This is a genomic window from Sphingobacterium puteale, assembly GCF_050986225.1.
GTDB classification, from domain to species: Bacteria; Bacteroidota; Bacteroidia; order Sphingobacteriales; family Sphingobacteriaceae; genus Sphingobacterium; species Sphingobacterium puteale.
The window spans coordinates 173,014-288,356 of record NZ_CP158959.1; the positions used below are offsets into that span (position 1 = coordinate 173,014).

Annotated in this window: 101 protein-coding genes and 1 pseudogene (2 of these 102 only partly in view); 74 read left to right on the forward strand and 28 right to left on the reverse strand. The window is 39.4% G+C overall.

The window, feature by feature from the left end; genetic code table 11:
- Window positions 1-241, reverse strand: the beginning of a protein-coding gene (locus ABTV71_RS00720) for a DUF5106 domain-containing protein (RefSeq protein ID WP_433901917.1). It extends 674 nt beyond the left edge of the window; only the first 241 of its 915 coding nucleotides appear in the window; it begins with the start codon at window positions 239-241; its stop codon lies off the left edge, out of view.
- Between the two features lie 170 nt (window positions 242-411).
- Between ABTV71_RS00720 and ABTV71_RS00725 the strand changes: the two genes are divergently transcribed.
- The gene (locus ABTV71_RS00725; RefSeq protein ID WP_165305250.1) at window positions 412-933 is read left to right on the forward strand and encodes a 3'-5' exonuclease; all 522 of its coding nucleotides are present in this window, start codon (window positions 412-414) and stop codon (window positions 931-933) included.
- A gap of 78 nt (window positions 934-1,011) precedes the next feature.
- Here the strand turns inward: ABTV71_RS00725 and ABTV71_RS00730 are convergent, their stop codons facing one another.
- Together ABTV71_RS00730 and ABTV71_RS00735 are read right to left on the reverse strand one after the other, a co-directional pair.
- The gene (locus ABTV71_RS00730; RefSeq protein ID WP_433901918.1) at window positions 1,012-2,103 is read right to left on the reverse strand and encodes a nucleotidyltransferase domain-containing protein; all 1,092 of its coding nucleotides are present in this window, start codon (window positions 2,101-2,103) and stop codon (window positions 1,012-1,014) included.
- 89 nt (window positions 2,104-2,192) lie between these two features.
- Window positions 2,193-3,326, reverse strand: a complete 1,134-nt coding sequence (locus tag ABTV71_RS00735; RefSeq protein ID WP_433901919.1) for a glycosyltransferase — start codon at window positions 3,324-3,326, stop codon at window positions 2,193-2,195.
- Window positions 3,327-3,772: 446 nt separating this feature from the next.
- On the opposite strand from ABTV71_RS00735, the gene ABTV71_RS00740 reads away from it, so the two are divergent.
- From ABTV71_RS00740 to gldN, 31 genes are all read left to right on the forward strand, one after another.
- Entirely contained in the window at window positions 3,773-4,243 is a 471-nt protein-coding gene (locus ABTV71_RS00740; protein ID WP_433901920.1) for an adenylyltransferase/cytidyltransferase family protein, read from the forward strand.
- Window positions 4,244-4,260: 17 nt separating this feature from the next.
- Entirely contained in the window at window positions 4,261-4,683 is a 423-nt protein-coding gene (locus ABTV71_RS00745; RefSeq protein ID WP_433901921.1) for an adenylyltransferase/cytidyltransferase family protein, read from the forward strand.
- A 5-nt stretch (window positions 4,684-4,688) separates the two neighbouring features.
- Entirely contained in the window at window positions 4,689-5,687 is a 999-nt protein-coding gene (locus tag ABTV71_RS00750; RefSeq protein WP_433901922.1) for a mannose-1-phosphate guanylyltransferase, read from the forward strand.
- A 259-nt stretch (window positions 5,688-5,946) separates the two neighbouring features.
- Window positions 5,947-6,420: a hypothetical protein gene (locus ABTV71_RS00755; RefSeq protein WP_433901923.1), complete on the forward strand. Its 474-nt coding sequence runs from the start codon at window positions 5,947-5,949 to the stop codon at window positions 6,418-6,420.
- Window positions 6,421-6,598: 178 nt separating this feature from the next.
- Entirely contained in the window at window positions 6,599-7,129 is a 531-nt protein-coding gene (locus ABTV71_RS00760) for an ArsR family transcriptional regulator (RefSeq protein ID WP_433901924.1), read from the forward strand.
- A 112-nt stretch (window positions 7,130-7,241) separates the two neighbouring features.
- Complete coding sequence (locus ABTV71_RS00765; RefSeq protein WP_433901925.1) at window positions 7,242-8,429, forward strand: UDP-N-acetylglucosamine 4,6-dehydratase; 1,188 nt, start codon at window positions 7,242-7,244, stop codon at window positions 8,427-8,429.
- A gap of 3 nt (window positions 8,430-8,432) precedes the next feature.
- Window positions 8,433-9,575, forward strand: a complete 1,143-nt coding sequence (locus tag ABTV71_RS00770; protein ID WP_433901926.1) for a LegC family aminotransferase — start codon at window positions 8,433-8,435, stop codon at window positions 9,573-9,575.
- A gap of 2 nt (window positions 9,576-9,577) precedes the next feature.
- Window positions 9,578-10,195: an acetyltransferase gene (locus tag ABTV71_RS00775; RefSeq protein ID WP_433901927.1), complete on the forward strand. Its 618-nt coding sequence runs from the start codon at window positions 9,578-9,580 to the stop codon at window positions 10,193-10,195.
- A complete protein-coding gene (gene neuB, locus ABTV71_RS00780) occupies window positions 10,195-11,208 on the forward strand; it encodes an N-acetylneuraminate synthase (protein WP_433901928.1) in 1,014 nt (337 codons plus the stop codon). Before ABTV71_RS00775 ends, neuB begins: the two co-directional genes overlap by 1 nt.
- Window positions 11,208-12,371 carry a UDP-N-acetylglucosamine 2-epimerase gene (gene neuC, locus ABTV71_RS00785; RefSeq protein WP_433901929.1) on the forward strand — a complete coding sequence of 388 codons (1,164 nt, stop codon included), beginning with the start codon at window positions 11,208-11,210 and terminating at the stop codon, window positions 12,369-12,371. Before neuB ends, neuC begins: the two co-directional genes overlap by 1 nt.
- Window positions 12,371-13,420, forward strand: a complete 1,050-nt coding sequence (locus ABTV71_RS00790; RefSeq protein ID WP_433901930.1) for a nucleotidyltransferase family protein — start codon at window positions 12,371-12,373, stop codon at window positions 13,418-13,420. Before neuC ends, ABTV71_RS00790 begins: the two co-directional genes overlap by 1 nt.
- A complete protein-coding gene (locus tag ABTV71_RS00795) occupies window positions 13,421-14,560 on the forward strand; it encodes a sialidase family protein (RefSeq protein ID WP_433901931.1) in 1,140 nt (379 codons plus the stop codon).
- Complete coding sequence (locus tag ABTV71_RS00800; protein ID WP_433901932.1) at window positions 14,561-15,295, forward strand: cytidylyltransferase domain-containing protein; 735 nt, start codon at window positions 14,561-14,563, stop codon at window positions 15,293-15,295.
- Window positions 15,292-16,200, forward strand: a complete 909-nt coding sequence (locus ABTV71_RS00805; RefSeq protein ID WP_433901933.1) for a Gfo/Idh/MocA family protein — start codon at window positions 15,292-15,294, stop codon at window positions 16,198-16,200. Before ABTV71_RS00800 ends, ABTV71_RS00805 begins: the two co-directional genes overlap by 4 nt.
- Entirely contained in the window at window positions 16,185-16,928 is a 744-nt protein-coding gene (locus tag ABTV71_RS00810; protein WP_433901934.1) for an SDR family oxidoreductase, read from the forward strand. Before ABTV71_RS00805 ends, ABTV71_RS00810 begins: the two co-directional genes overlap by 16 nt.
- Before the next feature lie 16 nt (window positions 16,929-16,944).
- Entirely contained in the window at window positions 16,945-17,487 is a 543-nt protein-coding gene (locus ABTV71_RS00815) for an acyltransferase (protein WP_433901935.1), read from the forward strand.
- A 7-nt stretch (window positions 17,488-17,494) separates the two neighbouring features.
- Window positions 17,495-18,781 carry a lipopolysaccharide biosynthesis protein gene (locus ABTV71_RS00820; RefSeq protein ID WP_433901936.1) on the forward strand — a complete coding sequence of 429 codons (1,287 nt, stop codon included), beginning with the start codon at window positions 17,495-17,497 and terminating at the stop codon, window positions 18,779-18,781.
- Window positions 18,782-18,815: 34 nt separating this feature from the next.
- Window positions 18,816-19,988 carry a hypothetical protein gene (locus ABTV71_RS00825; protein WP_433901937.1) on the forward strand — a complete coding sequence of 391 codons (1,173 nt, stop codon included), beginning with the start codon at window positions 18,816-18,818 and terminating at the stop codon, window positions 19,986-19,988.
- 174 nt (window positions 19,989-20,162) lie between these two features.
- On the forward strand, window positions 20,163-21,260 hold the full coding sequence (locus tag ABTV71_RS00830; RefSeq protein WP_433901938.1) for an EpsG family protein: 1,098 nt from the start codon (window positions 20,163-20,165) through the stop codon (window positions 21,258-21,260).
- 6 nt (window positions 21,261-21,266) lie between these two features.
- Entirely contained in the window at window positions 21,267-22,373 is a 1,107-nt protein-coding gene (locus tag ABTV71_RS00835; RefSeq protein WP_433901939.1) for a glycosyltransferase, read from the forward strand.
- 6 nt (window positions 22,374-22,379) lie between these two features.
- A complete protein-coding gene (locus ABTV71_RS00840) occupies window positions 22,380-23,330 on the forward strand; it encodes a glycosyltransferase family 2 protein (protein ID WP_433901940.1) in 951 nt (316 codons plus the stop codon).
- Window positions 23,331-23,336: 6 nt separating this feature from the next.
- Window positions 23,337-24,989 carry a DUF4838 domain-containing protein gene (locus ABTV71_RS00845; protein ID WP_433901941.1) on the forward strand — a complete coding sequence of 551 codons (1,653 nt, stop codon included), beginning with the start codon at window positions 23,337-23,339 and terminating at the stop codon, window positions 24,987-24,989.
- A complete protein-coding gene (locus tag ABTV71_RS00850; RefSeq protein ID WP_433901942.1) occupies window positions 24,989-25,813 on the forward strand; it encodes a glycosyltransferase in 825 nt (274 codons plus the stop codon). The genes ABTV71_RS00845 and ABTV71_RS00850 overlap by 1 nt, the downstream gene beginning before the upstream one ends.
- Before the next feature lies 1 nt (window position 25,814).
- Window positions 25,815-26,732, forward strand: coding sequence for an NAD-dependent epimerase/dehydratase family protein (locus ABTV71_RS00855; RefSeq protein ID WP_433901943.1), 918 nt, complete (start codon window positions 25,815-25,817; stop codon window positions 26,730-26,732).
- A gap of 36 nt (window positions 26,733-26,768) precedes the next feature.
- Window positions 26,769-27,728, forward strand: coding sequence for an MraY family glycosyltransferase (locus tag ABTV71_RS00860; RefSeq protein WP_433901944.1), 960 nt, complete (start codon window positions 26,769-26,771; stop codon window positions 27,726-27,728).
- A 5-nt stretch (window positions 27,729-27,733) separates the two neighbouring features.
- A complete protein-coding gene (locus ABTV71_RS00865) occupies window positions 27,734-28,171 on the forward strand; it encodes a WxcM-like domain-containing protein (protein WP_433901945.1) in 438 nt (145 codons plus the stop codon).
- A gap of 169 nt (window positions 28,172-28,340) precedes the next feature.
- Window positions 28,341-29,099, forward strand: a complete 759-nt coding sequence (locus ABTV71_RS00870) for a polysaccharide biosynthesis/export family protein (protein ID WP_433901946.1) — start codon at window positions 28,341-28,343, stop codon at window positions 29,097-29,099.
- An 8-nt stretch (window positions 29,100-29,107) separates the two neighbouring features.
- Window positions 29,108-31,504 carry a GumC family protein gene (locus ABTV71_RS00875; RefSeq protein ID WP_433901947.1) on the forward strand — a complete coding sequence of 799 codons (2,397 nt, stop codon included), beginning with the start codon at window positions 29,108-29,110 and terminating at the stop codon, window positions 31,502-31,504.
- A 135-nt stretch (window positions 31,505-31,639) separates the two neighbouring features.
- Entirely contained in the window at window positions 31,640-32,332 is a 693-nt protein-coding gene (locus ABTV71_RS00880) for a hypothetical protein (protein WP_433901948.1), read from the forward strand.
- 33 nt (window positions 32,333-32,365) lie between these two features.
- On the forward strand, window positions 32,366-33,664 hold the full coding sequence (locus ABTV71_RS00885) for an SUMF1/EgtB/PvdO family nonheme iron enzyme (protein WP_433901949.1): 1,299 nt from the start codon (window positions 32,366-32,368) through the stop codon (window positions 33,662-33,664).
- A 36-nt stretch (window positions 33,665-33,700) separates the two neighbouring features.
- Window positions 33,701-34,753, forward strand: a complete 1,053-nt coding sequence (gene gldN, locus ABTV71_RS00890) for a gliding motility protein GldN (protein ID WP_433901950.1) — start codon at window positions 33,701-33,703, stop codon at window positions 34,751-34,753.
- A gap of 357 nt (window positions 34,754-35,110) precedes the next feature.
- Here the strand turns inward: gldN and ABTV71_RS00895 are convergent, their stop codons facing one another.
- The 3 genes from ABTV71_RS00895 to ABTV71_RS00905 form a co-directional block, all read right to left on the reverse strand.
- Window positions 35,111-36,463, reverse strand: coding sequence for a transposase (locus ABTV71_RS00895; RefSeq protein WP_165308927.1), 1,353 nt, complete (start codon window positions 36,461-36,463; stop codon window positions 35,111-35,113).
- Window positions 36,464-36,625: 162 nt separating this feature from the next.
- Window positions 36,626-37,327, reverse strand: coding sequence for a hypothetical protein (locus ABTV71_RS00900; protein ID WP_433901951.1), 702 nt, complete (start codon window positions 37,325-37,327; stop codon window positions 36,626-36,628).
- Window positions 37,327-39,210 carry a hypothetical protein gene (locus tag ABTV71_RS00905; RefSeq protein ID WP_433901952.1) on the reverse strand — a complete coding sequence of 628 codons (1,884 nt, stop codon included), beginning with the start codon at window positions 39,208-39,210 and terminating at the stop codon, window positions 37,327-37,329. The genes ABTV71_RS00900 and ABTV71_RS00905 overlap by 1 nt, the downstream gene beginning before the upstream one ends.
- Window positions 39,211-39,804: 594 nt before the next feature.
- Between ABTV71_RS00905 and ABTV71_RS00910 the strand changes: the two genes are divergently transcribed.
- Complete coding sequence (locus tag ABTV71_RS00910) at window positions 39,805-41,724, forward strand: polysaccharide biosynthesis protein (protein WP_433901953.1); 1,920 nt, start codon at window positions 39,805-39,807, stop codon at window positions 41,722-41,724.
- On the forward strand, window positions 41,717-41,893 hold the full coding sequence (locus ABTV71_RS00915; RefSeq protein ID WP_433901954.1) for a hypothetical protein: 177 nt from the start codon (window positions 41,717-41,719) through the stop codon (window positions 41,891-41,893). Before ABTV71_RS00910 ends, ABTV71_RS00915 begins: the two co-directional genes overlap by 8 nt.
- A 387-nt stretch (window positions 41,894-42,280) precedes the next feature.
- Here ABTV71_RS00915 and ABTV71_RS00920 read toward each other — a convergent pair whose 3' ends face one another.
- From ABTV71_RS00920 to ABTV71_RS00935, 4 genes and pseudogenes are all read right to left on the reverse strand, one after another.
- A complete protein-coding gene (locus ABTV71_RS00920) occupies window positions 42,281-44,332 on the reverse strand; it encodes a hypothetical protein (RefSeq protein ID WP_433901955.1) in 2,052 nt (683 codons plus the stop codon).
- Window positions 44,333-44,848: 516 nt separating this feature from the next.
- Window positions 44,849-45,364 (reverse strand): annotated as a pseudogene (locus ABTV71_RS00925) (hypothetical protein).
- Window positions 45,319-45,468 carry a hypothetical protein gene (locus ABTV71_RS00930; RefSeq protein ID WP_433901956.1) on the reverse strand — a complete coding sequence of 50 codons (150 nt, stop codon included), beginning with the start codon at window positions 45,466-45,468 and terminating at the stop codon, window positions 45,319-45,321. Before ABTV71_RS00930 ends, ABTV71_RS00925 begins: the two are co-directional and overlap by 46 nt.
- 310 nt (window positions 45,469-45,778) lie before the next feature.
- The gene (locus ABTV71_RS00935) at window positions 45,779-46,246 is read right to left on the reverse strand and encodes a hypothetical protein (protein WP_433901957.1); all 468 of its coding nucleotides are present in this window, start codon (window positions 46,244-46,246) and stop codon (window positions 45,779-45,781) included.
- 871 nt (window positions 46,247-47,117) lie between these two features.
- On the opposite strand from ABTV71_RS00935, the gene ABTV71_RS00940 reads away from it, so the two are divergent.
- The 10 genes from ABTV71_RS00940 to ABTV71_RS00985 all read left to right on the forward strand — a co-directional run bounded on the left by ABTV71_RS00940 (window position 47,118) and on the right by ABTV71_RS00985 (window position 61,174).
- Window positions 47,118-47,927 (forward strand): TlpA family protein disulfide reductase, encoded by an 810-nt coding sequence (locus tag ABTV71_RS00940; protein ID WP_433901958.1) that lies wholly within the window; start codon window positions 47,118-47,120, stop codon window positions 47,925-47,927.
- Window positions 47,928-47,929: 2 nt separating this feature from the next.
- Window positions 47,930-51,148, forward strand: coding sequence for a SusC/RagA family TonB-linked outer membrane protein (locus ABTV71_RS00945; protein WP_433901959.1), 3,219 nt, complete (start codon window positions 47,930-47,932; stop codon window positions 51,146-51,148).
- Between the two features lie 12 nt (window positions 51,149-51,160).
- On the forward strand, window positions 51,161-52,534 hold the full coding sequence (locus tag ABTV71_RS00950; protein ID WP_433901960.1) for a RagB/SusD family nutrient uptake outer membrane protein: 1,374 nt from the start codon (window positions 51,161-51,163) through the stop codon (window positions 52,532-52,534).
- Window positions 52,515-52,658, forward strand: coding sequence for a hypothetical protein (locus tag ABTV71_RS00955; RefSeq protein WP_433901961.1), 144 nt, complete (start codon window positions 52,515-52,517; stop codon window positions 52,656-52,658). The genes ABTV71_RS00950 and ABTV71_RS00955 overlap by 20 nt, the downstream gene beginning before the upstream one ends.
- Window positions 52,659-52,874: 216 nt before the next feature.
- Window positions 52,875-53,429, forward strand: a complete 555-nt coding sequence (locus ABTV71_RS00960; protein ID WP_121127139.1) for an RNA polymerase sigma factor — start codon at window positions 52,875-52,877, stop codon at window positions 53,427-53,429.
- Window positions 53,430-53,475: 46 nt separating this feature from the next.
- On the forward strand, window positions 53,476-54,516 hold the full coding sequence (locus ABTV71_RS00965) for a FecR family protein (protein ID WP_433901962.1): 1,041 nt from the start codon (window positions 53,476-53,478) through the stop codon (window positions 54,514-54,516).
- A gap of 90 nt (window positions 54,517-54,606) precedes the next feature.
- Window positions 54,607-57,882 (forward strand): SusC/RagA family TonB-linked outer membrane protein, encoded by a 3,276-nt coding sequence (locus tag ABTV71_RS00970; RefSeq protein WP_433901963.1) that lies wholly within the window; start codon window positions 54,607-54,609, stop codon window positions 57,880-57,882.
- Between the two features lie 5 nt (window positions 57,883-57,887).
- Window positions 57,888-59,483 (forward strand): RagB/SusD family nutrient uptake outer membrane protein, encoded by a 1,596-nt coding sequence (locus tag ABTV71_RS00975; protein WP_121127142.1) that lies wholly within the window; start codon window positions 57,888-57,890, stop codon window positions 59,481-59,483.
- A gap of 12 nt (window positions 59,484-59,495) precedes the next feature.
- Window positions 59,496-60,365, forward strand: coding sequence for an endonuclease/exonuclease/phosphatase family protein (locus ABTV71_RS00980; RefSeq protein ID WP_433901964.1), 870 nt, complete (start codon window positions 59,496-59,498; stop codon window positions 60,363-60,365).
- An 8-nt stretch (window positions 60,366-60,373) separates the two neighbouring features.
- A complete protein-coding gene (locus ABTV71_RS00985; RefSeq protein ID WP_121127144.1) occupies window positions 60,374-61,174 on the forward strand; it encodes an endonuclease/exonuclease/phosphatase family protein in 801 nt (266 codons plus the stop codon).
- Window positions 61,175-61,278: 104 nt separating this feature from the next.
- On the opposite strand, the gene ABTV71_RS00990 is transcribed toward ABTV71_RS00985, so the two are convergent.
- Window positions 61,279-61,710: a hypothetical protein gene (locus ABTV71_RS00990; protein WP_433901965.1), complete on the reverse strand. Its 432-nt coding sequence runs from the start codon at window positions 61,708-61,710 to the stop codon at window positions 61,279-61,281.
- A 334-nt stretch (window positions 61,711-62,044) separates the two neighbouring features.
- Between ABTV71_RS00990 and ABTV71_RS00995 the strand changes: the two genes are divergently transcribed.
- The 6 genes from ABTV71_RS00995 to ABTV71_RS01020 all read left to right on the forward strand — a co-directional run bounded on the left by ABTV71_RS00995 (window position 62,045) and on the right by ABTV71_RS01020 (window position 67,127).
- Window positions 62,045-62,530: a hypothetical protein gene (locus tag ABTV71_RS00995; RefSeq protein WP_433901966.1), complete on the forward strand. Its 486-nt coding sequence runs from the start codon at window positions 62,045-62,047 to the stop codon at window positions 62,528-62,530.
- Between the two features lie 300 nt (window positions 62,531-62,830).
- Window positions 62,831-63,457 (forward strand): hypothetical protein, encoded by a 627-nt coding sequence (locus ABTV71_RS01000; protein ID WP_433901967.1) that lies wholly within the window; start codon window positions 62,831-62,833, stop codon window positions 63,455-63,457.
- A gap of 101 nt (window positions 63,458-63,558) precedes the next feature.
- Window positions 63,559-63,744, forward strand: coding sequence for a CsbD family protein (locus ABTV71_RS01005; protein ID WP_046675215.1), 186 nt, complete (start codon window positions 63,559-63,561; stop codon window positions 63,742-63,744).
- Between the two features lie 467 nt (window positions 63,745-64,211).
- The gene (locus tag ABTV71_RS01010) at window positions 64,212-64,388 is read left to right on the forward strand and encodes a hypothetical protein (protein ID WP_433901968.1); all 177 of its coding nucleotides are present in this window, start codon (window positions 64,212-64,214) and stop codon (window positions 64,386-64,388) included.
- Between the two features lie 41 nt (window positions 64,389-64,429).
- Window positions 64,430-66,001: a hypothetical protein gene (locus ABTV71_RS01015; protein ID WP_433901969.1), complete on the forward strand. Its 1,572-nt coding sequence runs from the start codon at window positions 64,430-64,432 to the stop codon at window positions 65,999-66,001.
- Between the two features lie 217 nt (window positions 66,002-66,218).
- Window positions 66,219-67,127 carry a DUF4625 domain-containing protein gene (locus ABTV71_RS01020; protein ID WP_433901970.1) on the forward strand — a complete coding sequence of 303 codons (909 nt, stop codon included), beginning with the start codon at window positions 66,219-66,221 and terminating at the stop codon, window positions 67,125-67,127.
- Between the two features lie 67 nt (window positions 67,128-67,194).
- Here the strand turns inward: ABTV71_RS01020 and ABTV71_RS01025 are convergent, their stop codons facing one another.
- Genes ABTV71_RS01025 through ABTV71_RS01040 form a run of 4 tightly spaced genes read right to left on the reverse strand, consistent with a single transcriptional unit; the run spans window position 67,195 to window position 74,005 of the window.
- Entirely contained in the window at window positions 67,195-68,313 is a 1,119-nt protein-coding gene (locus tag ABTV71_RS01025; protein WP_433901971.1) for a cytochrome-c peroxidase, read from the reverse strand.
- Between the two features lie 12 nt (window positions 68,314-68,325).
- Window positions 68,326-69,891 carry a DUF6850 family outer membrane beta-barrel protein gene (locus ABTV71_RS01030; protein ID WP_433901972.1) on the reverse strand — a complete coding sequence of 522 codons (1,566 nt, stop codon included), beginning with the start codon at window positions 69,889-69,891 and terminating at the stop codon, window positions 68,326-68,328.
- A gap of 11 nt (window positions 69,892-69,902) precedes the next feature.
- The gene (locus tag ABTV71_RS01035; RefSeq protein WP_433901973.1) at window positions 69,903-71,255 is read right to left on the reverse strand and encodes a DUF4876 domain-containing protein; all 1,353 of its coding nucleotides are present in this window, start codon (window positions 71,253-71,255) and stop codon (window positions 69,903-69,905) included.
- Between the two features lie 11 nt (window positions 71,256-71,266).
- On the reverse strand, window positions 71,267-74,005 hold the full coding sequence (locus tag ABTV71_RS01040; protein WP_433901974.1) for a TonB-dependent receptor: 2,739 nt from the start codon (window positions 74,003-74,005) through the stop codon (window positions 71,267-71,269).
- A gap of 262 nt (window positions 74,006-74,267) precedes the next feature.
- On the opposite strand from ABTV71_RS01040, the gene ABTV71_RS01045 reads away from it, so the two are divergent.
- The 9 genes from ABTV71_RS01045 (at window position 74,268) to ABTV71_RS01085 (ending at window position 87,049) form a co-directional block, all read left to right on the forward strand.
- A complete protein-coding gene (locus tag ABTV71_RS01045) occupies window positions 74,268-75,605 on the forward strand; it encodes a L,D-transpeptidase (RefSeq protein ID WP_433901975.1) in 1,338 nt (445 codons plus the stop codon).
- Window positions 75,606-75,969: 364 nt separating this feature from the next.
- On the forward strand, window positions 75,970-76,575 hold the full coding sequence (locus ABTV71_RS01050; protein WP_433901976.1) for an RNA polymerase sigma factor: 606 nt from the start codon (window positions 75,970-75,972) through the stop codon (window positions 76,573-76,575).
- A 133-nt stretch (window positions 76,576-76,708) separates the two neighbouring features.
- Window positions 76,709-77,815, forward strand: a complete 1,107-nt coding sequence (locus ABTV71_RS01055; RefSeq protein ID WP_433901977.1) for a FecR family protein — start codon at window positions 76,709-76,711, stop codon at window positions 77,813-77,815.
- A gap of 267 nt (window positions 77,816-78,082) precedes the next feature.
- Entirely contained in the window at window positions 78,083-81,364 is a 3,282-nt protein-coding gene (locus ABTV71_RS01060; RefSeq protein ID WP_433901978.1) for a SusC/RagA family TonB-linked outer membrane protein, read from the forward strand.
- Window positions 81,365-81,393: 29 nt separating this feature from the next.
- Window positions 81,394-82,911, forward strand: a complete 1,518-nt coding sequence (locus tag ABTV71_RS01065; protein WP_433901979.1) for a RagB/SusD family nutrient uptake outer membrane protein — start codon at window positions 81,394-81,396, stop codon at window positions 82,909-82,911.
- A gap of 26 nt (window positions 82,912-82,937) precedes the next feature.
- Window positions 82,938-83,810 carry a PKD domain-containing protein gene (locus ABTV71_RS01070; RefSeq protein WP_433901980.1) on the forward strand — a complete coding sequence of 291 codons (873 nt, stop codon included), beginning with the start codon at window positions 82,938-82,940 and terminating at the stop codon, window positions 83,808-83,810.
- 53 nt (window positions 83,811-83,863) lie between these two features.
- A complete protein-coding gene (locus ABTV71_RS01075) occupies window positions 83,864-84,994 on the forward strand; it encodes an acyltransferase family protein (protein WP_433901981.1) in 1,131 nt (376 codons plus the stop codon).
- Window positions 84,995-85,036: 42 nt separating this feature from the next.
- Window positions 85,037-86,596, forward strand: coding sequence for a right-handed parallel beta-helix repeat-containing protein (locus ABTV71_RS01080; protein ID WP_433901982.1), 1,560 nt, complete (start codon window positions 85,037-85,039; stop codon window positions 86,594-86,596).
- A gap of 81 nt (window positions 86,597-86,677) precedes the next feature.
- Window positions 86,678-87,049 (forward strand): hypothetical protein, encoded by a 372-nt coding sequence (locus ABTV71_RS01085; protein WP_433901983.1) that lies wholly within the window; start codon window positions 86,678-86,680, stop codon window positions 87,047-87,049.
- Window positions 87,050-87,234: 185 nt separating this feature from the next.
- On the opposite strand, the gene ABTV71_RS01090 is transcribed toward ABTV71_RS01085, so the two are convergent.
- Window positions 87,235-87,447 (reverse strand): transposase, encoded by a 213-nt coding sequence (locus ABTV71_RS01090; protein ID WP_433901984.1) that lies wholly within the window; start codon window positions 87,445-87,447, stop codon window positions 87,235-87,237.
- Between the two features lie 334 nt (window positions 87,448-87,781).
- On the opposite strand from ABTV71_RS01090, the gene ABTV71_RS01095 reads away from it, so the two are divergent.
- The 6 genes from ABTV71_RS01095 to ABTV71_RS01120 all read left to right on the forward strand — a co-directional run bounded on the left by ABTV71_RS01095 (window position 87,782) and on the right by ABTV71_RS01120 (window position 98,313).
- Window positions 87,782-88,903: a Fic family protein gene (locus tag ABTV71_RS01095; protein ID WP_433901985.1), complete on the forward strand. Its 1,122-nt coding sequence runs from the start codon at window positions 87,782-87,784 to the stop codon at window positions 88,901-88,903.
- 1,029 nt (window positions 88,904-89,932) lie between these two features.
- Window positions 89,933-90,433: a DinB family protein gene (locus ABTV71_RS01100; RefSeq protein WP_121126861.1), complete on the forward strand. Its 501-nt coding sequence runs from the start codon at window positions 89,933-89,935 to the stop codon at window positions 90,431-90,433.
- A gap of 48 nt (window positions 90,434-90,481) precedes the next feature.
- Window positions 90,482-90,949, forward strand: a complete 468-nt coding sequence (locus tag ABTV71_RS01105; RefSeq protein WP_433901986.1) for a DUF1579 family protein — start codon at window positions 90,482-90,484, stop codon at window positions 90,947-90,949.
- Window positions 90,950-91,126: 177 nt separating this feature from the next.
- The gene (locus ABTV71_RS01110) at window positions 91,127-94,348 is read left to right on the forward strand and encodes a SusC/RagA family TonB-linked outer membrane protein (RefSeq protein ID WP_433901987.1); all 3,222 of its coding nucleotides are present in this window, start codon (window positions 91,127-91,129) and stop codon (window positions 94,346-94,348) included.
- A gap of 12 nt (window positions 94,349-94,360) precedes the next feature.
- A complete protein-coding gene (locus ABTV71_RS01115) occupies window positions 94,361-95,851 on the forward strand; it encodes a SusD/RagB family nutrient-binding outer membrane lipoprotein (protein WP_433901988.1) in 1,491 nt (496 codons plus the stop codon).
- Complete coding sequence (locus ABTV71_RS01120; RefSeq protein ID WP_433901989.1) at window positions 95,851-98,313, forward strand: phosphocholine-specific phospholipase C; 2,463 nt, start codon at window positions 95,851-95,853, stop codon at window positions 98,311-98,313. The genes ABTV71_RS01115 and ABTV71_RS01120 overlap by 1 nt, the downstream gene beginning before the upstream one ends.
- Before the next feature lie 173 nt (window positions 98,314-98,486).
- Here ABTV71_RS01120 and ABTV71_RS01125 read toward each other — a convergent pair whose 3' ends face one another.
- The gene (locus tag ABTV71_RS01125) at window positions 98,487-98,774 is read right to left on the reverse strand and encodes a helix-turn-helix domain-containing protein (protein ID WP_433901990.1); all 288 of its coding nucleotides are present in this window, start codon (window positions 98,772-98,774) and stop codon (window positions 98,487-98,489) included.
- A gap of 318 nt (window positions 98,775-99,092) precedes the next feature.
- On the opposite strand from ABTV71_RS01125, the gene ABTV71_RS01130 reads away from it, so the two are divergent.
- Window positions 99,093-100,013, forward strand: coding sequence for a hypothetical protein (locus ABTV71_RS01130; protein ID WP_121126864.1), 921 nt, complete (start codon window positions 99,093-99,095; stop codon window positions 100,011-100,013).
- A 179-nt stretch (window positions 100,014-100,192) separates the two neighbouring features.
- On the opposite strand, the gene ABTV71_RS01135 is transcribed toward ABTV71_RS01130, so the two are convergent.
- The 4 genes from ABTV71_RS01135 to ABTV71_RS01150 are packed head-to-tail and all read right to left on the reverse strand — an operon-like array spanning window position 100,193 to window position 102,873.
- Window positions 100,193-101,164, reverse strand: coding sequence for a helix-turn-helix domain-containing protein (locus ABTV71_RS01135; protein WP_121126865.1), 972 nt, complete (start codon window positions 101,162-101,164; stop codon window positions 100,193-100,195).
- Between the two features lie 9 nt (window positions 101,165-101,173).
- Window positions 101,174-102,076 (reverse strand): hypothetical protein, encoded by a 903-nt coding sequence (locus tag ABTV71_RS01140; protein WP_433901991.1) that lies wholly within the window; start codon window positions 102,074-102,076, stop codon window positions 101,174-101,176.
- Window positions 102,077-102,125: 49 nt separating this feature from the next.
- Window positions 102,126-102,632 carry a hypothetical protein gene (locus tag ABTV71_RS01145; protein ID WP_433901992.1) on the reverse strand — a complete coding sequence of 169 codons (507 nt, stop codon included), beginning with the start codon at window positions 102,630-102,632 and terminating at the stop codon, window positions 102,126-102,128.
- A 22-nt stretch (window positions 102,633-102,654) separates the two neighbouring features.
- Window positions 102,655-102,873 (reverse strand): hypothetical protein, encoded by a 219-nt coding sequence (locus tag ABTV71_RS01150; protein ID WP_433901993.1) that lies wholly within the window; start codon window positions 102,871-102,873, stop codon window positions 102,655-102,657.
- A 139-nt stretch (window positions 102,874-103,012) separates the two neighbouring features.
- Here ABTV71_RS01150 and ABTV71_RS01155 point away from each other — a divergent pair, with 139 nt between their 5' ends.
- The 8 genes from ABTV71_RS01155 to ABTV71_RS01190 all read left to right on the forward strand — a co-directional run bounded on the left by ABTV71_RS01155 (window position 103,013) and on the right by ABTV71_RS01190 (window position 109,661).
- Window positions 103,013-103,855, forward strand: a complete 843-nt coding sequence (locus tag ABTV71_RS01155; protein ID WP_433901994.1) for a LytR/AlgR family response regulator transcription factor — start codon at window positions 103,013-103,015, stop codon at window positions 103,853-103,855.
- Entirely contained in the window at window positions 103,845-104,924 is a 1,080-nt protein-coding gene (locus ABTV71_RS01160) for a histidine kinase (protein ID WP_433901995.1), read from the forward strand. The genes ABTV71_RS01155 and ABTV71_RS01160 overlap by 11 nt, the downstream gene beginning before the upstream one ends.
- Before the next feature lie 112 nt (window positions 104,925-105,036).
- A complete protein-coding gene (locus ABTV71_RS01165) occupies window positions 105,037-105,354 on the forward strand; it encodes a helix-turn-helix domain-containing protein (protein WP_121126871.1) in 318 nt (105 codons plus the stop codon).
- A gap of 568 nt (window positions 105,355-105,922) precedes the next feature.
- On the forward strand, window positions 105,923-106,552 hold the full coding sequence (locus ABTV71_RS01170) for a fibronectin type III domain-containing protein (protein ID WP_433901996.1): 630 nt from the start codon (window positions 105,923-105,925) through the stop codon (window positions 106,550-106,552).
- The gene (locus ABTV71_RS01175) at window positions 106,552-107,040 is read left to right on the forward strand and encodes a DUF5675 family protein (protein ID WP_433901997.1); all 489 of its coding nucleotides are present in this window, start codon (window positions 106,552-106,554) and stop codon (window positions 107,038-107,040) included. The genes ABTV71_RS01170 and ABTV71_RS01175 overlap by 1 nt, the downstream gene beginning before the upstream one ends.
- Before the next feature lie 82 nt (window positions 107,041-107,122).
- Entirely contained in the window at window positions 107,123-107,389 is a 267-nt protein-coding gene (locus ABTV71_RS01180) for a hypothetical protein (protein ID WP_433901998.1), read from the forward strand.
- Between the two features lie 10 nt (window positions 107,390-107,399).
- A complete protein-coding gene (locus ABTV71_RS01185) occupies window positions 107,400-107,552 on the forward strand; it encodes a hypothetical protein (RefSeq protein WP_183078837.1) in 153 nt (50 codons plus the stop codon).
- A gap of 987 nt (window positions 107,553-108,539) precedes the next feature.
- Complete coding sequence (locus ABTV71_RS01190) at window positions 108,540-109,661, forward strand: glycoside hydrolase family 26 protein (protein ID WP_433901999.1); 1,122 nt, start codon at window positions 108,540-108,542, stop codon at window positions 109,659-109,661.
- A 9-nt stretch (window positions 109,662-109,670) separates the two neighbouring features.
- On the opposite strand, the gene ABTV71_RS01195 is transcribed toward ABTV71_RS01190, so the two are convergent.
- The 7 genes from ABTV71_RS01195 to ABTV71_RS01225 form a co-directional block, all read right to left on the reverse strand.
- Window positions 109,671-110,669 (reverse strand): mannose-1-phosphate guanylyltransferase, encoded by a 999-nt coding sequence (locus ABTV71_RS01195; protein ID WP_121126880.1) that lies wholly within the window; start codon window positions 110,667-110,669, stop codon window positions 109,671-109,673.
- A 105-nt stretch (window positions 110,670-110,774) separates the two neighbouring features.
- The gene (locus tag ABTV71_RS01200) at window positions 110,775-111,215 is read right to left on the reverse strand and encodes an adenylyltransferase/cytidyltransferase family protein (protein ID WP_433902000.1); all 441 of its coding nucleotides are present in this window, start codon (window positions 111,213-111,215) and stop codon (window positions 110,775-110,777) included.
- A gap of 126 nt (window positions 111,216-111,341) precedes the next feature.
- On the reverse strand, window positions 111,342-111,791 hold the full coding sequence (locus ABTV71_RS01205; RefSeq protein ID WP_121126882.1) for an adenylyltransferase/cytidyltransferase family protein: 450 nt from the start codon (window positions 111,789-111,791) through the stop codon (window positions 111,342-111,344).
- A gap of 17 nt (window positions 111,792-111,808) precedes the next feature.
- Complete coding sequence (locus ABTV71_RS01210) at window positions 111,809-113,398, reverse strand: capsule assembly Wzi family protein (protein WP_433902001.1); 1,590 nt, start codon at window positions 113,396-113,398, stop codon at window positions 111,809-111,811.
- A gap of 1 nt (window position 113,399) precedes the next feature.
- Entirely contained in the window at window positions 113,400-114,188 is a 789-nt protein-coding gene (locus ABTV71_RS01215; protein ID WP_121126883.1) for a WecB/TagA/CpsF family glycosyltransferase, read from the reverse strand.
- Between the two features lie 9 nt (window positions 114,189-114,197).
- Complete coding sequence (locus tag ABTV71_RS01220; protein ID WP_433902002.1) at window positions 114,198-115,268, reverse strand: acyltransferase family protein; 1,071 nt, start codon at window positions 115,266-115,268, stop codon at window positions 114,198-114,200.
- A 13-nt stretch (window positions 115,269-115,281) separates the two neighbouring features.
- Window positions 115,282-115,343, reverse strand: the 3' end of a protein-coding gene (locus tag ABTV71_RS01225) for a glycosyltransferase family 2 protein (protein ID WP_433902003.1). Its footprint extends 823 nt past the window's final position; only the last 62 of its 885 coding nucleotides appear in the window; the start codon falls outside the window, past its right edge; the stop codon is at window positions 115,282-115,284.

The following is a 115,343-nucleotide window of genomic DNA, read 5'->3' on the forward strand; positions in this document are numbered from 1 at the left end:
CACCAATGAAATCAGCGAGCTTTTGTTCACCAATGTCCGGATTGTTTACCTGGGCGGTATCTTTCATGTCAAACCTATCCCAGAAGTGTAATAGACTGCTGTCGGTAGTACTAGTCATACTTGCCTTTTGCGGCGTTGTTTCGTTACTTTCCTTTTTTGAATTATTATTTCCGTTGCAGGCCCAGAGTTGGCCTACGATCAGGCCCATCGGTAACCAAAACCCAAGAGTTGAACTTTTCATTCGTTGCGTTTAATTATTATGCTTTCCAAACATAGTTAAAACCTATTTCATTTTCAAGCGTATACTAAACTATGTGCGAATTATAATCAGTTAGGCTCAATCCTCCCTGCATAATAACCGATATCTAAATACTATTTGTTAACTTTACCGCAAGTTTTAGAGGAGCAAACATGCAATCAGGATTAAGTTTTACAGCAATAGATTTCGAGACAGCTACGGCCAACCAAAATTCCGCCTGTGCCATTGGGCTGGTGGTGGTGGAGCGGGGTATTATCGTTGATGAGTTTTATTCGCTGATCCGGCCTCCTCAGAATCAATATATGTGGCAGACAACACGTGTCCACGGTATCAGACCAAAGGATACGGCTGAAGCGCCGACATTTAAAGAATTATTTCCTCGTATTCTTCCATTGATCAATAACCGGATTATGGTTGCGCACAACGAGCTATTTGATAGGGGAGTTTTGCGCAAGACCATGAACTATTATAATCTAGCTTATGATAGTTTAGGTCTCATGGATAAATGGGAGTGTACCTTCAAGATCTATCAGGAGAAGGGTTTTAAGCCAGCGAGACTTAACGCCTGTTGTGAAGTTTTAGGAATTGAGCTTAACCACCATGAAGCACTTTCCGATGCGCGTGCTTGTGCCAATCTATACCTTAGACATGCCGATGTCCCCTCTTTGGCATGATTTTACGATTCTGGTAGAATCTTTCTTTTTCAAGAGTAAAAATCTAAATTAGTTATTTTTCGGTTATTTTTTGTCCAATTATAATATTTTAGATTTTGAGATGAAATGTATTATGGGGAAAAAGAAAGCTTCGGCTGGTGCGTGCTTGTAATAACGTTTTATATTAGTGAATATATGGTTTGTAGTGTTAAGTCTTTGTCCAGATTCAGCGAAAGATTCTCCTGATTTTGTATTGTAAAAACCGAAATTTCCTGACTCCCATATATCTTTAAACATCCAATCTGATACCGTATCTTTTGGATACGGAAAAGGAAGTTTCATAGAAGATAATCCTATTTTATCAACTAATATCTTATCAAGAACGTTTATCCATGGCAACAAGCTCAATTTATTATATATTATTTTTAATTTTTCTGTATCTAATTTTTCTGCATATGAATCATACAAGATCGCGGCATCACAGAGCTGTCTAATGCCAATGCCAAATGATAATAGGTGTTTAAGTATGTGTGCGTTGACTTGTATTATTTGTAGTTCTGGCGCTAACAACGGGATCTGTACATTGTTTATATTTAAATATTTTTTTGTTTGGGAATAGTCTTTTTGTAAAGATTTTAAATAGTTTATTTTAAACGGATTGTGGAGATCAAATAGTTTTCGATGATGTTCGACCTGAACTCCTTTTAATACGTATTCTAAACTAAAACCTGCTGTGGTTTTAAATGTGATATTGTTTTGTTTTAGAAGTGTTTTTGCGTTTGAATATCCATTATTTTCAAAATACCAATCGATGTCTCCACAAACCCTCCTTAGCGGATTTTTATAGCAATAAGCGAGACCTTGTCCCTTAAGAAGTAGAGGTTTTAAATTACTTGCTGAAAATTTTTCAAATTGATATAAGAGAACCTCGTTCATTTTAATATTACTACGTTCTATTTGATCGATACGAATAGTCCATTGCATTCGGATGGATTGAGGTGGGAGTTTATCTTCTGAGAGATATTCAAAGCTCTCAAAAAGAATACCTTCAACTGTATGCTGCTTAGCCCAATTATATATTTGACTCCATTGGTTTTGGTTGAGTGTAGGAAAAACTATTTTCGATGGTTTTTTCCATAATCCCATGCGTAATAACTCTAGGAAAATATCTTGAATCGTATAATTCATCATTAAATTTCATAATAAGAGGGAGGTATACTCTTCCCCTATTTTTGTATATTATAGTGTACAAACTTAATCATTTTAAAATAATTTTTATTTTAGGTTTTAATAGGCTGGTCTATAATGAGTTTTTTATAACACTCAATACTGCGATCTATCATTTTGCTTTTAGTAAACGAATCTTGATATCTTTTTAGGCTAGCTTTGGAAAGTTTTTCATAATTTAATGGATCCTCACAAATTTTTATAATAGCTGATGCAATAGCTTTGGCGTCTCGTATTGGGACAATATATCCCGTTTCGTTATCTGCATTTACCCAGCTGACCCCCGATTCTGGGATATCTGTCGATATGATTGGGCGACCAGCAGACATACTTTCCACCTGTACAATTGCAAATCCCTCGGTTTTTAAAATTGAAGGAAGACAAAAAGCGGTGCTTGCTGCATAATAGTTTGGAAGATCTTTTTTGGAGATATATCCCAGCAATTTCACATTATTTTCTACACCTAGTGATTTGATTTGTTTCTCTAGTTTCCCTTTAAGCGGACCTACTCCTCCGAGTAATATCTGATAATTTTCTCCTAAAATAGAAGCAGCTTCGATTAAATATTGATGGCCTTTGTAATCTACTAAACGACCGAGAGAAAAGATGATTTTTTTTCCTCTATAACTATCCTTAATTAGCGAAACTTTACTATTGTCTGATATCATTGGTTCGACTCCAATAGGTATATAGTCAATTTTGTCTTGAACATTTTTTAACCAAGGAGATTGTTTCACATATATTGGAGTTGTGCCGACCACTAAATTTGCCCGATTAATTAGCCATGATTGTAGTGGTTTATATATCTTTAATAGTTTTTTCTGTTTTAATATGTCGCTATGCCAATGGAGAATAACTTTTCCTTTATAGTTAGAAAGAAACAAAGCGATACATGCCATAGGATCGGGATGATGAATATGGATAATATCGTAAGAAGACGCAATTTTTCGTAGCCTTATGATTAACATAGGGGAAATCATAGTTGCTGCAATTTTGGCTAAAGAAGGTACAAGAAGTACGCGGGCGTACCTATTTATTTGAATATCTTTATATGAGGCACCTGGTAGTGCTGTGCATAGCATATCGCAATTAATCTGGCGTTCAGAAATTCCTAGTAGGAGATCGTACATTACTTTTTCAACTCCTCCTTCAATAGGGTAAAACTTTCCAACTTGTAGTATCTTCATATTTTTTGGGCGATTACTAATTGTGTTTAAAGGCCCAAACAAATATCGAATAAATGCTGCCAATATTTCATTAATTTCAAATATACATAGAAAAATAATATGATGCTGATCGAATTAGCTGTCTAAAGAATAATATTATAAATATCAGCTATGTGTTTTGGTAATCTTTCCAATAATAAAATTTTATAAGAGAAACTGTTAATCAGATAAATTTCGATATATTAGGTCCGCCAGTTTAACACCAAGTAAATACGAATCTAAAAGGGAACAAGAATCATTTATTGGATCAGTGATTGCTAATATTTATCATTACTAAGTGTTATAATAGAGTGCCTGATCCTTTGGCATGATTTTTCTACTTAAATAAATAGCGGGATTAATATAAATCATATATTTGATTTGTTGAAACTGCTTTGTTATTACAAATTTTATATTTTAACTTGACTATGATTTTTATTCCAGCCAAAGGTATGCGTATTGGCATTACCTTTAGTGCATTTGATCTGTTACATGCCGGGCATATTAAGATGCTTGAAGACGCCAAGCGGCAATGTGATTTTCTGATCTGTGGCTTGCAGACCGACCCAACATTGGACCGGCCTGAGAAAAATAAGCCAGCACAGACCGTTGTGGAGCGTTATATTCAGCTCAAAGGCTGTAAATATGTAGACCAGATTGTACCTTATGCAACTGAACAAGATTTAGAAGATATCTTACGCTCTTTCAATATTAATGTACGTATTGTTGGTGATGAATACCGAGAAAAAAATTTTACCGGTAGAGCATATTGTGAAGAAAAGGGAATTGAATTATATTTCAATAGTCGTGATCATCGTTTTTCCAGTTCAGGCTTGCGTAAAATTGTTGCAAATGCTGCTCTGGAAAAAAAATCCTATGGCGGAAATATTGTTGAATAAATTAAAAAAATATTTTTATGAAGATAGGGATTACTTTTGGCGTATTTGATTTATTACATGCTGGCCATATTATGATGTTAGAAGAAGCCAAGCGACACTGCGATTATTTAATTGTTGGACTTAACACAGATCCTTCGGAGGTATTTCCGGAGAAAGCCAAACCCACGCAGACTATTGTCGAGAGATACATTCAACTAGAGGGGTGCCGTTATGTGGATGAAATTATTCCCTACGAGACTGAGCAGGACCTTATTGATATGATCAAGGCTTTGCCTATTCAGATACGTATTATAGGTGAGGAGTATCGGGATACTGATTTTACGGGACGATCCTATTGTGTGGAGGAAAATATAGATATCTATTATAATAAGCGCACACATCGTTTCTCAAGCGCAGGATTGCGAAAAGTTGTCGCAGATAAAGAGGCCGAGAAAAAATAAAATTTATGAGTAATATTATCCATGTCGTGTTGACTGGTGGGGTAGGCAGTCGTTTGTGGCCTTTATCCCGTAAGAGTTATCCGAAGCAATATTTGTCCTTATTTAAAGGCGGATCATTGTTTGAAATGACCATTAAACGTAATCAGTCGCTAAGCGCACAGGTTATCGTGGTTGGTAATCGTGACAATCATAGCCTGAGTCGGGAGGTGATGGAGAACAATAAAGTGGATTATATCGATATTGTGGAAGCTACGCCGCGCAATACCGCTGCGGCAATTGCCTTTGCGGCATTTGCCGCACAGCCGGATGATATTTTGATAGTAACACCATCGGATCATGTGATTGTAGGTGATGAGGCCTATGCCAAAGCAATTAAAGCCGGCATTGAAAAAGCAAACAAGGGTTATATTGTTACTTTTGGTATTCAGCCCACTCGCCCGGAGACAGGCTATGGTTATATTGAATATAAAGACGATAAGGTATTGTCTTTCCGTGAAAAACCTAATCAGGATACAGCCGAAGACTTTATTGAACGAGGAAATTTTCTCTGGAATTCAGGTATGTTTTGTTTTCGTGCGGACACCTTCTTGAGCGAATTGCAGAATTTCGAACCGAAAGTGTATGCTACGGCGTTTAATGCCTGGCAACATCGCCAGAACGGCGAGTTGGATTTGGATTTGTCTAAGGAGATTCCTTCTATCTCGATTGATTATGCCGTCATGGAGCGCTCAAAAAAAATTCGGGTCATCGCGACTAGTTTTCAATGGTCTGACTTAGGCTCTTTCGAGTCTATGTATGATTATCTCAAACAGACCGGTCATCCTATCGATGAAAATGGCAATATGGTGATCGGGACAGATGTCTACACCGCTTTTGTAGGGTTAAGAGATAGTATTTTAGTGCATACCAAAGACGCTATTTTAGTCCTGCAAAAAGAAAGGTCACAGGACGTCAAAAAAATATATAACACCTTAGAACGTCATCAATCCAAATTAATTGACTAAGGTAAAGGAACCCGATTAACACGATGGGGTTCCTTTTGATTTAAGTTGTTCTTATTATTAAATATTGTCTCCATAGAGCGCTTTGTTAATAAAAAATTAATCTGGTTGTAACGCTGTTTCCTAATGTATTCCTAAATGTCCCTTATTTGTCCCTGTCCGATTTAATAATGAATTAATATTAATATCAGATATTTGGTTAGTGTTTAATAAGACTTTTATGTTGAGCACTTAGTTGTTTAATTTTAACCAACATATCGATATGATCATTATAATCATACTTATTTTTTTATTTTTGGGAGGGTATCTTTTTTGGAGGAAAAGACAGTTAGAGCAGCGATTTAGTAGATATGTCGGAATGACTGTCAACTATATGTTCCAAGAAAGGCCTGGACAATATAGTGGGGATAAGAATGCTAGAAGCGGTGTCTTTGTTTTCAAAGCTGAACGGAACGATGAGCAGCTAAAAAATGTTGTTATTCGAAAAGTAAAACCATTACATTCTGCGTTGGATGTGAATCTTGAGCAGATTTTAGTTATCCCATTTGCAGGTAAAGAAAATATTAGGTCTGATGTTTCTGTACGCTTTAAGGCAAATCGGCGGGCCGCAAAAATTGAAAACCTTACTGGTGGGCGCGTTGTTGTCTCCGGTGTTCTAAATTTTGAACAAAATCGAACTGTATTATTTTCAGCAACATTACCTATTTCAGGTCTTTATCAAAAAACTGAGATCTGATTAAATAACTATAAGTTTTATATAATTTCATTCCAATATACCCTACTAGGGATATTCTATTTATATAAGTTTAAATGTTCCACGTGGAGTACGGTTTTAAGCATATAATTAGGTAACAATTTTTTAATTTGTATCAATCAATTTAGATGAGTACTTTTGTTACTCAATCTTAATACCGATGCTTGATTCATTGATTACATCTAAAACTAGACTCAAATTATTGATAAAGTTTTTTGTATCTGCGGATAATAAAGGGCACCTACGTGGCTTGGCGGATGAGTTCCAAGAATCGACCAACTCAATTCGAAAAGAGCTGAACCAATTGTCTGAGGCAGGGTATTTAGAAAAGAGTACAGCTAAAAACAAAATTTTGTACCGAGCCAATACTAGACATTCTTTATTTAGGCCTCTTCAGAAATTAATTCATGCATACTTAGGGCTTGACGAAATTGTAGATAATATATTGCAGAAAGCAGGAGATATTCAAGAAGTTAGTTTAATAGGGGATTATGCTGAAGGTTTAGATTCTGGGAGAATTGATTTATTAATTTTAGGTGAAAATATAAATCAGGCATATTTATTGCAGTTAGCGGACAAAGTCAGAGAGAGATTAAAAAAAGAAATCGTTATTAATTTTGAAGATGTTGTTGGACATCGCATTGTTTTGTTTGACAATAATAAGGGAGAAGGTAAGAGATCTAAAACTTAATCTCCTTTATGGTTGAAAATTAGTGTATCTAAAGATAGAGAATAGTAGTTTATCTTATTTTTTAGATAAAGGTGTTTGTTGAATAGATAATTATTGGTCGTACATTATACGTATGGATATTTTAAAATTAATTGGAAGAAATCAGGAACTTTTTAATAATGATATTGAAAAGCATGAAAATGAGCTAACCGCAATTGTTAGTTCATCTAAATTTTTAGTGATTGGCGGTGCAGGATCTATAGGGTCCGCAACCACAAAAGAGATTTTTAAAAGAAACCCAAAGAAACTGCATGTTGTCGATATCAGTGAAAATAATATGGTGGAGCTGGTTCGGGATATTCGTAGTAGCTATGGTTATATAGATGGGGATTTCCAAACTTTTTCCTTGGATATTGGTTCACTGGAATACGATGCTTTTTGGAATTCTGATGGAGACTATGATTATGTTTTGAATTTATCGGCTTTGAAACATGTTCGTAGTGAAAAAGATCCTTATACTTTAATGCGAATGATTGATGTTAATGTATTTAATACAGATAAGACTATTCAACAATCTATTAAAAGTGGGGTGAAAAAATATTTTTGTGTTTCTACCGATAAGGCGGCAAATCCAGTAAATATGATGGGAGCTTCCAAAAGAATTATGGAAATGTTTTTGATGCGTAGAAGTAGAGAAATTGATATTTCAACTGCTCGCTTTGCCAACGTCGCTTTTTCTGATGGTTCCCTGTTACATGGTTTTAACAAGCGTATAGAGAAGCGTCAGCCTATCGTTGCACCCAATGATATTAAAAGATATTTTGTCATACCGAAAGAATCTGGAGAGTTATGCCTGATGTCATGTATTTTTGGTGAAAACCGTGATATCTTTTTTCCAAAACTGAGCGAAAAGCTTCACCTCATTACTTTTGCTGAGATTGCTGTTCAATATTTGGAAAATATTGGTTACGAGCCATACTTATGTGAGAATGAAGACGAAGCCAGAGCATTGATTAATAGTTTACCTCAAGAAGGAAAATGGCCTTGTCTTTTTACAAAAAGCGATACCACTGGGGAGAAAGACTTTGAAGAGTTCTTTACATCGACAGAGACTTTAGATATGGAACGTTTTGAAAATTTAGGAGTTATAAAAAATTCACTTGATGAAAATATCGACAAAATCAATTTATTTGAGAATACCATTAATGCAATGAAAAATTCTGGGGCATGGAAGAAAGAGGAAATAGTAGAGCTCTTTAATCAGATGATTCCAGATTTTGGACATAAAGAAACAGGTAAGTATTTAGATGCAAAAATGTAAAAAATGGAAAAAATAAATCAACTTATTTCATTTGTAAGGGAGCAATATAAAACAGATAAATTCATTCCATTGCACGAACCTAGATTTCGAGGAAATGAAAAAAAATATGTTTTAGATACTATTGACTCTACATTTGTATCTTCGGTAGGGGCTTATGTGGATCAGTTTGAAGAGATGATGCAAACATTTACTCAAACAAATAAGGCAGTTGCGGTTGTTAATGGGACTTCCTCTTTGCAAGTTGCCTTAAGGTTAGCTGGTGTCAAAGCAGGTGAAGAAGTTATTACCCAAGCATTAACTTTTATTGCTACGGCGAATGCTATTATGTATAATCAGGCAATTCCAGTTTTTGTTGATGTTGATCTAGATACCATGGGATTGTCGCCTAAAGCGGTAGAGGCATTTTTGGAACAATACGGAGAAATTCGTGAGGATGGTTGTTATAATAAATCCACGGGAAAGAGAATTGCAGCATGTATGCCTATGCATACGTTTGGTTTTCCTGTACATCTAGATGAACTGCTCCTTGTTTGCAAGAAATGGCAAATTCCTGTTGTGGAAGATGCTGCAGAATCTCTCGGAAGTTATTACAAGGGTAAACATACAGGTTCTATGGGGCTTATTAGCGGCTTTTCTCTTAATGGGAATAAGACTGTTACATCTGGAGGCGGCGGAGTGATCGTGACGAATGATCCTGAGTTAGGTAAACATGCAAAATACTTGACGACTACGGCGAAAAGACCACATCCTTATGAATTCTTTCACGATGAGTTAGGGTATAATTTTAGGATGCCTAATCTGAATGCTGCGTTAGCTTGTGCACAATTAGAGGAGTTAGAAGTTTTTTTAGCTGATAAACGAGATTTGGCAGCTTCATATGCAAAGCTTTTTAAAGGATTAGGATTAAAATTCAGAGAAGAATTGCCAGAATCAAAAGCTAATTATTGGTTGATGTGTGTTGAACTTGAGAACAAAGCCGAAAGAGAAAGTTTCCTTAAACATACAAATGAAGTGGGTATTATGACTCGCCCTATTTGGAATCTTATGCATCGTCTCCCTATGTATGCTAATTTTCAGCGTGATGACCAAAAGAATGCAGAATTTTTGGAAGAAAGGATTGTTAACATTCCAAGCAGTGTTAGGTAAAAATGGGTAAAATCGCAATTATCGGATATTCCGGACATTCCTATGTTGTATTGGATGCATGTTTAAAAAATGGTCTAAATGTTCAATTTTATAGTGACTTGTCTGAAAAACGAGAAAATCCTTTTAGTTTGCAATATATTGGAAATGAATCGAATGAAATTTTTGACTGGAACCTTGCCGATGACTATGTTTTGGGAATTGGAGATAATGGTATTCGGGAAAATATTTCGTTTAGAATTGAATCCAATGGAAAGAAAATAATAAATGTTATTCATCCTACTTCCGCTATTGCAAATTTCGTGAAATTAGGTAGTGGAAATTATGTTGGACCACGCTCTATTATAAATGTATTTGCACAAATTGGAAATTGTTGTATTGTGAATTCAGGAGCGATAATAGAGCATGAATGCCAGATAGCAGATTACGCTCATTTGGCGCCAGGTTCTGTTTTGGCTGGACAGGTGATTATTGGACGGAAGACATTTGTTGGAGCTAACGCTGTTGTTAAACAAGGGGTAACCATCGGGGACAATGTAATAATTGGTGCAGGAAGTGTCGTTTTGAATGACGTACCAACTGGCGAAGTTTGGGTTGGGAATCCTGCAAAAAAAATTAGATAATGAAGAATAAAGTTATAATTATTGCCGAAGCGGGGGTTAATCACAATGGAAGTTTAGAAAATGCTTTCAGGTTAGTTGACGCAGCTGTCGATGCAGGTGTTGACTATGTGAAATTTCAAACCTTTAAAGCTGATAAGTTAGTCGCGAAGTCAGCAAAAAAAGCGGATTATCAGATACAGAATACGAAGAATAACAAAGATTCACAGTTGGATATGTTGAAAAAACTTGAACTTTCACATGATGACCATGAAAAGTTGATTCAATATTGTAATCAAAAAAATATAAATTTCTTTTCTACCGCATTTGATCTAGACTCTTTACAATATTTAAAAGACATCGGCTTGACTTTAGTGAAAGTACCATCAGGGGAAATTACAAATTTACCTTATCTCCGTAAAGCTGCAATGTTGTTTGACAGAGTAGTTCTATCTACTGGAATGAGTACACTGGAAGATATTCGTTTAGCTGTTGATGTTTTTTCAAAAGAGGGTATTAATAAAGATAATATTACAATTTTACATTGTAATACAGAATACCCCACTCCAATGCAGGATGTTAACATGAAGGCGATGTTGAATATTGCAGAAACGTTCCATACCGAAATAGGCTATTCTGACCATACACTCGGTATAGAGGTGCCGATTGCAGCAGTTGCGTTGGGGGCTCGTGTTATAGAGAAGCATTTTACTTTAGACAAGCAAATGGAAGGTCCTGACCATGCTGCTTCGTTAGAGCCAGATGAATTGAAAGCTATGGTAACTGCAATAAGGAATATAGAGCAAGCTATTTCTGGTTCTGGGTTGAAAGAACCAAGTGAATCTGAGAAGAAAAATATAGCAATTGCGCGAAAGAGTATTGTGGCAAAAGCCGCAATAAAAAAAGGAGAGGTTTTTACAGAGTCGAATCTCACCGTGAAACGGCCTGGGGCCGGTATTTCGCCAATGTGTTGGGATGAAGTTGTTGGAAAGATTGCGGGACAAGATTTTGAAGAGGATGATCTAATTTGTCTGTAATGAAAAAAATATGTATTGTAACTGCAACAAGGGCAGAATATGGTCTACTAAAGCCGTTAATGCATAAATTACAAGAAAGTGATCAGTTCGAACTACAAATTGTGGTCACAGGTGCTCATTTATCTCCCGAATTCGGATTGACCTATCAGTTTCTTGAACAGGATGGCTTCCATATCGACGAAAAAGTGGAAATGTTACTATCATCCGATACAGCCACTGGGATTGTGAAGTCTATGGGGGTAGGTATGATCGGGTACGCAGAGACATTTTCCAGATTGTCTCCTGCTGCTATTGTAATTTTAGGGGATCGGTATGAAATGCTTTCAATAGCATCAGCGGCAGCTATTTTTAATATCCCTGTCATTCATCTGCATGGTGGCGAAATCACCGAAGGGGCTTATGATGACGCTATTCGTCATGCAATCAGCAAGCTTAGTAAATTACATTTTACTTCGACAGAGGAGTATCGAAGAAGAGTTATTCAAATGGGTGAACAGCCCAATAAGGTTTACAACGTTGGTGCTATCGGTCTTGATAATATCACTACGATGGACCTTCTCTCAAAAGAACAACTAGAGAAAGATTTAGGAATACGTTTTAAGAGATATAACTATCAAGTTACCTTTCATCCAGAGACATTATCCCATATATCGTCCAAAGAGCAATTTGAGTTGTTACTAAGTGCAATTGACGAACAAGAAGATAGTTACTTTATTTTTACTAAATCCAATGCGGATACTGATGGTCGTATCATTAATCAATTGATTGATCAATTTGTAGCTAACAATGGACATAAAGCTTCTGCGTATAACTCGCTTGGGAGCTTACGATTTCTATCAGTAGTCAATGTATGCGATGCAATTGTAGGAAATAGCTCAAGTGGGATTATTGAAGCACCTTCTTTAAATACACCTACGATTAATATCGGCGATCGTCAACGGGGGAGAACGCAAGCGGAGAGTATTTTAAATTGCCCTGTAGAAAAAGAGGAAATATTAAAAAGTTTTCGGATTATTAAGGAAGCCCGTTTCAGGGAAAAATTAATCGGGTTAGTAAATCCATATGGTAATGGGGGAACGACTGAAAAGATTTTGCAGATTCTGTCAAATCTAGACTTCGATCAATTGACAGCAAAAACATTTTATAATATAAAATATAACTAATGAATATTGTTGAAAACCATACAATTTACAAGTCTGCGTCTGTTCGCGAGGCTTTGGTTAAACTGGATAAATTGGCTTCGGATGCTATATTATTTGTGGTTGATGGTGATAATAAATTACTTGGGTCATTAACTGATGGTGATTTGAGGAGAGGGTTTATTAAAGGGTTGGGGTTTGATAATATGTTGACCGATTTTTTACAGCCATCTCCCAAATATATACTCGAGAAAGAATATAGTTTGGATAAACTGGCCATTTTCAAAGCGAATCATTTTAAGGTCGTACCCATTCTAAATGACCAGCATATAATTGTCGATATCCTAAACTTTAGGACACGTACAACGCTTATTCCTGTGGATGCCGTTTTAATGGCAGGAGGGGAGGGGAAGAGGTTGCGTCCCTTAACGGAAACCACACCAAAACCTCTTTTGAAAGTGGGGGAGAAACCAATTATTGAATATAATATTGATCGTCTGCAAAGGGTAGGGATTAAAAATGTGAATTTAAGCATTAACTATTTGGGAGATCAGCTTATTGAGTATTTCGGCGATGGTTCTGATCGAAATTTAAACATACAATATGTTAAGGAAGACAAGCCTTTGGGTACTGTTGGATCTGTACTTTTAGTGGAGCATTTTGAGCATGATGACATTATTATTATGAATAGTGATCTTTTGACTAATATTGACTATGCTGACTTTTTTAAGACTTACAAAGATTCAGATGCTGATATGGCCGTCGCAGCGACATCGTATCATGTCGATGTCCCTTATGCCGTTTTGGAGGTTAATGAGTCAAATACTGTAAAATCCTTGAAGGAAAAACCTAGATATACCTATTATTCCAATGCGGGAATTTATATCTTAAAGAAAGATCTTTTAAAAATGATTCCAAAAAATCAGTTTTTTGACATTACAGATTTGATGGACAAAATCATTGAGATGAATTTAAAACTCATTACCTATCCAATTAATGGATACTGGCTAGATATAGGTAAACATGAAGATTTTAAAAAAGCACAAGAGGATATTAAACATATAAAACTGTAGATGAAAAATTATTTATTAATACTTTTTTTTCCAATTATAGTGTTTTCATGTGCAAAGGATCCCGAAAACTCAATACAAAAGGACATCAAAAATGTCGGGAAGGTAATATTTCTGAAAGATAGTATGTTTGATGTGAAAATCGAGAAGTCCTATTTGCGGCCTGATAATGGCGTGGTAACAGACAATTTTGCTTATAGTGATATTTTAAATATTAAAGACTCAACTTTAATGTTGGTAACGATGGTTAGCCCAAAAAATATTGAGGATTTTGCTGCGGGGTCAGTGGTAAAGTATTCAAGCGCAAACTTCGGTAAGTCTTGGAAAAAGGAAGGGGATATAAGTGCTGATTTTCCAGGCGCAATTAATTTGTCTATGCCGTCTTTAATAAGCGTCGATTCTAATCATTTATTGCTTGTATATTTGGTAAAATATAGCACGCAACGAATTGATTTAGTGATGGAGGAGTCATTTGATACAGGACGTACTTGGTCTGCACCTAAAGTTATCTATGGTGAAAATCAAGGATATCAGATTATTAATAATGCTAGATTGGTTAAGGTCGGAAAAACAGTTTATTTACCTGTTTGTGTCGCAAATGGTGGAAAGTTAGCTTCATTTCACTATTTTACAAACGACAATGGCAAAACTTGGCAGAAATCTAATTTGATCCGCTTGGACGATAAAGATCTTATTGAACCTGGAATTACCGCTGTAGGCCCAAATGAATTGTTAATGAATATAAGGACGAATTTGGGCGCTATATTATTTGCAAGAAGCTATGATTTAGGGAAAAACTGGCAATTTGAAGAAAGTAATTTTATTTCTCCGTCCTCTCCGCAAACTATTCGTCAAATTCCAGGGACAAATAAGCTAGTAATGGTCTGGAACAATAATAATGTTAATTACGCAACTCACGGACTTAACAGAAGTCCCTTTTCGCTGGCAATAAGTAGCGACAAAGGTAGAAATTGGAAAAGAATTTGTGAAATTGAATCTTTTAATAATTTTGCTAAAGACCATACCTATGCTGCAATAAGTTTTGATAAGCAATTTGCATATATAAGTTACAATGAACGTAACAATGTTAGTTATAATTTTTCTATAAAAATTGCCAAAATTAACCTTAATTATTTAAAATAGATGAAAAACATATTGATAAGTCTTTGTGCAAGGGGGGGGTCGAAAGGGATTCCCGGAAAAAATATTAAATTGTTAGATGGAAAGCCGCTGATTCATCATAGTATCCAATTTGCTAAATCTCTCGAGGGAGAGTTTAATACATTTATTGAACTGTCGACAGACGACTTTGATATTAAAAGGGTTGCCGAAAGTTGTGGATTGAAGTCTATGTATAATCGCCCAGTGTTTTTAGCTACAGACTCGGCGGGTAAAGTTGACGCTATTAGAGATCTTTTGAATTACGCTGAGAATAAATATAACGTTAGATTTGATTATGTATTGGATTTAGATATAACTTCTCCACTCAGAACAAGTGAGGATGTTTTAAAATCTTTCGAGCTAATGGAAAAAAACCCCGATGCTCTGACTCTTTTCTCAGTAAATAATGCGAGTCGGAATCCATATTTTAACATGGTGGAAAAGAGCCCTAGCGGTTTTTATGAATTATCCAAAAAATTAGATGTTAGTGCTCTATCCAGACAAACCGCTCCAGCAGTTTATGAGCTCAATGCGTCATTCTACTTTTATCGTAGGGAGTTTTTTGATTCGAATTCGAATGGCGTTATTACGAACCGTTCATTAATATTTTTGATGGAACACGTTTGCTTTGATTTAGATCATCCAATTGATTTTGAATTTATGGATTTTTTAATAAAAAACAATAAATTATCATTTTTTCCTAAAAACGAATCATGAAAGTACTAATTGTTGGTTTAGGTTCGATAGCCCAAAAGCATATTTCAGCTATAAGAGAATTGGATTCAGGAATTGAACTCTATGCATTTAGGCGAAGCCGGTTGAATGATTCTGTTGAAAATATTAACAACATATATTCTTTGGAAGATAATTCTGTTAGCTTTGATTTTGCTATTGTTTCCAATCCGACAGCCAATCATGCGGATACGATTAGGCAGCTTAAAATATTGAGAGTGCCCTTATTTATTGAGAAGCCTTTATTTGAAAGACTTGGATATTTAGACCTTATTAGGGAGATTAATAGAGAAAAAATAGAAACATATGTTGCTTGCAATTTAAGGTTTTTGGATTCTTTAAAATTCCTAAAACAATTCCTTAATGAACGAATAATTAATGAAGTAAACGTTTATTGTGGATCTTTTCTCCCTGATTGGAGACCAAATATAGACTTTAGATCAGTATATAGTGCCAATAAAGAGCAAGGGGGAGGAGTGCATATTGATTTGATACATGAAGTAGATTATCTTGTTTGGTTATTTGGGTTTCCTCTTGAAGACCGGAAAACATTTCTGTCAAATTCATCTCTTAATATAAGTGCTTATGATTATGCTAATTACCTATTTATCTACGAAAAGTTTGCTGCAAATGTCATTTTAAATTACTATAGAAGAGATGCTAAAAGATCCATAGAAGTTATTTGTGCAGATGATACGATTCTAGTTGATCTATTAAAAAATTCCGTTTCGCTGAACGGTAAGATTGTCTTCGATTCTCCTCAACTTATTAGAGACACGTATATAGAACAGATGAGATTCTTTATTGATAAAGTTAAGAATGGAAATAATATAGATTTTAATAATATAAATGAAGCATATAAAATTTTGAAATTATGTCTGGAAGATTAATAGGGCAGATTATTATTGTAACTGGAGGATCTGGCTTAATTGGCAAGCCTATAGTTGATTATTGTAAAAACGAAGGTGCTAAAGTAATAAACGTTGATATAAACCAAGAAACTTCTCTTGAAAAAGGAAGATATAATTGTGATTTGACTAAAGCTGATGAAGTAGATCAGATGATCGATGATGTTGTTAGTTATTTTGGACGAATAGATGGTTTAGTGAATAACGCTTATCCAAGGACAAATGATTGGTCCGCCAAGTTTGAAGAGATCAAATTTCAATCATGGCAAAAAAATGTTGATATGCAACTTAACGCTGTTTTTTATATATGTCAAAAAATCTTGGCGATAATGAAGAGGCAATCCAGCGGCTCTATTGTCAACATTGGTTCCATTTATGGAGTTGTGGGCAATGATTTTACGATCTATGAAGGGTACGGAGGAACTTCGCCTGCAGCTTACAGCGCTATAAAAGGAGGAATAATCAATTTTTCTAGATATTTGGCATCTTATTTTGGCAAACATAATGTAAGAGTAAACTGTGTGTCACCAGGAGGAATAAAAGATGTTCAACACCCTTCTTTTATTGAAAGGTATGAAGAAAAGTCACCGCTGAAGCGGATGGGACGGGCAGATGAAATTGCACCAGCGGTTATATTTCTTTTGTCAAATGAGGCTTCATTTATCACTGGACACAATTTGATGGTTGACGGAGGTTGGACAGCAATATAGAATTAAATTTTGGACGATGGAATTGATAAGAACTATTAAATTTTGGAACAACGCTGATCGAATTGGTCCCGATATGGCTTCAACGTACTGGCGGCTTTTCTTTAAGACTTTAATGAGAAAGCTTTGTCTGAAGAAGTTCAATTATTTTGGAAAAGGAGCCGAAGTTAGACCGGGAGCATATATTGTTGGATGTTCCAAAATATATTTGGGAGAGAGAGTTATAATTAGGCCGGGATCGATGATTCATGGTGCTTCTTCAAACTTGGACATATCGATTAAAATTGAAGACTATGCTATGCTTGGATCAGGCTGTCATATTTATGTATCTAATCATACTTTTTCAAACCCAAATATTCCGGTCATCGATCAAGGACATGATTTATCATTGCCCGTGGTAATTAAGAAAGGAGCATGGCTTGGAGCAAATGTAATCTTACTGCCAGGCGTTACGATTGGTGAAAATGCTGTTATCGCAGCGGGCGCTGTCGTGACGAAATCTATACCTGACCGCACAGTTGCTGCAGGAGTGCCAGCCAAAGTGATCAAGAATATAGAATAAAGGTGCGATGAAATTTTTATCAAGTAACAAACTTTTAAAATCAACACTGATTTACACGGTCTGCAGTGGTGTGAATAAAGCTGTACCGTTTCTTATATTACCGATTTTAAGTTATTATCTGTTACCTCAGGATTTTGGTATTGTAGCAAATTATAATGTATTATTTGTTGTTGTTACACTACTTGTAAATATAGGGCTTGACGGCGCAATAAGCGCTCGTTATTATACATTAAGTAAGTCGGAGATTAAAATATTTGTTTTCAATGGTTTGTTAATAGTTGTAGGTGCTACTGTTATCGTAGGCTTGGTCGTAATCCTTTTTAGCAGTGTAATATACAACTGGTTTAAAGTTAGCATCGAGTATCAGCTTTGGTCAGTTATTTCTAGTTTATTTGCTGTAATTACCACTCTAAATTTAGCTCTTTGGAGATTGGAGGAAAAACCTATTCAATATGGAACCTATGAAATATCACAAACATTAATAAATGTGATGATATCCTTAGTACTAGTGATTTCTTTTAACAAAGGATGGGCTGGTAGGCTAGATGGCATTATTATTTCGACGATTTTATATGGTATCTTTAGTTTATGGTTTCTTTTTAGGAGGAGTTATGTGCAAATTCAACTTGACAAATCTGTAGTCAAAGCAATTTTAAGTTTTGGCATTCCGCTTATTCCCCACGCTTTAAGTATATGGTTAAGATCTGGTGCGGACCGAGTTATCATTACAAAATTTTTTGGTGAATATCACACGGGATTATATGCTACAGGGTTCCAATTTGGTGTTTTTATAGCTTTTGTGACTATGGCGTTTAACAATGCTTTTGTTCCATATTTGTATAAAAATCTAAGCGAGCAAAATCAAGATGTATTGCTTAAGAACAAAATTAAGCTCGTAAAATTAACTTATCTTTGTATAATCGGTTATGTGTTGATGGGGGTTCTTTTTACGTTCGCTTCGGACTTTCTTATCAAAAATTTTTTCTCGGATAAATATATCGAAGCAAAGGATTTTATCGTGTGGGCGATTATTTCCCAAGTTTTTCAAGGTTTTTATCTATTGTTTGTTAATTATCTTTTTTTTGCTCAAAGAACTAAACTTTTAGCGTCCATTACGATCTCCTGTTCTTTACTTCAGGTAATAGTAAGTTATATATTAGTTCAGTCTATGGGGCCGTTAGGCGCAGCATATTCTTCGGTAATTGTTAGTGTCCTAAATTTTTTCCTAGTTATGCTAGCGGCTACTAGAGTACTACGGATGCCTTGGCTAAATATGTTAAGAAAACGGTTTTGAAGAAATAGAATGTTTATTTTTTATTAGGTTGAAAATGAAAAACTTTGAGTGGAAAGTGGTTGTAATAGATCATGAATCATTCTCTCACAGGAAACAGAGACATTATTATGTGGACGAATTCTTGTCTAGTGGCATTGCTGTGGAATATTGGGATGTGAGTAAAGTACTTAAGTATTCTAAGCATATCAAATATAATGAGAGCGTCGAGGCAGATTATGTGAAAAAACTTGTGAATTTTAGAGACATTATTGATTCTATTTCTGTTTTAAATGTCGAGAATACAGTATTAATTTTAGAATTTTACTTGAAGAAGGAAACGTTGAAATTGTATCAACTCATCCATCAAAGAAAAATTAAGTGGGTGCGTATTAATTATTACCATAATCCTACGATGTATCTTGATGTACATGACTCAATGTATAATAAATTTCTTAAGATTTTTGACTTCAAGCGAGTCATTAATAAATTGAATAATACAATATTAAAGAGGTATAGAAATCTTTCAGTTCCAGATATTGCTTTTTTGACCGGAAGTGAAAAAAGCGTTGAGGCAAAAAAAATAGTTTCATTGGATTTTTTTGATGTAGAGGAGTATAACAATTCTATATTGATTGATAAAGCTGCAATCTGTGAGGAGCCTTATGTGGTCTTCCTGGATATTATGTTTTCTCATCACCCAGATCTCCAACGAGCTGGAATATTAACAATTTCGAAGGATATTTATTTTGAAAAAATGAGATATTTTTTCGATAGATTAGAAGAGAAATTAAAAAAGCCAATTATTGTTGCCAGTCATCCGAAAGCTAATTATAATGGAGAATATGGTAATAGGATGACTATAAAGAATCAAACCTGCGAGCTGGTTAAAGGCGCTGATTTGATTTTAACTCATGGTAGCTTGTCTATTAGTTATGCACTATTAGCGAAAAAGCCAATTTTGTATTTATATTTTGAAGAAATGTTGAAGACAACTGATATGCGATTTTACTACAATAGAATGGAAAAAGCCAAAAAGGAGTTGGGGACAGAAATGATAAATATAAATTCTAAAGATTTGGATTTTGATATACCTGCTGTTCAAAACGATAAGTATGAAGAATTTCTCAAAAAGGTTTATTTGAAAAATCTTGACGATTCTCGGTCGAATTTTCAGATAATCCAAGAAAACTTAGTTCAGCTTATAAAAAAAGAGTCATTTAATAAATAATATTGTAATTCGATATTTTTAGAATTGGGAGTAAAGAAAGAAATCTTGTATAGTAGTAATACGCATCAACTTATGAAAGAGTTGGGTGGTAAGAAGTATAATAATCTATCGTTTGTTGTGGTAGAAAAAAATTAATAAATAGATCTACTGATCTAAATTGAAAAATTAGAAACTATGTTCGTTTATCTCTTGTTCTTTTGGGCAATAGCAATGTTTTCTATTTTGGACTTTACTGAATCTAATAATAGAAAACTTTGTTTATTTATTATTTGGGTTTTGTGCTCATTATTTATTGGAACCAGGGAAATGGGACCAGACTACTATGTTTATAATGTTTTCTATAGTTATGTGCCAAAATTAGATGCTTTAGCTGATAATTTTCAAGCTTTTACGGCCCGGTCAAAGTTTGAACCACTTTACATAATTATTACTTCACTTTTTAGTACGTTAGGTATATCTTTTGAAATTTTCCATTTGCTTTTTACAGCCACCTTTTGCGCTTTATTTATTTTCTCTGTTCACAAATATACACCTCATGTTTTTGTAGCAATAATGGTATATATTGGATTTGCTTATTTTTCTGGATGGTCAGCAATTAGGCAGTTTATGGCAGGTTCTATTTTTATTTACGCATTACAGTTTATAATTGAAGGCAAGAGATTTAAATTTTTGATATTAATAATTTTAGCACTGTTATTTCATTATTCTGCTATTGTTTTATTGCCGATTGTTTTTTTGAGAAATTGGAAAATATCTAAAGGTTGGTGTTTCGTTCTTATTTGTGGAGTATTGGTCATTTATTTTTCGGGCATGTTGAAGGCGATTTCTTCTTTTGTATTTTCGTTTTTTCCTTTTTTAGATCAGTCTAAGGTTAATCGTTTCGCAAATAATGAAGAAGATACTCTTATATCTACCATCTTCTTCTTATGGATAATCATATTGTCTTTCTTGAACTTTAATAGAGATAAGTTTAAAGATTACTACAACTTTAATATCTTATTCAATATTTATTTATTTTCTTTTCTTATGTATGTTCTGATTCTCTCGTTTGGCGATTTAGGGCGGATAAATATGTATAATAAGCTGCTGCATGCTATAATGTTTCCTTTTATAGTGTTTGCCTTCCGAGAGGGGCGTGCACTTGCATGGGTGGCGTTAGCATTGATCAGCAGTATTACGATTTATAAAGACATCACTTCAATGGATAGTTTTCAGGAGCGCGCTGAAAATTCCTCCACCCTGTTTGTCCCTTATAAATCTTGGCTATTCTAGTTACTTATGAATAAAATTATAATTTTTCACCAAGAATTTGATCGTGCAGCTGGCACAGAGCGGGTCTTATATAATATAGCCGAATTTTTTGGCGAGATGCCTGACAGCGAGGTCACATTACTTTTAAATTCCAAATCTGAGAATTTGGTATTCGAAATTGATAAGTTACCCATCAAGATTGAAAGCTTAGGGCTGAAGCCGATTAAATCGGGTAAATTGTCACTTATTATTTACTATTTGAAAGTATATAGAAGATTATCCTCATATCTAAAAAGGTTGGATAAGTCTTATAAATATACGCTTATATGTTCTAATGCTACCTTATCTGCATTAGCATACTTTACATCAAAGGATCGAAATAATATTAAAATTATAGCATGCGAGCATTTTTCCTATCATGTGGCGGGAAAGTTTTCTCGGTTACTAAGAAAGCAATTTTATTCTAATGTAAATATTGTTTCATTAACTGAGAAAGATAGAGCGGTTTTTCAAAATGAATTTAATCCTAATATTTGTATATGTATTCCAAATGCTATTCCGTTTGTTCCTCGATCTTACAATGGATATGATAAAAAAGTTATTTTGTCCATAGGACGATTTACTTATCAAAAAGGATATGACCTGCTGTTAAAAGCGATATCAAAATTGGACCGTGAAATTTTTGATGACTGGAAGGTAATAATTGTTGGTGAAGATTATGGTGACAGAAAGATGATGGAAGATATTATAGAACGCTATAATCTCAGTTTTGTTGAGTTACATCCGCCTTCAGCTACAATTCAAGAATATTATGCTAATTCAACTTTTTATGTAATGAGTTCGCGGTTTGAGGGGCTGCCAATGGTTTTGTTGGAATCTGTTGGCTTTGGTCTTCCTATTGTGTCCTTTGACTGTCCTACAGGACCTAGTGAAGTCGTTAATGATGAAAATGGGATTTTAGTTCCTGCGGAAAATATAGAGAAACTTTCCGAGGCAATTGAATTTATGATTAAAAACCGAGACCAAATAGCAAAGAAATCCCTAGGCGCTGAAAAGACCGCATTACTTTATACTAAAGAGCGGATCAATGGTATGTGGAAAAATTTATTAGATCAAATTTGGCTTAAAGACTAATTTTAGATGAAATTTTCAGTAATAATCCCGTGCTTTAATGTCGGAAAATATTTAAAAAGCACAATAGACAGTGTAATCGGTCAAAAAGGAAATTTCGAATTGGAGATAATTTTAGTGGATGATTGCTCTACTGATAATACGTGGGATATAATTAATTCTTATGTCAATAATCAGATCATTTGTTTAAGAAATATAGAAAATCGTGGAGTGTCATATACTAGAAATGTAGGTATTTCAAATTCTTGTGGAGATTTTATCTATTTTTTAGACGGTGACGACTTGCTGTTACCAAATTCTTTCTCTAAAATAGCTGAGACCTTAAGAAATAATACTCAAATAGACATTTATTCTTTTGGCTATGAACTATCTTATCATGATCGAAAAAAGATGCTGAATTCTCCCCAATATAATAATAGGTTATTTGAGGCCAAAAAATTCTTGGAGCTATTTTTAAGAAGGAGAGTAAAGCAATGTATGTGTTCTTTCGTCGTAAAGCGGGATTTATTTTCTAAGCATGAAATTCATTTCGACTCGAATACTTACTCCGGCGAAGATCAAGAAGTACAAATTTTATGTATGTACTTTGCTAATGAAATATTTTATAGTAGCGATATTTTATTTGTTTATCAGATGAGAGATGGTTCATTTATGAAAAGTAATTTTAATAAAAGACGTTTCACAACAATGGATGTTTATAAACGGTTGTTTAAAAGAATTCATGATTTTAATTTAAAGACTCTCCTAAGTACATATTTCACTGTGGAATATTTCTCATTACTCCGGCATGCATCAAAATCTGGGAATTCGGAGTTTGTGTTAGAAGCGCTTACTCATAGATCAATTTTAAATGATAAAACTGAGATTAGTTTAGATAAGCAGTCCTTATTGGTGTTGTTATTGAAAATGTGGCACAAAATTGGTTTAAAACTTTTATTAAATATTTTCAGAAAATATTAGAAAATCATGCAAAGAATTTTAACATTATGTATTTTTATACTGCTATCAGTTTCAGATAGTTTTTCTAATCCTATCTTTTTGTGGAAGAAGAATAATTCACCATACTCTATTGTATTAGCCAAAAATGCAACAGATAGTGAGCTAAAAGCAGCTGAAATATTTCAAAAATATTTCAAAAAAAAATCCGATTTATCAATACCGATTATTTATGAAGGTAGTGAAAAGGGTAAGGCAAACCTTTATATTGGATTGACAAACTTTGCAAAAAGCCAAATACAGTTTAATAAACTACAGAATGAAGGATATTTTATTGGATTAAATGGAGAAAATATAATAATAGCGGGAAAAACTGTGAGAGGAACAGTAAATGGAATATTTGGATTTCTGCGAAAATATCTAGGTGTTGAAATGTTATCTAGAGATTTTGTTTATTGTATTCCCGAGGTTTCAAAAAACATTGACTTAGTAAGATCAAACTATATAAACCCTTCATTCCAAAGTGTCGATATCTTTAATGCTCAGTCTTATAGCGATGATTATACTTTTTGGGGAGGAATAAATCATTTATTCAAAAATGGATTTGACTCCGACTGGGGAATTTTTGGCCACTCATTTTTTAAAATTATACCACCAGAAAAGTATTTTAAATCTCATCCGGATTTTTTTCTTTTAAAGAATGGAAAGCCTTCCCAGCTCAACTTGGATAATGAATTTTTAGTAAAAGAAGTGATTAGTAATCTGAAAATTTTGATGAAAGCCAAACCTAGTAAGAAATTATGGATGGTTGGTCAAGAGGATGACGGTAGTTTCAATGATTTAAAAATTGCTAATGGCACAAACACAACGGATAATTTAATTTTATTTATAAACAAGATCGCTAAGGCATTTCCTGAGAAGATAATCGGTACATTATCCTTTCAACAAACTCAGAAGGCACCTCTTAAAGTTAAGCCATTAAGTAATGTTTTGGTTTGTTTTGCACCTATTGATGCAATTTATAATATTCCAATTTTTTCTGGGTACAATACTAGATTTTCTAAGGAACTGTTGAAATGGAAGACTTTAACAAATAATTTAATGGTTTGGGAGTATGTGGCAAATTATACTGATTCTATGCTCCCGTATCCTTCCTTTACTGTGATAGGCCAAAATTTGCGTTATTATCATAAAAACGGTGTTTCTAGATTGTATTTGGAAGGTTTAAACCTTACAGAAGAAGTTTTTAGCGAATTGTATACATATCTTTTTTTGAGACAATACTGGGATATAACAATCAATGTAAATGCCACTATTAAGGAATTTTGTGAAAAATATTATGGAAAATCATCGGTATACGTAATGCAATATATAGAAAAGTTAAATACCAATGTTAACAACTCAAATGGTATTTTAAGATTTTATGACACTAAAAAGGACTATTTGAACTCGAATTTCTTAAACGATTACGACCGAACATTGGAAAATGCAGCTTTATCAGTAAAAGACTCGCCCCTGTTTTTAGCAAGAGTAAATAAGTTGAGATCACAGGTAGACTTTCAGCTATTAAAAGGGAATATTAAGCAAGGAGATAGTCGATCAAATAGGTTTTTGCAGACAATGAGAGAGCAAGGAGTTTCTTCTGTTAAAAGTAATAGTAAAAATATTAAAATTAATTATTAATGGAGTTTTCAGTTTTATTATCTGTTTATCATAAAGAATCTCCTCTATTGATGAAGGATGCTTTGAATAGCATTATTGATCAAACTTTACAACCTTCTGAGATAGTAATAGTAAAAGATGGACCTTTGACTCAGGACTTAGATGAGATGTTATTAACCTTCACAGATAAGTATAAAGATAAATTTAAGATTGTAGGTCTGGATAAAAATTTAGGCTTGGGGAATGCATTGAAAATTGGACTTGAAAATTGTAAATATGAATTAGTTGCACGTATGGATACTGATGATATTGCAAGGCCATATCGCTTTAAAATGCAAGTTGAGTTTTTATCCCAAAATTTAGATATTGATGTACTGGGGGGTAATATGGAGGAATTTAACGAAATTCCAGGTGATCTAAAAAGGTTTAAAATCAATCCCGAATTACATGAAGATCTTATCAAAGGCATATATTATAAAAATCCATTTAATCATCCTACAGTTATGTATAGACGATCGAAGGTAATAAAATCAGGTAGTTATAATGACGAATATCTTTTATTTGAGGACTATGCTTTATTTTTGAAGATGTGGAAAAATGGAATGAGATTTCATAACCTTCAAGAAATTTTGGTGGACTTTCGAGTAGGATCTGGTATCGAAACTATTAAGCGTCGAAGTGGATTGCACTACTTGAAAAAAGAAAAAAAATTCTTGAATTACGCGAGGGAGCTTGGCGTTTTTGGTCCTTTTGATGTACTCAAATATAAAATTTTAAAGTTCCCTATTCGGATGTTACCTCCTAGAATTGTTTTATTCATTTATAATAAATTTTTAAGGAAGTAATATGATCGGAATAGTTGGTTCTTCTGGATTTATTGGGACTTTTTTATCAAATTCCCTAGAGGGTACTGTTGGTATTTCCATGCGAAATGAAAACTGGCAGGATGAATTGAAAAATAAAAATATCATTATAAATTTGGTCGGTAAAGCGCACGATCATGAAGGAAATAGTACCAAGAAGGATTATGAACATATAAATGTTGATCTTACTAAAGAACTTTTTAAAGTTTTTATTAAAAGTGAAGCATGTCTATTTATCCATGTGAGCTCAATTGCGGCGATAGAAGAGTTTGAATCTGAAGATATTATCACAGAGCAAAGTTTATGTAATCCCCAATCATGGTACGGAAAGTCAAAACTTGAAGCAGACAACTGGTTAATGAAACAAACATTGCCAGATCATAAAAAAATGATAATTCTTCGCCCTCCGATGGTACATGGCCCTGGCGATAAAGGCAATTTACAACTATTATTTCGCCTTATTTCAAAAGGTATTCCTAATCCGTTAGCTTCTTTTGATAACAAAAGATCTTTTATATCTATTTATAATTTCACCTTTTTTATAGAGCAGGTAATTGGTAAAAAAGATCAAATTATTTCTGGCTTATATAATATTGCTGATGATGAGTCAATATCGACTAGGGAGATTATTGATGAAATAAAGAGAATATCGGGTAGAAAAGGAATTAACCTTTATGTCCCTAGATTTTTGATAAAAACGATTGCTAAATTAGGAGATATTATTCCACTACCTTTGAATTCAAATCGTTTTAGAAAAATGACAGGTAATCTAATTGTATCTAACAGTAAAATAAAAAAAATGTTAGAATTAGAAAGTATTCCATTAAGTGCGAAACAAGGATTGATAAAAACGCTTTTGTCGCTTGATAATACATATAGAAAAACTAAAACAAATCTTTAGTTTTATTTAAAACAATTTCATTTTTTTGGGCTTTATATGAATTACATTTTTATATTACTGATTCTATTTGGTGTTGAAATTTTATATTTCCAATTAGCGGACCGTTTTAATATCATTGATAAACCTAATGAACGATCATCTCATAGCACCGTCACTTTACGTGGCGGAGGAATAATATTTTATTTTGCTGCTATGATCTACTTTATTCAATATGGCTTTGGTTACTCTTGGTTTTTTCTTGGTTTGTCACTAATGACCATAGTTTCTTTTTTGGACGATATTTATACACTCTCAAATAAAGTTCGATTGGTTATCCATTTTGTCTCAGTGATATTAATGGCCTACCAATTACAGGTATTTGAGATGCCTTTGTACTACCTAATAATTACATTTATAATTGTTGTTGGAGTTATAAACGCTTATAACTTTATGGATGGAATTAATGGTATTACGGCTTGTTATAGTTTAGCTGTTGGGGCACTTCTGATGTTAATGAATAAAAAAATACATTATATTGAGCAGGATTTATTGGCATATTCTCTATTGGGTGTTTTAGTATTTGCATTTTTTAACTTTCGCACCAAAGCGAAATGTTTCGCGGGTGATGTTGGCTCTGTTGCTATTGCTTATATTTTGCTTTTTGCATTAGGTATGTTGATTATTAAAACAGGAAATTTAATTTATATTCTTTTTCTAACAGTTTATGGAGTCGATGCAGTATGGACAATTATTAGACGATTGATACGAAAAGAGAACATATTTGAAGCTCATCGCTCTCACCTATATCAATTCTTGGGAAATGAGGCTCGATTAAACAAATTGCTAATTTCATTTTTATATGGATTAATGCAGTTTATCATTGGTTATTTGGTAATAATAGTTTCAGATAAAAGTATAAATGAGCAATTTGCTTTCTCTTTTATACTTTTAATAACTTTAAGCATTTTATATCTTCTTTTTAAATCTTACATTATTAAAAAATACGTTAAGAATTAATCTTTATGTCAGAAATAATATCCATTCAAGGAGGAATTGCTCAAGACAATCGTGGCCAAATACGCTTTGTAAATGATTTCGATATGAGTTTGGTAAAACGTTTTTACATTATTAAAAACGCAGATACAGAGTTAGTGCGCGGTTGGCGTGCACATCGTATAGAACAACGTTGGTTTTATGTTTTATCTGGGGGATTTTCAGTTGATTTGGTCAAAATTGATAATTGGGATCATCCGTCGCGTGATTTGAAAATTGAAAATAGGGTTTATATTGCTGATGATATGAAAGTTTTATGGGTTCCGGCGGGTTATGCTACAGCATTTAAAGCATTAGCCCCTAATAGTGAATTATTGGTGTACGCAGATTATGGAATTCATCACTCAGCTAATGATGATTATGTTTATCCGTTGGATTATTTTGATGGGAAGGCCTTAAAATTATAATGCTATATGTTTTAGAGTTTTATTTATTTTTGTAAGTAAGGGATTTTACAGTTTTAATAAAAAATTTGTGTGCTATTTCGATCTGAAAAATCTATCTTTGGCGTTAAATGATTATTTTCCAATTTAGTAAATTAAAATACGAATGCAGTTATATTTAAAATATGGATATATGATGGGCATATTTGCCCTTATCCTACTGGCTTTTAGTTCATGCGGTTCTAGAAAAAGTATGGTATATCTTCAAGATGATTCGATTAAAATCAACACTCTCTATGAACAATATGTGCCCAAAATTCAGTCAAATGATATTTTGACTATTGTTGTTTCAGCTGCAGATCCTAAAGTAACAGCACCTTTTAACCCACTAAGTACGGTGAATCTGAATGGTACAGTGAATCAACAGATGGACATGGCGATGAGACCTACATATACAGTCGATGAGGAAGGATTCATAATTTTGCCGATGTTGGGTAAGACACTTGTTGGCGGCCTCACTAGATTGCAAGCAATCGAAAAGATAAGATCTGAATTAGGAAAATATATTAAAGATCCAGGGGTTAATATAAATTTCAATAATTTTAAAATTTCCGTTTTGGGTGAGGTTGCTCGCCCTGGGTCATTTACATTGTCGACAGAAAGAATAACCATCCTCGAAGCCTTGAGTATGGCCGGCGACTTAACTATTAGAGGCCTTCGTGAGAACGTAATGTTAGTAAGAGAGACAAATGGACAAAAAATGATCTATAGATTGGATCTAACCAAACAAAGTACATTAAATTCTCCATACTATTATTTAGCACAAAATGATGTTATATATGTAGAACCTAGTAAAGTTCAAATCAATAATTCAAAATTAGGTGCTAATACAAATGTTATCATTTCGATAGCTAGTTTACTTATTACAGTAATTTCAGTTCTGACTCGATAAACACATTCATGGAACAACAATCAACACAAATTATAGAGACGGATAAAATTAATCTCAGACAGTTATTTGAACAATATATTTTTTATTGGAAATGGTTTTTATTATCTGTTCTATTTGCGCTAGTTATAGCAGTAGTATATTTAAGGTATTCTGAAAAAACTTATAACGTTACCGCCAAGATTCTATTGAAGGATGAACGTAGTGGAGCGGCAGGCGAACTAGCTGGAATAAATGAATTAAATTCCATGGGACTAGGGGGAAATCGTTCTGCCTTTGTGACTGATCAAATTGAAGTTTTGTCATCCAGAAGATTAGTAAGAAAAGTCGTGGATCAACACCACCTAAACATCGTCTACGAAATTAGGGGGAAAATAAGGTCTTCAGAGGTGTTAGAAACTGAAATGCCTTTTATATTACAACCTCAAGGGGACCAAGATACCATGAGAATGAAATTACGTGTTCAAATGGTGGATGGAAATAAAATAAATGTTTCTGACGTAGTCTCTGGACAAAAAGTGATTTCACCATTTGATAGGAATATCCAAATAGGACGTAAAACAATAAGATTTAAAAAGAATAATATAAAACTTAGGAAAGAGGAGGCCACTGCCGATTATGAGATAACCGTATTTCCGATGGATGTCGCAATTGATATAAATCTTGCAGCACTTAAAATAACTCCTAATAAGGAGTTGCAATCATACGTGGTTAACTTTTCGATGTTATCTGCATTGGATAAAAAAGCGGAACTTTTCGTTAATACCCTAATTGATAAATATAACTCTGATCTTACTGATGATAAAATGCGCATGACTCGCGCTACATCAGAATTTATCAATAAAAGGCTTATTCTAATATCGAAAGATCTCTCTGGGGCAGATGAGAAAGCTGCTGATTTCAAAACTACCAACTCCATGGTTGATATGACAACCGAAGCGGGTGTTTTTTTAAATAATGCATCAGACAATGATAAAAAGGTGTTGGAATACCGAACTCAGTTGAAGCTGGTTGATCATATGAATGATTATTTGAAAAATCAAAAGGAAGGAAAACTTTTGCCATCAAATATAGGTCTGCAGGATGGATCCATTGCTTCTGCAATTGAAGTATATAATAAGTTAGTGTTAGAACGTGATGACCTGTTGAAATCAGCTTCAGATCAAAATCCTGCAGTAGTAGCGCTCAACGAAAATATTGCGGAAAGTGGTGTTAATATCCGTAATTCTTTGCAGAATTACCAAAGAGTCACAAGATTGGCTTTAAATAGTATAGAGAATAAATCGAACGAAATTAAAAATAGAATTAGTTCGATCCCAAATCAAGAACAAGGATTTAAAAAAATTTCACGTCAGCAACAGATTGTTGAATCACTTTACATGCTACTGCTTCAGAAAAGAGAAGAAAGTGAGGTAAAGGCTGCTGCAACGCCAGATAATTTAAAAATTATAGATGCGGCTTATGGGAATGGCCGCCCTGTTGCTCCTAGAAAGGTTTTAGTTCTATTAGTTTCTTTTGCCCTCGGTTTTCTCATACCTTTTGTCATTTTATACATTAAATTTTTACTGGATAATAAAATGCATTCTCGTAAGGATTTTGAAGAAATTGTTAAGGCGCCTGTGCTTGGAGAAATTCCTTCAGCCGAAGATACAGTTATCCATTTAAACGACAGGTCTTCATTAGCAGAAGCTTTCAGGATTTTGCGGACAAATATGAATTTCATGTTCCCGTCAGATAAGAAAAGTTCTTCTAAAGTAGTTTTTGTCACTTCTACAACGTCCGGTGAAGGTAAATCCTTTGTTACGACAAACCTGGCACAAATATTATCCATGTCAGGAAAGAATGTACTCTTGATTGGTGCGGATATTCGAAGTCCTAAGGTGTTGGATTATTTAGGTCTATCCCATCTACAACATACCAACGTTGGAATTACACAATACTTAATCAATCCAGACATGGATGTGAATAACATTATTATTAAAAAACCTGGTAATTATGACTTCGATGTTATTTATTCTGGATATATTGCGCCAAATCCTGCGGAATTATTAATGAATGGTCACTTTGATGGTGTGATTAATTATGCCAGGCAACATTATGATTATGTTTTGGTTGATACTGCACCAGTGAGCTTAGTTACAGATACATTGCTTATCGCACATAATGCGGATTTAACTTTATATGTTGCCCGAGCAAATTATTTGGACAAGCGTTTGTTGCAGGTTGCTAGAGAGCTTTATGTAGACGGTAAATTAAAAAATCTTGCAGCTGTAGTAAATGATGTAGATTTTGCACGGGGTTATGGCTATGGTTATGGCTATGGTTATGGTTACGGAGATAAAGGCAAAAAGAAGACCGGGTTTGCAAAGATTTGGCAGGACATTAAAGATCGACTAAATATAAAATAGATCTATTGTTTAATAGATTTTGGCCTTATTGTTGTTTAACCCCAAGTCGAATACTCGACTTGGGGTTTCATTTTTATAATAATTATCAGTGCAATCCGTTATGATTGTAATAATTTTAATACTAATTCATGCACAATGACAAAAAAACTATTATTCGCTTTTGTAGGAGGACTCTTATTGACAATAGGAACGGTTTCCGCGCAGTTTTCTCGCCCCATCAGTGTGGGGGCTGGAGCTGGAGCGACGATCAGTCTGACGGATTTAGCAAATGTGGAGTCTAAATTTGCTTTCTACGGTGAAGCTGATTATTTGATTACACCATTTATCTCCGTGGGTTTACATGGTGAAAAAGGTACCTTGGGAGGGCATGGCTATGAAAGTGAATTTGAAAATCGCTACTATGCAGGTAATCTGAATGGAAAAGTTCGTTTAGGACAGTTTTTAGGACATAAAGATAACTATAGTCAGTATAATATAGGGGCAAGTACCTTGTCAAAAATTGTATCCAATATATATGTCGGAGCAGGGGCTGGCTTGGTTAAAAATCGCATTAAACATCATATTGATCCGATATATTTAGATGCAATTACCAATCAAGGGGGCGAACTTGCTGATGATCTGGTTGAAGTACATTTTGTAGTTCCTTTGAATGTTGGGGTAGATATACCCTTTGGTCGCACATTATATGGCCCACAGTGGGCTATCAATGTCAATTATCAGCACACGCTAACAACCAATGATAATCTCGATGGTATAAAGAATAAAAATAATGACCAATATGGTTTTGTATCAGTAGGTATAAAATATGCTCTTTTCAACCGGAAATAATTAAATCGAACTACCTAATTTAAATAACGAATAATGATAAACATAATAAAACAGGTATATAAGTATCGACTGTTGGGTATTTGTGCTTTGACTCTTTTGCTGGGATTCTCGGCATGTAAATCGAACTCTGCTATCTATAAAGCGCCTAAGGTTAACGCTTTTCGCGGCGGTAAGTTACCTGCCCCTCCGGGAATGGTCTACATTCCCTCTGGAACTATTCTATTCAAGGGATCTTTGGATAGTGGTAATGTGGGGAAAAATGTCAGCGTAAGTGCTTTTTTTATCGATGAAGCGGAAGTAACAAATAAACAGTATCGGGAATTCGTGAACTGGGTTGCAGATTCCGTGGCCGTAACTGATTACCTGAAAGATGACCAATACTTTATGGAGATAGCAGGTGAACAAGTTGGGCAGCGTAGAATTAACTGGGCAAAGGTTAAGAAGGTATCTCCTTTATGGAAGAGTAATGATCCCGATATTCAAGAACGTATAGCGCCGATGTTGGAAATGCGTGGTAACCGACGTGCGCTCAATCCCGAGGTAATTAAATATCGTTTTTCCTATCTACAGTCTAAAGGTAATATGAAAAAAGCTTATGTGACGGATTCTGTAGCGATCATGCCAGTGGAAGATATCTGGACAAAGGATTTCCCGAATGCGCAGTTAGCCTCATTGGATGCAAATTATTTTACGCATCCATCCTTTGATTATTATCCTGTCGTTGGTGTAACATGGAGACAGGCACGGGCATTCACCGATTGGCGTGCCAATGAAATGGCAGCTACGGTATTGAAAAACTCTTACCTCAACGGTTATCAGTTAAGTTTGAGTTTACCAACGGAGGCACAATGGCAATATGCGGCATCAGGCAAATTGGATCCCCAGGATACAATTGCTGGATCTCGGTTTACTATTGATGGAATAGAAGGCAAGAAAAAATTAGCAGTCAACTTTAAACAGGGCGAAGGTACTTACTCACGTGATGGAGCGACATTCACATTACCGGTTAAATCGTACATGCCGAATGCATTTGGTGTCTATAATATGGCTGGGAATGTTTCCGAGTGGACACTGGATGCGTATAGCCCATCGGCTGTTGTATTTGTTAATGACTTAAATCCCGCTTTATTATACGATGCCGATGCAAAGGATGGTGATGCGCTAAAGAGAAAAGTAGTACGTGGTGGTTCATGGAAGGATAATGGCGAACAGTTAAATAGTGAGACACGTAATTATTCGGTGGACTACGAGCCTCATTCTTATATCGGATTTCGTTGCGTGATGTCTGCATTTGAGATGCCAACGGTGCAAAGTAAAACACGTAAGTATTAAATCGGACTGTAAAATATAAATTCGATAATGATGAACATGAAAACAATACTGACAGTTACCATGGCATTGGTCACTGGATCCTTGTTCGCTCAGCAAGAGACGACAATAGATACAGTTTCTAGACAACAGGATACTTTAAATAATGTAATGTCTGCTATACCGGAAGTTTCAGGTGAAATTAATCCAGATACGATACCAACTACAGACGGCTTTTATCAGGCAAATAGTATGGAAGATGCCGTGCCATTTGCTTATCCTGAGGTGAACAAAAAGAATATCCGTTTTTATAAACGTGTATGGCGTGATATTGATCTAAAAGATGAAAAGAACTATATCTTGGCAATTCCAGGAAACTCGCTGATCGAAGTGGTGATGAAAGCGATCGAGAAGGGTAAGCTTTCGCTATATAGCCCTGATGATGACTCGTTCAAAGGAAGATTAAGTGCGCAAGAGGGAATGGCCCGTTTTGCGGATAGCGTGTTGGTGCCAATTTTTGACGGGGAAGGAAATCAGATCGATTCCAAAATGGCGCTCAACGAATTTGATCCCAGTCGGGTAACTAAATTTCGTGTCAAAGAGGATATTTTCTTCGACAAGCAACGGAGCAGGTTAGAAACACGCATTATCGGAGTGGCACCCTTAATGAATATTACCACATCTGCCGAACTTGCTGAATCTGTAGGCGCGACACCTGCTTTTTGGCTCTATTTCCCACAATTACGCTATAGCTTGGTGCAGGTAGATATCTCGGATCCGGATAAAGGTCTCTATGATATGACCATGGATGACTTCTTTGTACAGAATAAATTTGCGAGCACAATTGTGCGCGAATCGTCACCGGGTATGTTGCAGAATGTAAAAGAATCGGAAAATGGTGGACAGCTATTGGATGGGCGCAAGGTAGAAGAGAAGCTGGATGACTATAAAAAGAAGTTATGGAGCAATCCGAAAGGAGTGAAAGCAGAGGAATTGGAAGGGAATCAGTATAATAAAACGAAGACAGAAAAAATACAGTCTCAGTCAGAACAACAAGAGGAAAGTAAATCTGAAAATTCAAAAAATAACAAAGCAACAGAAGAGAGGCCATAATTAAACGAATAAAGCGAGTTGTTCTATTCCTAATAGACCAGCTCGCTTTACTCGTTAAAATTTTATGATTTATCTCTTTAGTAAATGAAAGGGGGGGACGAAAGGCTTATTTATTTTAAAGATTTATTTAAATAAGCTTCTTCAGTTATTAGATAGAATAAAATAGGGATATTCAGTAAATGTTATAAAAAATGGTGGTCAGAATAATTTCGGTCACCATTTTTTGTTCTGTTATCCCGATCTTTGTAAGATTTTTCCGCTGGTTTAAGCACCCCATTGCCAAAAAGCTGCTTTTTCGTTTTTTTGGGCATAGCTGTCCCCTGAACACCCGTTCTTCCACCTATTTTCTGTGATCTTTTAAGCCGCTTTTTCCTGCTGACCCTGCATCTTGGGGATCATCCGCACCGCATTTGCTGTATGGATGCCAAAGAATATCCACAGGATTTCCGTTTTCTTGGTCCTGGCCCGGATACGGCTGAGCGAATAATACCGTTTTTCTGTGCCAAAGCTACCTTCAAGCCGCGTAGAGCGCTCCCTGTTCAGCACGGAGCGGAGCCTGCCGCGCTCTTTTTCATCAGCTGCAGGCTTACCCTTGCGCACAAAGCTGGTGAATATGCCCCTGCTGCGGCACCAGCTCCGGTTGGCGTTGGTAGCGTAAAGCGCATCGGCAGCTACATGGCTGACACGTTTTCTCAGCAGTGACTGCTGTAGGTCTATACATTGTGGAAGCCGGTTCCCTTCATGGAAAGCATCAAAGCTCAGGTGCTCGATAAAGTTGATGCCGTCAATCTGGATGCTGTTCACTTTGGCGCCGAACTCAACCCCTTTACTTTCTTTGCCGCGGACGATCGGGCGGATATAATCTTTGTCGACACTAACGATCAGCCCCTTCACTTCCCGCCCGGCAAAACGTTCCCGTTGCTGATGGAGTACTTTTTTGATGATGGACAGCCGTCTGTGAAAGCGGCCAGGAAGATTGGCTGTACCAAGGGACATGATATCCCCGCACTGACCGATGAGCTTGCCAACCAGGTGGAGCAGGCTGCGTTTCAGCACGCGCGTCTCCGATTTCCCACGCTTGCGCTTTTTACTATAGATACGGTAACGCAGGCGCTGCTTGTCAAATTTGTTGCGCGGCATCCGCAGACCCGACAGCTTTGCCATGCTCCGCAATTGCCCCTGCAGCCATTCCGCACATTCCCATAACAGTTTGATATCCGTGGGAAAGCGAACATCACTCTCATAACAGGTCGCATCGCTCATCAATACATGGCTGTCCTTAAACCAGGCCTTCCAGTAACCGGCAAGCACCCGCTGAAGGGTGCCGATATCAAGTTTTCTGGCAAGTTCGCAGCGGATCTCGCTGACGATCTTAAAATTATCGAGCGGCTTTAACGGATTGATCCGAACACCGCAGAAAAGCTGATAATGGAGGTTGGAATTAAGCTGGGCGACCAGGTCACGGTCGGAAAGCCCCGTATAGGATTTCAGCACCATCAGCGCCACTTTACCCGCCCCGCTAAAATAGGACCGGCGGCCAACTCGGTTTTCCCGTTGCCCCAGGCTCGCTGCCAGCTCGGAAAATGGAATACTCCGATAAAGCCGCCCTAGTTCACTCAGGTGAAAACTTGATTCGTACTGTTTGAAAATATCGTATTCGCTGAAGGCTAAAGTTGGCTGAAGTTCGCTAAGTTTTTGTATCTTTCGCATATCTTTTTGATGACCGTTACCCCGATTTTGGCCGCTAACCTTATTATTCGGGGGAATACACGAAGATAATAAAACCCCAACTATTTATTTATCAAATAGTTGGGGTTTTTCTGAATATCCCTAAAATAGTGATATTAAATTACTATCTCATTATTCCATCTGTTAAAAAGGGAGAAGATAGGAAAATCCACCTCCAATACGAACCCCAGACCAATCGACTTTAACATTCTCATTTTGGTTTAGGCTGCCTTCCATTTCAATATCATAGCCCCCCGAAATGTGTAATCCTAACCCATATGGTAACTCATATTTAAGACCAAGCTGTGGTAACACAGAAAGACTAGTGGAAGTAGAATTAAATCCATATTTTTCGTCGAGCTTTATTTCGGTCGCTGCAGTCTTTGTATATGCTTTTGTCTTAGTTTTAGTAAAAGTAAGACCCGGTGAGACCTCCGCAAAAAACGCTAAACGATTGTTCTTATTTAAAGCTAATTGATGAAAATAACTGCGGTATACCATGCCAATTCTAAATGCATTCAAATTGATTTTATCAACCAGTTCTCCCGAATAATCTGAATAGGCTAACCTCCCTGCTGTTGATAGATATGTAAAATTTGTACCAAGCTCATGTCTGCCTGACTTATAATTTATCCCGGCAGTATGGATTACATACCCTGGAAAATTGTCTGTGATAGCTATGGACAAAGGAAACTGTTGCTTCAGTTCCTCTTGTATCCTGATTAGCTCTGTTTTCATCCCTTCCATCTTATAGTTACCATACCCTATTGAATATTCGACTTTAATTTGTCCTCTTGAAATAAATGCTATGCTAAGAAACAGAAATGTATATAATATCTTTTTCATTATTCGGTTATGTGATTATAATATTTACCTTCAAGAATTATATAATTATTAATTAACAAAGGAACCATATAATTCGGTGAAGCTAAATCGAGAGCATATATAGTCTTGTCATAAGTCTTATTCAAAATCCGTGTTTTACCAGGATAGGCCTCATATATTAGATTACCTGTAAATTTGTCAACACTACCATATTGCCCCATTACTGTAATAACTTCCTTCATATGCGGGAGCTCATAAATAGTAAAATTATTACGATAATCACTATCACTTGTAGCGATATGCTGTATAATAACATGGTTGGTTTTTAATGGATGAAAATATACCTTGGAAATAGGATTATCTGTTTGATTCCTTAAAAGAGTTAAACTATTATCACTATTATATTTGTAAATTTTATAAGATGAATTTTCATCTGTTACACGTACATAATTGATAAGGAACTGGCCATCATAGGATATGGCTGATTTGTGTTTTTTTAGACCTTCTTCAACAACATTTATAAGCTTACCTGTATTAGAATTATAAATTCTACTTTGAGTTGAATACCATGGATAATTAATGATGAGTTTATCATCATCTGTAATAAAAAAGTCTTCAATTTCATTTGGGCCGGGCACCGTAAAGGAAGTAATCAGCGTATTTAAAGTATAGTCCGAATATATATAAAATTTTCCACCATCACCATCTTTTGAGAACATGCCTACTTTACCACTTTTTGCAGATAGTCGAAACATTCCAGACTTCTCAGCGGGCAATATTATATCTCCTTTAGTATGTAGATCATCTTTATCAAACAGTCTCATATTATATTGGTTATAGTTATATTTACCTAAAATCATATTGTTTTTTAGATCAGCAAAAAAAGAAAAATCTAAAGGATCCTCGAATTTTAGATCTTTGTAATAGTTTATAACTTTGTTGTATTTTTTATATTCAGAAAAATTAGCCTCCTCAGGTAAAATATAGAGTTCATAGTAATCCAAAGTTGCAGGAAAAAGAGGTCTACTAACATATACCTCATCATTTCCCGAGCTAACGTTGAAAATCTCATCTTTAAACTTCACAACATATTTAGATGCAAATAAATTGGGATTCTTCCATTTAATTTTTAATTTAAAAGATTCGGCAGTACTTGTGGTAAACATTTTGTCTGTCAAACTTTCATATTTAACATAGTATAAATCCTCACTAATTGGAACTCGACTGGACTTAAATTTAGTTGCAATTTTGTAAAGCTTTACTCCATAAGCATAATCTTTATCCGTATAACTTGTTTGACTAGGATCAGTGATAACAGAAACAACTTCCAATATATGGTCAGGTGAATTTGTCTTGTATGTATATATGGTATAGCTCTCGACTTCGGCACCTTCCAAAATGGGCTTTTTCCAGAATATTTCAAGATTACTGTCCGAATTTATCCGTTGATCTATATTAAGCTGGATCTTTGGATCAACAAATTTAACTGGAAATTTTACCTCGATATTGCTGGTTTCCTCTCCTATTAATTCAGCCAAACTGCCCGTACCAGAACCCAATTTCAGCTTTATTTTCAATTCACTGGAGTTTTTTCCTTCTAACATCCTAGGATTTAACACAATTGCTCCATTGGTAGTTTTGATCGGACTATTATCCAAATAAAATTCCTCATTGATAATTGTCCCAGATGAAACGTTTATATTATACTTAAAACTTGTTTCAGTATAGACATAAATCGTTTGTCCTTTAGGCACCTCCGCAAGGTTCACATTAACCACCGCATTTTTATCAGGCTGCTTAATTTCATGGTAATTCATGTCTTTGTTATCATATTCACAAGCGCAAAATAAAAAAGCAGATATAAAAAATAGAAGCTTTAAGTAATGACTAAAAATACTTTTCATCTCAAATTGAAGTTGCTGTCAATAATTTATTTATAAAAGTAAATATAAAAACACAAAAAAGAGAGAAATAATTTATTATATGAATAAATTCATCCGTAGACTGACTATAGAAATACGATCATAATTTCAATATTTTTCCTCATTTACTTTGTAGGGTATTATTTTAATATTTTTGCTTATAACAAATATATTCAAAAACCAAAAGGGCACAATAATTCATAAATTCTTTACCTTTGAATTTAAATCGTTGGTATGGCCTGTAAAGAAGATAAGGAACATGTATAAAGCAATACTGAATAGTTGATCGAAATTGATAATTATAGCGAATAAAGAAAATGTTTAATGGGAAATTAGATTTCTAAAATGATTCTTTGCGTTTACTTATTCAAAAGTAGTAGTTTTGTGCCCACTTGAAATAGATAACAATGCTATCAGTATTAGAAATATGTTTTTTTGAAAATATTTTATTGCTAAGATCGTGTTGGTACGATAAATGCAATCACATCGTAAGGAGACTTTAAAATTTTTAATTACAGAAAGGGATACTTTTTAATCGCATTCTGCGATTAGAGTATAATATCTTATATAATTTAAATGAGTAATTTATGGAAAGAAGGCTTGTCCATCAACAAGCCTCGTTGGATAATTTTGCTGTTGGACATAATTATTGTCGCGACAGCATTTTTTGTCAGTTATGTGCTTATATTCAAGCATAGGGGAGCGGTAGATATCTATGATATGTTCAGGCAAGCATTGCTTGTTTCGGTAGTCTATTTGATCTGGTTCTGCATCTTCGGCACATTTAAAGGGGTTGTTCACAAGACAGGTATTCGCGAATTGCAACGTATTGTACTGGCAATTGGATTGGCCTATTTCTCTGCTGAACTCATTTGTAAAGGAATAGAGTGGTTGTATCCCTCCTATGATGACATGCTTCCTTTTTCGGATACACAACTTCTTTTCCATGCATTAATTGCTGGCTTCGGGATGACCTTTAGCCGCGTGCTCTACCGTGCCCTATACCACGAGCTAATGTGGGGAAACAAAGATAACCGTATCCCCGTAATTCTCTTTGGAGCTGGTAATATGGGAAATACGACTTTTCACTTTATTCATACCACCTCACGTAATAAATACCGTATTGTTGCTATTATGGATGATAATCCACATCGGATCGGCAACCGTATTCAAGGGTTTAAAATCCATGATATTAATGTTCTAAATAAAGATTTTGTATTACGTCACGGCAATGCATCCGAAATTATTATAGCGGTAGATGACCGTAAACCGGAACGTTTAAATACAGTGTTTAAACTCGCTGAGCCGATTCCTTTAATTGTAAAAATTATTCCCGATACGGCCCGTCTATTGGCAGGAGAAGTTGCAACAAGACAGATCCGAAGCTTACGTATTGAAGACTTATTGGGGCGAAAAGCCATTGATCTGGACAATCCTGCCATTGCTTCGGAAATGAAAGATCAGGTTGTATTGGTTACCGGAGGGGCAGGTTCCATCGGTGGCGAACTGGTGCGGCAGTTAGCTCATACTGACTTAAAGCAGCTTATTGTAGTTGATCAGGCCGAGTCGGCTTTGTATGATATCCAGCAGGAACTAAGTTGTTCCAGTCATTTTTCGCGCTGTAGCTTTATTGTCGGAAATGTTCGGGATGAGTTGTTTATGGATACTTTGTTCCAATTTTATCGTCCTACTTACGTATTCCATGCAGCGGCTTACAAACATGTGCCTTTGATGGAGGCGAATCCCTATGAGTCGATTTTAACGAATGTTTGGGGATCCTACAACGTCGCACTGCTGGCCGATAAATACCATGTTGCCAAATTTGTAATGGTCTCTACTGATAAGGCGGTGAATCCGACAAATGTTATGGGGGCAACCAAACGTGTTGCCGAAATTGCGATATCAACGGTCAATATCAACTCAAAGACAAATTTTATTGTGACCCGCTTTGGCAATGTATTGGGCTCAAATGGATCGGTGATCCCACTATTTGAAAAGCAGATGCTGAAAGGTGGGCCACTGACAATCACGGATGAGAATATAACCCGCTATTTTATGACGATACCCGAAGCCTGTCAATTGGTACAGGAGGCTGCGGTCATGGGTAAGGGTGGGGAGATATTTGTCTTTGATATGGGACAGCCGGTGAAGATTATGGACCTGGCCAAGCAGATGATCCGGCTCAAAGGCTATAATTATCCCGAGGATATTGATATAAAGATTGTAGGCCTCCGTCCGGGTGAGAAAATCTTTGAAGAGCTGTTGGCCAATGGCGAAAATACGGAGAAAACCTATCATGAAAAGATTATGATCGCTAAGGTTAATACGCCAGATTTAGAATTGCAGAAATCGCGTGTGGAGCAATTATGTGCACTTGCGAAAACAGCCGATCCAAATGAGGATAAAATGCGTTTGGTCCAGCTGATCAAGGACATTGTGCCTGAATATCGCCCACAAAATTCAGTTTTTGAACGATTAGATAACAAATATGGATAATAATCCCCCGGAAATAGCGGCACATACTGGCGACCAGATCGTAAATACTTATCCAGCAGGAGATCCCGAACATGCGGATTGGTATATTTATGAATACGAAAACCACCGAAAGGTACTTGTTGAAGTGGATCTTGAAACAGGGAAAATGCATTTTCTTAGACAGCTTTGATTAATCTCTTCCACAATTAGGGCTATTTGATCCTTACAAGCTAAAAAAGTTGTTCAATTATTGAGATCCAATAGGAATGTAGATGATAATACATCGAATGGTTTCTATTTTCCGGAACTTAGAGCGCTGGGGTAAAGTGCCCTGTTTTGGCTTTTATTCTTTCACGAATTTATGAATAAAAAACTCCCCTTTCATCGAGCGATGCTAGAGGAGTAGCCTTTTTTTATTAACCTAATTTTATGAAAAGTGTTTTTATTGAAATTCAATAGTTATTTTAAAAATAAAGCCTCCAGGCGTAAGTGAGGAGGCTTAGCTATAAGTTGATCTTCTTTAACCGACATTACTAATTTTAAGACATTTTAATCTCCTCTACTGTCGTAAAATAAGCTATTGTATTTCTACAATTCTTCCAAAAGAAGAAGATGATTTTGTAGGGATGATATTTACGTTTTTATAGTAAATATTCCCTACACCATTTAAAGAAATTGCTTTGTTGGTTTTAACGTTCTCTAGATACAGGTCTAATCCGTTTCTTACAGGTATACCCGCATTTGTTCCTGACCAGTTAACTTCGCTGTCTCTCAGATATAACCTTGAGTTGCCTGATCGGTAGAAGTTTAGATTTATCACGCCGAAGTTTTCTGATGAATTGAGTACCGTGTTGTTTATATATATATCTAAACCATTTGATCTGTTTGTATCCCTTAATGCTGTCGACTCGAAGATATAATCGGTAATAGCACTACCTATTATATCATTCAATGTAAGTGTACCTCTACTTCCTGTTAATAAGCAGATCGTACCTATGGATATTGAGTCGGTTTGGTTAATGTATAATGCTCCTCCATTGTTAAACGAAGCATTTATAAATTTTCTTCCTGCTATCGGAGATTTGACATATATTGTAAATTCTCCTTTTGTATTTTTAGGAATCCAATTTGTCAGTGATGCTAAAGTTTTGATTGGAGTTTCTTCCGTTATTTTATCTGCATCAAGGCGATCATCCCCATTAACCATATCAACATAAAAAATATTTGATCTATTGTAATCGTAGGAGGAATAATCTGTCGAGTCTTCGACAAGAATAAGCGGTGAACTTCCGAGAAGACCAGGTTGTCTTATCGAACAGTTTTGTAAATGATAGCCTCGACTTATGCCTATATATTCGTTTAACATCTGGAAAGCTTGTGTTACTTCGGCGGATGCCGCGAGTATACAGCATTGTAAGACCATTTTTATTCTAGTACCTCTCTGGTATAGGAATCCTTTATTATTTTCTGTCGGAACAGCAAAAGTAGAATTGGATATCATGTAAGAATTCAAACTAGCATCATCAGCAATATAGTAACCATCATAATTCGTATTCACATTGTCGGTTACCGAACCAGATACATATGGTGTGTCTGAGTAATGAAAAGAGGTTTGGTCATATCTGCCGCTGTATTTCCCACATTTTTCTAGATGCATATTTTCTAAAGATATACCTCTGCATCCTTTTGTCACGAGCCCAGTTGTGAAGGATTGTTCGATGTCGCAAAATGAAAAACTAACATTAACGCATTCAATTAACATAATTCCACCATTTACAATACTGTTACCAAATACGCAATAAGTAAAATTGACCCAATTATTATTTCTTCCTGTGACCTGTACTGCCTGAACATGACGGTTATTCCACTGAAATTGGCAATTTTCGATTTTTCCTGCATATGCACCCCGTAGCCATATACCCAATCGTAGACCAACAAACGTGCAATTATTGATCAAATAGTAATGGCTATTATCTACTCTCAATCCTAATATACTATTACTGTAGTCATAGGCCTCACCTGTGCCGAATTTTCCTTGGTAATTGTCATTAGGATTACCGCCGTCTACCGTAAAGCAAATATTATCTATTCTAATATTTTTGCAATCTAAATTGGTACCAAGGTTTAAGATACCGTTCGTTGTATTTCTTGGAAAAGAATCCGTTGCACAAAAAACACAACTGCCATTTCCAGATAAATGGATATTATGTTTATTCAGATGGACAGGAGTTATAAAATAATATTTTCCTTCAGAAATATCTATTTTTTGGACCAAACCATTTGATGTGGCTAGTTGATTCCCACTGCTTAGATAGTCAAATACACGTTGTAAAATAATACCGTTATCAATGTCTTTATCGAAAGGTTTTAATCCAAAATACTTTGGATCAATTCTTCCTATAAATTTGTGTTCCAATTTTATTGTCCCGATAGCGATTATGTTACCACCGTTGTCAACAGCAGTAGTGGAGGATAGATAGTAAATGATTGGAGCTGGGGTATCTCCGGGTAGATAATATCCTAGAAGTTGTACTCCGTCGTAGGTATTATTTTGTAATCCTGTAATTTCGATATTCGATAGTGCGCGAATATCTGCCATCGTGTTTTTGATGAGAAGTTGATTTGCCATAATGTTTTGTTTTTAAATCTTTAACAAACATAGATGTTAAGGCAGAGGCAATTCTGTGAAAAGAGATTTATGTTAGCGGTAAATAAAAAGAACCGAAAGCTAGCTCTTTTAGTACGTTACGTCCTTTAAAAATGATTTTGTGTAGAAGTAAAAACTCCCCTGTCATCGGGCGATGTGAGGGGAGTTACCTTTTTTATATTAACCTATTTTTATGAAAAGTATTCTTATTGAAATTCAACAATGATTTAAAAATAAAGCCTCCAGACGTAAGTGAGGAGGCTTAGCTACAAGTTGGTCTTCTTTAACCGGCATACCTAATTTAGGGATAAATATTTTAATATCAAAAAGTTTCTAATTTTTTTTCTGCTTTAATGTTTAATATCAAAACTGACTTCGCTTGGGAGGTGTAATCCCGATCATTGGGCATTAGACATCATTAACTCATCAAGACCGTTTTCTTTCAGAGCTTGCTTGTTAATTTTACTAGAATAATATTTTACAAAAGCGACTTGAATGCTATTCAAAAAAATCTTTACTGATATAGAAAACTGTATCTATGAAATAGAGAATTCCATCCTTTGTCAATACATTTTCGTCATGAAGATCTTCAAAAATTAAACCTAAACCATCGCTTATATAGTCATTATTACGTGTATTGTGAAAAGAGTTATACTCAAGGAAAGAGCGCACTGAGTGCAGATTAGTTGTTTCGTTGGCTATAATGAATTGTTGCTTTACTACAGAATAAAGCTGTTCATCAATAATTTTGAACCCCAAAAAATCGCAATTTGTAGAACTAAAGAAAAAATTATGGATTAGTAAATTATTAAAATAATCTTACCAATATTAATAAAATATAGATGAATTGAGCTTTATTACGTTGAGGTCATCAAATTTGTAGACACGCTGTTCCGCACCCGCACCAATAAACATCCGCTCATCTATCTCATCTGAATATAATAGAGAATGTTGTGTCGCGAAATCAATTAAGCATTTTTCTTCTTCACCTTTGAAATACTTTTGTTTTTCAATTCCTTGGCTTGGGCTCGCATTTTCTCTAAGGAAATGCCAGACTTGTTTGAGTTTGCTTGAACTGCCAATGGGTCCATCTCCGAGAATGATATTTTGTAGTTCATCTTAAATGTTTCATTTAATATCTAGTTTAAAGGTACGAATTTATCATAAAATTGATAACACCACTGATTTGCTATACTCCTAGCTCAGTTATAAATTGCTTTTTGTTCCTAATTTTCACCTTATCTTGATATGACGTCGGTCATTCTGTAGTATTATAATAAAGGACCAAGATAAATCAAGGTAGTTTCTGCTCAATAACAACGGCGGGCTTTACTTGGCAGATATGATGCTAGCCATTGGACGCTCGCTGTCGCCGTAGAAGAGAGTTTCGTATTATTCCATTGATTTTTTTCTTTTTACTACTAAGAGTTATTTGTCAGTAAGTGTTTCTTTATATAATTGCTCAAATGCGCTTTTGAGCTTCAAACCTTGAGATTTTGCGATCGAAAAAACTTCGTAAGCATAGAAATCATCTGCAGTTAAATTTAGTACTTTCGTGAATCTTGTATTTTCTATACTTGCTTTTTCTGAAACATCTACTTGCGATGAGACGAACTGAGCAATAAACTCTTGGTACTTGTTTAAAGTCTTCTCAGCTTTCATTTTATCTTTTTGTTTTGTTAAGAATTTTTTTTGAGCAGAGTTCGCAATTTCTGATAATGCATTTTCACAGTCTTCATCAAAATTATTTGATAAGAGATCTACGGCTTTGTAAAAGACTCTGCCTTTTACTGTTGATAAATCACTATTTAGTTGTAAGGACTCTAAAGGATACTTATTAGAGAGTATCGCTTCAAATTCATTATTTAGGGTTTTCAGAAATTTATTAAACTTCATTTTATAATACTTGATGTGCAGTGATTTATATTTAAATCGCAAATTATTTTGCGATAATTGTTTTTATTGTTATCTTTGTTAATAATCAGTTCGCTGATTTTAGTCTCGTCCCATGAAAACCAGCAATTTTTAAGACGCGAGACCTTTAGGAGCTTATATCCCTATTTTGTATATTTGCAAGGTGGGAATAGCTCCTACTGGAAACTGCGTCGGTTCCTTGCTGGTATCCAATGGGGCAGTGGAAAGTAGGAGCTATTCCTTTTACTGAGCTCCAGTTTTCCGCTTTGAGACTCTTGTTGATAAACCAACTATTTAATTATGAAACACAACGAGTCAAGTACATCATCAGAACGACGACAGATCAAGGATCAGGTAAGTAAACGTGCAGCAGCACTACTGCTCATTAGGAACAAACACTGTCCACCAGAATAGCAGCTAACAATATTAAAATCAACAACGCAATACCTACAGTATTAAAATGCGCATTAAGAAAGGCTCAAGAAGCCCCACTTATTGGCATATTGTTGTTGATTTTGCCGGCCTGATTTTTCCAAGATCAATGCCTGATAATTGCACAATTCTCGTTTCTTTTATTCTCGCACCTTAAAAGTACGGAATTCGCAAGTCGCAAGCAAAGGTTTTAAAAAATAAATATAGAATTTCTATAAATTAAGGTCGGTTTTTCATTTTCTATATGGATGCGGTATCGTCCATATCTATTCACCTGTAATTGTCTAGCACCGCATCTGAGAACCTATTAATAGTTCTATTTATTTACCGGAGCGGCTCAGGCCAGACCCCTGGGATGAAATTCTGATTCCGATCGGACAGGATAATCTTTGCCATAGGCCACTTCATTAAAACTTGAAAAATGACACATTTTTTTAGGGCAGGAGAGCTCTTGCCCAATCAAAAGACAATTAAACTGTATAGTGCCCTACTATCTATCCTATGCTTAGTTTCTATGTTTAGTTTATCGGCTCAGACGCCCCGCAAGGAAAGCGGGGCCAATGGGCTACTGATTGCAGAATCAAAAGTGGATTCGTTAAGAAGAAATTTACTGGATGTTGAAACCGCCATTTCAAAAAAAAATTATTCAGATACCAGATTAAGGGGGAAGTTTCCTTATGTTGACTTTAATAGATTTCCATTTTACATATATAATGTAGATACAACTAAAATAGGCTATATACTCAAGGGCGAAGCAATCCCCGACCGCATTTTAGATTTACCCTTGAGAATGTTAAACATGCCCGATGGAAGGACGACAACAACATTGCGTGAACTATCGAGCAAAGAATATCTCGTACTTGACCTTTGGGCAGAGTATTGTGCACCCTGTATAAAATCTATGGACAAGTGGGAAGCCTTATATCCAAAAATTAAGGATAAAATGCAGGTAGTAGGCGTCGTAAATGATGCTGAATACAAGGGGGTAGTAAAAGTGCATGAGAGAAATTGGACACGCCCGCAGATTATTGGCCCCATGGCTCCAATATTGGCCCGTTATTTCACACTTTATGGAGGTGTAGGGCCATCAATATGGATCAAAAATGGAAAGCTTTTCGGAAGAACTTCTTCAAAGCCTGTAGATCCTGACTATATATTTCAGATCCTTGAGGGTAAGCTCGATCATATACCTGATTTTATTAACTGGGATCTCGCCAACCAAATCCAATAGCCATGAAGATAAAATTAGTATTCATACTGTTTCTTTTTAATTCCGTAGTAACGACCTCACTTTTTGCACAGCAAACAGTGAACCTAAACGGTAGGGTAGTTGATGGAATAGCAGCTAAACCAGTAGGTGGGGTTTCAGTGCAGATCCCCGGAGGTATGGTATTGGCCAGAACTGACTCCTTAGGTCAATTTCAGGTGCTATTATCAACAGCGATAAACACTTTGGTCTTTTCTCATGTGGGATACAGGTCTGATACAATCAGGCTGGGCACGGGAGACCGTGAATTGTTGATTAAATTGAATAGTAGATCAACTATTTTGAAAGAGGTCGAAGTGCTAAATACGGGGTACTACCAGATCCCCAAAGAGCGCGCGACAGGATCTTTTGGATTTGTGAGCAAGGAGGATATAGCTCGTGTGCCGGCTACCAATATTTTAGATAGATTGGACGGGATAGTGAATAGCCTGACCATGGATCGCTCCAATACCAACGGAGAGCGTGCCGCTGATCCCAAATTACGGCTTCGTGGGCTCTCCACGATTCAGTCAAATAGCGAACCATTGATTATTCTGGATGGCTTTCCCTATGAGCAGGGGCTGGCCACCATAAATCCCTCGGATATTGCCAGCATAACCGTGCTCAAAGATGCGGCCGCTGCTTCGATCTGGGGTGCAAGGGCTGGAAATGGCGTCATCGTCATTTCGACAAAAAAGGGGACGACCAACCAGCCGACTCGTATCCAATATGCTTCAGTGTTTCAATTGCAGGACAAACCGGATTTATACTATGCACCAAATTATCTTCCTGCAACAACAGTGCTGGATATCGAAGATGAGATGTTCGCGCGGTCAAACTATCTGGAACGCAATCAGACGCCAATCCCGCTCTATACGGAATGGTTGATAAAACACCGGGATAAAAAGATTTCGGATCAGGAATTGCTGAATTTTAGGGATCAATTGGCTGCAACGGATACGCGGGAGGAAAGTCTCAGCTATTTTTACCAAAAAGGATTTAACCAACATCAGGACATCGCATTTACCGGTGGTGGAAAAAGCTATGCATTCCGCTCCTCCGCGTCCTACGATAGAAACCGTTCTTTTTTGAAAAGGGATACTTACACCAGATGGAACAGCAACATGCAGGGGACGATTCACTGGGGAGAAAAGTTTAAAATCATGCCGTCCATCTGGTATACGCAGCAATTTAACGTGCAGAATGGAATAGGCTTTACCAGTTTTACTGGTGGAGGGAATTCCGTGGTACCTTATTATCGCTTTCAGGATGGAAACGGACAGAGCTTACCTATCGTCAAAGGGTTGCGCTACGGTTATCAGGAGTCGGCGCCAGGCCTCGGCCTGTTGGACTGGATGTATAGGCCCTTGGACGAACTAAAGCTAAATGACAACCGGTCGTCGGATCAGGAACTGCGCATGCAAATGGGACTGTCTTATGAGTTTTCTAAATTGATCCGTTGGGAAGTCTTTTATCAATACCTCAACAACCTGAATGGACAAAGTGCCTTGTATGATAAAGACAGTTATTATGCACGTGATCTGGTCAACAAGTTTACGCAGGCGGATATGATGAAGGTAATTCCCTATGGTGCTATCCGAAGGGAGGGGGGACGTACAGGTGCAAGATCGCACTCCATCCGTACCCAGCTGTCAGGCGAATGGAATCATCGAAACCAGCATCAGCTGAATTACCTCCTGGGTGCTGAACTGCTCGACCGTATAACGACGACTTCGCCCTTTGCCTGGTCCTACGGCTACGATCGTGATCTGCTCACTGGAAGGGTGAATTTTGATTATACAAAAAGGTATACCACGAGGCCCACTGGGACCGCATTGATACCGGCAGCAAGTGGTAGCTATGGGCTCAATACTTATAGATTTCTATCCTATTATTCCAATCTGGCCTATAGCTATCGGGACAAATACCTGGCAACAGCGAGTCTGAGATGGGATGCTTCTAATATCTATGGGGTCAAAACGAATCAAAAAGGGGTACCTCTTTGGTCGATCGGATTGGGTTGGCAAATGGCTCAGGAGAGTTTTTTCCAGAATGATATCATCCCTTCCTTGAAATTAAGGGCCACCTACGGCAGCAGCGGGAATACCAATCCGAATGTGTCGACTTTTCCGATCATCTCGTATATGATCGACGACCTGACCAATCATACGGCTGCGGTGCTGACAAGCGTGGGCAATCCTTCCCTGCAATGGGAACGGGTCAATACGTTGAACCTCGGAATAGATTTCGGAACACGAAATAACCGACTGACAGGTTCTCTGGAATATTACCTGAAAAAAGGAAACAACCTGATCGGTGCTGATCTAATGGATCCTACAACAGGTATTATCGACAATGTATATCCGACAATTGTCAATCGGATCAACTATGCCAATTTGCAGACAAAAGGCTGGGATATAACGGTCAACAGTAAGAATATCGTTGGAGCGTTCGGCTGGGACACAAGATTGCAGCTTGCTAAGGTGAACAATAAAGTGACACACTATAATACGAATGACGTTACCTCTGCGACCATATTCATAGATAGCAGGCCTCCGGTGGTCGGACAGTCCTTGGATGTCATCTACGCCTTTCCATGGCACGGACTTAATAATGAGGGTAAACCTGTTATTTATCAGAATGGCGAACTGACAACAGATTATATAAACTACTATAATAATTACCCCATTGAGGAGCTCACCAAAATAGGAGGAAGGATACCGACCTTGACAGCAGGTATGCTAAATACCTTTCGATGGAAACATTGGTCGGTATCGGCTAATATCGTCTGGAAATCGGGTTATTACTTCCAGCGGACGACCATGGATCCAGGGGGTGAGACCACAGGTGCCTATCATAAAGATTATTATCGTCGCTGGCAAAAGGCGGGTGACGAGGCTTTTACAGATGTACTGCCCAAGGCTCCTACGAATTCACCGGAAATTAGGGCAATTGGATCAATGACCACGAATTCTTCATTACTCTGGGAGCGGGGCGATCACCTGCGGCTGCGGGATATAACACTGTCTTATCATTGGATCAACAAAAATAGGGCTGCGGTAGTGAAGTCGGTAAACTTCGGCTGGTCAATGGCAAACATCGGCATCCTCTGGCGACGAAATAAATATGGGCTTGACCCAGACATACCAAGGGCACCATATCCAAATCCTAGGATAACATCATTTTCAATGAATATCGAACTTTAAACTATTTGTATAATGAAAACACTACTATATGCAGCTGTTTTAATATTGGTAAGCAGCTGCTCCGGATCTTTTTTGGAAGTAAAAACAGATCAGAGTCTTGTGATCCCTTACCGTATTGAAGATTATCAGGCGATTTTGGACGATGCTTTCCGAACAATGAATACAAAGGCAAGTATCGTGTTGGGTACCATCGCTGCGGATGAAATTCAGGTCGATGAAGAGCAACTCGCAAATTTAACCCCAGTACACCAGCGTAATGCCTATCTGTGGAAAAAAGAAGATCTATTTGAAGGAGAACAATCTGATGACTGGAATTTCGGCTACCGGAGAATTCTATATGCGAATCAGGTAATTGAGGGCATTCAAAAAATTAAACCCGATAATGCACAGCTCGATGCCTGGAGCAATGTCAGAGGATCAGCGCTATTCTTTCGTGCATTCAATTATTATCAGCTTGCGCAGTTGTTTTGTGAAGTCTATGACGAGAAGAATGCAAAATCTCAACTTGGTCTGCCGCTACGGACCGAACCTGATATCACTCTAAAGATCCCCCGCAGTACGCTACAGCAAACTTATGACTTGATCTTAAAGGATTTAAATGAAGCTGAGGAACTGTTGCCAATAGAACCGACCATAAAACAGCGGCCATCGCGGCTGGCTGTCAGCGCCTTGCGCGCAAGGATTTACCTCCAGCTACGAAAGTATGATTTAGCATTGACAGAGGTAAACGCTGTACTTGGCCATAAAAATACCTTACTTGACTTTAATACGGTGCCATTTGATCCCAATAGCTTTGCAACATTGCAGCCTCTTGCTACAGTAAACCCTGAAATTATCTTTGATTTTTCGGGTTCCATACCCGAAATACAGCGCATTGGATTGTATTGCGTTAACCAAAGGTATTTTGATAAATACCAGGAGGGTGATCTGAGGAAAAAATTATTCTTTAAAGACTTCAATAGCTTTAAAATATTTATCGGCAGCACCTCCTTTTCCGGAGGTCCCCTATATGGTTTTGCTGTGGATGAATTGCAGCTGATCGCAGCGGAATGTGAAGCGCGTGCCGGAAATCTAAACAAAGCACTGGATCGGATCAATACATTGCGTAAAAATAGATTTGAAAAACATGTTGATTACGAACTTCATTCGAGTGATAAAAAGGTTGTAATGCAGTGGATCCTGGAAGAGAGACAGCGTGAATTAGTCTTTCGTGGTCTGCGCTGGGAAGATCTTCGAAGATTAAACAAAGAAATGGAATATCCGATCACCCTGGAAAAAACATTCAATAGCGAATTAATCCGCATTGTCCCCAATGATCCCAGGTATGTCTTCCCGATTCCGCCGAACGCAATAGCAATAGGGGGCTATGAGCAGAATAGCAGATGAAAAGGCAAAAGGGGAATCCGCATTTTGGATTCCCTTTTGCTTAACAATCGACAACTACGGACGGCTAGGATTCCGTGCCTGTCCGGCTTGGGTAGCAGAGAGTTCGGAGATCCACAATGTGTAAGGTTTCGTTTAATGGCTGTATATAATCGACTATGGCCAAAAGAAGGATATAGAGGATGATTTTTTAGTTTGATTATTGATTTTAAATTTGTTATACTTGTTACCAAGGTTTCTAAACCGCCCTTGATGAAATAGACCTAAGTGATAAAGTAACCATTATTTCATCTTGGATTAATATTAAAAAGAGGAAATTAGCGGAAAATTTCTACCAACTTTTATGTCTTGGATTGGATTTATACAAGGTAACCAAAGTTCATTTAAGGAAATCTACGATGCACATATCGACGATCTGTATACCTATGGTAAACAGTATCATTATGACAAGGATACCGTATTGGACTGCATCCACGACCTTTTCGTGAATTTATTTAATAATCCAAAAATTGCGAAAGAAGTTAATGTAAAATATTACCTTTTTGCTGCGCTGCGCCGAAAGCTCCTTAGATTGAAAGTGCAGACCGTGGATATCGATTCACTCTCAGAAGACATCAGCTGGACAAATAGCCACGAATTGGACCTGATCAATGATGAAGTCCAAACCAAAGTGGTGAAAGTGATCAAAGACAAAGTAGATGCACTGCCCAAACGACAGCGAGAAGTGCTTTTCTTAAAGTATTATCTCGATTTCTCCTACGATGAAATTGCCAATATGATGGGGGTAAATGTTGAGACCTGTAGGACACTGAGCTTTCGGGCAATCAAGCAATTGAAAGTCGAATTGAAACCAATTGAGCTTTTTACTGTTTTTTATATTTTTTTTAATAAATTTTAGTCTATGTTTTCCAAGATTGTGCTCTATAACTATAAAAGCATAGTTTGTGAAAACCAAAAACGAAAAATTTAGACACATATTTAACATAACACCGGAAGACCGCCTTTCGGATGAAGATAAGGCACAACTCTTTCAACGGATCGCCCACAGTACCAATAAAAAACGTAGGCAAAGATTGCTTGTTTACGTTGGATCTCTCGTAGCTGCAGCCTGCCTGCTGGTCTGCTTCAAATTATTTCCCCCCATAAGTACGGGCGCTCATGCAGCACTCGACATCGAAAGAATAGCGTCCATAAGCCAGACTTTTAATAAGAACAAAGATAGCCTGCAGCTTATTTCAGTTGACCCAAAGGCCGAAAATCATGCCATTTCTTTTTTGAAAGTAAATGACCGTACCGAAATGCTCAACTTGCTGGATCTCAATAATTCCGCAGAAGCAACTAAATACAATACCGTCTTTGTGCCCTATGGAAAGAGGCAGGAGTTTATCTTGCCAGATAAAACCAAAGTATGGCTAAATGCGGGTTCTTACCTCACCTATAGCCCGGATATGCTGGGTAAGCCCCGCGAAGTGTATCTCAATGGCGAAGGATATTTTGATGTCGCTCATAATGGTACAACTTTTATTGTGAAAACAAAAAACGCTGCGGTAAAAGTGCTCGGCACCACGTTTAATGTATCTTCCTATGAAGAGGATAAAAAAATGGCTATTGAATTGATAACGGGAAAGGTAGAGCTCAGTAGTCCGCATTTCAAAAATGTTACCATGGTTCCGGGACAGTTTATAGCTTACGATCTGCAACAGCACAAAATCCTTATCGATAATAAAGCTGATGGAAATGAAATTTTATGGACAAAAAAACAGCTTGTACTCGACCGACTGTCAACAAAGGATCTGATCAAAAAATTAGAAAGAATCTATAATGTGCAAATTCATGCTGACCAATCCGTATTGGAAAATACAACTGTCTATTCCGGAAGGATCAATCTGGATGTAAGTATCCTAACCTCGTTAAGCAATATCTATGAATTGAAAAACTATACAATAACACAACAAGAAAAGGAGGTCTGGATTAAAAACAATTGATTATTTAACCATAAAATTGGATAAAGAGGAATTGCGGTCCCCTTTATCCGTTAAAATTAAACGTTTCTAAAATTTAATTTCATCAAAATTATGAAAAAAAAACAGGTGGGACAAAATCTCTCCTCTGGACAACTATTGTCACCTAAAATTAGGTATAATATGAAGATAGGATCCCTTGCCATTACAGGAGTTTTACTTTCTGTAAGTGCACTTGCGTTTCCCCAGCGAATTACGCTCAAAATGAAAAATGTACCATTGAAGCATTTTTTGCAATCCGTTCAAAAACAGACCGATATTGCGCTGCTGTACCCCGAAAATTTATTGACGGGCAAACGGGTAAATGTTGATATTGATAAAGAGGAACTGGTCCCGGCCTTAAGGCAGGTGCTCGGGAAGTTTAATTTAAATATCGCACATGGAATAGGGCAGATAACCGTAATCCCCGGACAGGGTATGCGCTCGGCGAGTACAGCCGGACCAGCAGGTCTACAGGAAAAAGTCTCTGTCAAAGGGCGTATTTTTAATACGTCGGAACCTCCCAGTCCCTTGGGGGGCGTAACGGTGTCCGAAAAAGGAGGAACGGCCACGACCGTATCGGACAATGAAGGCTATTATTCCTTGGAGATAGCTAAAGGAAGCCGGTTGTCCTTTACTGCGGTAGGTTATCTCTCCAAAGAGGTGCTGGTCAATAAGACAGAAGCCAACCTCACCGTATCGCTCAAACCAAACGTCGCTGACCTGGATGAAGTTGTGGTAGTGGGTATGACAGAAATGCAGAAAAAACATATTGCTAGCTCCGTAGCGTCATTGGATATCAAATCCAATATCGAAGGGAAGCCCATTACCAATCTTTCACAATCACTGCAGGGCGGCGTGACGGGTCTTACCGTACAACAGGGGTCTGGTTTGCCCGGTGGTGATGCGGCGAGTATTAAAATACGTGGTATTTCCACATTAAATAACTCGGATCCCTTAGTGCTGGTCGATGGTGTACCTATGGATATGAATCATATCGATCCCGTCACCGTCGAGAGTGTCACCATATTAAAAGATGCTGCGGCAGCAGCGATATATGGGGCCAGGGCAGCGAATGGTGTTATTTTGGTAACGACCAAACGCGGTAAAGCAGGGCAGATCAATGTCCTTTACGATGGTTACTATGGACAGCAATCGCCAACAATCCTTCCTGAATTTGTCGATGCACCCACCTATATGCGCATGTATAATTATGCTCAGGTAGCCTCCGGTGGACAAATACTCTATACGGATGAACAGATCAGCAAAACCGAATCTGGTGAAGATCCCATCAATTATCCCAATACCAACTGGACGGATATTGTCATTGATGATTACAGTCCCCTGACCTCCCATTCCTTGGCCGTCAGCGGAGGTAATGATGTCGCCCGTTTCGCGGTAACAGGAAATTATATGTATCAGAAGGGAATGTTGCCTCTCAACAAGATGGATCGCTTTAATATCCGGGCAAATACCTCTGTATCGCTTTCTAAACGGTTTTTGATTAATCTGGATGTTTTAGGAATCAGACGGAATACCTTGTACCCTAATAGGGCCATAGATAATGGGGGAAGCAGAATACTGGACGATCTCTACCGGCTGCCACCAACGGTACTGCCCAAATACCCCCAAGAGGAAGGGTGGCCAACAATCTATGGTCGATATGCCGATATTGTCAATCCATTGGCCTATGAAGAGGTCGGCGGTACCATTGGTTATCAATATGACCAGGCAACAATCAATCTACAGCCCAAATGGTCTATTACTGATAATTTAAACTTACGTGGACAGTTTAGCTATAGGCTCAACAGTGATGTGTATAAACAGAATAGAGATAATTTTTATTTCTTTGACTATTATACCAAACAGCTGGTACAGACCTGGGCCGTACAACGCAACGCCTATTCGGAAACCAGAAATACCTATTATTACTTGAGCGGTGCAATGGATTACAACAAGACTTTCAAAAAGCACAATATTTTTGCAATGGGTGGTTTTTCCGTTGAAAAATTTAATGAGGGCTATTGGAAAGAATCGTCATTGGTATCCAGCTATGCCAAAGCAAATTATTCTTATGACAATCGTTACCTTGCCGAACTATCCTTTCGTGCAGATGGCTCATCCAAATTTGGCCCCGGAAAGAAATACGGATTTTTCCCATCCATAGCATTGGGCTGGAACCTCCATAATGAAAACTTTTTTCATGTGGAAGCCATTAGCAATCTGAAGCTGAGAGCTTCGTACGGACAACTGGGTAATGAGAATATTGGTCTGTACCTCTATCAAAATCTCATCAATGCCACCAACGGACTCGAGTCCGTATGGGGGAATCCAAACATAACTTGGGAAAAGGTGAATATCCTCGATCTGGGTTTGGATATGTCTATTTTTAAGAATAAGCTTTCCTTAACCTTTGATTACTACGATAAAAGAACGAAGGATGTCCTTCTCAAACCAACTGTCGCACCCTCGGGCGCAATTGGAGCCGCTCCTTTAAATGCCGGTAAGGTAAGCAATAAAGGGATGGAATTGTCGCTGAATTATAACGATAAGCTCGGTGACGATTTTAGTTTTTCCATAAGACCGGGTATTTCTTATAATAAAAATAAGATTACTGAGCTATTGGGTGGGCCATATTATTCGGGCATATCCACCAATGAGGTGGGGTATGCGATTAAAAGCCATTATGGCTATGTAACGGATGGTATTCTACAGTATGATGATTTTGCCGCCGACAAGAAGACAGCATTGGTTCCGGCTCTCGCAGGCGAAGGTCCCGGAGATATTAAATATGTGGACTTAAATGGTGACGGAATGATTGATGAAAGCGACCAAAAAGTGATCGGTGATCCCACGCCACGGATCAATTATTTTAGCAACGTGAGTTTCAGTTATAAAAACTTTGATTTTGAATTCTTGTTGCAGGGGGCTGGTAACCATGATTATTCGGCCAATCTCGGTGGTAAATCTGCTGGCTACTTATGGCATCCGCTCAATTTAAGTGCATCGGGTGGTATCCCGACTACCTATCGGGCAGCCAATACCTGGCGCGAAAATAACCAGGATGCGATCTATCCACGTCTGCTGGCAAACCCCGCAAACAATATCTTGCGCAGTGATTTTTGGCTATTCAATGCCAAATACCTCCGTGTTAAATTTATTCAGGCGGGCTACCGATTCAATAGTGCCTACCTCAATAAATACGGGATAAAAAATGCACGTCTATATGTCAATACGCAAAATCCGTTTCTCTTTACAAAGTTGAAAATGGCGGATCCCGAGTCGCAAGGTGGATCATGGACATATGGCATGATGCGCATATTTTCTGTTGGGTTAACGGCTAATTTCTAAGAAAAATGAATACGACAAAAATCAAAATAAAATTTCTGGGCCTACTATTGACGGCTCTGTTAACTAGTTCTTGTGAAAAATTCCTCACCGTTGACAGTCCGGATGGAGTGTCGGATGAGCAGTGGTGGAATACCGAAACGGATGGATATAACGCCCTGGCAACTGTCTATGCAGGAATTCCGGGAGGCAGTTCCGGACGAAACATCATGTATTATGCCGGGCTTACGGACGAAGCAGTGCAGCGCGGTGACTTTAAAGGCGAATACGATGGCTTCACACGGGGCTTGGCCTCCAGCCGCTGGGGAGTCTCCAGCAGCCTATGGGCAGACGATTATACCTGTATCCGTAGAGCGAATAGATTCTTGGAAAATATAGATGGGGCCTATATTGATGCCGAACTGAAAGAAAGAATGAAGCAGGAGGCAAGGGCACTACGGGCTTATTATCACATGGAACTGATGCTAGTTTTTGGTGATATCCCTTTATTGACTAAACCACTCACACCAACGGAAAACCAATCTTTTCGTACACCGCAAAAAGAGGTATATGATTTTGTAGTAGCCGAATTGAGAGACTGTGCCACAAAGCTGCCGGCAAGTTATGTAAATGCTGATCGATGGCGCATGACCAGTGGCGTATGTCTCTCCCTGCTATCCCGGCTGGGATTGTACTATAAAGATTTTGAATTAGCCAAAACAACCGCAAAACAGGTGATTGACTCCAAAGTTTATAAACTCTGGATCAGTACAGCAAGTAAAAATGATAGTTATGCCGAGCTCTTTAGCTATGTAGGTGAGCTGAATGATGAACGTATATTCTTTAAGGAAAATGGCTGCTCCAATGCCTGGACTTCTTTTGCGCCGTTTGGGATTGGAGGCGAAACCTATCTCTCACCGACCAATACCGTAGTCAATAATTATGAGACCAAGCAGGGTAAAACCATCCAAGAGCTTGGACGCGACTCCATATTGATCTATCAGCAAAATCCAAATTATAAAAATAACAGAGACCCGCGACTGACAGCGTCTGTATTTGTGCCCAATGATAAGTTCCAGAATCAATATACACTAGATCCATTTTACAATCCGACGGATAAAATTGGCGAGACAAAGTCCACAGCGACGGGCTATTGGATAAAAAAATACATCGACGCCAGAGATAGACAGGCTAAGAGCGGCAGCCTGGATTTTATGATTATCCGCTATGCGGAAATATTGCTCAATTATGCCGAAGCGATGATAGAAACGGGGCAATGGAACAATGCCGAAACTCTTGCGGCTATCAATGAAGTGCGCGCAAGGGCAGCGATGCCTGCCGTTAATAGTGGCATATATGGGACACAGGCTAAAATGCGTGAACTCATCCGCCGTGAGCGTCAGGCAGAATTGGCTTTCGAAGGTGGCCGTTATTTTGATATCCGCCGTTGGGGGATCGATGAAGCGGTAATGAATGGTGAGGTCTTTGGTGCCACCAACCCCAAAACGGGTGAACTGGTAAGAGTGCAGACCCGGACGTACAAAAGAAATAGAGAAGGGCTATGGCCTATTCCAGAGGCAGAAATGATTGCTAACCCCAATATGGTACAAAATCCAAATTATTAAAGCTTATTACAGATGAAAAAGAAAATAATTTTATTCGGCTTGCTTCTGCTACAGGTTGGTATGTTGCTACAGGGCTGCCGCAAGACCTATAGCCCCGGTGATTGGAATCTCCTGCCGGAGAAAGAGCCCGAAAAACCGCAGGAACCGGATGATACGCCTACAAAAAGCTTTAAGGTGATGTCCTTAAATATGAATGTGGGAACCACAGTAGCCAACTTTGATGCCATGATGGAACTGATCAAAGAATATGATCCTGACCTTTTGTTTTTGAGACAGGTAGATAGTGCGACCACGAGGGCGGGGAAAGTAGATCGTCCGGGAGTCATTGCTAAGGAATTGCATATGGAATCTTACTTCAAGAAAAATATAGACTACCAGACTGGGGGATTCGGGAATGCAGTGTTATCAAAATTTCCGGTCAAAGAAAAGTATAGCCAATTGTTAAGTCGTGAAGATGGGAATACAGCCGAATTACGCAGTATGGCAATGATCAAAGTCGAAGTCGAGAAAGGACATGAGCTTTATTTTGCCGGGACTGAGCTTGATCCTTCTGTAGCCAATAACAGGGCTCTTCAGGTCGTTGATCTGCTCAATGCCACAGAAAAACTGAGCCAACCTGTGATTTTGGTTGGAAATCTAAATGAACAGGAATCTGCAAATGGTCCTGTGCTGTCTTATCTCAAGGGTAGTTTTACCTTCGCCTGCCTAGGTACAGGATGTCCCTGGAATGCACCAAAAGATAAACCTACAGGCGTATTTGACTATATTACATTTAAGAATCTCGACGACAAACTGCAATTGAGCAAATATGGAACTTTCTCCAAATCAGCCAATAACTTTTTACCAATGACTGCTGAATTCAAATTAAAACTTCCAAAATAGACCATAAAATGAAAAAAATTATTCTTGGGGCTTTGGCTCTATTAAATTTATTTAGCTGCAGTGGCGATGAGAAAATAGAACTTACCCCTCCAGCAAAGAAAAAGTTGGTAACCATGACTTATAATATTCACCATGGAGCACCCGAAAATTCGGAAGTGGTCAATCTGGCAAACATTGCTGCGGTAATAAAAAGCAGTGGTGCGGAACTTGTTGCACTTCAGGAAGTGGATGTCAATGTCCCACGCTCGGGCAAAGTCAATCAGGCTGCTGAATTGGCAAAACTATTGGGAATGGAATACCATTTCTCGAAGTCCATTGATTACAATGGAGGAGAATATGGTGTCGCCATATTAAGTAAATATCCAATGTCCAATAAGAGGCGGGAGCTGCTGCCAATGCCGACAGCCGGTGAACAACGAAGTATTGCTCTTGCTACAGTTACCTTGCCCAATGGTAAAAACATCGAATTTGCGGCTACGCATTTTGATCTCAATGTGCCCAATAGGACTGCGCAGGCTGCGTATCTTAATCAGATAAGTGCCGTATTGAGTAAAGAATTATTTGTGGGGGGAGACTACAATGCCATACCATCAAGCAGTGAAATGCTCAAGCTTAAAGAAGGATTTACCTTGTCTTGCATGGGGAGCTGTCCGCTATCGTTTCCGGTAAGGCAGCCAAGCAAAGCAATAGATTTTGTGATATTTAATCCCAAGGCCGCAAACAGCTATACCCTCGTATCATCTGTTGCGCTGGCGGGCCAATATGCTTCGGATCATCTGCCCGTATCGGTTGTATTCCAATATGATTAGAAAAGGTGCTTGGGTTATAGCAATAGGAGGGCATGAGCAGAATAGCAGATAAGAACCAAAAGGGGAGTCTCGATTTGACTCCCTTTTTGGTTAACTCCGAACAATTAAGGATGGCTAGGATTCCGTGCCTGCCCGGTTTGGGTAGCAGCGAGATCGGACATCGCAGTGGATACATCTTTCTCCAGTGCCGAACTGCTATCTTCATTTTCATCAAATGTCAGTTGGAAAGCACAGTATTGGCCCGAGCTGTTAGGCTGGGCACAATCGTTCGGGTTAGGCGATGTCGAAGGCGCCGACCCAATACTGACAATGCGGTAATTAGAAGGAGTATCACTGCCGAAAGGGTCGATTTTCGTAACATCATACCATACAGACTGTGTCGCAAAAGATTTGGCTTCTTTGCTGGTCTTTACCTCTTTCTCACCTTTAACGTCTTTTTCACTTTTAATACTTTGAGCATTCGCGCTCAACGAAATTCCTAATGTCATGACACCGATACTCATGGTGCCGATAATTCTTTTTGCTAATGTTCTCATGTTTTTGTTTTTATATGGTTATACTTTGCTTATCCTTATTATCCTCCTGGATCGGCCTTGGAGTTGTTCTCTATTGACCGACCGGTACTACCTGAGTCCAGCCGATCTGTTATCTTATACCAAAGTTAGCCCAGTAATCCGCCCTGGATGTATGAATTTTAGGTAGGTCGTTGTATGGTTTTATTCATTTCTAGCCATGCAGTATTTATCAGAAGGTCTCTGCGATATAGTGATCGTGGATTGAACCTTGTGAGGGCCCCGACATCTCAGGGACAAAAGGTCTAAAGTCAGGGGTAAAAGTTGCATTTTTAGGGATGAATACCCAATATAAGGGATGAACGATATATATATGATAGGTGTGAATGACATTTATGAAGGTGTGAACGACACTTACGAAGGTGTGAATGACACTTGCGAAGGTGTGAATGACACTTGCGAAGGTGTGAACGACACTTGCGAAGGTGTGAACGACACTTACGAAGGTGTGAATGACACTTGCGAAGGTGTGAATGACACTTGCGAAGGTGTGAATGACACTTGCGAAGGTGTGAATGATATTTACGAAGGTGTGAATGACATTTACGAAGGTGTGAACGACATTTACGAAGGTGTGAATGACACTTACGAAGGTGTGAACGACACTTGCGAAGGTGTGAACGACATTTACGAAGGTGTGAATGACGTTTACGAAGGTGTGAATGACACTTGCGAAGGTGTGAATGACGTTTATGAAGGTGTGAACGACATGGTGTCACTAATTTACATGGGTCGCCAAAAGCACCGTTTTCATTTCCGCTGGGTTGTGGCCAAGCAGGATTAATATTAAGAGATCTTACATAATTTGGAAAAAAGAGATCTCCTGCGTTGCCTGTACTTCCAAAAAATACTTGTTGGTCGATCTATCATAAACTAAATTAGCTTTTGCGAATTCAAGATTACCAACTTTAAAAGTTTTGTCCTCTTTTTTATCACCTTCATACAAGAACTCATGATATGTATACTGTTAAAACAGTAGAAACAACAAAGTATCGGCGCGTGCCCTTAGACTATTGGTATAAATTGCAGCGAGTTTTAATCAAAAATCGTTAACTTTATTTAATCAGCAATAAATGAGTTAATTATGATAAGGCTATTCTTTATACTACTTGTTGTTTTTGTTCTCCATACAGTACTTCGGGCACAAGAAAAATTCGATCCTGTCGCTTGGAAGGCTCCATATACCCTTAGTCTTGATGGCTGGGGAATAGAACGGTTTCCGATACCCATAGACTTTGCGCCTAATATCCCCTATAAGGGAGTAGAAGATGTACGCTTTACAACAGGATGGAGTAAACCCGAGAGCGATGAGTATTGGTCTTATGCTTTTCTCTGGTATGTTGAAGGAAGCCAAATTCTTGATGCAAAAACAATTGAAAATAACCTGTCCCTATATTTTGATGGACTGGTAAATCGCAATATCGAAAAACGCGCGTTACCAAAGAAGTTGATAAAGAAGACGAAAGCAAAATTCCAAAAACTGACCAAGCCCCAAGGTGAAGACGAATCGACCTTTACCGGAACCATCCAGATGGTAGATTATATGGGCAAACGGCCCATTACACTTCAGGTAACAGTACATCTGAAAAAATGTCCCGGTAACGACCACACCATTATTTTCCATCAGTTCTCACCACAGAAAAGAACAGCTCCGGTATGGACCAGATTAAATCAGCTGTGGAATAATTTTCAGTGTTCTGACAAGCCTTGATTGAGTTTACTCACATGTAGTTTTTAACATTTTATAACATTTTATTTTAAACGATTCCTGCTGCAGGCTGTTCTATTCATAAAAAACGAAAGGAAAAACTTATGAGCGAATTAACTTGGAAAGGCCGTTGGAACGAAATCAAAGGTAAAGTAAAACAGCAATACGCAGATCTTACGGACGATGATTTACTATATGCGGAAGGGAAAGAAGATGAATTGGTAGGTAAGCTTCAGAAGAAGACCGGAAAAACACAAGATGAGGTGAATAGTTGGTTAAATGGTTTGTAGAAAACGTGTTTTTTTGTGATAATGAAAGCGGATAGCATTTTGTGCTATCCGCTTTTTTTATGTTATTTTTTGACTTGAGTTCCTATGGGAAGTACTATGGTTTATGGGAAATCTTTTAAAATTAGTCGGCAGCTAATGAATTAAGAAGTTCCACTATTTTATTTCTATCCCGTCTTTTTTTGCACTGTGATTAGGCGCATTGCCCTGATTATCATCCTGATTTCGCAAAAAGACATTTGTCTGGTCACATTTTTAATTTTTTAAACTGAAGTGAATTAATCTTTTTTGTCATATTTTTGATATTTGTTTTGAATTATTATCTTTGCATTTAATTGTAAAATTTTAGCCTAGAAAACGTTAACCTGATTTTTAGCACGTATAGTGCGATATCTTAGTAGGTTTCTAATTCCACGTTTATATAATTATTTAAGTCGTTAAGGAATTATATCGACAATTTTTCAAAAAAAATGAATAGAACAGAGATTGAAGTATTGCGCGGTTCAAAACAAATGTATGAAGCGCCAAAAATTGAGGTAAAAGAAATTGAATTAGAATATGGGATCGCTAGTGGATCAAATGCCATGCAACAAGGATTTAAAGATTCTCAGACGATAACTGAAGAGGTTGAAAATAATTATTGGTAAGCCATACAATACATCCTATTTTAATCTTAAAAGTATCAAAAATGAAAATAACTCTAAATAAAATCGTGGTGTTTTTTATAACCACGCTAGTCTTTGTGTCGTCTTGCCAAAAAGATAAACAGGAATATAATATGGATTCGGGGAAAGGCAAAGTAAAGCTGAAAGTCGGAGGTACAAGTTTTGCTAGATTGGATGATAATATTTCTTCAAAAGCTTCAACCGGAAAAAATGTTATAACATCTGCCAAAGTGCAGTTGCAAGAAGTTTCATTCAATGACGAATATAAAATCATAGCAACTCTAATTCCTGTCGGCACGAGCCAGCCAGCATTAAAGGGTTCAACCCGTGCAGAGGCGGTATCGAACGGAGCTGTTACAGAACCATTGGAGAAAGGCGTAAAGTATACCATCGAAGTATACGAAAAAGGCAATCTAAACAAATTCCGTCAAGCGAAATTTTTTAAGCATGGGGTCGATGATTCCGATATTTCTTTTGATTTAGCTTCAGGAGAATATACATTAGTTGCATACGGTGGTGATAGAGGAGAGCCTCTGTCAGCATATAATAACGAAAATTTTTTCAGATGGCAAAAGGATATTAAGATCACTGAAGGTGAAAATCTTAATCTAAATATTGTTTTCCAAAATACTTTTGCTTCCGCTAATATTACACTAAATGCCGAAAATATAGGGAATATACAAAGTATTGGAAGTCTTTATGTGACACCAACATATTTTTCTATCGGATATAATATAAATTATCTTACGGGTTTGATCAAATATGAAGGGCCTGGGCGTTCAGTAAGTATTTTTAGCGGGATGAAACCGTTAAGTGCAATTTGGACGAGTGATCCGCTAGTTTTAAAATCAGGGCCTAATAAAGTTGAAATTAATCTTTACAATGTTGTCATAAATGGAATTGAAGGGCAAATTAATTTATCTGGTCTAACGATAGAAGATGGTGTAAAATATGATATACAGCTTAAGTTGGGTTCTAAAACTGATAAGACCTTTAAAATTGCAGGACTAGAATTCGCAGATGCAAATTTATATTATGATCGGAATAGCGATAGCTACTCTTTTGTTAATGCTGATAATTCTTACAAGAGAGATGGATACTTCTTCCCTAATTATGTAAAACCAAAACAAAGAGGTTTTGAGGGGAACAATAAGCCAAACTCAACCATTAATGGTAACAATGGAGATCCATGCGAACTAGTTCAACCATTAAACAAATGGAGGCTTCCTACCAAAAATGAGATTGAAATATTATTAACGAGTAATAAGACAATATTAAGTAATTTCAATTATTTCCCACCAAGTGCAAGCTCAAAAGAAAGGGAAGGTGTATTTTTTGGAATTGAAACCCATCCGTCAGATCGTTACAGATCGTTTCTTTTCTTACCGTTGTTAAATTATTATACCAATTCGACAAGCACAACTGAAAATCCGGGCGAAGCGGGAAGATATTTGTTAAAAAATGGAAACGAATTTGCCCAGTTAGCTTTGTCATTATATAGATCGCAAGGTGTTATTTCTACGACTGGAGAACCGCGTATTATAAGTCAAGTTCCAGAAGATATGGCGCTCTCTATTCGTTGTGTAAAGAAATAATAATACAAAATAGTATCTAACAATAATCGTGTTTTTTGTGATAATGAAAGCGGATAACATCATGTTATCCGCTTTTTTTAGCTGAAATAGTTCCGAATACGTCTAGGATAAACTGGCACCGAAGAATCATCATAGAATTAAAATATTAATGCAACTATATTGCTTTTGATTATGTAATTTTTATATTTGCATCTGTGTTGCATTTAAAATTTAACAGATGATCAAACCAATAAAAATTATCCTAGCATTTATGTTGTTATCAGGGCTATTGCCGTCCTGTAAAAAAGAGGAACAAGCGCCTGTGCCTAATCCGCCAACTGCTGAACATGTAGAAATCGGTTATGCGAATAACAAGCAGGCAATCCGGGGCCGCGATTTTCATTTTAATGCGGATCTCTTGGCCGGCGATAAAATTGAATCCGTTCAGGTCAAGATTTTGCCGAAAGCTGGGCAGACTTATAGCGCGGCCTGGAAATTGGAAATTGCTTGGGACGAGTACAAAGGGCTAAAAAATGCCAATGTGCACAAACATTTTACCATTCCAACGGAAGCTCCTGAAGGAAAATATGATTTCTTTTTTATTGTAAATGATGTCAACGGCGCGAAACTGGAACTAAAAGAAGATTTTCAGATTTTTGATGCGACCAATATGCCTGTCGATCCTGTCGTGGACCGGGATATCTTTTCGCGTAATGACGACATGGTCTACTACATGAATACTTTTGTTGAAGATCCTATCGTGTTCAAGAAAGGAGATAAGTTTACTGCTCGGGCACAGATCAAGCAAATACAGGGAGATGGTATTTTATATACTGCATTGATCAAACGGACATTGAATCATTTCCCTGAAACAGTCGATAAGCTAGACCTCACTAAAGCCATAATTATCTCCAAAGTCGAACATCGGGAATTGGGACCCGCCGCTAAGGTAAATACCTATAAGTTGGTCAATGGAACGCTGAGTGGAGATGATATCATGATCGGTGCCGAAAAAGACGGTTTGGGAAGTCCAATTAATGGCGAACGTCAATGGGCTTCAGGTCAGTACAATCTGGTGATCTTATATAAAAACACAACCTTTAATATGAGTACTTTCAAATCAATTCCAGTCACCATTGCCTATTAAAAATCTATCCCGTTAAATCGCATATACGTGTATCTCCTGTCAAGGGATACACGCATGTGCTTGAACATTATCTTGGTAGGCTTTCTGGACGTCGCATACGATAACTGGTGGCGGTAATGGCATGCAAAAATGCCTCAATCGCTTTGATTTCTGATTTACTCAGATGGAGTGGTTGCATCAGTGGATCGGTCACAGGATAGAGTGGGTCTTTTGCTTTTTGCGCTGCGGTGGCCGAATTCATCTGCATACCACTGTTGTACATATTCAAGAGCCCTGTCATATTCCAGAATAAGCCGTTATGCATCCAGGGATCTGTATGCATAATATCGCGTAGGGATGGTGTCTGAAAACGCCCAACATCGCTGGGGTCTTTGGTAATCTCATAGCGGCCCAAATCCTCAAACTTACGTTTGTAATAGGTGAGTCCAATATTATGGTACAGATTATCTGTCAGAAACTGCCCATTGTGACAATTCATGCAACGCGCTTTTGTTCGAAAGAGGTGCAGCCCATGGATTTCCTCGTCGGTCAGCACCTTATAGTTTCCATCTAAAAACTCATCAAAGCGGCTCCTTCTACTGGTGAGCGTACGTTGAAAAGCGGCCAGCGCTTTCAGTACTTCTGGCATTGAATAATCTTCTTCGCCAAATGCGGCTTGAAAAAGTGTGTTGTATGCTGGGATAGCTTTCAGTTTGGGAATCAGCTGGGTAAGTTCCATATTCATCTCGTGATGCGCTTCAATGGGCCCCAAAGCCTGCTCTTCCAACGATCCGGCCCTGCCGTCCCAAAACAGTGCTTTACGGGCATAGACATTTAATAGGGAAGGGGTATTCCGCTGGCCCTCCAGATGGTCATTGCCGACTGGGACAGTTAACTTATCTGCCCAGGACGTTTGCGGATTATGGCAACTGCTACAGGATATTTGATTGCTCCCCGATAAAATAGGATCAAAAAATAATAATTTCCCCAGTTTGACATCGGGACGCTCCATTAGCGAAAAATAACTCGAATCAATCTTGGGTAATGATTTGAATTCCGACCAATTGACCCCTGGGTCAATCGTAGGCTTGGGCCATTCACTTACGGGTCGGGCGTAAGTTTGACGTAAATCCTCCTGATAGGAATAGACAAAAGAGGACAACACGGCCCCCAGCACTAGTAATAGCAATACTATACTTTTTTTCATTTCTCTCTCTTTTTACAAATAGAAATTGACACCCATGCGCCAATTCGTATTCTGACCTCGGAAGGCCTGACTGCTCACAACGATCTGTTTTGAGCTGGCGGCTGATTCAAATCGGAAATCGACAAAGAAGGCCATTTTTGTTTTGTTGACGATCCTTGCCGTTAGGTAGGATAATTTTGTCTGTATCGCTAAGACGTTGGCATCGTAATAGTAAAATTCAGGATAGGCAATCCCCTTGGTAAATGCATTGATTTGGCTGTCTGGAACCTCCAGACGGTTCGTTAATGCAAACCTATAGGAAGGGCTGAGTTGCACCCGAAAGCGGTCCGCCGACTTCCCGGTCTTCGACCAGGAGAGGGGAACTGTCACATCAATCCAGCGGCGTACCGCAAGATGCTCGGTCAAGGCGTCGTCACGCTTATCATATGCGCCCTGTACGGAGATTCCCGCTTCTTTGCGCGAGCTGGAGCCCGAAGCAAATGCTTTGCTATACAACAGGGCCATGTTCCATTGGCTCAAAAAGTAGTTTTTCCCACGATGATAGACGCCATCATGACCGTTTGCAGTTTTCAGGTTAAAGCGGAGCAGATTGCTATTGACCCTTTTGTCTGTAAAGAGCAGGTCGAGGTCAATCTGATCCAGATTGAATGTCTGTTTGATCTGATAGTGCTGTCTATGACGGACATCATTGGTATTTTCATTGTTGCGTATCAGATAGCTTGTCGACCAATATAACGTCCAGCTCGGCTGGTTCCATGTGCCAGCGAGTTCCAATCCACGGTACTGATCGTATTGCCGAAGGGCGGTTGAATCGAGCTCCTTCGTATAACCATAGCCAAAGCTGGTGAAATGATGATATTCCGGAAGGGCTGTCCCATCATTCAGCTTTCTGTTTTTATAGGAAATGTCGGTCTGCCCCCGCCCGTATCCCCAGATCCCTGAAAGGGAAAAGTGCTGCTGATTTGCGCTGACGTACGAAAGGCTGGGTTTCAGTAAGAATTTCATGCTGTAAAGTTCCATCCTTGGATCAACCGAACGTGTGGACCAATGGTGCGTATAATTGGCCTGTAGATCAGCTTGCCAGGGAGAATTTATCTTGTAACCCAGCTGTGCCTGTGCATCGTATGTCTGTCGCTCAAATTTCCCAGCTTTTGGGGTGTAAAAATAGCCCGGAATACGGTTGTCGTCCAGACCGCCCAGAAAGTAGGTAAGGCTGTCTTCCCAGGTTTTGGCATAGCTAAATGTCCCTGATACTATGATCTTATCCGAAAGATAGTTGACCCCGCGTGCCTCGAAGGCTGCAACAGCGGTTTTCTGAGCTTGCTGACTGGTGCGATAGTTCCGGTTTTTCAGGTCGTAATAAATCGTAAGGTCCCCGAAATTTTGTCTTGCGGTATCCTGAAGCAAGGTGCTGTGACCAAAAAGATACTGCATCTTCTGTTCACCGGCAATGCTCCACAGCACAGAATCTGACTGGTAATTCCGTTGGGCATACGCCTGAGAGCAACAAATGAGCAAGATAAAAAGGCTAAAGTAGCGCATAGCAAAAATTAAAGGGACAGCCTGGGCTGTCCCCATGCGTTAAAATATCAATCAATAAATGAACTTGCCGATTTGGATACGTCAGCTTTGTTCAGGTAGCCAAAATCTTCACTGGAATTGTTCGTATCTTTTAGTATCCGACGTCCATTGACAGTTTTTAATGTCTTACGGACCAGTGACTGGCTGGAATATTGTCCGGCTGGTACGAAGGTGCGTACAGCATCCAACGAAGTTGGTAGGCGCTTCGGCACGCGTTGACTTTCGGTTGGGTGCATCACTTCGACGGCATCATCAATATAGCTGACCGGAATCTGCAGCATTTTCTTTGTTGCAGCGGTGATCTCCCGCTGATCCGGTGTTGCCACTGTAGGTAGCGATTTAACGGCAGGCAGATTTGGATTAGCTTTGAATAGGATAAAAGCATCGCGGCCATTGGCCTTTAATACCATGTCATTGCCCGAAATAAAATAAGTGACATCCATATTGGTCACATTGGGATTATCGATGTCATATTTGTATGGTGTACCCCCCAGGTAGCTGATGAGATTGGTCTCAAAGTCGGCTTTGGATAAGTTGACCGTCAGGCTTGGATCGGTAATTACCACGCTGGTGTTGCCGTTGCCAGTATAAGATGCGGTATGGTCCACTGCTGTAGCGGCGATAATAATACTCTGACCGGGTTGAACAGGATATTTTTTGCCTGTTCCATCACTTGGTACCATAAATACCGTATTGGCATACACATAATCTTTATTGGCATCCATTCCGGCACCAACTGTGATGTCATGGGACTGGCTCCAGTCGTACTGATTGCTGCCCGGCAGAAAATATTGTCCACTATTGTTGTTGTTCTTGCCTTCTACCTGCCCGATATAAAGGCTATCGGCATAGAGCACCGTATTGGAATTGTTGTAGATTTCGAGGAATTGATCCCTAAAAGTCGCGCCTTTGGTGACATCTGATCCGGCATAGTAGATCTGTTTAAAAACCCAGTTACCGACCTTACCAATCACAAGATCAAGCTGTTTTTCGGTGTCGGTGCTGACATCCAGCCGTTCGATGGCGCCATTGAAGGTGATATCTTCTTCAGTGAAAACACCTGTTTTTTGCGTGTATTCCTGTGCGCTGACCACAAGTGTGGCCGAGACATCGTATGCACCGGGCGTTACACTGGCAAAGGATACTTTTCCTGTGTCCGTCCCTGCTGCGCTGTAGGATCCGCTCGTGGTGCGGTTGGTAATTTTGATGCTGGCTTTTGAGACATCAAAAGAAATATCCCCTTCGACAGCTTTTAATGTCAGCTGCAGCGATACTGGCCGTACGCGGTCCTCTTCAGACTTTTTACAGCCCGATAGGACGCTCACGATGAGCAGGGCAATAATAATTAAATTTCTGGTCATATTGTTGTCTGTTAAAATTTTATGGATGTTCCGATGGTTAAGCTGGGTTTATGATTTGGATCGAAGATCCGGTCGGTCCCATTGTCGAGTGTGACCAATTGGTATGGGCGTAGGTCCAACAGATTGTAGACACGCATATTAATTTTAAAATTTTTGCGGATTTCCTTCTCAAAACCCATATTCATTGTGGTGTAAACAAAAGGTGTATTTTCTGTTTTGCTATCTTTGGTTTGCTTGTTCAGTGTGTTGAATGGCGCCCCTTGTGCCTCGGCTGCTGTAAGCGTATGGAACCGAATATCGTCATCAAGGTAGGCTATTGGGGTCAGGCTGCTCAAGGTCTGATTGTCGCCCAGGATATTGATATCCAGCGAAAGGTTGATGACAAATCCAATGCGTGAAAAATGGGTTACCGTATTTAATTTTGAGAGCAGCGATTTCGCCGACAGACGAAGGGGTTCATAGTAAACCGTTTTGAGATAACGCACTTCATCCAGGTATGTTCTTTGCTCAGGATTAAAGGCTTCATTGATCGCATTTTTTGCTTTTGTATAATTATAGGAAGTATTCAGTGAAAAAGAAGTGGCAATAACCGGGATTTTAGGTGTAGACAAATACCATTCAAAGCCATAACTTTCCGATACCAGACCATTGGTCAATTGATGGTCAATGAAACCACCGTTGACAATGGTTTCTCCTGTAGGCGCATATTCAAATTTGTTTGTAGTTTGGTTTAACCAGTAACTGTATTTCGGTAGTTCATAGCGCCGCAAATTGCTCATCGCGTAGAAACCGTCACTATTTTTCTTGTAATAAGCATAAATTGATGTATTGACCCAGCGGCTCTTACGCGTTGCACCAAATTCTACTTGAAACGATTTGGATGGTTTGAGCTTACTGTTGTCAATCTGGATTTTATCCGTATAGAGAAGATACAGCGAGGGGTCAAGGCCACCGGTACTGGCGGTGATCAGATCATAATCGATGAAAGTAGGTCCGGGATACAGCTGTGCAAGCGATGGAGCCTTGGTCGCTATACCCAGGGCACCTGTAAAAGTCCATCGCTTATTCCATTGCAGCTGCGAATTAAAACGCGGTTGGATAGTACCATAACCATTTTGGATATCATAACGTACACCAAGGTTGTTGGACAAGGTACGTCGGCCCAAGTTAAGGTCAAACTGATCTTCGAGATAAAGACTCCAGTTTTTTGCGGCAGGAATATGCTCAAAAGAATAAGGCCTTAAATTTTGTTGGTTATAACCAACCAATCTGGGACGCTCGGGGTCGGATATGACGCCTTGCCCACCATTATTCGAATAATTGAAACCAGCGCCATAGCTAAAGTTGTGCCCGACAGTTCCGAGCTGTACCTGCCCATTAGACGAAACACTGGCCGAGGCTGTAATGGGTTTTCCGATGATCAGTTCTTCTGTCATGGTGGACAACAGCACATATTTGCCCTCATAGATTCCCATGGTATCCAAGTAAGCAATTGGCGTAAGCCCTCGGTTAACTGCATAGCTGGAATAGGATTCTTGTTTGCCCAGGGAGATACTAGTGTTTATTTGTAGATTTTTCATCCACTGTTGACCGATCTTAATCCCCATTCGGTTGTTCAGAGAAAATTTATTGTTTGTAAATTTCGACGTCCGCAATGTGATGTCATCGGGATCCTGACGCTTATTGTCATTCCGTCCCGAATAATCCAGTGAAACGGTATTTTTAATTTTTCCAAAAACATTGGTCCACATCAGACTTTGTGAATAGCGATGGAAGGATTTGACTTTGTCTTTCGGATCAGCGTTGCTGTAGGTCCAGTTGCTGCTAAAATTTAGGGCACCCCATTTTGGTGACAGCAAAAATCCCTTGCTGAGTGAACTGCTGGTCGAACCACCATTGATATTGAAACTGGCAACATAAGGACTCCGGCCGGCCTGGCGGTCGATAAGGACTGCGCCATTGGTCACTTCACCATATCGGGCAGGGGCAATGCCCTGGATGACTTCTATTTTTTCAATATTGTTCACGGGGATATCACGCAGATCAATTCCCTGAAAAGGCGTATCATAGCTCTTTGATTCCTGTGTTCCGAAATAACTGTCGCGGTAGCCGTTCATGGTGAGGGTACTTCCACTGAGACCACCCCGAGAAAGCCCTCGGGTTTGTAGATTGGCATCATTGGAAATCCGCATATCATCCATGATAATGGCGATGCCCTGCGAATTATTGATGTCAAAAGCACCAAGGGCGAGGCCGCCGCCGCGCAAGGTTAGGGTCGATAGACTATTGAGATCCAGGGGGAGTGTTTTTTTTCCGGGCAGCGCATTCATCACATCCACCAGACTGAACGCCTGCAATTGATCGATAGCCTGTTTGTCTATCTGAATGGACGAGTTGGAATGTCCATTGTCATTGATATCAGGTAAAATATTAACCTCTTCCAAGGTGAGTGAAAGATCGCGGAGTACAATGTTATGACGCACTTTCGATTGGTAGACAGGGTAGGATCGCTGGAGGGTCTGTTTTCCCAGATAAGCCACTTTAATACGGATCGAGTCGCGCGCCTGAATATCAAAATCAAAATTGCCCAGACGGTCGGTCATGTAGCTGGTATTGCTGTGGAGCAAGGTAACCGATGCAAAGGGTAAGGCCAGTCCCTGCTCATCTTTTACTGTTCCATAAAACCGCTCCTGTGCGTTGGCCATAACTGCCATGCCGCATAAAACCGATGCCATTAATTCTTTTTTCATAAGTACGTATAAAAACGCGAAAATTCAGCTTGAGTTTTTTTGCTGAATTAGTTGACGTCAAAAATAAGACAAAAAAGCTGTTTTTTCAAATTATTTTTAATCAATCTAAATATACAATTAAGTAATCATGAATATTGCATGCAGAAAAACGCATGTTTTGCGCTGCGAGCTATCAGGTCAAGTTTTTGCTTGCGATGCGGCGAATATGGATCCGGCTAAACTTTTTCTGTTGCAGACTTGTTGATTAAGGTATATGAAAAATATGATGTTATCCTATCCCCTTAGAAAGTGGATTACCACCTATGTATGCGGATGCTTCCTCGCGATTGTTATGCTGGCGGGTTGTCAAGACCGTAATGCCAAGCAGCAGCCGAAAAGTGAAGCAGAAAAAACAATGACCGAGCAGGCGGAAAATACCGACTTTACCCTGGCCTGGCTCAATGCTCTTTTTTATGAAGAAGATTTCGAGCCCGCTTTAAAATCGGATCTGCAGCTCAATAAAGAACAGATCAAGGCCTTAGAAGAGGCTGCCAGCACCGCTGTTGGCAAGCTAAGTGAGGATGCTGAACCGTCGACCAAATCGTTTAAAGAATCTATCAAACAGGCGACAGCAGAGATTGTTCGGATCCTTGGTGAACAGAAAGCTGGTCAGTTCTTCCATTTTATTGCCGCACGTTATACGGACGAGCAGAATACACTGCCCTTAGAACCTAATCAGGTTCCCGAAGATACACGGGTTGTTGTGAACGCACCAGCCTTCCGAATGGATGTATTTCAGCAGGGTAAGCTGATCAAAACCTACAAGGTGGGGGTGGGCTACCCGGAGTTTCCATTGCCAACAGGCGTACGTAAGGCAACTAATATCATTTTTAATCCGACCTGGACACCCCCGGATGAACCTTGGGTAAAGGGCAAGGTAAGTCCTGGTGAGAAAGTACCTGCCGGAAGCAAATTAAATCCACTGGGACCGATCAAAATTCCCATTGGCATGCCATCGTTGATTCATGGGGGAAAAGATGTCTCCAAACTTGGGGCTTTTGCTTCCCATGGTTGTGTGGGACTTACGGATGGACAGGTGCAGGATTTTACCCAGCTGCTTGCTCAGGTATCGGGAAGTCCAATTTCAGCGGACAAAATTGCCGACTATGAGAAGAAAAACACCAAAACAGAATCGGTTAAGCTAACACAGCCGGTGCTGGTAGAACTGCGTTATGAAACCATCGTTGCGCAAGATGGTCAGCTGCACATTTATAGAGATATATACGAGCGTGGTACCAATACTGTCGAAAATGCGACCCGTGTACTCGATAACTATGGCGTCAAATTTGAAAAACTCAGTGAGCAGGAAAAAAATAGCCTGACCCAAGCCTTGGCGGAAATGAATACCGATGCGCGTGGCAACAAAATTGCCGGGACTGATCATCCCGATCAGGCCACAAAAGGAGACAGTGCGCAGAAAAGAGATGCGGACAAAGAAAACCGGAAGGAAAAGGGGCAGGTGACCAGGAAAGTCATCGGTCAGCAGGAAATGGCTATACCCATTGCCGCACTACGTGGAAAGGGCTATCCGATTCCGGTTGCGTACAATATAGGAAAATAGTTTCCAAACATAGGTTGCTTCTGGTAACGGAAGCAACCTATATTTAAAATAGAAAATTTTATTTGACCTTGACCAATTAGATAATTAAACACTCAACTCCGCTTTTTTTTCAAATAGAACTGATTTCATCTACCTCACGATGGCCTACTTAGTTTTTTTTGCTGATTTATTCGTTTTAAACGGATTGATAAGGATGCCTTAAACGCGCGCTATTTTAAGATTAAGAGTGACTCATAGCGGGGCTTTCGATCGCTCTTAGTAACTATTTTTGCATTTGTCATATTTTTATATTCAATTTGTTTACTTAAATTGATTATGAGAACCTAGTCAAATTGGAGATATTGTATTTTAGTAGGGAAGCAGTATGGAAGGATTCTATTCTGAAACTCAGGCCGAAGCTCAAGATAGTGTGCTGATTGCACGAATAAAAAAAGGCGATGAGGAGGCGTTCACAATATTTTATAAACGTCATTTTTCGAAAATGTATCTTGCTGCTGTTCATTTGCTCAAAGAGGAGGATATGGCAAACGATGCTGTGCAGGAATTGTTTATGGAGCTGTGGCATCGGCCTGAACGTATTGATTCAACAGGTAACATCAAGGGATATTTGTATACGGTACTCCGAAATAAGATCCTTTCCAACATGAATCGTAGTAAATATTTTAACGAATACGTCAGCTCTTATTTGGCGTTTCAACATCAAAATACCTGTGACACTGAGGAAACAGTCCTCTTGCGTGAACTTGAACGTATATTGGAAGAGAAGATAGCCTTGCTACCTCCCAAAATGCAAGCCGTATATCAGCTCTCGCGCGATGGAAAGCTATCCAATAAAGAAATTGCTGAGCAATTGAATATTACTGAAGGTACTGTAAAGCAGCATAAACATCAGGCCATGCGCATCCTGAGGAGTAAGTTTCCGAGACTCCTGTTGTTCTTCCTGTTTTTTTATAATGAGGATATCTTTTAGCCTAATCCCCCTCAAAATAAATATAACCGACCCTATTTATTTTTTTTTATTTTCCAACTATAACTTCTCGCGCTGTCATTCGTATTAAAGATACAAGACCCAAAACAGGTTGGGCTGTAGGATCGAAATTGTTATGCAGGAACGAGAAAAAATTAAACAATTATTTGACCGATATCAACGAGGGCAGTGTACAGCTGAAGAGAAAGCAGACTTACATGCTTGGTTTAACCACTATGCGGAGCGCGAGGCCGATGGTCTTGATGAGATCGCTCGATTGTATCAAGAAGATGCCCAGGAGCAAGATAACGAAGTCATCAATCCTGCTCCTAAAGTGAGACGGATACTGCCGTATGTTGCTGCTGCAATAGTGATTGTTGCGATGATAGCGACCTTAATTTTTAATCTCAGCAGACATAACCTTGGTCGGGAAGCCTTGATGGCCAAACTTGAAAAAAATGATGTCTTGCCCGGTGGAAATAGGGCTAAACTGACCCTGGCAGATGGAACGGCAATAGATTTGGATAGAGACCAAAATGGTATTATGGTTAGCGCAAACAAGATTAATTATCCTGATGGAAACGGCAATATCGTTCAACTCGATGACAACGTAGTCAGTCAGCTTGCACTCTCCACGCCTAAAGGAGGTACTTATCAATTGATGTTGGCAGATGGGACAAAGGTTTGGTTGAATGCGGGGTCTACGCTGCGTTATCCATCTCAATTTGCAAAAAATGAACGCGTGGTTGAAATTATAGGTGAAGCCTATTTTTCAGTTGTAAAGGATAAAACTCGCCCCTTCAGGGTCATTAGCCGTGGTCAGCACTTGGAGGTAATGGGTACGGAATTTAATATCTCGGCTTATAATAATGATCGCGAGATCAAAACAACTTTAGTGTCGGGCGCTGTACGATTGAAAACAAAGGATAAGCTTTTGCTGCTTTCCCCAGGTGAGCAAGCCGCTTGCTCTGAAAAAGGTGATATACATAAACAACCCATCGATGTGCAGCCCTTCGTCGCATGGAAAAACGGGGAGTTCTATTTCGAAAATACGCCCTTGACTGAAATGCTCAAGCAGCTGTCTAGGTGGTATGATATTGATGTGGTTTATGCAAGAGAAATCCCTAATGAACGCTTTTCCGGTACGATGTCACGCAATGTAACACTGCAGACTGTCCTCAAATTGCTTAAAATATCTGAAATAGGCTACCGTATTGAAAATAACAAACTAATTATCGAATAACCCTTATAACTGATCTTATGCATATGACCGATACAACTTAACCTACAACAAGCGATACCGAACAAAGATACAGGGAGAACGCACCACCATCCCCCCTGTTATGTCGGATAATATCGTATGATTATTTAACCATCCAATTCACATTACCCAATCACTGCAAACTTAAGAAAAAAAGTGTTGCAGTGGCAATTATAGGCCATGAATATGAATATTCGTTTTACCCGTAATTTACCATCGGGACAAACCGGAAGGCAAATCCTTCGAATTATGAGATTGACAACACTTTTTGTGCTGATGGGCTGTCTGCACATTAGCGCAAAATCAATTGCCCAGACAATAACCCTGGAAGCTCGTAGCTATTCATTAAAAGAGGTTTTTAAGGCCGTTCGGCAGCAGACCAATTATAAAGTCGTTTATAATGTACGTTTTCTGGATGGCGCTAAGGCTGTTTCGATTTCGGCTCATCAGATGCCGCTACAGCAATTTTTGAAACGGGCTCTTCGTGATCAGGATCTTCACTATAGCATCGAGGAAAACACGATTTTCATTGGTAGAAACATAGCTACTAATCCTGAAAAATTAAATGCGGTCGGCACTGCCCAGACCCAACAGCTTACGCTCTCAGGTAAGGTGACAAATACAGCAGGACAAGCATTGGGCGGCGTGACGATAAAAGTGAAGGGCACCAGTATGAATGTAATGACCAAACCGGATGGGAGCTTTACTATCCCCGTGCCTGCCGCACGTGTGACGCTGATCTTCAGTTCGGTTGGATTCAGTACGCATGAATTAATTGCCGACGCTGGTCAGAAAGAATTGAAGGTAGCCCTGCGTGCTGATCTGCAGCAATTGAACGAAATTGTTGTAGTGGGGTATACCGCTAAAAGTAAAAATGAATTGACCAGTGCTGTTACTGTGGTGTCGGGTGCCAAACTGAAGGATGTCACAGCCAATAGCGTGGGTACTATGCTGCAGGGGAAAGTGGCTGGCCTGCAGGTTGTAAATAGTTCCGGAGCACCTGGCGCAAACGCAGAAATTAGGCTGAGGGGCGTGTCTTCTGTCAATGCAAACCAAAGTCCGCTGATCGTAGTAGATGGTATTATAGGCGGTAATTATGATCCCAATGATGTGGAAAATATAACCGTACTGAAAGATGCTGGCGCGACAGCTTTATATGGATCCCAGGCCAATGCTGGCGTCATTATCGTCACCACAAAAAATGCCAAAGAGGAAGGCCTGGGATTTGAAGCAAAAGTCGCTTCGGGGTTCCGCAACCCTGACTTTGGAAAACTCAAACTGATGAACAGTCGTCAGCTGTATGACTATCAGAAAGAATTCTACCGCGATTATATCCCCGGAGCAACAGACAATAGTTATAAAATAGATTTAGGGAAATTCTACGCAGAACGGCCATTGGACTTACTTGACCAAAATTATGATTGGTCCAAGGAATCTTTTAAATCGGCCCCGATCTATAATTTCTATATGTCCGCAAGAGGGAAAAGCAGCAAAAATGACTATTATATCGGTGCATCTTATTACCGGGAAAAAGGAACATTTGTCAAAACTAATTATGAAAGACTTAATTTGAGAGGGAACTCGACCTATCACATCAATGCAAGATTGGATGTAATCAACAATATCAACATCAGTGGCAGCCGAGGAATGAATAATGATTATATGGATATGTATTATGCATTTCTTAATCTTCCTTGGGACAATCCTTACGATAACAATGGACAGCCCGTCTATGTGGATGGCGCCTCATCGTTTAAATGGTGGTCCCGGGATAAGATCAATCCGATTCATACCGTAGCCAACTCGGAGCATACCACGAAAGGGTTTGATATCAATTATGATCTGGGTGCAAATTATCGCATCACCGATTGGCTGACATTTACGAGTACCAATCGCGTGTCAGCCTCGTATAATAAGGGGGTAAATTATGTGTCGCCCTTGGCCGCAGGTACGTATCATGGTGATGGGTACCTGGATGAATTGAATGCCTTGAACTATGGTATTATCAGTAATCAGCTTTTTAAGTTTAATTTTCCAATGGATGATCATGTGATCAATGGTTTTGTGGGCGGGGCGTTTGAAAGTGGGCGAACAGAATATTCCGGTGGTTCAGGGAAAGGATTGCCCGAGGGACTAAAAGTGCCTAACGTGATATCCAGTAATCAAAAACTGAATGGCTACCATATCGGTACAACCTTGCAGTCGCTTTTGTCCCAGATGAATTATAGCTATAAGAATCGGTATTTTATTTCGGGATCTTATAGATACGATGGCTCTTCTAACTTTGTGCCAAGCAAACGCTATGGTGGCTTTCCCTCTTTATCCGCCGCCTGGTCTGTGAGTAGTGAAGAATTTATGGCATCGAATAAGACCATAGATAACCTCAAGGTTCGTGCGAGTTATGGTTTTACAGGAACACAGGATATTGGAGCTTCACGCTATCTGGGCTTATTTTCGTTAACTGCACAATACAACAATATTGTCGGAGCTATACCTTACCAGTTGGCTAGCCCTAACCTAACCTGGGAAAGCAAGCGTCAGATGAATCTTGGGTTAGATATAGGTCTATTTAAACGTGTAAATCTAACCGTAGACGCCTATCGCAATGATACGAAAGATCTACTTTTGCAGGTCGCGCAGCCTCTTTCGGTGGGGTTTGAAACAAAATGGGAAAATGCAGGTACTGTGATCAACAAGGGCATAGAGATCGGCATTAGCTCGACCAATATCCAAACACAGCATTTTCAATGGACGACTGACTTTACAATTAATTTCAACAAGAATAAATTGGCTGGTTTCCCATCCGATATTGTCAGGACCAGTTCGACTGGGGTGACGCAGATTTATCGCAATGGAGGTAATCTTTTTGAGTTTTATATGCCCAAATGGCTCGGTGTTGATCCGGAGAACGGCGCCCCGCTCTGGGAAAAATTAGTCGACAATAACGGTGCTCAACTCCCCATACCGGAGAAAACTGCGGACTATGCACAGGCGACAAATCAAGAAGTGGGATCGGCCTTGCCAAAATACCAGGGGGGATTCAATAATAGCTTTAGGTATAAAAATTTTCAGTTCAGTGTGAGTACATATTTTAATTATGGCAACAAAGTGTTCAGCAATAATTTGCGCTATATGATGAATGATGGTCATGAACCTTATTATAATCAGATCAGATTACCGGATGGTGCCAAAATCTGGAGTGCCCCCGGAGACCTGAAAGCGACCGAACCAAGCCCTCAAAATTCGGCGAATTCGACAGAAACATCGAGTCGTTACCTTAAAAATGGAAGCTACTTTGCAATTCGTAACCTGAACTTTAGTTATACATTACCGCAAGACTGGGCGCGTAAAATGGCAATGAAGGCTGTCACCATTGGCGCTACAGCAGACAATGTGGCAATTTTTACCAACTTTCTTGGGCAGGATCCGCAAACAACAGTAACACAGGCATCCTATGCCATGCCGGGAGTTTCCGATTTTAAGTATCCCAACAACAGACAGTATCTGTTGAACCTCACTTTTAACTTTTAAACTGGCTACGGCCCGCAACAATATTGTTTATGAAAAAGAAACTATTCTCCGCCATAGTACCTGTTTTACTGATGCTGGGAAGCTGTAAGAACCTTGATTTCCCGCCGAGTGATGCGATAAGCACAACGACATTGATTACCACAAAAGATGGATTAACCAATGCGCTGAATGGTGCATATGCTTTATTTAAAGACCATATCGAATTTAATGGAACAACCGATAATAATAACATGTACCTGCGGCAATTTTATCATTTATCAGATTTTGCAAGCGATGATATCGTCTGTGCGCAGATAACAACAGACCCACTATTTTATAGTTTTACCCTAGGACACTCTCCAGCGCAGTCTAATACACGCTATTTTTGGTATATCTCCTATAAAATTATCACTGGAGTCAATACCGTAATCGATGCGGTCGAAAAATCGGGAAAATCGGATGTAGAAACCAATCAATTACTGGGAGAATGTTATTTCTTGCGTGCATTTTGCCATTTTAATCTGGTACGCTTATTTGGCAAACCCTACAGTGTGGATCCCCAAGCGCCTGGGATTATCCTGCGGACCAGCTTAAGCGACCCCGCAAAGAAAGGACGGTCTTCTGTAAAGGAGGTGTATGAATCTGTACTTGCTGATGCTGAAAAGGCGGCTGTACTAATGACTAAACCTAGGGGGGTACAATACGCATCTCAATATGCTGCATGGTCTTTACTGGCGCGTGTAAATTTGTATAAAGAAGATAATCTCAAAGCAATCGAATATGCAGACAAAGTGATTGAGTCAGGCAAGTATACATTATCTTCGACGGCGACTTATCCTGCATTATTTGCCAATGCGACTGCTGGTTCGGAAACTATTTTCTGTATCGCATTTACACAGGTTGATGACTATGGAAAATTTGGTTCTATTGCGTCAATGATCTATTCGGATGGTAATTCGGGATGGGGTGAGGAATATGCTTCATCTTCCTTGCGTGAGTTGATGGCAAAATATCCCGAAGATGTACGCTGGTCCTATATCGTTCCTTTAAAGGATGCATCGGGAAAAATACAGAAGAAAAATGGTATTGAGGTATACTACATCAGTAAGTTTTCGTTTCAGGATGGTTTGCCCAATTTGAGCTCCCCAATTATGTTTAGACTCGCAGAGCTGTATTTGATCCGTGCAGAAGCCAAGGCAAAGAATAATGCCGCAGCGGCAGCACTTGATGATGTGGATATGATCCGTAAAAACCGGGGACTGGCGCATGCCTTATACAATAAGGTCGTTCCTGCCGGAAGTACGGCTCTGGACGTCGTACTCAACGAAAAAAGAATAGAAATGGCTTTCGAAGGACATCGTGCCTATGACCTTTACCGCAACAGAAAGGCGATGGATAAAAGTTATTGGGGATATCACCTGTCTGGGCTCAAGGAGACGGATATCGATCTGAGCAAAAAGCCGGCTGGATTTCCGAATCTAAGTGTACCTTATTCAAATCCACGTATTATTTACTATCTACCTATAGATGAGATGTTAAGTAACCCCCTTGTTATACAGAATCCTTGATCCGTTGACTTTAAATATACAGTATTATGCAAAATGCTAAAAATATAAAAATCCATCTGCTCGTGTTATCCGCAGTAATAAGCTTCGCCCTTAATGCATGTAAAAAAGATGGATATACGCCACAGATTGATCTGCAGTATGAAGTGAATGTGGATGGCGCCACAGTGTCCTTTAATGTAAAAACGGAAGGGGTGACCGATTATCACTGGGATTTCGGAGATGGGCAGGAATCGACAGAAGCAAATCCCGTCCATCACTATGCAGGTAAGGGGAAGTATGTACCGGTACTAAAGGCATTGGTCAACGGCAAAAATGCTGAATCTGCAACTGTGATTCGCATAGCGAAAACTTCGGTAATAAAAATCAATGACAATTCATTGGACGATTGGCAAACAGTGACCAAAGATGTCATTCCATTGGGGAAAGATAAAGGCGTATTCGAAACCGTAAAATTGGATTATGATGGCAATAATGTCTATCTGTATGTCGCGATGGCCGGAAAGAAATCGGATGCGGCTATTTTCGATCTCTATATAGACGCCGATAATAATGCCGGTACTGGACTGCTGACGAATACCTTTACCAGTGGCGGTTTTGATATCTTGTTGGAAGGTCAATTACTAAAAACAGGACTGGATATCTTTTATCACAACAGTAGCGACCAGACGGCATTTTCTTTTGATCAGCAGTCGATCGCGGAGGCGTATAAAGTCGGTACGGTGAAAGAAGAAAATGGAATGCTCAAATTTGAAGTAAGTATCGCCCGTGGCAAACTTAAAGGCCTGACGGGACAGGGGATACGTATCGGTTTGCAGGCCATCAAAAATGATTGGACCCAGACCCTGGGAAGTGCACCAGATGTGGGAACGCCAAGTTATTTTTTGGATATGTCTGAGTGACCTTGAATAAGAATTATTTATTGACGAATAGACACCAATTGAATAGGTAAATTATGGTAAATGAAAAAGGTCTGATAAAGGATCATAAAGGAGTCGGACGATTGGCCTCGTTGGATATCATGCGGGGGCTGATCATGATCTTGCTCTGTGCGGAAAGCTGCTTGCTCTACCAAAGGTTAAAAAATATATCTTCCGTTTCTGCTTTGGCAAAAATAGTTGATCAGTTTTTCCACCATCCTTGGCATGGTCTCCATTTTTGGGATTTGGTACAACCCGCTTTTATGTTTATCGCGGGGGTAGCTATGTATATTTCGTACAACGGAAAAAAGTCGAAAGGGCAGCATTGGCAACAAAATCTTGGACATATCTTAATCCGTAGTCTAAAACTTTTTATATGCGGACTCGCGCTACATTGCGTCTATGCGGGTAAACCGGTATTTGAACTATGGAATGTATTAACGCAACTAGCTTTTACGACGATACTGGCCTACATGATTATTGATCAGTCTAACCGTTGGCAGTTGCTGTGTTCCATTGCACTCATCCTATTGACTGAAGTCCTTTACCGAACCGTATCGCCGCCAGGATTTGACCAACCATTTGAGCCGGGAAAGAACTTTGGCGCTTACCTAGATCAGGTTTTGATGGGCAAAATAAATAGTGATGGATGGGTAGCATTTAATGCGGTGCCCACAGCAGCACATACCATTTGGGGCGTACTGATAGGACGCCTTTTGATGACTGAAAAAACCAAGCGAAGTAAGATGTTTATTATGCTGCTGGCTGGGACAATTGCCCTGCTGATCGGCTTTGGACTGGATCTAGCTGGAATTACACCGATTATAAAGCGCATCAGTACAAGTTCTTTTGTTTTTGCTTCCGCAGGATGGGTATTATGGATGATGGCTGGACTTTATTGGTTGACTGACATCAAGCAGTATAACCGCTATGCATGGGTTTGTACTGTTGTAGGCATGAACTCGATCTTTATATACTTGTTTTTTGAAACTGTCGGAATGCAGTGGCTTAATGGTACGGTCGCAATTTTTACGGGCGATATGCTCCATCTGCTCGTCCATTTGCCCTTATCTATTGCAGCGCTCATCTCGGCAATCGTCGCATTGCTATTGCAGTGGGGACTGTGCTACTGGCTGTTTAAACGTAAGATCTTTTTTAAATTATGATTAACCGGAATTCTGGGAATAGGAATTAACTTAAATAAACTAATGATGAAAAAAATACTTTTGTACATACTATTGGCGATGATGTTTGCTTCTTGTAGCAAAAATAGCCCACTCAAGGAAACAGCAATGGAAGAGGGGTCGGTAAAAAAAGCGGGGTTGCTAGCGCTGTCAAATATGTATGTCAATGCAACGACAGGAAGCGATGCGAATACCGGTACATCAGCATCAGTACCCTTGAAATCAATTCAGGCGGCGCTAAATAAGACAACCGATGGAATAGGTGCCACGATCTATGTCGCTGGCGGAATCTATAACGAGCGCCTCTATTGGCCTGCATCCGGTGCTTCGGCAACAGCTCCCATTACCTTGACAAATTATGACAATGGCGTTGTCGTCCTGGATGGTAGTAATGCAACGAATGCCACACAGAACGAAATGATAGCAATCGCTGGTAGAAGTCATATCCGTATCAACAATATCCATATAACCAATAATATAAGAAGTTTTGCAAAGGGCATATATGTGGTCGGAACGGGGACGGATATTCAGGTGACAAATTGTAAGATTTCTAATATCGGATGGACAACAAATCCTTCGGCAATACCAGCAAGTACTGATAACGCGAGTCCGTTTATTATCGTGGGATCTACCGCAACCCCTTATAGCCAGATTTATATTGGAAATAACGAAATATTCAATTGTGTGACTGGATATAGTGAAGGGCTTACCCTAACTGGAAATGTAGAGAATTTTTTGATCGAATCGAATTCCGTCCATGATATCTCGAATATCGGTATAAACATGTCAGGTAATTATGCTTGGACTGGTGCTCCCTCCAGCTTAAATTATGCCCGCAACGGTAATGTCAAGAATAACGTGGTCTACAATTGTGTATCACCTGTAGCTACTTCGGGCGGAATTTATATTGACGGAGGAAAGTGGATAACTATCGAAGGTAATAAGGTTTATAAAAACTATGCAGGGATCAGTGTCGGCTGTGAAAATGACAACAATACGGTTGAAGGGGTGAATATCCGGAGTAATTTTATCTATGATAATATAGAAGCAGGCTTGCTTATCGGTGCTAATCAACCGAACAGTAAAGTTGTAAATACTGTGGTTAGTAACAATACCTTTTTCCAGAATTATAATAAAGGGGGCTGGGGAGGGGAGATCTCCCTGCAAAATTTAGATCAGGTATCTTTTGTCAACAATATTATTTACGCAAAGTCAGCTATCGCAATTATTGCTTCCTTGGGATATACAGCATCCAATCTGGCTTTCAATTTTAACAAGTACTATTCTGCCACAACTGCTGCTGCAAATATGGTATTTGATTGGGGCGGTGTAAATGGAACGACCTATACGGGCCTCGCAAATTTTACGACGGCGACGGGATTAGATGCCAATTCAACCTATGGGAACCCTGGATTGGTATCTATCCTATTGTCAAATCCGGATCTTCATTTGACCAGTACATCCGGTTGTATAAATGCCGGGATGCCAGATTATGTGCTCAAGCCTGACGAGTTGGATATCGATCGAGGTAATAGGCTGATCAATGCAAGAATTGACATCGGCGCTCATGAAACACTGTATTAATGTTTGTTTCCCTCTCACGACGATAGCCGTTGTGGGGGGATTTTTTTAAAGTTATGATGTACATTTATTAGATGATAAGACATGGAATTAAACAAGCGAAACAACAAGCTTAAAAAATATATGTTTGGATTTTTGGATAATATCAGACGGTTAAAGGCCAAAAATCCACTTATAAAGGAAATTTGGGTGGAGGATCTTGGAGCTTATTTGTTTAAATTGAATAATCGCGTTTTTTTTCTCGTCGATATGGAGGCGGGGTGTATTTCACTCGCCTGTTACGATAGCTGTCGGCCGATCATTAAAGCGCGATATCCTAAGCTTATATTTACACATCCCTATGTTTCCGAAAAAAGACTGCTGTCTATTTTTCTTCCAAATCAAGAGTCGAGCATAAAGTTGGCACTGGAGCTATTTGAAGCAGCACAGTCTGTTGTAGGTAGAAAAGCTTCCTAAGAAGTTGGAATAGGTGACGATATCAATGTGGATTAGAAGCAATCTTATGATAAGCAAGAGGCTGTCTCAAATTTATTTGGGACAGTTTTTTTGTTTAAAAAGTCTATGAGATAGATTTGTGTGTTGTTTGTTGGTTATTTGAAAAAGACTCATATGGAGGGGAGAAATGAACAAAAAGTAGCTTTTTAGGCCGCTTTTTTTCTTAGATTTTGTGCTATTGCCAATAATCCCCACTCTATGGACACTTTTTCTTTACCCCGGAGCATAAATCTTCGGAACCCATGGTTCTGTTTAATGTTTGCAAAGACAGGTTCGACGTCACAACACCTCTGTTTTCGTTTAGCTACACCTACATCGCTGTTGAGCAATTGGTATGCCCTGTTCATTACAAGATTCAAACTAAGTTTGAAATGACAAGAGGTTTAAATAATCGATTGAATTGCTTCTTTTTCTACTCCTGAATACAGACAAAATTCATCTAAAGTAACAGATTGATGATGCTGTTTGTTATTAACTTGTTTAATGGTGTGGTAGATACGTAGGCTTTGTCGGTAACTTTTACCGGTAATCCTGGCGATGTCTTTCGGATAAATACAAATTCTTCCCAAATAAAGAAATCCTTATTTAAAATAATTCGACCATTTTTAAATAAGGATTTCTTTATTTAATTTTGTGAGGCCAATTTTAAATAAGTGTTTATTCTATTTAAAATTTCATCGTAAATTTATTTCAATGAAAGATTTCAAACCAGGAAATTATATCAATCAAGGTTATTATAAAAGCTTTCAGCCCACTGAACTTAACAAACAATGGCTATTGGATGATATGGAGATACAACAATTGCTATCAAATGCCGATCGGCAGATGGGAAGATTAGATATGTATTCTGAATACATTCCTAATATAGATTTGTTCATTAGCATGCATGTGGCCAAGGAAGCTACACAAAGTAGCAAGATCGAGGGTACACAGACCAATATAGAGGATGCTTTTTTGGATAAAGAAGATCTAGGAGTTGAACGTAGAGACGATTGGGTGGAAGTTCATAATTATATTGAGGCGATGAACCAAGCAATTCATAAACTCAATGAGTTACCTTTTTCATCGCGATTAATTCGCGACACGCATCGTATTTTATTGCACAGTGTACGGGGGGAACATAAATTACCGGGCGAGTTTCGAACCAGTCAAAACTGGATTGGCGGAGCGACTATCAACGATGCTACTTTTATACCACCGGTACATTCTTCTATTCCGGAATTAATGAATGATTTGGAGAAATTCGCACATAATGAAGAATATTTTTTTCCTGATTTGTTAAAGATTGCATTGATTCATTATCAATTTGAAACTATTCACCCTTTTCTAGATGGTAATGGCCGTGTAGGACGTTTATTGATTACCCTTTATTTAGTAGATAGGGGAATTCTTAAAAAGCCTATTTTGTACTTATCGGATTTTTTTGAAAGAAACCGAGGATTATATTATGATAATTTAATGCGTGTCCGTACACACGGAGACATTAAACAATGGCTGAAGTTTTTTTTGGTTGGCATTATTGAAACGGCAAAAAACGGAATCGCGACATTTGACGCCATCCTAAAATTAAAAAAGGAAAAAGAAGAAATAATTCAGAGGAACAGTACAAGAAGCCACCATATACTCAATATTCTAGACCGCTTATATCAACGACCAATCATCAATGCACAGCAGGTTGTAGAATTTACAGGCGTATCTATGCCGACTGCTTACAAAATAATTGATGAAATGAAACAATATCACATCTTAAAAGAAATGACCGGCGGAAAAAGAGGACAAATATTTATGTTCGATCCCTATATTAAGTTATTTTGATATTATAAGTGAAATTATAATTGATTATAATAGTAACAGCGCAGTACGATTGCGCGTCCGCTGATACAGACGAATCTTATAATGATCTTTTTAGTTTTTTGAAAAAGTTCTCTTTTTATACTTGATAAAGAAATAAATAGTAAATTTCCTCTATAAAATGATATTCAGTGGCTGAGGAGAGAACGATAAATTGCTTTTTTTATGCAATTTATCTAAGTTCGACCAATACATTTATCAAGTGACAGGAGGCACAATTGAAATGGGAGTAATCGAAACAATAAAAAGGCAGGAACGAGAAAAGGGACTTAAGACTGGTATAGAAAAAGGAATTGAAAAAGCAAGCGTGAAGAAGCCATTGCAATAGCATTGGAGTTCAAGAAAAAGGGATTACCGATTGCCGATATTGCTAACGGTACTGGGCTTTCTATAGAAGAAATCGAAAAACTGTAATAACGTAATTTTAGCGTTTAAAAATATTTGTTGTGAGCCATGTCCGAAAGGGAGTGGCTTTTTATTTTTTAATCCAACAATTCTAGGAAATTATCCGGCATACCTCCTAGTGTTGACGGTCTATCAATTTTTAGGTAGCAAATACACCCAGTCGGTACTATCTAGGTATAAATTTTCCCAGCCGTGTTTATTGTATAGCAATTTTGGTAAGAAATTTACCAGTCTGAATGTGCCTTGGTATAAATTTTACCAAACATGTTCATAAAACGGCAATTTTCGGTAAAAAAATTACCAACCGGCAAACAATAAAAGACAGGAACGAGAAAGCTCTTAGGACCGGTATAGAGAAAGGTAAACAGGAAATAGCAATTGCTTTCGTTAGTAATGGTCAGTTATATGTTCAGTCTACATGAAAAGTTCTAATTTTCTGATGTATCGATTATTGGCATAGCTTCAAACCATATAAATTCACTATATTTAATTGGTTAATAGCCAACGTTTGGTAGCGTTTGGCTGTGTGGTACGGATCTTTGAATATTTCCCAATTTTAATTTTTATTAGATAGAAAATAAGAACACCATGAGTCTAAAAACATTCATTACAAACAGTGTTGATTACAACATTTGGGTCAGCGAACAGTTGGTTGCCTGGTTGAAAAGCTACCCTGAGGAGTTGTTACAAAAGGAATGTCCATCCAGCTTTACCAGTATTGCAAAAACGCTCAAACACATTAGCGATACGCAGCTGTATTGGTCATCGATGATCCGCGGCACGCCGACGCCAAGCTTTGACTATATCGCTACCTCGGTGGATCTTGAAACTGAAATGAACAACATCGTTAACGAAGCCAAACTTTTAGCTGACTACGTAAAGGAAAATAGTGAAGCTATGAATGAGCCCCATCTCATCGAGTCACAATGGTTCTCTTCTAATTTTCCCAAGTATGAATACCTCCAGCATTTGATTATTCATACGACCTATCACCGCGGTCAGATAGTTACCATTGGCCATCATGTAGGTGTTGTGAAAGCGCCCATGCTGGACTATAATTTCTGGAATGTGATGCGGCAGCAGCAATAGGGTGTAATATCCTTCGGAGCAATGTTTGGAGGTATAAGGGAAATAACTATGAAGCTAATAGACATAAATAATAAATACATTGGACTTTGGAAGGGCAACCATAGACTGATCCTAGGCTGGTTGCCCGATCCTAACTTTGATTCGATATCAAACTTGGCTATAAAAGCCGTTGCTAACAACAAATTTCTAATGTTTACTTATGATTGGCATCATGAAGGTGTAGCGCAAGAAGGGATGCTATTAATGGGTAACAACAATAAACAATCTGAAGTTACAGCTTCATGGATTGATTCTTGGGGCATGGGTGGAAGGATAATGAATTGTTATGGAAAAATGAATGAGCAGGGCGATATTTCAATAACGGGTTCTTACGAAGTGGTCGATAGCCCTAATTGGGGATGGCGTATCGAAATACCTGCTCCAAATAATCGGACACTTCAGATAAAAATGTACAATGTCTCGCCCGATGGTGAAGAATTCTTGGCCGTCGATGCAAATTATTCGCCTGTTGAGTAGACAATGAATTTTCATTTATCTTATCTGGCAAAAAAACAGAAAATAAAATGAATAATCTTGAGGTAAATGAATAAGTGACGTTAACCTAAAAACAAGCTATTGTTAAGCTTGTTTTGTTAATACTATCTTTATCTATAGCTAATATTCGCTTCTTTATTTTGGCGCAAATTCAAGATAATGAAACCTATTAAGCTACCTCAATTTAGAAAAACAGCCCAAGTTACCTTAGCACTTGCATTACTAAATGCAGCAAGTGTTGACACGGTTTGGGCAAATCTCACAAACGAAGTCATAGCGTTCGAAATTCCAGATCAGTCTGTTATTAAAGGGATTGTCAAAGACCAAGATGGCAAGCCCATAGACGGTGGTACCATCATCAATGAAACCAATAAGCAGAGTACGCGCACCGAATTTAACGGCAAATTCACTCTCAAAGGACAGGCCGGGGACCAAATCCGTATTTCTTCCTTAGGCTATAAAACAACCACCATAACGGCTACAGACAGTCCGCTTGAAGTTGTTTTAGAAAAAGACGATTCTAAACTGGACGAGGTTGTCGTGACCGCAATCGGGATCAAGCAGCAGAAAAAGCAGATCGGCTATGCTACACAGGAAGTCAAACTGGACGTACTCAAAGAGTCCAAAACAATGAACATTGGTACGGCTTTGACGGGACAGGTGTCTGGGCTGATCGTCAATAATCCAACAGGTATTTTTCAGGCACCTTCCTTTCAATTGCGGGGCAAAACGCCTTTAATTGTTGTGGATGGTATTCCTGTTGAATCTGATTTTTACGATATGTCCAGCCAGAATATTGAAAATATCAACGTGTTGAAGGGAACGGCAGCTTCCTCTTTATATGGCTCACGTGGTAAAAATGGTGCTATCTTAATCACGACCAAAAGTGCAAAAAGTGATAAACTGGAGTTTTCAGTGGGAACGACGAATATGTTCTCGGCAGGATTTACCGTCTTTCCTGAATCGCAAAAAGAATTTGGAAGTGGATCTAACGGTAAGTATGAATTTTGGGATGGTGCTGATGGGGGCATCTCAGACGGTGATATGACCTGGGGACCGAAATTGAATTCCGGAATAAAGGTGGCCCAATGGAATAGCCCCATCCGTGATAAACAGACCGGTGAGGTGATTCCCTGGTGGGGAGATGTCAGCGGAACGAAGTACAACGATAAGTCGCGTTATGAAAGGGTACCGATCGACTGGGTAGCCCACGACAATCTGGAGGATTTCCTTGGAACTGGATTAATCACGGAGAACAATGCAACGTTGTCCTACCGATCCGAAAAAGTGAGCATCTTTGGAACTGGAAAGTATGCTTATCAGAAAGGGCAGGTGCCCAACACCAAACTTTCTACAGGTGGACTGAACCTGAATACGTCGTACCGTTTTACGCCCGAAGTGCAATTGGATCTTAACCTCTCCTATAATAAAGTAAAGTCGCCAAATTATCCGAGATATGGATATGGCCCCAAAAACCACATGTATACGATTTTACTGTGGATGGGGAATGATGTAAATGGACAGGAATTAAAGGACCATCTCTATATTCCGGGACAGGAAGGCTATCGCCAGGCGAACTATAATTATGCATGGTACAATAATCCTTATTTTGCGGCCTACGAATTGAACCAGGTGTATGATCAGGATATTTTGCATGGACAGACAGCCCTGACATGGCGCATTTCTCCAGAATTTACTATAAAAGGGCGCGCTGCCGCAAGGCAGAAGAATCTGTTTCAGGATATGCAGAGTCCCAAGTCGTATATGAATTATGGCGATTCACGGAATGGCGATTATAAGAACTGGGACAGCAAGCAGCTTAATTTTGACGCGGACGTGCTCGCCACTTATATCAAAGAGTTATCTGATGATTTTGGAATAACCGTGAATGCAGGATCATCAACGTTCAAACGCGATTATCGTGAACTTTATCAAACAACAGATGGTCTAGTCGTTCCATTTGTCTACAATTTGGGAAATACCCAAGGACCGGTAAAAGCCACGAATACAACCACTGAAAAAATAATCCGAAGTGCCTATGCATCGGTAAACTTAAACGTGTTTAAGTCCACATATTTAAATTTTTCAGGACGGAATGACTGGTCATCGACGCTGTCGAAAGCAAATCAGTCCTTTTTCTACCCATCTGTTTCGTTGAGTAGTGTGATCTCGGACTATTTTACATTACCTCAGCAAATAGACTTTATCAAATTGTATAGCTCATGGGCATCCGTATCTTCTGATCTGGATCCTTACAGCATTGCTGCCACCTATAAGAAAGACGTAACTTATGGCTCGACGCCGTCTGTGACTTACCCTGCAGGAATTATAAATCCTGATATTCTTCCGCAGCAATCAAATTCGTTGGAGGTGGGGGCTTCACTGGCCCTGTTTAAAAATAGGCTTTCGGCGGATGTCACCTACTACAATGTTGTCGACAAAAATCAAATTATAGATTTAAGTGTTTCTCAGGCATCGGCATTTACTTCACGTAAAGTCAATGGAAATAAATACCGTACAAAAGGTTTAGAAGTCTCTTTAACGGGAAATATCATCAAAAATGACCAATTCTCGTGGACATCGACCGTAAACTGGTCACGGGCGGTCCAACGTCTCGAAGAGATCTATAATAACCAGGCGAAATTTGGCAACTTAAAAAAGGGAGATCGTGCGGACAGTTATTACGCAACAGTTTGGGAAAAATCTGCTGATGGTAAGGTCATCCTAAACCCGAATACCGGCATGCCGACAAAAAATCCTTTCCCACAATATTTGGGCTATTTCCAGCCGGATTGGCAATTTGGTTTTGCCAATCAGTTTAAAATTAAGGGATTTCAGGTTAATCTTGATATTGATGGCTCTATTGGTGGTGTAATGAATTCGACAACAATAGAAAAAATGTGGTGGGGAGGAAAGCATCCATCGTCTGTTTTATATCGTCAAGAGCAGTATGATGCCGGAAAACCTGTGTTTGTGCCGGATGGTGTGATTGTAACAGGTGGAGAGCTTACGCGCGATGTGAACGGCAACATTACTTCGGATACACGCACCTATACCAATAATACCACAGCCGTGGATTGGCAGGCCTGGAGTCAGAATTATCCTTATCAGGCCCGCGTGACAGAAGCCGAAAGTAAACTTTTTGCCAATGTATTTGACCGTTCGTTTGTGAAATTACGTCGGCTTTCGGTAAGTTATGATGTCAATAAGGTATTCAAACTAAAACAGCTCACTGCGTTAAACGCATCGGTATTCGGATACAATTTAGCGATGTGGAAGAAAGTGCCTTATATCGACCCTGATTTTGGTGTTGGTAACGATGGCAATCTTCAGGATCCGTCGACCAGATATATCGGTTTTTCACTCGATTTCAAGTTTTAATAAGATTGCAAGATGAAATTTAATAAACACATATTTTTTGGATTGTTTTCGCTTTCAGTAATGACCTCCTGTCAGAAATTGACGGAAGTAAACATTAATCCCAATGAAGCAACGACAACTCACCCACAGGCGCTACTGACTAAAGTAGAATGGGACGCTTTTCGTACTTGGCATGGTACCTCGCCATTGTATACCTTAAAGATGATTGTACAAACGGATGGTGAAAATGCGAATCAGATTTATAACTGGCAGCGCGGAAGCTTCGAGCAATATGGTTTTCTTCGGAATATTACGAAGATGACCGAAGAGGCGGAGAAAATAGGCGCTGAGAACTATTTGGCACTGGCTAAATTTTTCCGTGCTTATTACTTCTATAATCTTACCCTGACTTTTGGTGATGTGCCTTATTCCGAGGCTGCAAAAGGCGAAAGCTCAGCTGTTTTTACACCAAAGTACGATGCACAGAAGGACGTTTTGGTGGGCCTGTTGAAGGAACTGGAGGAAGCAAATGCGATATTGAAGAAAAATAATAATACCATAAACGGTGATATTATCTATGGTGGAAATAGTGCGAACTGGAATAAGTTGGTCAATTCTTTTCGCTTAAAAGTATTGTTGACCCTGTCGAAGAAATCAGCTGACCTTCCGTTTAACCTGGCGACAGAATTCGCGAAGATCTATTCGAGCGAGTCCAGGATTACGGATGTGAGCGGAGCTGAAGATGGACAGTTGGTCTTCCTGAATCAGGATGGCAACCGCTACCCTGAGTTCAATTCCAGTGGCTATGGCTCGGGAATGTATATGGACTCGACCTTTGTCCAACGGTTACAGGACCTAAAGGACCCCCGATTGTTTGTCGTCGCCACGCAGACACGTTTGGGGAAAGAAGCAGGTAAAGCCATCAATGATTTCACTGCATATGAAGGCGGAGATCCGATTGTACCTTATGCGCAGGTCAATGCAAAAGCTGTATTAGGAAAGCTATCCAAAGTGCACGAACGGTTTTATCAGGATCCTACTGCAGAGCCCTTAGTCTTATTGGGCTGTTCAGAAATGCAGTTTATTTTGGCAGAAGCTATGCTGAAAGGCTGGATTACGGGAGATCTAAATACAGCTTATGCTAAAGGGGTACAAGCATCCTTCAAGTTTTATGAAAAATATGCGAAGAATGCAGGCAGCTATACCAATGAGAGTCAAGCCGCTCAATACTTGGCGCAAAATACGGTCAAACTCGATGCTGTTAGTTCAAATGAACAGAAGTTGGAGCGTATCCTGATGCAGAAATATCTGCGGTCATTTCATCAAGGTGGCTACACGGCGTATTTTGACCACTTGCGCACGGGCTATCCGGGCTTGCGTAAGGCTGCCAATGTAAAAACAGCCTATCGATGGATGTATCCGCAAGATGAATACAATAACAATACCGCCAATGTTTCTGATGCGATCAAATCACAGTTTGGTGGAAACGATAATATTAATTTACAGACCTGGTGGCTAAAATAATGGATTCGAGAAGAGCATTTTTAAAAAAGGCAGCCATGCTTGCCGGGAGTACGGCAGCTATAAATTGGTTGCCGGAGTCTATCCAAAAGGCATTGGCCATCGAAGCTCCCAAAGGATCCACATTTTTGGATGCTGAGCATGTCGTCTTTTTGATGCAGGAAAACAGATCATTTGACCATTGTTATGGCACATTAAAAGGCGTGCGTGGATTTAATGATCCGCGAACGATGAAATTGCCAAACGGTCTGCCGGTATGGATTCAGGGAAATAAGGAAGGTGCATATTTTGCACCTTTCCATTTGGATATCATCAATAGCAAATCCACCTGGATGGGCTCACTGCCGCATGGCTGGCGGGATATGGTTGCTGCACGCCATGACGGAAAAATGGATAATTGGTTGGAAGCAAAAAGCTCGGGGAATGATGAATATAAAAATATGCCACTGACAATGGGCTATTATAATCGTGCGGATATTCCTTTTTATTATGCCTTTGCAGATGCTTTTACGGTATGTGACCAGCATTTTTGCTCTTCATTGACCGGTACCAGCGCCAACCGTTCTTATTTTTGGACCGGCACCGTACGCGAACAGCCGCGCAATCCGGAATCCGTTGCCCATGTGGATAATGGACAGATTAATTACAAGGACGTTAGCTGGAAGACTTATCCCGAGCGGCTACAGGAAGCTGGGATATCGTGGCGGGTGTACCAAAATGAGTTGAGTCTGCCCGTTGGATTTAAAGGTGAAGAGGAAGATTGGCTAGCCAATTTTACGGACAACAATCTCGAATTTCATAAGCAATATGGCGTAAGATATCACCCGGCGCATTATCAGTGGATGAAAAAGCGGATAGAGGAGTTGCAGCGATTAGTTAAAGGTAATGAGAAAGCCGGATCGCTGAGTAAAGCCAAAACTGAACTGGCACGTCTACAGCGCGATGTGATGCAGTATTCTCCGGAAAACTTCGAAAGGCTATCCCAGTTTGAAAAAGATATCCATCGAAATGCCTTTGTGACCAATATGGCTGATCCAAACTATCACAAACTTGATAAAATAGCTTACACAGCGGATGGAAAACGGCAAGAAATTGAGGTCCCTGCGGGTGATGTTCTCTATCAATTTAGAAAAGATGTTGAAGCAAGAAAGCTGCCTACTGTATCCTGGCTGGTCGCTCCCTGTCGATTTTCAGATCATCCGGGCTCACCCTGGTATGGTGCATGGTATGTTTCGGAGGTATTGGATATCCTGACCAAAGATCCAGAAGTCTGGAAAAAGACTATATTTATCTTGACCTATGATGAAAACGATGGATATTTTGATCATATAGCCCCATTTGTTCTGCCATTGAGTTCTAATAGCGAGCAAGGGGCAGTCTCCACAATAGATACCACGGATGAATACGTGACCCAAGAGCAGGAGAGAAAGCGTACAAACAATCAAAATGCCTCCTTGGAAAGCCCTATCGGATTGGGTTATCGTGTGCCGATGGTCATTGCATCACCGTGGTCAAAGGGCGGATGGGTCAATTCAGAAGTTTTTGACCATACCTCCTGTCTGCAATTTTTGGAACATTTCTTAGAGCGGAAAACGGGGAAGGTGGTTCGGGAAGAAAATATTAGTCCCTGGCGCAGAATGGTCTGTGGGGATCTGACTACGGCATTCCGTCCGATAGACAACGTGTCCAAGCCCAATGTCTTTTCTGTTGACCGGAATGCATATGTCGAACGGATATTCTCTGCACGGAACAAAAAACTTCCAACGGATTTTGTACAAATTGACAGCCATAAGATCGCAGAAATCAGCGCAAAAGGCCGATATCACAGCGATGTACAGATGCAGGAACAGGGATGGAAGCAGGCCTGTGCGCTGCACTATGATCTACAGGTAAAGATGGCCAGTACAGACACTATTTTTTCTATTAGCACTAAACTAGACCAAAGGTTGAATACTTTTAAACCTGGTGCAGGCATTCCTTACTTTGTCATCTCATATATTCCTTATGATGGACATGAAAAAGGGAAAGTGTGGAATTTTGCCGTTCAGGACGGTGACCAATTGCAGTACGATTGGCAGCTTGATAAGGTATCAGGAGATCGGGTATCCTTTGCCCTCCATGGTCCTAACGGATTCTATCGTTCGGTTGAGGCTAATAAGGTAAATATACCGAATATCGATGTGTATACCAAGGTCGTTTCGGGTAGTCCGGTTCTTTGTGTGGAAGTGCAGTCGTCCGGAATAGATCTGCAGTTAGTGGATAGTGCCTACGGTACATTTGAGTCGCAAATACTTAAAAGTGGTGCGCGCAAAGTGATTGAAGTGGATTGTAGTGAAAGCAAAGGCTGGTATGACGTCGAAGTAACAAGTCCTGAAGATCCACAGCTTAAGCTTCGGTACGCCGGGCATATTGAGACAGGGCAGCCGAGTTATACGGATCCGTTAATGGGGGGAATGATCCGTTGAGGAAACCGAATAGCTCAAATAGCCTAGCTATTATATAAATATTGTTGAAGCCATTTCCGAAGGGGAGTGGCTTTGGCAAAGTGTGCTGAAAGTATTCCTATAAGTTTGGGATCCGTCATACCTTTCCAGTGCGCGTATACGTATATGTCAAATTTGTTTTGTGCCATCGTTTACTATAATAATTCGAGATCTTGCAATTTTCTTCCTAATTCATCGTCTGCTGCTAATTGTAGTACATCATCTTGTAAACCCAATACACGAAGCACATTTAAATATGCGCCAAATGCTACACTTGTATCTCCTTTTTCGATCAGGTATAATGTCGAGCGTGCGATTCCCGCCCGCTCTGCAACTTGAATGGTTGTTAGTTTGCGACGCTTTCTTGCTAGTTTTATATTCTCACCAACTTGCTCCATAAGCTTGGTTAGTCTAGGGAAAACGACTTGTTTTTTTATGCCCATACATTTGTTTTGTTTGATATTATGGACAAATTTAATTAATTTGACTGAAATAACAAACATTTAATAAGGTGTCATTACAAGATTCGAACTAAGTTTGAAATGACAAGAGGTTTAAATAATCGATTGAATTGCTTCTTTTTCTACTCCTACCCAATATAAGGGATGAACAACAAATATGGAGGGTGAACTGCAGAAAAGTCGGTATTGGAAAAAATATACGATATCTAGAATAATGCGTTTTAATATTTTTACTAAAATAATTAGTATTTTGTATTGAAAATTTCTATCTTTGTCAAATTAACCAATTGATAAGTTGTTATGAGTCAAATATCAAGACGGGTAGATGACCCGTTGTGGAAATCTATTTTAGAACAAACTTTTTCACATTTTTTAAGATTTATTTTTACGGATGCAGAAGCTGTTTTTGATTTGAGCAGACCCTTTGATTATCTTGATAAAGAATTCGAAAGCTTGTTTCCTCCTGAAAGTAACGGAAAGGGAGTCCGTTATGTTGACAAACTAGTAAAGGTTTTCTTAAAGGACGGGAGCGAACAGTATGTGCTGTGCCATGTAGAGATACAGAGTAGTAAGGGCAAGGGAGACTTGGCTGAGCGAATGTTTCGCTATTTTTATAAAATATGGGACCGCTACAAAGTTCCCGTTACGGCTATTGCAATCATGGCAGATGGTAATAAAAGCTATCGTCCGATGGTATATAGTCAGGAATTTATGGGAACCTCATTGCGCTATGATTTCAATAGCTACAAGATTCTGGATCAGGAGGAGGATGTATTACGGTCGGATAAGAATCCATTTTCTGTAATTGTCCTAACTGCATTGTTGGCTATTGTTAACAAAAAGATTAACGACGAGGGATTGAAGGCTATTAAACATGATCTTTATGATGAGATGATGAAGCGGGAGATGGATAGGGATACACGTCAGGGGCTATACGACTTTTTGACTTACTATGTAAGTTTTGATGACGAACAAGTTTTGAGTATATTTGAAAAAGAAATAAAAACAAAAATAGGAAGGAGCGATACAATGGGCACTCAAGAATATTTATTAGATAAGGCAGAGAAAAAAGGCCTCAAACAGGGCCTTAAACAAGGAATTGAAAAAGGTAAGCGGGAAGAAGCTATTGCAATTGCACTGGAATTCAAGAAAATGGGTATTGCTATAGCCGATATTGCAAAAGGTACAGGGCTATCCATAGAAGAGATCGAAAAGCTGTAATAACGTAACAGTCATAAATGATTTAATATGAGCCATTCCCCGCAAGGAATGGTTTTTTATTGTTGTGCGTTTTTTTATCATTCGGTAACGGGATGGTATTGTGCTGTGGTTTCATTTCCATTTAGGGACGAAAGGTCCGATTTCAGGAATGAACAACAAATATGGAGGGTGAATGGCTTTTATTTATATTGAGTTGGACAGACTCCCGTATGTTTCTTGAAAAAAGTCGAAAAATTTTGCTGTTGCCCATAACCACAATAATTGCTTACCTCTTTGACCGAATGTCCGCTCCGCAATAACTCCTTCGCTTTCAGAATCAAATGCTTAGTCCAGGTCTGTTTCGGACTTTCACCATAGATGGCTTTATAGATTTTGTTCAATTTGCTCTTGTCTACCTGTAGTTGCTCGGCTATTGTCTGAATGGAGCAGCTGCTAAAAATCTGCGTGGCTTGATCAGTGACCATCTTCCTGGCAAGTCTAGCAAGCAACTGGTCGGGATCTAACTTTTCATGCAGGCTGAAATTCTTGTCAATGGCAATATCAAACAGATTATAGACCACTTTTATCGCAATGACTTCATGCTCTTTGTGGTACTGAAATAAATACGTTTCAATGTAAGATAGCTGATAACGTGTTCGCTCTTTAATAGGCCAGATAGCACTTTGGTAGAGTCGCTTTTTATCACGTCTATGGGCTGCTCTGAATTCGGATAAAAAGTGGTTTTCCTTATAAATGGCCGGTCGAATAAAACCGATATCGACCAAAACACCATAAATCAGGTAAGTTCCGGCAACCAGATTTACCGCTATCTCCCCTTTGGGGATATATACATAGCTGTGATATTGGGAAGGTAGCGATACCTTGCATTCCTTCTTGGGCTGCTCGATAACGACCTCCTGCGGTGAGCCGAGATTATAGAGCAGATGATAATCTGCTTTGCTGGTATTGACGGACAGCCTGATATGTTGCTGTACCTGTGCCTGCAACCGATAGAAGATGACGCTATGATAGTCAATGTACTCTTCAGTGAACTGAATGCCTGTATCTTCATAACGCTGTATCGATGAATCGGCCAATTTGGGTAAAAATGCTTTTATTTGATCGCTAAATTGGTCTACTTCGGGCAGCCTAAAATGGAATGTTTTTTTCATAAATTTTGGTTATTTAATGTGTTTGTTATTACCTCCTTCCCTTGTATCGAGATCCGCTGTCGCCGTTCGCACCTGTAACGTTGGCTCGGTGGTCTCAAGTGGTTTTATCATTGGCTTGGCAATGCAATGTAAGAGGGGATGGTCCCAGGCACAGAGGTTGTACCAGATCATCAGACTGGAAAAATGGATCAAGCCCATCGTCAGGGCTATGCAAAGGTGCATCAGGATAATGCCGGTACTGATGTAGATGCGGATCCGGCGGTTGATCCAGAGCAATGGGTATCCCAATTCGAAAAGCAGGGTGGCGATTCCTAGTCCGGCCCAGATAGCCGTGAACTGCTGAGCGGATTGGGGAATAGTAAACAATGCTGGGGCCAGGGGTTGCTGTATGGCTTTCCAAACGGCTTCGCCATTCCACCAGGTAGGGCCAATGGCTTTACCCAAGCCGGCAAAAAAATACACGACAGTAAGCTGCAACCTAAAAATCGTAGCGCCAAGTGTGTCCCACTTGTCGTTGGGTAGCCAGCTGCCTTTGAAGCAGCAGAAAATGACACCGAAGAATAGTCCTGTCTGTACCAGATAGTCCGCCCCGTAGCTCCAGGTATAGTTGGCGATAAAAAAAAGATAATGCAATATAATGAGCCCCAGCATTGCGGCGCTGCGATAGTGGTCAAAAAACAAGGCTAACCCACAGATGATGTATAGCAAGCCAAAGAAATGGATCCATTCTAGGCCAGCTAGCGTGTACTCCGGTAAATGGGCAATCAGGGTGTGGATAGATAGTGTCCCTAGTCTTTGCTGCCATGAAATGCTGTGCTGGTCCAGGAAAATACCCTGACCAAATAGCATACTGAGGTCTGGCCATAACCGCCACATATCCAGGGATAGCAGCAGGCCAATTCCCCTTAACATGATGGGCAGCCTCGTGTCGGTGCTTAATTGTACTTCATTGCGCATAAACCTAATTTTTTATATACTCAAACAGAATAATATATCGGGACGAATGGAGCGGATCTTTATCTTGCTCAACTGATGCTGGCAGATGTTTGGCGATAAGACGACATGCAATGCTGTCGGCAGCGACAATATCGGACAGACCGGCTGTCAGGTTGCTGATTGATGCACGCACCTGATCCTGTAGGTATGACTGATTGCTGTCAAGAAATGAAGAGCCTGATTGAAAGTAGCTGTTGAGCCGGAGCATTCCCGTCGTGCTTTGTATGCGTGGTTCGCCTAGAAAAGTTTCGTTACCCCCTTGATATTGGATATATTCAAGCTGCACCTGCATGCCTACACTAGGACCATAAAATGTATAGCCGCCACTGAGACCTGCGAGATCCTGATAGCGGGCAACATACCTAAATAGTTCGGGCAAACGGTCCGGAAGCTTAAAAATGATGCAGAGATTATAGGCTGATGCCATACTGAAATGTATGGCACAGCCTAGTACAAAAATCAGCCTTAACATAGGTTTTAATAGGGCGCTATTGTTATCTCGAACGTTTTGTAAACTGTTCTTTGGGCGAAGAGGGAAAGAATAAACGGGTGGATAGTCCATCTTGAATAGGGTGATCCAACGCTTCCAAGTGCAAATAATTTGCGTTTGTTCTGTCCTGTACAGGTGCAGTAGTCCAAGAGGAAGGAATCACCCCGGCTGCGAAAAATAGTCCTGCGCCAATTAGATAAAAAGGTAACTTGAATTTTGTCATGATAATGTGTTTTAATTATTTATTTCTTTAAATTGATAAAATCAGGTGATAACAGCGGGTTAATTATTTGTTTGTATCGGATGTAATTATTTACTTTACGGCTATAAGTATTTTTTTGACCAACCGACATGAACCTATTATGCGCAAATTTCCTGTAGTTATAATCGATGATCTGTATGGGGCACTGGAGGACACTGCCGCCGTATTGGAAGAGCTTGGCTTGTTTGAGATAGCGGGTAAGTTTACCTCCGTTAAAGATGCCGAACTATATTTTTTAAATGCAGATGAAAAGGTCTATATGATCTTCTGTGATATTGAGATGCCTGATCATTCGGGCTTGGAAGCGATTAAAAGACTCCGTAATTATTGTTCCCACTTTGTTTTTATTACAGGGTATGCGGAGGAATATGCTTTACAGGCGCACAAAGTGCATGTTGATGGATTCCTATCAAAACCAGTTCATGTGGATGAGCTGCTGGGCTTATTGAAGCATTTACAGCATAAAGCGCCCGCTAGTGATATTGGTCGGGATAGGAGAGTCGTATCCATGATCTTTCTGGATGTTGTAGACCCTAATAGTGAACTCCATCTTGCGCGTAGGAATGGTCCGCCCATGCGAAAGCATCCGGAAAATAGAAGGGTACGTGAAAAGGTTCCGGTCGCACTTGCGGAAATTGCTTATTTGGAAAAATCAAAAAATTATATTCATTTTTACGCGCTTAGGCCCGATGACCAGTTTGTCTTATTGGGGGTGCTCAATAAAAGGATGATGGACATAGAGGATACCTTCCGGCAGGATCCGAGATTTGTCCGGGTCAGCCCGTCAGTATTCATTAATATAAACTATGTTAAAAAAGTGCTGCTGGAAGGCGTTTATATCGGACCAAAGTTTCAACCTGTTTCACGATCTCGTACGGAGGAACTTGACATGCGATTGAAGCTAATGGATCCCGGGTTCAAATGGTCAGGTCATGCCGGCTAGAAAACAATTTATGCTGACCTGGCTCAAAAACATCGTGCTCTGTATGACGATTGTCTTTGCGCTGGCTTATGTCTTCCTGATCGTACCCACAGCATTTAAGGGCTGGCGTGATCAGCTGGTCGCTTTGCTGTTGAGTACAATGGTTTATGGCCTGTCCCGTTATGTCCTGCTGCCCAATATATTCAAATGGTCCCGATTCAATGCGTATCTGCTAGGGGTCTGGATGACGTTGGTCATGGCCTTTTTTGTGGCGATACCGATTATTTTCAGTCTGTTTACCGGAGCGCTGGTCTTTACTCCGAGGAAATGGGAAATTGCCAACTTTTGGCCGGTTATATTCTTGATTCTACCGCCCATGTTGGTCGCTTTCTTTATGTATAGCTGGCGGTTTGGTGTCGATAAGTGGCTGGCGTACCGGTCCGTGCAAATCAAGCTTGATGAGATGTCTTTAGATGCACAAAAGTGGGAGCTGGAGGCGATCGCCAAACACCTTCATCCGCACTTTATCGGCAATAGCATGGCCACTATTCGTACCCTGATCAGGCAGTCTCCGGATCAGGCACTGCTGGCGGTGGGGATATTGGGCACGATCGCTGCCTTTTATTTAAAAATAGATAATAGACCTTGGCTATCGTTGCGGCTTGAAATGCAGATGACCCACAAATTGGTCAATCTATATGAATTTATAAAGCATCACAAAATTTATATAACGTATGAAAATTGTGTAGATGAAGACTTCTTAGTACCCAAAATGCTGCTGTTCAACCTGGTCGAAAACGCCCTGCAATATGGCGAGACATCACGAAAGAAGTATCCTATACAGATATTGATCGCTCTGACAGAGGATAATATGGTGAAGATACAGGTATCCAACCGAGTCGCCGCCAAAGCGGTGACCGGCACGGTAAGCCACAATACAGCGCTGCAAAGAATAGAGCGACAGCTACGTCTGCTGGATCCACAGCATGCGGGAATAGTGCTGTCCAATAATGAATCCGTATTTAGGATTTCGGTATCTTTTTATCGGCATCGTATAGACAATGTTCGAATAGAGCAGAAAAATGCGTAACTTAAATCCATTATAAACCTTCACCATCCGTGGGCATTTCCTTTATTTTGCAGGGCTTGGCAGACCTTGAAATAGCCCCACCTGTGCGTCGATGGTCTTAAAACCATAGACCATGAACTTAAGTGTATGCCTATATGCATTAATAGATCGTATTGAAAAATTGACAGAAATTTTAGTAGCGATATACGGCTTGCTCGCTACCCTGATCCATATCCTTAAAACCAAGAAAATAGAACAGAAACCACTGCGTGAACGTAAACTCTGGACACATACCGAAGTGACGGATTACCTTGGTATCAGTGTGTCGACCTATAAGCGCCGGGTGCGGGAGGGAGTGCTCAATCCGATGACGCTCACCGGCGATGACCGCTACTTTGAAGAAGACCTGATTGAGGCGCTTGAAAGGAGCAGGCTCAAAGGTAAAATATAATTTGCGGACGGCAGCAGTTGGATTTGACGCTAAGGATCGGTGACTTCGCGCTGTGGCTTTGCGATCTTCCCAACCAAAAGTATGAAACAGACCGGTGGCCGTTCGTTTTTTCCGCTTGGGGAAAACGAACAGTTAGGTGACTGAATAGAAATTCCCCCTGACTGGTTGGCGCAGTCGGGGGAATTTGCTGTTCAGTCACCCGGAAAGTTTGAACAAACACTGGTCTGTTTCATTTCCCCACCTGGCCAAATGGACCTTTCAATGGTCTGCTCGGATTAGTCATTGGATTATGCGAATATTCCTAGTGACGGAATCACAATTTTACTGTGGGAAACTGAGCAGTCACTCCGAAAAATCATCCTTTTCTGGCCTATTGCCGATCAGATTGGCTCAAATGAGCTCAATTACGTTCAATCTGGGCCAAAACTTCATTTTCAGTCCATTCCCATAATATGTTTGTGTCATTAAATGATCTCGCGAGGAATATTTAATCGTTAACAAACAGATTTTTAACCGACACGGCCAATGTCGACAGATCGCATTGGCAGGTCAATAAAACAGAATAAATATGGCGACAAAAATGAAAGCCTTGATCGGATTTGGAAAAATGAAAGATGATGAATTGGTCATCAGCTGCAATACGATTATCGGTGCTATGACGGACAATATCAAGTACCCGACACCGGCGCCTGCATTGGCGGATATACAGATCTTATTGGCGGATTTTACGGCCAAACTGGCCGTTGCCCGTAAACGTGGATCGCCCGAAGATACCGCACTTAAGGATGAGAGCCGGGAGCCGCTTATCGTGGCGATGCAACAGTTGGGTTATTATGTCAATTCAGTGGCCCAAGGGCATCTCTCCACCTTATTGAGTTCGGGTTTCCCAACCAATAGCACGTCATTTGGCAATCAGGTACCCCTAAAAGTGGACAATGTAAGGCTCTCGGATGGACGGCAGTCCGGACAGGTGAGACTTGACTTTGCTCCACAGAAGATAGCGACCATCTATGAATACCGCTATCGTATCCGAACGGACAACCCCACGGAATGGGGAGATCGGTTTACCACGACCTCGTCCCGGGGCAATATCATTGCTCCTTTGGAGGTGGGCAAATTCTATGAAGTACAGGTGCGCGCCATCAATACTCAAGGGGTGGGCGACTGGAGTAATGCTGCCACGATATTGGTACGCTGATGAATATGCTGCTAAAAAGAGTCAGACAGGGGAAAAATAGTACCCTGTCCGAATTGTATATAGATGGCCTATTTCAATGTTATGTCCTCGAAGACAGCATACGTGAGCATAAAATCAAAGGGCAGACCTGTATTCCTGCCGGAAAGTATGGTCTGGGGCTCAACTATTGGGGTGGGATGAACACTGCCTATAAGCGGCGTTTTCCGGATATGCATCAGGGGATGATCGAGATCAAAGATGTCCCGGGCTTCAATAATATCTATATCCATATCGGCAATACGCATGTGGATACGGCAGGTTGCCTGCTGGTGGGTACTTACTTCCATAAAGACAAGAGCCACAGAGATTATGAAGTATATCAATCGCAGAAGGCTTACCAGAACTTATATAAGGAGGTGATCGAATATGTAAAAAAAGGCAAAGCGATGCTGACGATCAGACATATGCTGGTGGAGGGAAACTACGCAAAGTTGAGTCAGGATCTGTAGGCGCGGTACCGCAAACTAGATAGTACATGAACCCGTCGAAAACAAACTGAGCAGCGCAAGCTCATGACAAAATAAATTAAAGATGAAAAAGATAATCAATAAAATAGGAAAGGTGCTCGGGCTGGTATTGGCGGCACCGATAAAGCTGCCGGGAAAGGTGCCGGCGATTCTAAAATACCTGGCTATCGGCCTGGGCATCATGGAGGCTGTCATTGATGAGGAACCGCCGAAAAGGGAAGGCGAGAAGGGCGACATAGCTCCCAAAGATCAGGAGAGTCCGCGAAAAAAAACGGAGCAAGATGTCAACAGGACAAGCCCGGCGGAGAAAGGAGCGGAACGTGAAACTTAATGATATACGCATGGGCGTGTTAGGCGGTACGATGTGTTCCTTATGGGCGAGCATCTCTTTGGGTGACATGTTGCAGACGCTTTTGACCGCTGCGCTGGGGACACTGGTCAGCTTCGCTACAAGCCAGTTACTTGGCAGATGGACCAAGAGGAAAAAGGAATAGAAACGGTATCACAGCACCGGTAAGCTGTGCTGCGGTTTAAGGTTTCCCTTGCTTGGCTACTGGCCGGACTTTCAAAAGAAATGCCGATAGCATATTTCAGCTGATCGGCATTCTCCATTATTATCCTAAAATTATCACGCATTATTTATCTTGAATACAGCGGACATTCGAGCCAAAACCTTCCCGTCCGCGTAGCGACAGTTCGCCTTCAATCCGGTCGCCAGATTACAGGTTTGATGTACATTTTCTTTTCATTTTTTTGTTCATGTTTACTGTGCTATATATTTGGTCTATAGTGTTAACTGTTGCTAAATGAAGGATAATTGCCTATATGGGCTTTTAACTAACAATGGCCTTTCTTATGAAAAAAGCGACTCATTTATGCATGATCCTTTTTTCTATCTAATGCCCTGATACATTGAATATATGTTGGACTTGAGCGTAAACAAAAATAGTGTCAATGAAAATAAATGCCTAATATGTAGGTATCACACAGATATCACATTTTCATAGTTTTACGTGTTCAGCTCCTGATCTTGGTTTATTTTTTTGTTAATAAGGGGCATATCAGCGCTATGCGCTATCCCCGTAACTCTTTGGGACGGGAAATACGATCTTTCATTTTATCCGCGCCACATCGCAAATATCGCATTGTTGCCATTGTGGACGATAATCCGCATCGGATCAAGATCCTATGTTGAAAAACAATACAAATGACACTCGACTGTCAAGTCGTCCGGTTGGAGGAACAGAAATTTATGCTCAGAAAGTGAAATAACCGAACATACATCAAGATGGCGGTGATACCGGAGAACTTTTTCTGTCAATTATCTGTATTGATTTAAAGTGTTTTATGACAGAATTTATTGACCCTATTGTATTTGGCGGAACTTATGGGTGTAAATAAAAAAAGTGCTAACTTAAAATAGTTATCTTAATCGGATTTTTTAGTGTAAATTAATATAAATCAATCTTTTATTTGTTTTCATGAATACGTTCTCAAGCCAAATTACACATATTACACCTGAACATGCGCATAAAAGTCTTGCCCCATCCAATCCGTATATCACTTATCAAACCCGTAATCTGCTCTACCAGCTTAACAAAATTGGGCAAAGTGGACAAGTGCTATTGGGGCATCAAAGTACCAATACGCTGGGACGGAAAGGCATTAAAAATGTTGGAAATTCGGATATAAAAATGGCATGTGGCCAGTTTCCGGGGATGGTCAGTTATGATCTGGGCTGGATGGAACTGAATAATGGTGCGGTATGGCTAGAAGGCCGCGTCGCACATCTTATTGATGCAATCAAATACTGCCGGAAAATAGGCTTGCCCATCTGCTTGTCTTGGCATACACGCAACCCCATCGACAAGGTGTATGACCAAAAAAACCGAAATGCCAAAGGAAAAATAAAAGATTTGGGAAATACAGTGGCTCAGATCCTTATTAATCCAGCAGTAAAAAAGACTTATCTGTCCTGGTTAGCTATGTTGGCTGATTTTTTCGGACAGCTGCAGGACGAGAACGGCAACTTAATTCCTGTTTTATTCCGGCCGTTCCACGAATGCAATGGGAGGTGGTTTTGGTGGGGCAAAACGGCCTGTTCGGCCAAAGAGTATATCGAACTCTACCAACTCACGCATGATTACCTGACGAAAGAGAAAAAGGTAGATCATCTATTATGGGTATACAATACCGATAAGGTTTTTTCCGAGGCTGATTTTATGGAGCGCTACCCGGGTGATGCCTATATCGATTTGCTATCGCTAGATTTCTATGATTCTCCGCGCTACAGTGCGACTGTTTTTCAGAAGAATCTTGACAAATCAATGGATGTACTTGTCCATTGTTCGAAGCAGTTAAAAAAGGGGTGCTTCATTGCTGAAGGTGGTCTAAAAAATTATAGCGATGCACATTATTTTACGGAAAGATGTGTTCATTATTTTAATAAGGATATAATCGCCTTTATTTTTTGGGCCAATACTGCTAAGAATTATTATGTTACTTATGCAGGTGACCCGCAACAAGGCGATTTTTTGGAAATGCTCAAAACGCATCCGATTTTGTTGGCGGATGAACTGGGGAAAATGAATATATATCGTTGAGTAGCTGGGTTATTCAATTAATTTGCTTTGGTGTCTTTCTAATATATTGTAGATGTGTTTCACATCTTGTGATTTTTCTTTTTGAACCATCAGCAAGGCATCCGCTGTGGAAACGAGTATGGTATCTTTGAGCCCTACGAACGCAGTATATTGCGTTGTTCCGATGGACATGTTGCCAAATTCATCCACGGGATGACCAACATCAACCAAATAGTCATATAAGGACTCGAAGGAACCTAAATCTGACCATTCAAATGCGGTCTTTACCACCCTGATTTTTGTGGATCGTTCCATAACGGCGTAATCGATACTAATGGAGGGTATTTCTTTGGAAAGTGCTCCATCAAGCCAACCGTCATGACTGGATTTCCATGTTTTTAAGGCGGCGGAATACACGTTGGGAGCATGTAGTTTTAATTCTTCCAATAAAGTATCTGCCCGAAAGCAGAACATTCCAGAGTTCCAAAGGAAATTGCCGCGTTCCAAAAATGATTCTGCTGTATCCTGATTTGGTTTTTCGCGAAAAGAGCGTACCTGATCGTCTTCGTATTCGATATAGCCATAGCCGGTCTCAGGCTTGGTGGCCTGAATGCCGAAGGTAACCAGATAGCCTGAGCGTGCTTTGTCGACTCCGGCAGTGATCGCTTCTGCATACGCTTCGTCGCCGATAATTAAATGATCGGAAGGTGTCACTAAAAGGATATCGGTTGGGTCCGAGGCCAGGGCCGCAAAGGCAATGGCTGCTGCGGTATTGCGTGGGTAGGCTTCGATAATCTGCTGATGGGCCACCTGCATGCTGTCTAAGGTCTCTTCACTCAACTTATAATTGTCTTTGTTGCCAACGACCAATAGGCTATCGGTCAGGAATTGATTGCGTTTGATGGTCATTCCAAAAAGGGAACCTTCTTTAAATAAATTTAAATATTGTTTAGGCTGATTTTTGCGTGATAGTGGCCATAGGCGGCTGCCAACTCCACCACTAAGGATGACATGTTTGATCTTACTCATAATTTATCGTTAAAATGTAGGATGTTAATTCTTCACTATTTGCAATGATTAGATATTGTGTTTACCAACTCATTTGCTTTGCTTTCTGCTTAACGGTATTTTCCTTTAAATAATCATGGCTTTACTGTTCTTAAAGGATTCTTTTTCGGCTACGACCTGCCGTAGACCATGACTGGAAAAGCGATGGGTACGTTTGTTGTAGTGGATATTGATGTCTTTCTGAATACAAAGTTGTCTTCCTGTAAAATCACAATCGCGGTATTCTTCCCCGATGATACGGACCTGGATAGGTAAGGCCAGAAGCATATCAATCAAATCCTGCTCTGTCTCGTAGGGAATAATTTCGTCGACATATCGGCAGCCTTCTAACTGGATATAGCGTTCAACAATGGTCTGGGTTGGTTTATTTTTTGTTGGATTGACTTCGGCGGGGTCGGTATTGAGACCGATAATGAGGTAGTCACAGTGGACTTTGGCCTCTTCTAACATCATAATGTGTCCAGCATGTAGGAGATCGAAAACTCCAAAGGTTATTCCAATTTTCATCTAATTATCTTTTTTTAATGGCTGATGAGAGCTCGCAAGCTCGATTTCATCTTTTTTTGATTTGTAAATGGTCTAATGGTGCTCAATAGTCAGCTGCTTGTTGTTGTCTCTTACGGACTGTGGCTACTATGCACTGGCTTCGTTGTTTTGATGGCTTGGACTGCTCCACTCTTTTTCAGCCACTAAGCGTCTTAATGCGGAGCTTGAAAAGCGATGATCGCGACTGTTATAATAGAGGATAATGCCTTTTTCTTCGCAATAGGAGCGGCCTGTGAAATTTTTCTCCCGATATTCATCGCCTAAAATCCGGACATCAATGTTAAAGGAACGCAAGACGTCTTCGAGATCTTGCTCAGTGGCATAGGGAACAATCTGGTCAACAAATTTGCAGCCTTTAAGTTGAATGTAGCGTTCGACGATAGACTGCGTAGGTTTGTTTTTTTCTGGCCGATCTAATGTCGGGTCGGTCTGTAGACCACAGATTAAATAATCACAGTGGTTTTTTGCATCTTCCAGCATTTTGATATGACCTGCATGCAGAAGGTCAAAAGCAGAGAATGTAATTCCAATTTTCATTTCTTTTGATTTTATGGTTAAAAATAACGGTTCACATGTAGCATGAGGCCTGATCCACTATAGTACAACTTGCCCTGATCGGTCGCAAAGGTGGCGCCTATGCGGGTTTTGTGCAAGAATTCTCGTTCGGCGCGGATCAGGAAGGAAAATTGATTGACGGGTGTAAAGGAATCTTTATAGGGGGTATGAAAATGAGACCCTGTTGATTTTCCGAATTCACTGGTGGCAAATGTACCATAGTGCCTGGCAAAGGTTAGCTTACTGATTATATACCATTGATATAGACTGAACTTGGAGCCCAGATGGCCTGCAACCACCCTGTTACTAATAAAAAAATCTTTGGGATAATGGGCCTGGCCGGGCCTCACGGACTGTGCCGTGGCAATTAGTGGACTGCCCATTCCCAGTCCCTTATAGGACCAGCCCTCCAGATATTCTGAATTGTTATAATAGTCTTCGTCTCCAGATTGGGTAGGCTTGGACCAGGGATAACCAGCCTGATTTTTGGAATAAAAAAATTCGATTAATAGGCTCTGCCAATCAAAGGCTTTACCTGCCTTTGTGTGAAATGCCTTATTGCTGAGCGTAATGCCGTTTAGACCATCTTTTATATTGGCCAGTTTGGAGAGGGCACCTACATCGTAAAAATTTTGCCGATAGACCAAAAGCTTTATATTCCCAAAATCATAGGAGAATCCAAGGTCTATCGATCCTTGGTGATTTCCTATTTTTGAGCGGGGTACGGGGCTGCCTTTCCCTCCAAAGGCCTTTCCGAAAGAAACATAGTTCAAGGTTTGGAATAAATTGAGGTCAAAGGCTTCACCATAGCGTTTCTTTTCGCCTCCAAATTGGGCCTGATGGTTAAATCCGCCTATAAGATTTAATTTCCAGCTGGGTTTACCAAAATTGAGATAAAATGATTTTTGGAGAAGATAGGTTTCCAGTTCATAATCTTTAGTGGGTACGAGAAATGCGCTGGGATTCATCTCCGATTTGCCCATATAACCTAAGGCAAAATTACCTTTAAATGCGAATATTCCGCCAAACCAAGGAAGGCGATAGTAATCTGGGATACTGATCTCCGCTTTCGGAACGCCGAGTGCATTTCCCGAAACAGCGAAATTTCCGGAGCTGAGCAGGCTGTCGCCGTTTAATCCCATGACTTCCTTACTACGACCTAGCCGGAATTCGGCCGCATGATATTTGAGCTTGACATGGGCTTCAATCAGATCGCCATGGACTTTTTTGCCCAAATTGACCCTTCCTTCCAGGGCATAACCCCAATCAAAGGAACGTGGACGCTGCCCCTGCTTTGGGCTAGCGTAATTTTTAAAGACGCGCCCAATAACACTGGAAGAGGCGCCTTCAAGTGGGATGGATCCGTACTGGTTGGCACGCATCCATAAAGGTACGCCTTGATCATTGATATATCCGGCATTGACTTCCAGAAAAAAATGGGAATTACCAGTACTATCCTGTTGTGCCTGGATTTGCAATCCCGGATAGCTAATCTGCAGAAGGATTGACAGTAAGGCATACAGCCGAATCCCTCTTGTCGATTGAGCAAAGTATCGACTGAATTGTCTAACATAGTCTTTTCGCATCATATTAGGGTTTAGGTGAATCAACGAGTTCGCTTGCCGGATGTGGTGCAAAAGGATTGCGGTACCGTCGAAGCTTTTCTTTTAGAATTAAATAAAAGAAGGGCATATCGTCGAGGATGTACCGTTTCCATAAACGTTTTGGTTCTTTCACAAGACGGTATAGCCATTCTAATCCCAGGCGCTGAATCCAAAGTGGCGCTCTTTTTAGTGTGCCCGCTTCAAAATCTATCGTGGCACCCAGGGCCATAAATAGTTTGACGCCCGGAAGTTGGTTTTTGTATTTGTATATCCATTTTTCTTGTTTAGGGGCGCCAACGCCAACCACAAGGACGCTCGCTCCAGATTGATTGATCAGCGCAATGATTTCCTGACATTCTGCTTCATTTTTTTCAAAACCAAAACTGGGAGAATGGGCTCCAACCACCATTTGGCGACCTGCCTTTTGGTTGATATTAACGGCTGCCTTATGGGCTATCCCCGGTGCGGCTCCCAGTAGGAATAGGCTGATGTCTTCATGCGTTTTGTGATAATCATAATACATGGGAAACAAGGTAGATCCTGGAATGACTTGTTGCACAGGCCTTCCCAATAGGCGTAAGCCCAATTGTACAATATTGCTGTCGCAAATGATCCATTCGGCCTGATTATAAATCTGGTAAAAATCATGGTCCTTCTGTAGTTTCATTAAATGGTCTACATTAGGCGTAATGAGAACGCCGCTATCCATTTGAGCCAATAGTTCCGGGAGCTGGATATCAAGCATCTTAATATTAAAGATTTGTTGTGTTTTCATGTATATTGCTTAGACGTTAGAACCAAATTTTTTGCGGAGTTTCACAAAAGGCATTTCTACTTTATAAAACGAGAAGAGGGAAAATACAACTGTAATCACTGTGACAGATAGTTGCCATTGTAGGCCATATTTTGCAAAGTGCAGGGTCGATAGCGGAATGGCAAACCAATGAAATAAATAGATGGAATAGCTCAACTTGCCGATATATACCAGTATAGGATTGGCAAAAAGACTGTGGTGGATCGTATGCTGTGTCGCATAGACAATATGGACAAGCACGGGGGCTAGACATATTCCCTGAATGGTATACCTTAGGGTTTCTCTGAACGCTTCATCACGCCATAGGAACGTAAACAGAAGTCCAAATAGAGAGATAATCAAAATCAAATTAGTTCTCAGAACACTATAAATGCGCGCTTTGTACTTGCTCTTGTACAGTAAATATGCAAGTAGGGAACCATATAGAATGGAATCTATACGGGTGTGGGTCAATGAATAATTGTATTTTTCATAGAGCGCCGGATCCTTTAATTGGATGACGTAATAGAAGCGGAATACTAAAGGGATGATCAACAGGACTGTACAGAGTAGGATATGGACCGCTCTGTATTTGTAGGTCCAGAAAAGCATGATGGGATAAAAGAGGTAATAATGTTCTTCAATGGATAGCGACCATAAAATTTTAAATGTGCTCCAAAGGGGATGTTCTTGTTGATAATTAATAAAATAAACATAAAAGTAATTTTCAAAATAGAACAGGGCTGCTCCAAGCTGCGCGGTAATGATTGGCACCCGGTGAATCAATAATACGATAACTGTTGCAAGGGAAAAGAATAATAGGGCCGGGTAGAGCCGGAATGCTCTCCGGATATAAAAATTGACAAAATTGATGGTATGGGTTGTCTGAATTTCATGAAGAAGAAGTTTGGCAATGAGAAATCCGCTGATGAAAAAGAAGACCGTGACCCCAAATCCCCCCGGAATTAAGTGCCCCAATCCGATATGGGATAAATATACAATGAGAATGGATATTCCTCTAATCCCGTCAAGTTGCTTTATATTTTTATTGTCTAATAACATGGTATAAATTCGCTTATTTAACTCTTCTGTTTTCTCTATCGACCAAAACTTGTTTGTATTTAAATATTTTTTCTA

Bases quoted from the DNA above. Each gene is read 5' to 3' on its own strand.
- ABTV71_RS00915 (WP_433901954.1), top strand. From the start codon at position 41,717: ATGGATAATAATCCCCCGGAAATAGCGGCACATACTGGCGACCAGATC.
- ABTV71_RS01115 (WP_433901988.1), top strand. From the start codon at position 94,361: ATGAAATTTAATAAACACATATTTTTTGGATTGTTTTCGCTTTCAGTA.
- ABTV71_RS01205 (WP_121126882.1), bottom strand. From the start codon at position 111,791: ATGAAAATTGGAATTACATTCTCTGCTTTTGACCTTCTGCATGCAGGT.
- ABTV71_RS01035 (WP_433901973.1), bottom strand. From the start codon at position 71,255: ATGACCAGAAATTTAATTATTATTGCCCTGCTCATCGTGAGCGTCCTA.
- ABTV71_RS01040 (WP_433901974.1), bottom strand. From the start codon at position 74,005: ATGAAAAAAGAATTAATGGCATCGGTTTTATGCGGCATGGCAGTTATG.
- ABTV71_RS01055 (WP_433901977.1), top strand. From the start codon at position 76,709: ATGCAGGAACGAGAAAAAATTAAACAATTATTTGACCGATATCAACGA.
- ABTV71_RS00980 (WP_433901964.1), top strand. From the start codon at position 59,496: ATGAAAAAGAAAATAATTTTATTCGGCTTGCTTCTGCTACAGGTTGGT.
- ABTV71_RS00995 (WP_433901966.1), top strand. From the start codon at position 62,045: ATGAACGATATATATATGATAGGTGTGAATGACATTTATGAAGGTGTG.
- ABTV71_RS00895 (WP_165308927.1), bottom strand. From the start codon at position 36,463: ATGCGAAAGATACAAAAACTTAGCGAACTTCAGCCAACTTTAGCCTTC.
- ABTV71_RS00885 (WP_433901949.1), top strand. From the start codon at position 32,366: ATGATAAACATAATAAAACAGGTATATAAGTATCGACTGTTGGGTATT.
- ABTV71_RS01135 (WP_121126865.1), bottom strand. From the start codon at position 101,164: ATGAAAAAAACATTCCATTTTAGGCTGCCCGAAGTAGACCAATTTAGC.
- ABTV71_RS01125 (WP_433901990.1), bottom strand. From the start codon at position 98,774: ATGGGCATAAAAAAACAAGTCGTTTTCCCTAGACTAACCAAGCTTATG.
- ABTV71_RS00840 (WP_433901940.1), top strand. From the start codon at position 22,380: ATGAAATTTTCAGTAATAATCCCGTGCTTTAATGTCGGAAAATATTTA.
- ABTV71_RS00725 (WP_165305250.1), top strand. From the start codon at position 412: ATGCAATCAGGATTAAGTTTTACAGCAATAGATTTCGAGACAGCTACG.
- ABTV71_RS00875 (WP_433901947.1), top strand. From the start codon at position 29,108: ATGGAACAACAATCAACACAAATTATAGAGACGGATAAAATTAATCTC.
- ABTV71_RS01160 (WP_433901995.1), top strand. From the start codon at position 103,845: ATGCCGGCTAGAAAACAATTTATGCTGACCTGGCTCAAAAACATCGTG.
- ABTV71_RS00870 (WP_433901946.1), top strand. From the start codon at position 28,341: ATGATGGGCATATTTGCCCTTATCCTACTGGCTTTTAGTTCATGCGGT.
- ABTV71_RS01020 (WP_433901970.1), top strand. From the start codon at position 66,219: ATGATCAAACCAATAAAAATTATCCTAGCATTTATGTTGTTATCAGGG.
- ABTV71_RS01215 (WP_121126883.1), bottom strand. From the start codon at position 114,188: ATGAAAACACAACAAATCTTTAATATTAAGATGCTTGATATCCAGCTC.
- ABTV71_RS00775 (WP_433901927.1), top strand. From the start codon at position 9,578: ATGGGTAAAATCGCAATTATCGGATATTCCGGACATTCCTATGTTGTA.
- gldN (WP_433901950.1), top strand. From the start codon at position 33,701: ATGAAAACAATACTGACAGTTACCATGGCATTGGTCACTGGATCCTTG.
- ABTV71_RS01220 (WP_433902002.1), bottom strand. From the start codon at position 115,268: ATGTTATTAGACAATAAAAATATAAAGCAACTTGACGGGATTAGAGGA.
- ABTV71_RS00735 (WP_433901919.1), bottom strand. From the start codon at position 3,326: ATGAAGATACTACAAGTTGGAAAGTTTTACCCTATTGAAGGAGGAGTT.
- ABTV71_RS00910 (WP_433901953.1), top strand. From the start codon at position 39,805: ATGAGTAATTTATGGAAAGAAGGCTTGTCCATCAACAAGCCTCGTTGG.
- ABTV71_RS00845 (WP_433901941.1), top strand. From the start codon at position 23,337: ATGCAAAGAATTTTAACATTATGTATTTTTATACTGCTATCAGTTTCA.
- ABTV71_RS01095 (WP_433901985.1), top strand. From the start codon at position 87,782: ATGAAAGATTTCAAACCAGGAAATTATATCAATCAAGGTTATTATAAA.
- ABTV71_RS00950 (WP_433901960.1), top strand. From the start codon at position 51,161: ATGAAAACACTACTATATGCAGCTGTTTTAATATTGGTAAGCAGCTGC.
- ABTV71_RS01180 (WP_433901998.1), top strand. From the start codon at position 107,123: ATGAAAAAGATAATCAATAAAATAGGAAAGGTGCTCGGGCTGGTATTG.
- ABTV71_RS00805 (WP_433901933.1), top strand. From the start codon at position 15,292: ATGAAAGTACTAATTGTTGGTTTAGGTTCGATAGCCCAAAAGCATATT.
- ABTV71_RS00975 (WP_121127142.1), top strand. From the start codon at position 57,888: ATGAATACGACAAAAATCAAAATAAAATTTCTGGGCCTACTATTGACG.
- ABTV71_RS01110 (WP_433901987.1), top strand. From the start codon at position 91,127: ATGAAACCTATTAAGCTACCTCAATTTAGAAAAACAGCCCAAGTTACC.
- ABTV71_RS00790 (WP_433901930.1), top strand. From the start codon at position 12,371: ATGAATATTGTTGAAAACCATACAATTTACAAGTCTGCGTCTGTTCGC.
- ABTV71_RS01210 (WP_433902001.1), bottom strand. From the start codon at position 113,398: ATGATGCGAAAAGACTATGTTAGACAATTCAGTCGATACTTTGCTCAA.
- ABTV71_RS00855 (WP_433901943.1), top strand. From the start codon at position 25,815: ATGATCGGAATAGTTGGTTCTTCTGGATTTATTGGGACTTTTTTATCA.
- ABTV71_RS01175 (WP_433901997.1), top strand. From the start codon at position 106,552: ATGAATATGCTGCTAAAAAGAGTCAGACAGGGGAAAAATAGTACCCTG.
- ABTV71_RS01105 (WP_433901986.1), top strand. From the start codon at position 90,482: ATGAAGCTAATAGACATAAATAATAAATACATTGGACTTTGGAAGGGC.
- ABTV71_RS01120 (WP_433901989.1), top strand. From the start codon at position 95,851: ATGGATTCGAGAAGAGCATTTTTAAAAAAGGCAGCCATGCTTGCCGGG.
- ABTV71_RS00745 (WP_433901921.1), top strand. From the start codon at position 4,261: ATGAAGATAGGGATTACTTTTGGCGTATTTGATTTATTACATGCTGGC.
- ABTV71_RS00985 (WP_121127144.1), top strand. From the start codon at position 60,374: ATGAAAAAAATTATTCTTGGGGCTTTGGCTCTATTAAATTTATTTAGC.
- ABTV71_RS00945 (WP_433901959.1), top strand. From the start codon at position 47,930: ATGAAGATAAAATTAGTATTCATACTGTTTCTTTTTAATTCCGTAGTA.
- ABTV71_RS01010 (WP_433901968.1), top strand. From the start codon at position 64,212: ATGAATAGAACAGAGATTGAAGTATTGCGCGGTTCAAAACAAATGTAT.
- neuB (WP_433901928.1), top strand. From the start codon at position 10,195: ATGAAGAATAAAGTTATAATTATTGCCGAAGCGGGGGTTAATCACAAT.
- neuC (WP_433901929.1), top strand. From the start codon at position 11,208: ATGAAAAAAATATGTATTGTAACTGCAACAAGGGCAGAATATGGTCTA.
- ABTV71_RS01100 (WP_121126861.1), top strand. From the start codon at position 89,933: ATGAGTCTAAAAACATTCATTACAAACAGTGTTGATTACAACATTTGG.
- ABTV71_RS01155 (WP_433901994.1), top strand. From the start codon at position 103,013: ATGCGCAAATTTCCTGTAGTTATAATCGATGATCTGTATGGGGCACTG.
- ABTV71_RS00900 (WP_433901951.1), bottom strand. From the start codon at position 37,327: ATGAAAAAGATATTATATACATTTCTGTTTCTTAGCATAGCATTTATT.
- ABTV71_RS01145 (WP_433901992.1), bottom strand. From the start codon at position 102,632: ATGTTAAGGCTGATTTTTGTACTAGGCTGTGCCATACATTTCAGTATG.
- ABTV71_RS01140 (WP_433901991.1), bottom strand. From the start codon at position 102,076: ATGTTAAGGGGAATTGGCCTGCTGCTATCCCTGGATATGTGGCGGTTA.
- ABTV71_RS01190 (WP_433901999.1), top strand. From the start codon at position 108,540: ATGAATACGTTCTCAAGCCAAATTACACATATTACACCTGAACATGCG.
- ABTV71_RS01005 (WP_046675215.1), top strand. From the start codon at position 63,559: ATGAGCGAATTAACTTGGAAAGGCCGTTGGAACGAAATCAAAGGTAAA.
- ABTV71_RS00825 (WP_433901937.1), top strand. From the start codon at position 18,816: ATGAAAAACTTTGAGTGGAAAGTGGTTGTAATAGATCATGAATCATTC.
- ABTV71_RS00795 (WP_433901931.1), top strand. From the start codon at position 13,421: ATGAAAAATTATTTATTAATACTTTTTTTTCCAATTATAGTGTTTTCA.
- ABTV71_RS01065 (WP_433901979.1), top strand. From the start codon at position 81,394: ATGAAAAAGAAACTATTCTCCGCCATAGTACCTGTTTTACTGATGCTG.
- ABTV71_RS00820 (WP_433901936.1), top strand. From the start codon at position 17,495: ATGAAATTTTTATCAAGTAACAAACTTTTAAAATCAACACTGATTTAC.
- ABTV71_RS01165 (WP_121126871.1), top strand. From the start codon at position 105,037: ATGAACTTAAGTGTATGCCTATATGCATTAATAGATCGTATTGAAAAA.
- ABTV71_RS00865 (WP_433901945.1), top strand. From the start codon at position 27,734: ATGTCAGAAATAATATCCATTCAAGGAGGAATTGCTCAAGACAATCGT.
- ABTV71_RS01045 (WP_433901975.1), top strand. From the start codon at position 74,268: ATGATGTTATCCTATCCCCTTAGAAAGTGGATTACCACCTATGTATGC.
- ABTV71_RS00940 (WP_433901958.1), top strand. From the start codon at position 47,118: ATGACACATTTTTTTAGGGCAGGAGAGCTCTTGCCCAATCAAAAGACA.
- ABTV71_RS01170 (WP_433901996.1), top strand. From the start codon at position 105,923: ATGGCGACAAAAATGAAAGCCTTGATCGGATTTGGAAAAATGAAAGAT.
- ABTV71_RS01130 (WP_121126864.1), top strand. From the start codon at position 99,093: ATGAGTCAAATATCAAGACGGGTAGATGACCCGTTGTGGAAATCTATT.
- ABTV71_RS01075 (WP_433901981.1), top strand. From the start codon at position 83,864: ATGGTAAATGAAAAAGGTCTGATAAAGGATCATAAAGGAGTCGGACGA.
- ABTV71_RS00955 (WP_433901961.1), top strand. From the start codon at position 52,515: ATGAGCAGAATAGCAGATGAAAAGGCAAAAGGGGAATCCGCATTTTGG.
- ABTV71_RS01000 (WP_433901967.1), top strand. From the start codon at position 62,831: ATGATAAGGCTATTCTTTATACTACTTGTTGTTTTTGTTCTCCATACA.
- ABTV71_RS00905 (WP_433901952.1), bottom strand. From the start codon at position 39,210: ATGAAAAGTATTTTTAGTCATTACTTAAAGCTTCTATTTTTTATATCT.
- ABTV71_RS01150 (WP_433901993.1), bottom strand. From the start codon at position 102,873: ATGACAAAATTCAAGTTACCTTTTTATCTAATTGGCGCAGGACTATTT.
- ABTV71_RS00800 (WP_433901932.1), top strand. From the start codon at position 14,561: ATGAAAAACATATTGATAAGTCTTTGTGCAAGGGGGGGGTCGAAAGGG.
- ABTV71_RS00760 (WP_433901924.1), top strand. From the start codon at position 6,599: ATGCTTGATTCATTGATTACATCTAAAACTAGACTCAAATTATTGATA.
- ABTV71_RS00880 (WP_433901948.1), top strand. From the start codon at position 31,640: ATGACAAAAAAACTATTATTCGCTTTTGTAGGAGGACTCTTATTGACA.
- ABTV71_RS01060 (WP_433901978.1), top strand. From the start codon at position 78,083: ATGAGATTGACAACACTTTTTGTGCTGATGGGCTGTCTGCACATTAGC.
- ABTV71_RS00850 (WP_433901942.1), top strand. From the start codon at position 24,989: ATGGAGTTTTCAGTTTTATTATCTGTTTATCATAAAGAATCTCCTCTA.
- ABTV71_RS00730 (WP_433901918.1), bottom strand. From the start codon at position 2,103: ATGATGAATTATACGATTCAAGATATTTTCCTAGAGTTATTACGCATG.
- ABTV71_RS01050 (WP_433901976.1), top strand. From the start codon at position 75,970: ATGGAAGGATTCTATTCTGAAACTCAGGCCGAAGCTCAAGATAGTGTG.
- ABTV71_RS01030 (WP_433901972.1), bottom strand. From the start codon at position 69,891: ATGGGGACAGCCCAGGCTGTCCCTTTAATTTTTGCTATGCGCTACTTT.
- ABTV71_RS01185 (WP_183078837.1), top strand. From the start codon at position 107,400: ATGGGCGTGTTAGGCGGTACGATGTGTTCCTTATGGGCGAGCATCTCT.
- ABTV71_RS00755 (WP_433901923.1), top strand. From the start codon at position 5,947: ATGATCATTATAATCATACTTATTTTTTTATTTTTGGGAGGGTATCTT.
- ABTV71_RS01015 (WP_433901969.1), top strand. From the start codon at position 64,430: ATGAAAATAACTCTAAATAAAATCGTGGTGTTTTTTATAACCACGCTA.
- ABTV71_RS01200 (WP_433902000.1), bottom strand. From the start codon at position 111,215: ATGAAAATTGGAATAACCTTTGGAGTTTTCGATCTCCTACATGCTGGA.
- ABTV71_RS00970 (WP_433901963.1), top strand. From the start codon at position 54,607: ATGAAAAAAAAACAGGTGGGACAAAATCTCTCCTCTGGACAACTATTG.
- ABTV71_RS01025 (WP_433901971.1), bottom strand. From the start codon at position 68,313: ATGAAAAAAAGTATAGTATTGCTATTACTAGTGCTGGGGGCCGTGTTG.
- ABTV71_RS00990 (WP_433901965.1), bottom strand. From the start codon at position 61,710: ATGAGAACATTAGCAAAAAGAATTATCGGCACCATGAGTATCGGTGTC.
- ABTV71_RS01070 (WP_433901980.1), top strand. From the start codon at position 82,938: ATGCAAAATGCTAAAAATATAAAAATCCATCTGCTCGTGTTATCCGCA.
- ABTV71_RS00810 (WP_433901934.1), top strand. From the start codon at position 16,185: ATGTCTGGAAGATTAATAGGGCAGATTATTATTGTAACTGGAGGATCT.
- ABTV71_RS00930 (WP_433901956.1), bottom strand. From the start codon at position 45,468: ATGAACTACAAAATATCATTCTCGGAGATGGACCCATTGGCAGTTCAA.
- ABTV71_RS00770 (WP_433901926.1), top strand. From the start codon at position 8,433: ATGGAAAAAATAAATCAACTTATTTCATTTGTAAGGGAGCAATATAAA.
- ABTV71_RS00765 (WP_433901925.1), top strand. From the start codon at position 7,242: ATGGATATTTTAAAATTAATTGGAAGAAATCAGGAACTTTTTAATAAT.
- ABTV71_RS01080 (WP_433901982.1), top strand. From the start codon at position 85,037: ATGATGAAAAAAATACTTTTGTACATACTATTGGCGATGATGTTTGCT.
- ABTV71_RS00935 (WP_433901957.1), bottom strand. From the start codon at position 46,246: ATGAAGTTTAATAAATTTCTGAAAACCCTAAATAATGAATTTGAAGCG.
- ABTV71_RS00835 (WP_433901939.1), top strand. From the start codon at position 21,267: ATGAATAAAATTATAATTTTTCACCAAGAATTTGATCGTGCAGCTGGC.
- ABTV71_RS00830 (WP_433901938.1), top strand. From the start codon at position 20,163: ATGTTCGTTTATCTCTTGTTCTTTTGGGCAATAGCAATGTTTTCTATT.
- ABTV71_RS00750 (WP_433901922.1), top strand. From the start codon at position 4,689: ATGAGTAATATTATCCATGTCGTGTTGACTGGTGGGGTAGGCAGTCGT.
- ABTV71_RS01195 (WP_121126880.1), bottom strand. From the start codon at position 110,669: ATGAGTAAGATCAAACATGTCATCCTTAGTGGTGGAGTTGGCAGCCGC.
- ABTV71_RS00920 (WP_433901955.1), bottom strand. From the start codon at position 44,332: ATGGCAAATCAACTTCTCATCAAAAACACGATGGCAGATATTCGCGCA.
- ABTV71_RS00960 (WP_121127139.1), top strand. From the start codon at position 52,875: ATGTCTTGGATTGGATTTATACAAGGTAACCAAAGTTCATTTAAGGAA.
- ABTV71_RS00740 (WP_433901920.1), top strand. From the start codon at position 3,773: ATGATTTTTATTCCAGCCAAAGGTATGCGTATTGGCATTACCTTTAGT.
- ABTV71_RS01085 (WP_433901983.1), top strand. From the start codon at position 86,678: ATGGAATTAAACAAGCGAAACAACAAGCTTAAAAAATATATGTTTGGA.
- ABTV71_RS00815 (WP_433901935.1), top strand. From the start codon at position 16,945: ATGGAATTGATAAGAACTATTAAATTTTGGAACAACGCTGATCGAATT.
- ABTV71_RS00860 (WP_433901944.1), top strand. From the start codon at position 26,769: ATGAATTACATTTTTATATTACTGATTCTATTTGGTGTTGAAATTTTA.